Source organism: Spongorhabdus nitratireducens (genome assembly GCA_947387575.1).
Taxonomy (GTDB): domain Bacteria; phylum Pseudomonadota; class Gammaproteobacteria; order Pseudomonadales; family Endozoicomonadaceae; genus CANDOC01.
Window position 1 is genome coordinate 1 of record CANDOC010000014.1, and the last position, 115,343, is coordinate 115,343.

General features: G+C 51.0%; 106 protein-coding genes and 5 tRNA genes (1 of these 111 running past the window's edge). 72 read left to right on the forward strand and 39 right to left on the reverse strand.

The features are described 5' to 3' along the window. Positions 1–116 precede the first annotated feature (116 nt). Positions 117–1,565, reverse strand: coding sequence for an anion permease (locus ACYZZ0_RS21045; RefSeq protein ID WP_461538637.1), 1,449 nt, complete (start codon positions 1,563–1,565; stop codon positions 117–119). 180 nt (positions 1,566–1,745) lie between these two features. On the opposite strand from ACYZZ0_RS21045, the gene birA reads away from it, so the two are divergent. The 17 genes from birA (at position 1,746) to ACYZZ0_RS21130 (ending at position 18,622) form a co-directional block, all read left to right on the forward strand. Continuing rightward, on the forward strand, positions 1,746–2,711 hold the full coding sequence (gene birA / locus ACYZZ0_RS21050; RefSeq protein WP_461538638.1) for a bifunctional biotin--[acetyl-CoA-carboxylase] ligase/biotin operon repressor BirA: 966 nt from the start codon (positions 1,746–1,748) through the stop codon (positions 2,709–2,711). Further along, positions 2,708–3,445 (forward strand): type III pantothenate kinase, encoded by a 738-nt coding sequence (locus ACYZZ0_RS21055; protein ID WP_461538639.1) that lies wholly within the window; start codon positions 2,708–2,710, stop codon positions 3,443–3,445. The genes birA and ACYZZ0_RS21055 overlap by 4 nt, the downstream gene beginning before the upstream one ends. Before the next feature lie 163 nt (positions 3,446–3,608). Further along, complete coding sequence (locus ACYZZ0_RS21060) at positions 3,609–4,343, forward strand: SPOR domain-containing protein (RefSeq protein WP_461538640.1); 735 nt, start codon at positions 3,609–3,611, stop codon at positions 4,341–4,343. Positions 4,344–4,420: 77 nt separating this feature from the next. Further along, positions 4,421–4,546, forward strand: coding sequence for a hypothetical protein (locus ACYZZ0_RS21065; protein ID WP_461538641.1), 126 nt, complete (start codon positions 4,421–4,423; stop codon positions 4,544–4,546). Next, positions 4,509–4,592: transfer RNA gene (locus ACYZZ0_RS21070), tRNA-Tyr, on the forward strand. Before ACYZZ0_RS21065 ends, ACYZZ0_RS21070 begins: the two co-directional genes overlap by 38 nt. 117 nt (positions 4,593–4,709) lie before the next feature. Next, positions 4,710–4,783: transfer RNA gene (locus ACYZZ0_RS21075), tRNA-Gly, on the forward strand. Positions 4,784–4,804: 21 nt separating this feature from the next. Next, positions 4,805–4,880, forward strand: a tRNA-Thr gene (locus ACYZZ0_RS21080). A gap of 164 nt (positions 4,881–5,044) precedes the next feature. After that, positions 5,045–5,120, forward strand: a tRNA-Trp gene (locus tag ACYZZ0_RS21085). Positions 5,121–5,242: 122 nt separating this feature from the next. Then, positions 5,243–5,614 carry a preprotein translocase subunit SecE gene (secE, locus tag ACYZZ0_RS21090; protein WP_461538642.1) on the forward strand — a complete coding sequence of 124 codons (372 nt, stop codon included), beginning with the start codon at positions 5,243–5,245 and terminating at the stop codon, positions 5,612–5,614. Positions 5,615–5,623: 9 nt separating this feature from the next. Beyond that, positions 5,624–6,157 (forward strand): transcription termination/antitermination protein NusG, encoded by a 534-nt coding sequence (gene nusG / locus ACYZZ0_RS21095; RefSeq protein WP_461538643.1) that lies wholly within the window; start codon positions 5,624–5,626, stop codon positions 6,155–6,157. A 153-nt stretch (positions 6,158–6,310) separates the two neighbouring features. After that, entirely contained in the window at positions 6,311–6,742 is a 432-nt protein-coding gene (gene rplK, locus ACYZZ0_RS21100) for a 50S ribosomal protein L11 (RefSeq protein WP_461538644.1), read from the forward strand. Further along, complete coding sequence (gene rplA, locus ACYZZ0_RS21105; RefSeq protein ID WP_461538645.1) at positions 6,743–7,438, forward strand: 50S ribosomal protein L1; 696 nt, start codon at positions 6,743–6,745, stop codon at positions 7,436–7,438. A gap of 320 nt (positions 7,439–7,758) precedes the next feature. Further along, positions 7,759–8,289 (forward strand): 50S ribosomal protein L10, encoded by a 531-nt coding sequence (gene rplJ / locus ACYZZ0_RS21110; RefSeq protein WP_461538646.1) that lies wholly within the window; start codon positions 7,759–7,761, stop codon positions 8,287–8,289. A gap of 134 nt (positions 8,290–8,423) precedes the next feature. Further along, positions 8,424–8,798: a 50S ribosomal protein L7/L12 gene (gene rplL, locus ACYZZ0_RS21115; RefSeq protein ID WP_461538647.1), complete on the forward strand. Its 375-nt coding sequence runs from the start codon at positions 8,424–8,426 to the stop codon at positions 8,796–8,798. Positions 8,799–9,605: 807 nt separating this feature from the next. Beyond that, positions 9,606–13,685: a DNA-directed RNA polymerase subunit beta gene (gene rpoB, locus ACYZZ0_RS21120; protein WP_461538648.1), complete on the forward strand. Its 4,080-nt coding sequence runs from the start codon at positions 9,606–9,608 to the stop codon at positions 13,683–13,685. 62 nt (positions 13,686–13,747) lie between these two features. Further along, positions 13,748–17,962, forward strand: a complete 4,215-nt coding sequence (rpoC, locus tag ACYZZ0_RS21125; RefSeq protein WP_461538649.1) for a DNA-directed RNA polymerase subunit beta' — start codon at positions 13,748–13,750, stop codon at positions 17,960–17,962. 123 nt (positions 17,963–18,085) lie between these two features. Next, positions 18,086–18,622 carry a hypothetical protein gene (locus ACYZZ0_RS21130; protein WP_461538650.1) on the forward strand — a complete coding sequence of 179 codons (537 nt, stop codon included), beginning with the start codon at positions 18,086–18,088 and terminating at the stop codon, positions 18,620–18,622. A gap of 47 nt (positions 18,623–18,669) precedes the next feature. Here the strand turns inward: ACYZZ0_RS21130 and ACYZZ0_RS21135 are convergent, their stop codons facing one another. Next, complete coding sequence (locus ACYZZ0_RS21135) at positions 18,670–18,978, reverse strand: DUF4286 family protein (RefSeq protein ID WP_461538651.1); 309 nt, start codon at positions 18,976–18,978, stop codon at positions 18,670–18,672. 119 nt (positions 18,979–19,097) lie between these two features. Here ACYZZ0_RS21135 and ACYZZ0_RS21140 point away from each other — a divergent pair, with 119 nt between their 5' ends. From ACYZZ0_RS21140 to ACYZZ0_RS21315, 36 genes are all read left to right on the forward strand, one after another. Then, on the forward strand, positions 19,098–20,747 hold the full coding sequence (locus tag ACYZZ0_RS21140) for a choice-of-anchor I family protein (RefSeq protein ID WP_461538652.1): 1,650 nt from the start codon (positions 19,098–19,100) through the stop codon (positions 20,745–20,747). A gap of 149 nt (positions 20,748–20,896) precedes the next feature. Beyond that, positions 20,897–21,892, forward strand: a complete 996-nt coding sequence (locus ACYZZ0_RS21145; RefSeq protein ID WP_461538653.1) for a putative transporter — start codon at positions 20,897–20,899, stop codon at positions 21,890–21,892. A gap of 399 nt (positions 21,893–22,291) precedes the next feature. Then, positions 22,292–22,666 carry a 30S ribosomal protein S12 gene (rpsL, locus tag ACYZZ0_RS21150; RefSeq protein WP_461538654.1) on the forward strand — a complete coding sequence of 125 codons (375 nt, stop codon included), beginning with the start codon at positions 22,292–22,294 and terminating at the stop codon, positions 22,664–22,666. 237 nt (positions 22,667–22,903) lie between these two features. After that, positions 22,904–23,374 (forward strand): 30S ribosomal protein S7, encoded by a 471-nt coding sequence (gene rpsG / locus ACYZZ0_RS21155; protein ID WP_461538655.1) that lies wholly within the window; start codon positions 22,904–22,906, stop codon positions 23,372–23,374. An 18-nt stretch (positions 23,375–23,392) separates the two neighbouring features. Then, positions 23,393–25,495 carry an elongation factor G gene (fusA, locus tag ACYZZ0_RS21160; protein ID WP_461538656.1) on the forward strand — a complete coding sequence of 701 codons (2,103 nt, stop codon included), beginning with the start codon at positions 23,393–23,395 and terminating at the stop codon, positions 25,493–25,495. Between the two features lie 35 nt (positions 25,496–25,530). Beyond that, a complete protein-coding gene (tuf, locus tag ACYZZ0_RS21165; RefSeq protein ID WP_461538657.1) occupies positions 25,531–26,724 on the forward strand; it encodes an elongation factor Tu in 1,194 nt (397 codons plus the stop codon). A gap of 284 nt (positions 26,725–27,008) precedes the next feature. After that, positions 27,009–27,332: a 30S ribosomal protein S10 gene (gene rpsJ / locus ACYZZ0_RS21170; RefSeq protein ID WP_461538658.1), complete on the forward strand. Its 324-nt coding sequence runs from the start codon at positions 27,009–27,011 to the stop codon at positions 27,330–27,332. A 171-nt stretch (positions 27,333–27,503) separates the two neighbouring features. After that, the gene (gene rplC, locus ACYZZ0_RS21175; protein ID WP_461538659.1) at positions 27,504–28,142 is read left to right on the forward strand and encodes a 50S ribosomal protein L3; all 639 of its coding nucleotides are present in this window, start codon (positions 27,504–27,506) and stop codon (positions 28,140–28,142) included. A 12-nt stretch (positions 28,143–28,154) separates the two neighbouring features. Beyond that, positions 28,155–28,757: a 50S ribosomal protein L4 gene (rplD, locus tag ACYZZ0_RS21180; RefSeq protein WP_461538660.1), complete on the forward strand. Its 603-nt coding sequence runs from the start codon at positions 28,155–28,157 to the stop codon at positions 28,755–28,757. Next, positions 28,754–29,050, forward strand: a complete 297-nt coding sequence (gene rplW, locus ACYZZ0_RS21185; RefSeq protein ID WP_461538661.1) for a 50S ribosomal protein L23 — start codon at positions 28,754–28,756, stop codon at positions 29,048–29,050. Before rplD ends, rplW begins: the two co-directional genes overlap by 4 nt. 12 nt (positions 29,051–29,062) lie before the next feature. Further along, a complete protein-coding gene (gene rplB / locus ACYZZ0_RS21190; protein WP_461538662.1) occupies positions 29,063–29,890 on the forward strand; it encodes a 50S ribosomal protein L2 in 828 nt (275 codons plus the stop codon). 24 nt (positions 29,891–29,914) lie between these two features. After that, positions 29,915–30,193: a 30S ribosomal protein S19 gene (rpsS, locus tag ACYZZ0_RS21195; protein ID WP_461538663.1), complete on the forward strand. Its 279-nt coding sequence runs from the start codon at positions 29,915–29,917 to the stop codon at positions 30,191–30,193. A 10-nt stretch (positions 30,194–30,203) separates the two neighbouring features. Further along, positions 30,204–30,539: a 50S ribosomal protein L22 gene (gene rplV / locus ACYZZ0_RS21200; protein WP_461538664.1), complete on the forward strand. Its 336-nt coding sequence runs from the start codon at positions 30,204–30,206 to the stop codon at positions 30,537–30,539. Between the two features lie 11 nt (positions 30,540–30,550). Continuing rightward, positions 30,551–31,246, forward strand: coding sequence for a 30S ribosomal protein S3 (rpsC, locus tag ACYZZ0_RS21205; RefSeq protein ID WP_461538665.1), 696 nt, complete (start codon positions 30,551–30,553; stop codon positions 31,244–31,246). A 12-nt stretch (positions 31,247–31,258) separates the two neighbouring features. Next, positions 31,259–31,672: a 50S ribosomal protein L16 gene (gene rplP, locus ACYZZ0_RS21210; protein WP_461538666.1), complete on the forward strand. Its 414-nt coding sequence runs from the start codon at positions 31,259–31,261 to the stop codon at positions 31,670–31,672. After that, positions 31,672–31,863, forward strand: a complete 192-nt coding sequence (rpmC, locus tag ACYZZ0_RS21215; RefSeq protein ID WP_461538667.1) for a 50S ribosomal protein L29 — start codon at positions 31,672–31,674, stop codon at positions 31,861–31,863. The genes rplP and rpmC overlap by 1 nt, the downstream gene beginning before the upstream one ends. A gap of 1 nt (position 31,864) precedes the next feature. Further along, positions 31,865–32,125, forward strand: a complete 261-nt coding sequence (rpsQ, locus tag ACYZZ0_RS21220; RefSeq protein ID WP_461538668.1) for a 30S ribosomal protein S17 — start codon at positions 31,865–31,867, stop codon at positions 32,123–32,125. A 77-nt stretch (positions 32,126–32,202) separates the two neighbouring features. Further along, the gene (rplN, locus tag ACYZZ0_RS21225; RefSeq protein WP_461538669.1) at positions 32,203–32,571 is read left to right on the forward strand and encodes a 50S ribosomal protein L14; all 369 of its coding nucleotides are present in this window, start codon (positions 32,203–32,205) and stop codon (positions 32,569–32,571) included. An 18-nt stretch (positions 32,572–32,589) separates the two neighbouring features. Beyond that, on the forward strand, positions 32,590–32,904 hold the full coding sequence (gene rplX / locus ACYZZ0_RS21230) for a 50S ribosomal protein L24 (RefSeq protein WP_461538764.1): 315 nt from the start codon (positions 32,590–32,592) through the stop codon (positions 32,902–32,904). Between the two features lie 8 nt (positions 32,905–32,912). Then, entirely contained in the window at positions 32,913–33,452 is a 540-nt protein-coding gene (gene rplE / locus ACYZZ0_RS21235; protein ID WP_461538670.1) for a 50S ribosomal protein L5, read from the forward strand. A gap of 14 nt (positions 33,453–33,466) precedes the next feature. Continuing rightward, positions 33,467–33,772 carry a 30S ribosomal protein S14 gene (gene rpsN, locus ACYZZ0_RS21240; RefSeq protein WP_461538671.1) on the forward strand — a complete coding sequence of 102 codons (306 nt, stop codon included), beginning with the start codon at positions 33,467–33,469 and terminating at the stop codon, positions 33,770–33,772. Positions 33,773–33,802: 30 nt separating this feature from the next. After that, on the forward strand, positions 33,803–34,195 hold the full coding sequence (rpsH, locus tag ACYZZ0_RS21245; RefSeq protein ID WP_461538672.1) for a 30S ribosomal protein S8: 393 nt from the start codon (positions 33,803–33,805) through the stop codon (positions 34,193–34,195). A 12-nt stretch (positions 34,196–34,207) separates the two neighbouring features. After that, complete coding sequence (gene rplF / locus ACYZZ0_RS21250) at positions 34,208–34,741, forward strand: 50S ribosomal protein L6 (protein ID WP_461538673.1); 534 nt, start codon at positions 34,208–34,210, stop codon at positions 34,739–34,741. 14 nt (positions 34,742–34,755) lie between these two features. Beyond that, positions 34,756–35,106 carry a 50S ribosomal protein L18 gene (gene rplR / locus ACYZZ0_RS21255; protein WP_461538674.1) on the forward strand — a complete coding sequence of 117 codons (351 nt, stop codon included), beginning with the start codon at positions 34,756–34,758 and terminating at the stop codon, positions 35,104–35,106. Between the two features lie 12 nt (positions 35,107–35,118). After that, positions 35,119–35,628, forward strand: coding sequence for a 30S ribosomal protein S5 (rpsE, locus tag ACYZZ0_RS21260; RefSeq protein WP_461538675.1), 510 nt, complete (start codon positions 35,119–35,121; stop codon positions 35,626–35,628). 3 nt (positions 35,629–35,631) lie between these two features. Then, entirely contained in the window at positions 35,632–35,817 is a 186-nt protein-coding gene (gene rpmD / locus ACYZZ0_RS21265; RefSeq protein WP_461538676.1) for a 50S ribosomal protein L30, read from the forward strand. Between the two features lie 2 nt (positions 35,818–35,819). After that, positions 35,820–36,254, forward strand: coding sequence for a 50S ribosomal protein L15 (gene rplO / locus ACYZZ0_RS21270; RefSeq protein ID WP_461538677.1), 435 nt, complete (start codon positions 35,820–35,822; stop codon positions 36,252–36,254). Next, on the forward strand, positions 36,255–37,580 hold the full coding sequence (secY, locus tag ACYZZ0_RS21275) for a preprotein translocase subunit SecY (protein ID WP_461538678.1): 1,326 nt from the start codon (positions 36,255–36,257) through the stop codon (positions 37,578–37,580). 21 nt (positions 37,581–37,601) lie between these two features. Continuing rightward, the gene (gene rpmJ / locus ACYZZ0_RS21280) at positions 37,602–37,718 is read left to right on the forward strand and encodes a 50S ribosomal protein L36 (RefSeq protein WP_461538679.1); all 117 of its coding nucleotides are present in this window, start codon (positions 37,602–37,604) and stop codon (positions 37,716–37,718) included. Between the two features lie 307 nt (positions 37,719–38,025). After that, on the forward strand, positions 38,026–38,382 hold the full coding sequence (gene rpsM, locus ACYZZ0_RS21285; RefSeq protein ID WP_461538680.1) for a 30S ribosomal protein S13: 357 nt from the start codon (positions 38,026–38,028) through the stop codon (positions 38,380–38,382). Between the two features lie 44 nt (positions 38,383–38,426). Further along, complete coding sequence (rpsK, locus tag ACYZZ0_RS21290; RefSeq protein ID WP_461538681.1) at positions 38,427–38,816, forward strand: 30S ribosomal protein S11; 390 nt, start codon at positions 38,427–38,429, stop codon at positions 38,814–38,816. A 16-nt stretch (positions 38,817–38,832) separates the two neighbouring features. Next, complete coding sequence (rpsD, locus tag ACYZZ0_RS21295; RefSeq protein ID WP_461538682.1) at positions 38,833–39,453, forward strand: 30S ribosomal protein S4; 621 nt, start codon at positions 38,833–38,835, stop codon at positions 39,451–39,453. 31 nt (positions 39,454–39,484) lie between these two features. Next, entirely contained in the window at positions 39,485–40,486 is a 1,002-nt protein-coding gene (locus tag ACYZZ0_RS21300) for a DNA-directed RNA polymerase subunit alpha (protein ID WP_461538683.1), read from the forward strand. Positions 40,487–40,520: 34 nt separating this feature from the next. Beyond that, a complete protein-coding gene (gene rplQ / locus ACYZZ0_RS21305; protein WP_461538684.1) occupies positions 40,521–40,913 on the forward strand; it encodes a 50S ribosomal protein L17 in 393 nt (130 codons plus the stop codon). Positions 40,914–41,139: 226 nt separating this feature from the next. Continuing rightward, positions 41,140–42,441: an amino acid permease gene (locus ACYZZ0_RS21310; protein WP_461538685.1), complete on the forward strand. Its 1,302-nt coding sequence runs from the start codon at positions 41,140–41,142 to the stop codon at positions 42,439–42,441. 426 nt (positions 42,442–42,867) lie between these two features. Continuing rightward, positions 42,868–44,052: a pyridoxal-phosphate-dependent aminotransferase family protein gene (locus ACYZZ0_RS21315; RefSeq protein WP_461538686.1), complete on the forward strand. Its 1,185-nt coding sequence runs from the start codon at positions 42,868–42,870 to the stop codon at positions 44,050–44,052. A gap of 11 nt (positions 44,053–44,063) precedes the next feature. Here ACYZZ0_RS21315 and ACYZZ0_RS21320 read toward each other — a convergent pair whose 3' ends face one another. From ACYZZ0_RS21320 to ACYZZ0_RS21340, 5 genes are all read right to left on the reverse strand, one after another. Then, positions 44,064–45,590 (reverse strand): peptide MFS transporter, encoded by a 1,527-nt coding sequence (locus ACYZZ0_RS21320; RefSeq protein ID WP_461538687.1) that lies wholly within the window; start codon positions 45,588–45,590, stop codon positions 44,064–44,066. Between the two features lie 179 nt (positions 45,591–45,769). Beyond that, complete coding sequence (locus ACYZZ0_RS21325; protein ID WP_461538688.1) at positions 45,770–46,723, reverse strand: hypothetical protein; 954 nt, start codon at positions 46,721–46,723, stop codon at positions 45,770–45,772. A gap of 99 nt (positions 46,724–46,822) precedes the next feature. Next, positions 46,823–49,642 carry an excinuclease ABC subunit UvrA gene (gene uvrA, locus ACYZZ0_RS21330; RefSeq protein WP_461538689.1) on the reverse strand — a complete coding sequence of 940 codons (2,820 nt, stop codon included), beginning with the start codon at positions 49,640–49,642 and terminating at the stop codon, positions 46,823–46,825. 185 nt (positions 49,643–49,827) lie between these two features. Continuing rightward, positions 49,828–51,045, reverse strand: coding sequence for a DUF819 family protein (locus tag ACYZZ0_RS21335; protein ID WP_461538691.1), 1,218 nt, complete (start codon positions 51,043–51,045; stop codon positions 49,828–49,830). 523 nt (positions 51,046–51,568) lie between these two features. After that, complete coding sequence (locus ACYZZ0_RS21340) at positions 51,569–52,708, reverse strand: acyl-CoA dehydrogenase family protein (protein WP_461538692.1); 1,140 nt, start codon at positions 52,706–52,708, stop codon at positions 51,569–51,571. Positions 52,709–52,929: 221 nt separating this feature from the next. On the opposite strand from ACYZZ0_RS21340, the gene ACYZZ0_RS21345 reads away from it, so the two are divergent. Both ACYZZ0_RS21345 and ssb read left to right on the forward strand, forming a co-directional pair. Further along, positions 52,930–54,270: an MFS transporter gene (locus ACYZZ0_RS21345; RefSeq protein WP_461538693.1), complete on the forward strand. Its 1,341-nt coding sequence runs from the start codon at positions 52,930–52,932 to the stop codon at positions 54,268–54,270. Between the two features lie 49 nt (positions 54,271–54,319). Then, entirely contained in the window at positions 54,320–54,940 is a 621-nt protein-coding gene (gene ssb, locus ACYZZ0_RS21350; protein WP_461538694.1) for a single-stranded DNA-binding protein, read from the forward strand. A gap of 86 nt (positions 54,941–55,026) precedes the next feature. On the opposite strand, the gene ACYZZ0_RS21355 is transcribed toward ssb, so the two are convergent. Further along, entirely contained in the window at positions 55,027–56,064 is a 1,038-nt protein-coding gene (locus tag ACYZZ0_RS21355) for a DsbA family protein (protein WP_461538695.1), read from the reverse strand. 85 nt (positions 56,065–56,149) lie between these two features. Further along, positions 56,150–58,309 (reverse strand): zinc/cadmium/mercury/lead-transporting ATPase, encoded by a 2,160-nt coding sequence (locus ACYZZ0_RS21360; protein ID WP_461538696.1) that lies wholly within the window; start codon positions 58,307–58,309, stop codon positions 56,150–56,152. A gap of 197 nt (positions 58,310–58,506) precedes the next feature. Between ACYZZ0_RS21360 and ACYZZ0_RS21365 the strand changes: the two genes are divergently transcribed. The 4 genes from ACYZZ0_RS21365 to ACYZZ0_RS21380 are packed head-to-tail and all read left to right on the forward strand — an operon-like array spanning position 58,507 to position 65,708. Next, positions 58,507–62,928, forward strand: coding sequence for a response regulator (locus ACYZZ0_RS21365; RefSeq protein ID WP_461538697.1), 4,422 nt, complete (start codon positions 58,507–58,509; stop codon positions 62,926–62,928). Positions 62,929–62,947: 19 nt separating this feature from the next. Beyond that, positions 62,948–63,772 carry a CheR family methyltransferase gene (locus tag ACYZZ0_RS21370; RefSeq protein ID WP_461538698.1) on the forward strand — a complete coding sequence of 275 codons (825 nt, stop codon included), beginning with the start codon at positions 62,948–62,950 and terminating at the stop codon, positions 63,770–63,772. Next, positions 63,769–64,332, forward strand: a complete 564-nt coding sequence (locus tag ACYZZ0_RS21375) for a chemotaxis protein CheB (RefSeq protein WP_461538699.1) — start codon at positions 63,769–63,771, stop codon at positions 64,330–64,332. The genes ACYZZ0_RS21370 and ACYZZ0_RS21375 overlap by 4 nt, the downstream gene beginning before the upstream one ends. 32 nt (positions 64,333–64,364) lie before the next feature. Continuing rightward, positions 64,365–65,708 (forward strand): diguanylate cyclase domain-containing protein, encoded by a 1,344-nt coding sequence (locus ACYZZ0_RS21380; RefSeq protein WP_461538700.1) that lies wholly within the window; start codon positions 64,365–64,367, stop codon positions 65,706–65,708. 99 nt (positions 65,709–65,807) lie between these two features. Here the strand turns inward: ACYZZ0_RS21380 and ACYZZ0_RS21385 are convergent, their stop codons facing one another. Beyond that, entirely contained in the window at positions 65,808–66,080 is a 273-nt protein-coding gene (locus ACYZZ0_RS21385; protein ID WP_461538701.1) for a hypothetical protein, read from the reverse strand. 182 nt (positions 66,081–66,262) lie between these two features. On the opposite strand from ACYZZ0_RS21385, the gene ACYZZ0_RS21390 reads away from it, so the two are divergent. After that, positions 66,263–68,053, forward strand: coding sequence for an acyl-CoA dehydrogenase C-terminal domain-containing protein (locus ACYZZ0_RS21390; protein ID WP_461538702.1), 1,791 nt, complete (start codon positions 66,263–66,265; stop codon positions 68,051–68,053). A gap of 79 nt (positions 68,054–68,132) precedes the next feature. Here ACYZZ0_RS21390 and ACYZZ0_RS21395 read toward each other — a convergent pair whose 3' ends face one another. The 4 genes from ACYZZ0_RS21395 to ACYZZ0_RS21410 form a co-directional block, all read right to left on the reverse strand. Continuing rightward, a complete protein-coding gene (locus ACYZZ0_RS21395) occupies positions 68,133–70,988 on the reverse strand; it encodes a hybrid sensor histidine kinase/response regulator (RefSeq protein WP_461538703.1) in 2,856 nt (951 codons plus the stop codon). 3 nt (positions 70,989–70,991) lie between these two features. Beyond that, the gene (locus tag ACYZZ0_RS21400) at positions 70,992–71,576 is read right to left on the reverse strand and encodes a YfiR family protein (RefSeq protein ID WP_461538704.1); all 585 of its coding nucleotides are present in this window, start codon (positions 71,574–71,576) and stop codon (positions 70,992–70,994) included. Between the two features lie 106 nt (positions 71,577–71,682). Next, the gene (locus ACYZZ0_RS21405) at positions 71,683–73,221 is read right to left on the reverse strand and encodes a S8 family serine peptidase (RefSeq protein ID WP_461538705.1); all 1,539 of its coding nucleotides are present in this window, start codon (positions 73,219–73,221) and stop codon (positions 71,683–71,685) included. A 17-nt stretch (positions 73,222–73,238) separates the two neighbouring features. Next, the gene (locus ACYZZ0_RS21410) at positions 73,239–73,628 is read right to left on the reverse strand and encodes a hypothetical protein (protein WP_461538706.1); all 390 of its coding nucleotides are present in this window, start codon (positions 73,626–73,628) and stop codon (positions 73,239–73,241) included. A gap of 141 nt (positions 73,629–73,769) precedes the next feature. Here ACYZZ0_RS21410 and ACYZZ0_RS21415 point away from each other — a divergent pair, with 141 nt between their 5' ends. The 5 genes from ACYZZ0_RS21415 to ACYZZ0_RS21435 all read left to right on the forward strand — a co-directional run bounded on the left by ACYZZ0_RS21415 (position 73,770) and on the right by ACYZZ0_RS21435 (position 78,614). Next, positions 73,770–74,348 (forward strand): DedA family protein, encoded by a 579-nt coding sequence (locus tag ACYZZ0_RS21415; RefSeq protein WP_461538707.1) that lies wholly within the window; start codon positions 73,770–73,772, stop codon positions 74,346–74,348. Positions 74,349–74,352: 4 nt separating this feature from the next. Next, entirely contained in the window at positions 74,353–75,555 is a 1,203-nt protein-coding gene (locus ACYZZ0_RS21420; RefSeq protein WP_461538708.1) for a D-alanine--D-alanine ligase, read from the forward strand. Between the two features lie 220 nt (positions 75,556–75,775). Then, the gene (locus ACYZZ0_RS21425; protein WP_461538709.1) at positions 75,776–76,246 is read left to right on the forward strand and encodes a YHS domain-containing (seleno)protein; all 471 of its coding nucleotides are present in this window, start codon (positions 75,776–75,778) and stop codon (positions 76,244–76,246) included. Positions 76,247–76,249: 3 nt separating this feature from the next. Further along, on the forward strand, positions 76,250–76,675 hold the full coding sequence (locus tag ACYZZ0_RS21430) for a MauE/DoxX family redox-associated membrane protein (RefSeq protein WP_461538710.1): 426 nt from the start codon (positions 76,250–76,252) through the stop codon (positions 76,673–76,675). 151 nt (positions 76,676–76,826) lie between these two features. Continuing rightward, on the forward strand, positions 76,827–78,614 hold the full coding sequence (locus ACYZZ0_RS21435) for a lysophospholipid acyltransferase family protein (protein WP_461538711.1): 1,788 nt from the start codon (positions 76,827–76,829) through the stop codon (positions 78,612–78,614). Between the two features lie 11 nt (positions 78,615–78,625). Here the strand turns inward: ACYZZ0_RS21435 and ACYZZ0_RS21440 are convergent, their stop codons facing one another. From ACYZZ0_RS21440 to ACYZZ0_RS21465, 6 genes are all read right to left on the reverse strand, one after another. Then, entirely contained in the window at positions 78,626–79,159 is a 534-nt protein-coding gene (locus ACYZZ0_RS21440) for a hypothetical protein (protein ID WP_461538712.1), read from the reverse strand. Between the two features lie 131 nt (positions 79,160–79,290). Continuing rightward, the gene (locus ACYZZ0_RS21445) at positions 79,291–79,959 is read right to left on the reverse strand and encodes a TetR/AcrR family transcriptional regulator (protein ID WP_461538713.1); all 669 of its coding nucleotides are present in this window, start codon (positions 79,957–79,959) and stop codon (positions 79,291–79,293) included. A 75-nt stretch (positions 79,960–80,034) separates the two neighbouring features. Continuing rightward, the gene (locus ACYZZ0_RS21450; RefSeq protein WP_461538714.1) at positions 80,035–80,718 is read right to left on the reverse strand and encodes a TetR/AcrR family transcriptional regulator; all 684 of its coding nucleotides are present in this window, start codon (positions 80,716–80,718) and stop codon (positions 80,035–80,037) included. Continuing rightward, positions 80,699–82,105 (reverse strand): APC family permease, encoded by a 1,407-nt coding sequence (locus ACYZZ0_RS21455; protein ID WP_461538715.1) that lies wholly within the window; start codon positions 82,103–82,105, stop codon positions 80,699–80,701. The genes ACYZZ0_RS21450 and ACYZZ0_RS21455 overlap by 20 nt, the downstream gene beginning before the upstream one ends. Before the next feature lie 90 nt (positions 82,106–82,195). Continuing rightward, positions 82,196–83,287, reverse strand: a complete 1,092-nt coding sequence (gene aguA, locus ACYZZ0_RS21460; RefSeq protein ID WP_461538716.1) for an agmatine deiminase — start codon at positions 83,285–83,287, stop codon at positions 82,196–82,198. 112 nt (positions 83,288–83,399) lie between these two features. Continuing rightward, positions 83,400–84,794 carry an APC family permease gene (locus tag ACYZZ0_RS21465; RefSeq protein WP_461538717.1) on the reverse strand — a complete coding sequence of 465 codons (1,395 nt, stop codon included), beginning with the start codon at positions 84,792–84,794 and terminating at the stop codon, positions 83,400–83,402. Between the two features lie 446 nt (positions 84,795–85,240). Here ACYZZ0_RS21465 and ptcA point away from each other — a divergent pair, with 446 nt between their 5' ends. Next, positions 85,241–86,287, forward strand: coding sequence for a putrescine carbamoyltransferase (gene ptcA / locus ACYZZ0_RS21470; protein ID WP_461538718.1), 1,047 nt, complete (start codon positions 85,241–85,243; stop codon positions 86,285–86,287). Positions 86,288–86,397: 110 nt separating this feature from the next. Further along, the gene (locus ACYZZ0_RS21475) at positions 86,398–87,747 is read left to right on the forward strand and encodes a YfcC family protein (RefSeq protein WP_461538719.1); all 1,350 of its coding nucleotides are present in this window, start codon (positions 86,398–86,400) and stop codon (positions 87,745–87,747) included. 3 nt (positions 87,748–87,750) lie between these two features. Here ACYZZ0_RS21475 and ACYZZ0_RS21480 read toward each other — a convergent pair whose 3' ends face one another. From ACYZZ0_RS21480 to ACYZZ0_RS21490, 3 genes are all read right to left on the reverse strand, one after another. Further along, entirely contained in the window at positions 87,751–89,124 is a 1,374-nt protein-coding gene (locus ACYZZ0_RS21480) for a hypothetical protein (RefSeq protein ID WP_461538720.1), read from the reverse strand. A gap of 557 nt (positions 89,125–89,681) precedes the next feature. Further along, positions 89,682–89,758: transfer RNA gene (locus tag ACYZZ0_RS21485), tRNA-Ile, on the reverse strand. An 89-nt stretch (positions 89,759–89,847) separates the two neighbouring features. Next, complete coding sequence (locus ACYZZ0_RS21490; RefSeq protein ID WP_461538721.1) at positions 89,848–90,540, reverse strand: DUF2817 domain-containing protein; 693 nt, start codon at positions 90,538–90,540, stop codon at positions 89,848–89,850. A 178-nt stretch (positions 90,541–90,718) separates the two neighbouring features. On the opposite strand from ACYZZ0_RS21490, the gene ACYZZ0_RS21495 reads away from it, so the two are divergent. The 4 genes from ACYZZ0_RS21495 to yciH all read left to right on the forward strand — a co-directional run bounded on the left by ACYZZ0_RS21495 (position 90,719) and on the right by yciH (position 94,890). Further along, positions 90,719–91,381 (forward strand): transglutaminase-like cysteine peptidase, encoded by a 663-nt coding sequence (locus ACYZZ0_RS21495; RefSeq protein ID WP_461538722.1) that lies wholly within the window; start codon positions 90,719–90,721, stop codon positions 91,379–91,381. Positions 91,382–91,412: 31 nt separating this feature from the next. Continuing rightward, entirely contained in the window at positions 91,413–93,362 is a 1,950-nt protein-coding gene (locus ACYZZ0_RS21500) for an EAL domain-containing protein (RefSeq protein ID WP_461538723.1), read from the forward strand. Positions 93,363–93,452: 90 nt separating this feature from the next. After that, a complete protein-coding gene (locus ACYZZ0_RS21505) occupies positions 93,453–94,487 on the forward strand; it encodes a DUF2333 family protein (RefSeq protein WP_461538765.1) in 1,035 nt (344 codons plus the stop codon). A 79-nt stretch (positions 94,488–94,566) separates the two neighbouring features. Then, entirely contained in the window at positions 94,567–94,890 is a 324-nt protein-coding gene (yciH, locus tag ACYZZ0_RS21510) for a stress response translation initiation inhibitor YciH (RefSeq protein ID WP_461538724.1), read from the forward strand. 77 nt (positions 94,891–94,967) lie between these two features. Here yciH and panD read toward each other — a convergent pair whose 3' ends face one another. The 13 genes from panD to ACYZZ0_RS21575 form a co-directional block, all read right to left on the reverse strand. After that, positions 94,968–95,348 (reverse strand): aspartate 1-decarboxylase, encoded by a 381-nt coding sequence (gene panD, locus ACYZZ0_RS21515; RefSeq protein ID WP_461538725.1) that lies wholly within the window; start codon positions 95,346–95,348, stop codon positions 94,968–94,970. A 152-nt stretch (positions 95,349–95,500) separates the two neighbouring features. Continuing rightward, positions 95,501–96,349: a pantoate--beta-alanine ligase gene (gene panC, locus ACYZZ0_RS21520; protein ID WP_461538726.1), complete on the reverse strand. Its 849-nt coding sequence runs from the start codon at positions 96,347–96,349 to the stop codon at positions 95,501–95,503. Between the two features lie 29 nt (positions 96,350–96,378). Beyond that, entirely contained in the window at positions 96,379–97,170 is a 792-nt protein-coding gene (panB, locus tag ACYZZ0_RS21525) for a 3-methyl-2-oxobutanoate hydroxymethyltransferase (protein ID WP_461538727.1), read from the reverse strand. Between the two features lie 143 nt (positions 97,171–97,313). Beyond that, positions 97,314–97,820 carry a 2-amino-4-hydroxy-6-hydroxymethyldihydropteridine diphosphokinase gene (folK, locus tag ACYZZ0_RS21530; protein WP_461538728.1) on the reverse strand — a complete coding sequence of 169 codons (507 nt, stop codon included), beginning with the start codon at positions 97,818–97,820 and terminating at the stop codon, positions 97,314–97,316. Positions 97,821–97,823: 3 nt separating this feature from the next. After that, entirely contained in the window at positions 97,824–99,296 is a 1,473-nt protein-coding gene (gene pcnB, locus ACYZZ0_RS21535) for a polynucleotide adenylyltransferase PcnB (protein ID WP_461538729.1), read from the reverse strand. A 206-nt stretch (positions 99,297–99,502) separates the two neighbouring features. Then, positions 99,503–100,762, reverse strand: coding sequence for an aspartyl protease family protein (locus tag ACYZZ0_RS21540; RefSeq protein WP_461538730.1), 1,260 nt, complete (start codon positions 100,760–100,762; stop codon positions 99,503–99,505). A 126-nt stretch (positions 100,763–100,888) separates the two neighbouring features. Beyond that, positions 100,889–102,298 (reverse strand): sigma-54-dependent transcriptional regulator, encoded by a 1,410-nt coding sequence (locus ACYZZ0_RS21545; RefSeq protein ID WP_461538731.1) that lies wholly within the window; start codon positions 102,296–102,298, stop codon positions 100,889–100,891. 78 nt (positions 102,299–102,376) lie between these two features. After that, positions 102,377–105,307, reverse strand: a complete 2,931-nt coding sequence (locus ACYZZ0_RS21550; RefSeq protein WP_461538732.1) for an ATP-binding protein — start codon at positions 105,305–105,307, stop codon at positions 102,377–102,379. Between the two features lie 278 nt (positions 105,308–105,585). Then, entirely contained in the window at positions 105,586–107,652 is a 2,067-nt protein-coding gene (locus ACYZZ0_RS21555; RefSeq protein WP_461538733.1) for a hypothetical protein, read from the reverse strand. Positions 107,653–107,836: 184 nt separating this feature from the next. Continuing rightward, positions 107,837–108,742: a tRNA glutamyl-Q(34) synthetase GluQRS gene (gluQRS, locus tag ACYZZ0_RS21560; RefSeq protein WP_461538734.1), complete on the reverse strand. Its 906-nt coding sequence runs from the start codon at positions 108,740–108,742 to the stop codon at positions 107,837–107,839. Between the two features lie 9 nt (positions 108,743–108,751). Continuing rightward, the gene (dksA, locus tag ACYZZ0_RS21565) at positions 108,752–109,195 is read right to left on the reverse strand and encodes an RNA polymerase-binding protein DksA (RefSeq protein ID WP_461538735.1); all 444 of its coding nucleotides are present in this window, start codon (positions 109,193–109,195) and stop codon (positions 108,752–108,754) included. A 218-nt stretch (positions 109,196–109,413) separates the two neighbouring features. Next, positions 109,414–110,124 carry a DNA/RNA nuclease SfsA gene (gene sfsA / locus ACYZZ0_RS21570; protein ID WP_461538736.1) on the reverse strand — a complete coding sequence of 237 codons (711 nt, stop codon included), beginning with the start codon at positions 110,122–110,124 and terminating at the stop codon, positions 109,414–109,416. Beyond that, complete coding sequence (locus ACYZZ0_RS21575; protein WP_461538737.1) at positions 110,121–110,444, reverse strand: Rieske (2Fe-2S) protein; 324 nt, start codon at positions 110,442–110,444, stop codon at positions 110,121–110,123. The genes sfsA and ACYZZ0_RS21575 overlap by 4 nt, the downstream gene beginning before the upstream one ends. Positions 110,445–110,957: 513 nt before the next feature. Between ACYZZ0_RS21575 and ACYZZ0_RS21580 the strand changes: the two genes are divergently transcribed. Then, positions 110,958–111,812: a magnesium transporter gene (locus tag ACYZZ0_RS21580; protein ID WP_461538738.1), complete on the forward strand. Its 855-nt coding sequence runs from the start codon at positions 110,958–110,960 to the stop codon at positions 111,810–111,812. Positions 111,813–111,917: 105 nt separating this feature from the next. Here ACYZZ0_RS21580 and ACYZZ0_RS21585 read toward each other — a convergent pair whose 3' ends face one another. From ACYZZ0_RS21585 to ACYZZ0_RS21595, 3 genes are all read right to left on the reverse strand, one after another. Further along, positions 111,918–113,981 (reverse strand): hypothetical protein, encoded by a 2,064-nt coding sequence (locus ACYZZ0_RS21585; RefSeq protein ID WP_461538739.1) that lies wholly within the window; start codon positions 113,979–113,981, stop codon positions 111,918–111,920. Positions 113,982–114,088: 107 nt separating this feature from the next. After that, complete coding sequence (locus ACYZZ0_RS21590) at positions 114,089–114,550, reverse strand: hypothetical protein (RefSeq protein WP_461538740.1); 462 nt, start codon at positions 114,548–114,550, stop codon at positions 114,089–114,091. Continuing rightward, on the reverse strand, positions 114,550–115,343 hold the 3' portion of the coding sequence (locus ACYZZ0_RS21595) for a hypothetical protein (protein WP_461538741.1). It continues 1,384 nt past the right edge of the window; the window shows 794 of its 2,178 coding nt (coding positions 1,385–2,178); its start codon lies off the right edge, out of view — the gene reads right to left on this strand; its stop codon occupies positions 114,550–114,552. Before ACYZZ0_RS21595 ends, ACYZZ0_RS21590 begins: the two co-directional genes overlap by 1 nt.

Here is a 115,343-nt window from a genome sequence, read left to right on the forward strand (position 1 = left end):
TCCCCATGTGAGAGTAGGTCACCGTCAGGCTCTTAATTAAAAAGCCCGATAGCTTATGCTATCGGGCTTTTTTCATTCCAGATTTTTTATCCTGGAACATGCCAAAGCTGAGATATTTACCAATATCCCAGCCATTTCCACCACAGACTGCCTGCACCCAGCCAGATCACTAGGTTAATAACGCTGGCCAGAAAGCCCATTTTCCACCAATCAGAAAGTTCGTTATATCCGGCACCGAAGAAAATAGGGGCCGGGCCAATACTGTAATGGGTCAGGCCACCAAATAAATTTCCGATAAAGCAAAGGGACAGTGCCATCATCATTGGGGGCACGCCAATCGCGATACCGACACCCAGCAAGGGGAGCATCATAGCCACAGTATGCCCGGATGCGCTGGCAAAAAGATAATGACTATATAAGAAGAAAGCTGACAGCAGCACAAAGGCAAGCTCCCACGGAATACCTGTGATATGACCCTTGGCTTCTGTAGTCATCCAGCTGATAAATCCAAGCTGATTCAGGTGGCCTGCCAGTGCAATCAGAATCGACATCCAGAGTAATGTATCCCAGGCGGCCTTTTCATTCTGAATATCACTGTAGTCAAGCACACCGGAAACCAGCAACAGACAGACACCGAGAAAGGCCGCGGCAATGGTGTGAACCTGGAAATAATCACCACCGATCCATAACACTAACAGCAGGAAAAACGTCAGCAGCATCACCCACTCATTACGAGAAATTGGCCCCATTTCCTGCAGATGACGGGTAGCAAAATCTGTGGCGCCAGGTGTTGCCTTGATCTCCGGCGGGTAAATCAGATAAAGGGATAAAGGCACAGCAAACAGCGACAGCAGGCCCGGAACCAGAGCGGCCAGTGCCCAGGTTGTCCAGCTGATTTCAATTCCCATTTCTGCTGCCATGTTCGCTGCTATGGCATTGCCGGCCATACCAGTCAAAAACATCGCGGCAGTAATAACGTTGACCTGAAATGCTGAGGCCATCAGAAAGTGGCCAATACGTTTTGCACTTGGTTGATTTGGCTGGGAGCCGTAATTGATCGATATGGCATTGACGATGGGGTAGATAATGCCACCCCCTCTTGCCGTAATGCTGGGCATTGCCGGTGCCAGAATCAGGTCAGTAATAGCCAGACCGTAACTTAACCCCAGTGTCCTTTTACCCAGCAGGCGAATAAACAGATAGGCGATGCGCTGACCCAGTCCGGTTTTGATAAATCCTCTGGCAATAAAAAAAGCCAATACAGCAAGCCAAGGTACCGGATGCCCAAAGCCTGCCAATGCTTTGCTGACAGCCCCCTTGGAACTTGGGTCGAGTGCTCCGGTAATAATAGCAGCTGTCATACTGCATAAAGCAACGGCACCCATAGGCAACGGCTTTAAGACAATACCAACTATCGTCGCAACAAAAATGGCAAATAATTGCCATGCTTGTGGATTAAGTCCTTCAGGTATTCCACAAAACCAGATTCCGAGTCCGACGATAATCGGAACCAGAAAAGGTAAGGCATCCCCCGGTGAAGTCAGCGAGCGCACGGCTGATTGCATAAAAACCTGCTTTGATAGAAATAAAGTGGTACAGACATACAAAGAATAGGTCTTGTGACACGGTTTGCTGATTTTCTTGCTACTTTCTAAAGTCTGCCGCAGGTGTGCGTTCGCAGAACCGTTGCAGAAAAACGAGTATGATGCGCTCCTGAACAGCTGTTGAACAAAAGATGGCATCTAATGCAGGCATTACTGGACTTATTGGCTGATGGTTTCTTTCACTCCGGGGAAGAGCTTGGAGAGAAACTGGGTATCAGCAGAGCAGCAGTGTGGAAAAAAATAAAGCACCTGGAAGAACTGGGGCTGCGGCTCGATTCTGTCAGGGGTAAAGGTTATCGCCTTGCCAGTGGTATCGAACTGCTGGACACGGCAAAAATTGCCGCACATCTTAAACCCGAGCTGGTTGATAATGTGCTGCTGCACTGCGACCCGGTTGTTCGTTCAACCAATGACTGGGTGCAGCAGTGTGAGCAGGAAAACCCGGGGCGCTGGAATATCTGTCTGGCAGAGTGTCAGACGTCCGGTCGCGGGCGACGCGGCAGAAGCTGGCAAAGTCCTTTTGGCAGCAGTATCTATTATTCCATGATCTGGCATGTGAGACAGGGCGTTGCTTCACTTGAAGGGCTGAGTCTTGCGGTTGGCCTGGCACTGGTAAGAACAGTTGAAGCTTTTGGTGGCAAGGGCGTTCAGTTGAAGTGGCCAAACGATGTGCTGTGGCAGGGACGCAAATTGGCTGGTGTGTTGTTGGAAATCAGTGGTGATCCGACCGGAGAGTGCAAGGTTGTGATTGGCATGGGCGTTAATGGTCGCTTGTTCCCGGAAGACAGGCAACAGATTGACCAGCCGGTGGCAGACCTGCATGAAATTCTACCGGTCAGAGCTTCAAGAAATGAAGTCATAGCCCGGCTCACGAATACCCTGATTCCAATGCTGGAAACTTTTGGTCAATCCGGATTTGCAGCCTTCCAGCAAGAGTGGAGTCGCTATGATGCATTTGTTGGCCGACAGGTGGTGTTATCCACAGCAACTGATGCAATTTGTGGTGAGGCGCTGGGTGTTGAAGTGGATGGTGGTCTGAAAATCAGGACTGCCAATGGCATTCAGATATTCAAGGGAGGAGAACTGTCATTGAGAGCACTGCTATGAAAATCTTTGAGTTTGATGGCGGCAATACACGAATGAAGTGGCGGGTGATCAGGCAGGGTGAAATTGTCTGTTCCGGAGTGCTTGAAAATGACGGGGTCTGGCAGCCTGAGCTGGCAGCACTGTTAGAGGAACTTAAACCACTGGGTTGTATTCGTGGCAGTCTGGTATCCGGTGCTGCCCGCCGCGCCTGTATTGAAAAGGCCGCTGAAGATGTACTGGCCCTTCAGGTGGATTTTGCGGCCACACAAAAAAGCTGGCAGGGACTTGAAGTGGTTTATCCACAACCGGAAAAGCTGGGGGTTGATCGCTGGCTGGCAATGCTTGCCGCACGTCATCGCTATCCTGAGCGAAACCTGGTGGTTGTTGATTGTGGTACTGCAATTACTGTCGATATTGTTTCGGCATCAGGAAAGCACCTGGGGGGATATCTGGTGCCAGGCATCAGACTAATGAAGCAGGTGTTGTTGCAGGGAACGGCTGATATCAAGGTCGCAATAGATGATCTTAAAAATGTCAGCCCAGGCAAAAATACAGAAGCCTGTATCGGCCATGGCATGCTGGCTATGGTGAAAGGGATGGTGGATCAGGCTATACAAGCTGCCGGCGATAATCCATTGGTTATACTTTCTGGTGGAGACGGACGTTTATTATCTGACCACCTTCAGTATGAGTGGATAGAAGAACCGTCACTGGTGATGGACGGACTGACCTTCGCGTTCGCTTCAGCAAGCTGAGCAGACCGGTCATTTGGCAGTAAAAGAATAAAAGACAGGCAATGTCATCGAGAGTTGCTGAATAAAAATGATGGCATTGCAAAACCAATAACTGTGCTAACAGCTGTGAAGGTAATAGGGCCTTAAATGTTTACTTCACGGCGGACCATGAAAGTGGATCTCTATGCGCTGGTTTTTTCTGTTATCTCTGGTGGCCAACATTGTGTTTTTCATGATGAACCACGCTGGCTATCTGGAGCAAAATCATAATCCTGAAAGCAATGCATCACTGCCCGATACGTTGGGAGGGCAGAAGTTGCTGTTGTTGAGTGAAAGCCTTGCTGTGAAGGAGATAACAGAAGAGCAGATTGTTACCGAGGCCAGAGCACCTGAATGGCTTCCTGATCAATCTGATCAAAACACGACAGAGGGTGAGGAAGTTAATTGTGTATGGCTGGGTCCTTTGGCTGATGACAAAGAAGCCAGTCAGCTGCAGCAACGACTTTTTGTTATCAGTATTCCGGCCAGAATTATCGACAACAAGATAGAAACCAGTCCGGATTACTGGGTATATATGAAGCCTCTGGTGAATCGCGATGAAGCTGCCAGGTTACGCAAAGAGTTGCACGCGAAAAAAATCGACAGCTTTGTAATTAACGAAGGTGATTTGCGAAACGGATTGTCGCTGGGACTTTTTTCCCGCGAGCAGGCGGCCAAAAAACTGCAGCAGAATATTTACCGGGCAGGTTATGAAACGGATATTCGTCTTGTGCCCCGTTACCGGCATGAGTTCTGGGTCGAACTTTCCGAGGCTTCAGATCAGTTGATGGAAGATAAATTGTGGGAAAGTTTGCAGCAGCAGTTTTCTTTAAACGAAAAACGTCAGAATTTATGTAAAGGGATTGCATCCGGGTCTTAGTTTATCTAATATACGCCCCGCGCTGACGAGGCAGCTTCTTTAAACGGTCTTCGAGACACCGGCAAGGTGAAAAGAGATTGTTTAACTTCTCCGAGAAATACGGGGTTGACAAAGAAGAGGGTGCTGAAGACAATAGCGCTGCTCCTGAAGACAGGGCAACGGCATGGTGGGGTTCCCGAGTGGCCAAAGGGATCAGACTGTAAATCTGACGCGAAAGCTTCGCTGGTTCGAATCCAGCCCCCACCACCATGATTTTACTAGCGTCCGGGTTTGGATGTTAGGGTGCGACCGGCTTGGTTGGGCTCCCATTGTAATGCTTGAGCCCTGAGTGCAGGTAAAGCGCTACACGCAAATGCGTAAGGATTTGCGGGTATAGTTCAATGGTAGAACCTCAGCCTTCCAAGCTGATGATGCGGGTTCGATCCCCGCTACCCGCTCCATTTAAAATTTGAAAGTTTTAAGCTCATATAGCTCAGTCGGTAGAGCGCGTCCTTGGTAAGGACGAGGTCACCAGTTCAAATCTGGTTATGAGCTCCATTTAAAACAGGGGTAGATATGAGAATATCTACCCCTGTTTTTCAATCTGCCAGGGGTGGTTGGTTGAGGCCCGGAAAAGCGATAGCACCAAGGATAAAGGAAAAGCGGCTTTTCAACCGTGATCAAGGGCGGTTATACTAGACGGCTCGGGATACGAAAGTAACAGGCCAGTAGTTCAACTGGTAGAGCACCGGTCTCCAAAACCGGGGGTTGGGGGTTCGATTCCCTCCTGGCCTGCCATTATTTTCAAATCCACGGTAATAAATAGCGAGTCACAGGCGCAATTTTATCCTCAGATCAAATGATGCCGTTTTGTGGCTGTTTCTTTCCTTAAATGGAACTTCCAGGCTAGAGACCAATCAATGACTGGAAAGGCAGAAGTTGATCAAGAGAGCCGCATGGACGGCTTCAAGTGGGCAGCATCAGTAGCTCTTGTTTTTGCTGGTGTTGTTGGAAACTCGGTTTACTCAGGTGAATCCCTGCTGTACCGGGTGATTGCGCTGCTGGTTCTGGCAGCTGTTGCAGGTCTGATCGCGCTTCAGACTGCAAAGGGCAAGTCCTTCTGGCAACTGATCAAGGACTCCAAAACAGAAATTCGTAAAGTAGTCTGGCCAACGCGTCAGGAAACCCTGCAGACAACCCTGATTGTAGTGGCGGTTGTAATTGTTATGGGTCTTATCCTGTGGGGGCTGGATTCATTACTGGGCTGGATTGTCAGCAGCCTGATCGGATAAAGGTGAGCGATGGCTAAGCGTTGGTACGTTGTTCATGCTTACTCGGGTTACGAGAAGCATGTAATGCGGTCGCTGAAGGAGCGAGTTAAGCTCCACGGCATGGAAGACCAGTTCGGCGAAATTCTGGTTCCTACGGAAGAAGTTGTTGAAATCCGTAATGGTCAGAAGCGTCGAAGTGAGCGTAAATTCTACCCTGGTTATGTGCTGGTCCAAATGGAAATGGATGACGGCACCTGGCACCTGGTGAAAGATACGCCACGGGTTATGGGTTTCATTGGCGGAACTGCCGAGAAGCCTCAGCCGATTAGTCAGAAAGAAGCTGACAAGATTCTTGAGCGAATGGAAGAGGGTGCGGAGAAACCGCGTCCGAAGACACTGTTCGAACCGGGCGAAATGGTCCGTGTTATCGACGGTCCGTTCGCAGATTTCAGCGGCGTTGTAGAAGAAGTCAATTACGAGAAGAGCCGACTGCATGTTGCAGTTATGATCTTCGGACGTTCTACTCCAGTTGAGCTGGAATTCGGTCAGGTCGAAAAGGTCTGATCATCTAGACAAAGGATTGTACCCATGCCGCGAAGCGGTGTGGGTTTTTTATGTCCTGTACGTCACTCGATTCGAGTGGGGTATTTTCGGGGAGCTGCCAAATCAGGCTGAAAGGTTTGAAATTGGTGGTGTTTAACCCAATTAGAGGTTGTTATGGCTAAGAAAGTACAAGCTTACATCAAGCTGCAGGTTGCTGCAGGTCAAGCTAATCCAAGTCCGCCCGTTGGTCCTGCTCTGGGTCAGCACGGTGTGAACATCATGGAATTCTGTAAGGCATTCAACGCCAAGACCCAGAGTCTTGAGCCGGGTATGCCTACTCCGGTTATTATCACTGTTTATAATGACCGCAGCTTCACCTTTGAAACCAAGACTCCGCCGGCTGCTGTTCTGCTGAAGAAAGCTGCCAAGCTGAAGAAAGGTTCTGGCCGTCCTAACACTGAAAAGGTCGGTACTGTAACCCGTGAACAGCTGGAAGAGATCGCCAAAACCAAAGAGCCTGATCTGACAGCTGCAGACATGGACGCTGCCGTTCGCACCATCGCTGGTAGCGCACGCAGCATGGGTCTGAACGTGGAGGGCGTGTAAATGGCTAAACTGAGCAAGCGCCAGAAGATGATCGCCGAGAAAGTAGAAGCTGGTAAGGCTTACTCTTTCGAAGAAGCTGCAAAGCTGCTGGGCGAAATCTCCTCCGTCAAGTTCAAGGAATCTGTAGACGTTTCCGTGAACCTGGGTGTTGATCCGCGTAAATCTGATCAGGTTGTTCGTGGTTCCACCGTTCTGCCTAACGGTACCGGTAAAGAAGTTCGCGTTGCTGTGTTCACACAGGGCGCTAACGCTGAAGCTGCTAAAGAAGCTGGCGCAGACATCATCGGTATGGATGATCTGGCTGCACAGGTTAAAGCTGGTGAGCTGAACTTCGACGTTGTTATTGCTTCTCCGGACGCAATGCGTGTTGTTGGCCAGCTGGGTCAGATCCTGGGCCCGCGTGGCCTGATGCCTAACCCGAAGGTTGGTACTGTAACTCCTAACGTTGCTGATGCGGTTAAGAACGCTAAAGCTGGTCAGGTTCGTTTCCGTACTGACAAGAACGGCATCATCCACAGCAGTGTTGGCAAGATCGACTTTGACGCTTCTGCTCTGAAGCAGAACGTTGAAGCTCTGATGGCTGACCTGAAGAAGCTGAAGCCGGCTTCCGCCAAGGGCGTTTACATGAAGAAAGTCACCCTGTCCTCTACCATGGGCCCGGGTCTGACTATCGACATGGCTTCTCTGGACATCTAATTCGTTCAGAAAGAATTAAAGTCTTCGTGATGAGCACCTTTAAAGATGCTCATCATTGAAGCAGAGACTTTGGGGTCCCCTTTTCGGGGGCTGTCAAAGACCGCAGGAGCTGATGCAGGCGATCCCTTTGGGGTTCCAGTGGAAGGCTTAATAATCCTGCGCAGACGGTGATCAGTGATCTCCTGTTATCAGGCTGATTTAAAACTGAACCCATCACCGTTTTCAGGTAGCAATCTGAAACCGTTTTGGTTATCAGGTTGTCGGTAAACTGACTCTCTTTCGAGAGTTATGTTTGACTGTAAAAGATTGGAGTAAAGCCAATGGCGTTAGGTCTCGAAGACAAGAAGGCGATAGTCGCCGAGGTCAACGAGTTTGCCCAAAACGCTCTGTCGGCTGTCATTGCGGACTACCGTGGTCTGACCGTTGGTCAGATGACTTCCCTGCGTAAGCAGGCCCGCGAAGGCGGTGTGTATCTGAAAGTTGTTCGGAACACACTGGCACGTCGCGCGGTTGAAGGTACTGAATTTGAGTGCCTGAAAGAAGAACTGGTTGGTCCGACCGTCCTGGCGTTCTCTCAGGAAGACCCGGGTGCCGCTGCGCGCCTGATGAAGGACTTCGCTAAAGAGAACAAAGAGCTGGAGGTTAAGGCACTCTCTATCAGTGGTCAGGTGCTCCCTGCTGAGCAGATTGACGTACTGGCTAAGATGCCGACTCTGGACCAGGCGCGCGCAATGCTGATGAGCGTAATGATTGCACCGGTGACCAAGCTGGCGAGAACTTTCAACGAGTTCCCGGGCAGTATCACCCGTGTAGTGGCAGCTGTTGCCGACCAGAAAAAAGAAGCAGCCTGATCCTTTTCAGGGGCTTTGAAAGTTATATAGGTGACCGAATGTTGTCTGTGTCCGACCTGATGAAGCAGGCGGCATAGATACGGTCACCCAGAATGAATTTTGGTTTTACCAAACCGATTTTTGGAGATATGAAAATGGCTCTGTCCAAAGAAGATATCCTGAACGCTATCGCTGAAATGTCCGTAATGGACGTTGTTGAACTGGTTTCCGCTATGGAAGAAAAGTTCGGCGTTTCCGCTGCTGCTGCTGTTGCTGCTGCTCCTGCTGCTGCTGGCGAAGCTGCTGCTGCTGAAGAACAGACCGAGTTCGACGTAATCCTGACCAGCGCTGGCGACAAGAAAGTCAACGTAATCAAGGTTGTACGTGCTGCTACCGGCCTGGGCCTGAAAGAAGCTAAGGGCGTTGTAGACGGCGCTCCTGCTCCAGTTAAAGAAGCTGCTTCCAAGGAAGAAGCTGAAGAACTGAAGAAGCAGCTGGAAGAAGCTGGTGCATCTGTAGAAATCAAGTAATTTCTACTTTGCATGACTTCAGGCTTATTGCATAATAGGCCGAATGGCTGGTGCCCTCGGGGCACCGGCCTTTTTCCGTTGTATGAATAGGTTGCTTTTGAAACCGAAAGGCTGACGAAGATAGCAAAAAGCAGGCATTTTCGTGCCTGTAAGCTGGCCGCATGCGTGTCAGTAGTGCAAACTGGAACAGCCACATGCCGGAAATCTGACCGAATAACACTCTTTACACCTGACTTTATTTATCAGGCAGGTGAGGGAAGGTTGTTATCCGGATATATCGTGTGCAGGGCCGTCTGCAAACCTGGTTCAAAGCTTGATTCAGGAATTGCGCAGAGGGTGGAGGGACAGCTGTCGCAGAATAACTCAATCAGACTGGCAGTTTAAACAGGTTCATAATATCGAACTGGTTTGAATTTGAACAAGATTGCCAGACCTGCGCAAGAGCAATTCTGAAACAGATTACCTTTCCTGCGGTCGAAGTGCTTTATGTGCTCGACGCAAGACATCTGAACGGGTGTCTCAGAAAGCTCCTCCAACTGGGCGAGCTGTCAAACGGTGCCTCTGTGCACGAATCACAGTACATCTGTGCTGATATCTGTTCCTGTTGCAAGGCAGGAGGTTGGGTTGAAGGTACTTTGTGCTGCTTTATATTGGCTTTGGGACGAGACGGGCGCTGATAGCGCACGGACTCATACACGGAAGCAAATCACCGACACGAGTGAATGGGGACCACCCGTCCTCTAACCGAATGGCCGAGGCTGCTAGGTAGCCTGCGGCGAACAAGGTGACCACGCTGGGGAATGCTTGATGGCTTACTCATATACTGAGAAAAAACGAATCCGTAAGGGCTTCGGCAAACTGCCGCATGTCATGGACGTGCCATTCCTGTTGGCGATCCAGCTCGATTCATACCGGAAACTCCTGCAGGAAGGTACGCCGACCGAAGGTCGCAAGGATATCGGTCTGCACGCGGCTTTCAAGTCTGTTTTTCCGATTGTTAGCTATTCTGGTAACGCTGCGCTGGAATACGTCGATTATCGGCTCGGCACTCCTGCGTTCGACGTCAAGGAATGTCAGCTGCGCGGTGCCACATATGCGGTACCTCTGCGCGTAAAAGTTCGCCTGATGATTTATGACAAGGAATCAGGCAACAAAGCAATTAAAGATATTAAAGAGCAGGAAGTGTACATGGGCGAAATTCCGCTCATGACAGAAAACGGCACATTCGTAATCAATGGTACGGAACGTGTTATTGTTTCCCAGCTCCACCGCTCACCGGGTGTGTTCTTCGACAACGATCGAGGCAAGACTCACTCCTCCGGTAAGCTGCTCTACTCTGCCCGGGTAATTCCTTACCGTGGCTCATGGCTCGACTTCGAGTTCGATCCGAAAGACATGCTGTACGTTCGTATCGACCGTCGCCGCAAGCTGCCTGCAACCATTCTGTTGCGCGCACTGGGCATGACGAACGATGAGATGCTGGACAACTTCTTTGACACTGTTGCCTTTGAGCTGAGCTCCGAAGGTGTGTCCACTGAACTGGTTCCGGAACGTCTGCGTGGCGAAGCTGCAAGCTTCGATATCAAGGATGGCGAAGGTAATGTCATCGTTGAGAAAGGTCGTCGTGTAACTGCACGTCATATCCGTCAGCTGCAGAAAGCAAACATTGACAAGCTGAGCGCTCCTGTCGACTACCTGTTCGGCAAAGTGCTGGCCAAGCCTGTTGTTCATCCGGCAACTGGCGAAATCCTGCTCGAGTGTAACACCGAGGTTACTCTCGAAATTTACGAAAAACTGCTGGCAGGTGGCATCAAGCAGGTTGAAACCCTGTACACCAACGAACTGGACTGCGGTTCTTTCGTTTCCGATACCCTGCGTACCGACACCACTGTTACCCAGCTGGACGCACTGGTAGAAATCTACCGCATGATGCGCCCGGGTGAGCCGCCGACTCAGGAAGCTGCAGAACAGCTGTTCCAGAACCTGTTCTTCACAACCGAGCGCTACGACCTGTCTGCTGTTGGTCGTATGAAGTTCAACCGTCGTCTGGGACGTGAAAATGATATCGGTCCGGGCGTTCTTGATACCCAGGACATCGTTGATGTCATGAAGATTCTGGTTGATATCCGTAACGGTAAAGGCGTTTGCGACGATATCGATCACCTGGGTAACCGTCGTATCCGTTCTGTTGGCGAAATGGCCGAGAACCAGTTCCGTGTAGGTCTGGTACGTGTTGAGCGTGCGGTTAAAGAACGTCTGTCTCTGGCAGATTCCGAAGGCCTGATGCCTCAGGATCTGATCAATGCCAAGCCTGTTGCAGCGGCCATCAAGGAATTCTTCGGTTCCAGCCAGCTGTCCCAGTTCATGGACCAGAACAACCCGCTGTCCGAAATCACGCACAAGCGTCGTGTATCTGCGCTTGGCCCGGGTGGTTTGACCCGTGAGCGTGCCGGCTTTGAGGTTCGAGACGTACACCCGACTCACTACGGTCGTGTCTGTCCGATCGAGACCCCTGAAGGTCCGAACATCGGTCTGATCAACTCTCTGGCAACCTATGCCCGTACCAACGATTTCGGCTTCCTGGAAAGCCCGTACCGCAAGGTTATTGACGGCAAGGTAACTGAAGACATTCATTACCTGTCTGCCATTGAAGAGAGTGAATACGTTATCGCGCAGGCTTCCGCTGTCATGAACGAAGCGGGCGAGCTGCAGGAAGAACTGGTTAACGTACGTCACCGCAACGAATTTACCCTGATGGGGCCGGAAAAAGTCCAGTATATGGACGTATCTCCGCGTCAGGTTGTATCTGTTGCTGCATCCCTGATTCCGTTCCTCGAGCACGACGATGCTAACCGAGCGCTGATGGGTTCCAACATGCAACGTCAGGCTGTTCCGACCCTGCGTGCTGACAAGCCGCTGGTTGGTACCGGTATGGAGCTGAACGTAGCCCGTGACTCCGGTGTCTGTGTCGTAGCCCGTCGTGGTGGTGTTGTAGATACTGTTGATGCCGGTCGTATCGTAATCCGCGTTAACGGTGATGAAATCCAGCCAGGCGAAGCCGGTGTGGATATCTACAACCTGACCAAATACACCCGTTCTAACCAGAACACCTGCATCAACCAGCTGCCGCTGGTTAAAGAAGGTGACAAGGTTGCCCGTCGTGACATCCTGGCTGACGGCCCGTCCACCGATATGGGTGAACTGGCGCTGGGTCAAAACATGCGCGTCGCGTTCATGCCCTGGAACGGTTACAACTTCGAGGACTCCATCCTCGTTTCCGAGCGTGTTGTTCAGGAAGACCGCTTCACCACTATCCATATTCAGGAACTGACCTGTGTGGCACGTGACACCAAGCTGGGACCGGAAGAAATCACTTCCGATATTCCGAACGTTGGTGAATCCGCACTGAACAAGCTGGATGAAGCCGGTATTGTTTACGTGGGTGCTGAAGTTGGCGCTGGCGACATTCTGGTTGGCAAGGTAACGCCGAAAGGCGAAACCCAGCTGACTCCGGAAGAAAAACTGCTGCGTGCGATCTTCGGTGAGAAGGCGTCCGACGTTAAGGACACTTCCCTGCGTGTACCGACTTCTGTCAAAGGTACCGTTATCGACGTACAGGTCTTCACTCGTGACGGCGTTGAGAAAGATTCCCGCGCCCTGTCTATCGAGAAGGCCCAGCTGGATGAATTCCGCAAGGATCTGAACGAAGAGTTCCGGATCGTTGAGGAAGACACCTTTGCCCGTCTGCGTGAATCCCTGGTTGGCCAGCCGGCAGACCGTGGTCCTGCACTGAGCAAGGGCGACAGCATCTCTGACGAATACCTGAACGGTCTGGAACACGAGCAGTGGTTCAAGCTCAGCATGGCTGACGAAACCCTGAACGAGCACCTGGACGCTGCCCAGAAGCAGCTGAAAGAATTGCGCGCCGCTCACGACGAACGCTTCGAAGACAAGAAGAAGAAGCTGCAGTCCGGCGACGACATGGCTCCGGGTGTACTGAAGATCGTCAAGGTTTACCTGGCAATCAAGCGTCGCATCCAGCCGGGTGACAAGATGGCGGGTCGTCACGGTAACAAGGGTGTTATCTCCATCATCATGCCGGTAGAAGACATGCCGTACGATGAGAACGGTAACCCTGTCGACATCGTTCTGAACCCGCTGGGTGTACCGTCCCGTATGAACGTTGGTCAGGTACTGGAAACTCACCTGGGTGCAGCTGCCCGTGGTCTGGGTGACAAGATCAATGAAATGATCGAGTCCCAGCGTGCCATGGCCGAGATCCGCAAGTTCCTGGATCAGGTCTACAACGGTGTGGGCAGTGGTCGCCAGAAAGTTGATCTGGATGCCATGAGCGATGCCGAGATCACTGAATTGGCACAGAACCTGCGCAAGGGTGTTCCGATGGCAACTGCCGTATTCGACGGTGCCAAGGAAGCCGAGATCAAGGAACTGCTGCGTCTGGCTGATATCGACGACAGTGGTCAGTTCAATCTGCACGATGGCCGTACCGGTGATCAGTTCGACCGTCCGGTAACCGTTGGTTACATGTACATGCTGAAGCTGAACCACCTGGTAGACGACAAGATGCACGCACGTTCTACTGGTTCTTACTCTCTGGTTACCCAGCAGCCGCTGGGCGGTAAGGCTCAGTTCGGTGGTCAGCGCTTCGGTGAGATGGAAGTGTGGGCACTGGAAGCTTACGGTGCCGCTTACACCCTGCAGGAAATGCTGACAGTCAAGTCTGACGACGTCGCAGGTCGTACCAAGATGTATAAGCACATCGTCGACGGCGATCATCGAATGGAAGCCGGTATGCCCGAGTCCTTCAACGTATTGGTGAAGGAAATTCGCTCTCTGGGCATCGATATCGAGCTTGAAAACGAATAAGACAGACTTTTAGCGGTGGCGGGAGCGCGCACTCCCGCCCACCACCGCGAGGAGATTAAATCTTGAAAGACCTGCTGAATCTGCTTAAGACCCAGGGACAGTCTGAAGAATTCGACTCGATTCGTATCGGCTTGGCTTCTCCAGAACTGATTCGTTCCTGGTCCTTCGGTGAAGTAAAAAAACCGGAGACAATCAACTACCGTACGTTCAAGCCTGAGCGTGACGGCCTGTTCTGTGCCAAAATCTTTGGCCCGGTAAAAGACTACGAGTGCCTGTGCGGTAAGTACAAGCGCCTGAAGCACCGTGGTGTTATCTGTGAAAAGTGTGGCGTAGAAGTTGCGCTGTCCAAGGTTCGTCGTGAGCGTATGGGTCACGTTGAACTGGCCAGCCCGGTTGCCCACATCTGGTTCCTGAAGTCCCTGCCGTCCCGTATCGGTCTGCTGCTGGACGTTACCCTGCGTGACCTGGAACGGATTCTGTACTTCGAATCCTACGTGGTTATCGATCCGGGTATGACTACTCTGGACAAGGGCCAGCTGCTGAGTGACGAAGAATACTACGAAGCACTGGAAGAATTCGGCGATGACTTCGATGCCCGCATGGGTGCGGAAGCCATCCAGGCGCTGCTGAAGGATATTGATCTGAAAGAAGAGATCGACATTCTGCGTGAAGAGCTGCCGAGCATTAACTCTGAAACCCGTCTGAAGAAGCTGTCCAAGCGTCTGAAGATGCTGGAAGCATTCCACAACTCCGGCAACGAGCCGAGCTGGATGATTCTGGACGTACTGCCTGTTCTGCCGCCGGATCTGCGTCCGCTGGTACCGCTGGACGGTGGTCGTTTTGCGACTTCCGACCTGAACGATCTGTACCGTCGGGTTATCAACCGTAACAACCGTCTGAAGCGTCTGCTGGACCTCAACGCCCCTGACATCATCGTACGCAACGAGAAGCGTATGCTGCAGGAAGCTGTTGACGCCCTGCTGGACAACGGCCGTCGTGGTCGTGCCATCACCGGTTCCAACAAGCGCCCGCTGAAATCCCTGGCTGACATGATCAAGGGTAAGCAGGGTCGTTTCCGTCAGAACCTGCTGGGTAAGCGTGTTGACTACTCCGGCCGTTCTGTAATTACCGTAGGTCCTACCCTGCGTCTGCACCAGTGTGGTCTGCCCAAGAAGATGGCACTGGAACTGTTCAAGCCGTTCATCTTCGGCAAGCTGGAAGCCCGTGGTCTGGCGACCACCATCAAGGCTGCCAAGAAGATGGTCGAGCGCGAAACCCCGGAAGTGTGGGACGTTCTCGCTGAAGTTATCCGCGAACATCCGGTTATGCTGAACCGTGCGCCGACCCTGCACCGTCTCGGTATCCAGGCGTTCGAACCGGTGCTGATCGAAGGTAAGGCAATCCAGCTGCATCCGCTGGTTTGTGCGGCGTACAACGCTGACTTCGACGGTGACCAGATGGCGGTACACGTACCGCTGACACTGGAAGCCCAGCTGGAAGCCCGTGCCCTGATGATGTCTACCAACAACATCCTGGCTCCGGCAAACGGCGAACCGATTATCGTACCTTCCCAGGACGTGGTACTGGGTCTGTACTACATCACCCGTGAGCGTATTAACGCCAAGGGTGAAGGCTGTGCCTTTACTGACGTTAACGAAGCGCTGCGTGCGTATCGTACCGGCGGTGCCGAGCTGCACTCCCGCGTCAAGGTTCGTATCTCTGAAAAGGTACGTGACGAAGAAGGCGGTGAGCTGAAAGAACGTACCTTCCTGGCTGACACCACTGTGGGTCGTGTCCTGCTGTGGGATATCGTACCGGAAGGCATGCCGTTCGAACTGGTCAACCAGAAGATGACCAAGAAAGCGATTTCCGGCCTGATCAACGTTTGCTACCGCAACGTAGGTCTGAAGGAAACCGTTATCTTCGCTGACCAGCTGATGTACCTCGGCTTCAGCTACGCTGCAATTTCCGGTGCTTCCATCGGTGTTAACGACTTCGTTATCCCGGATGAGAAGAGCCGCATCATCGATGACGCTTACAGCGAAGTCCGTGAAATCGAAAATCAGTTTGCTTCCGGTCTGGTAACCCAGGGCGAGAAATACAACAAGGTTATCGATATCTGGTCCCGTGCCAACGAAATGCTGGCCAAGCGCATGATGGACAACCTGAAAACCGACACTGTCATCGACCGTGAAGGCAAGGAAGTTGATCAGGAATCCTTCAACAGCGTTTACATGATGGCCGACTCCGGTGCGCGGGGTTCCGCAGCCCAGATTCGTCAGCTGGCCGGTATGCGTGGTCTGATGGCCAAGCCGGACGGCTCCATCATCGAGACGCCGATTACCGCGAACTTCCGTGAAGGTCTGAACGTACTGCAGTACTTCATCTCTACTCACGGTGCTCGTAAGGGTCTGGCGGATACCGCTCTGAAGACTGCGAACTCCGGTTACCTGACCCGCCGTCTGGTAGACGTGGCGCAGGACCTGGTTGTCACTGAAGAAGACTGTGGCACCTCCAGAGGTCTGACCATGACACCGCACATCGAAGGCGGTGACGTAGTTGAGCCGCTGGGTGAGCGTATTCTGGGTCGTGTTATCGCAGAAACCGTTTACATCCCGGGTAGCGACGATGTTGCCATCGAAGCCGGCACTCTGGTTGATGAGAAGTGGGTCAAGAAGCTCGAGGTTCTGAACGTCGACGAGGTAATCACCCGTTCTCCGATTACCTGTGAGACCAAGCACGGCGTATGTGCCAGCTGCTACGGTCGTGACCTGGCCCGTGGTCACCTGATCAACGTGGGTGAAGCAGTTGGTGTTATCGCTGCCCAGTCCATCGGTGAGCCGGGTACCCAGCTGACCATGCGTACCTTCCACATCGGTGGTGCTGCGTCCAGAAATGCGGCGCAAGACAACATCACTGTGAAGACCAAAGGTACCGTGCGTCTGTCCAACCTGAAGTCTGTAGAAAAGGCCGATGGTTCACTGGTATCTGTCAGCCGTTCCGGCCAGTTGGCTGTAGCGGATGAGTTTGGTCGTGAGCGTGAGCGCTACAAGCTGCCTTACGGTGCAGTTCTGTCTGTTAAGGACAGCGCTGAAATCGAAGCTGGCCAGATCGTTGCCAAGTGGGATCCACACACCCACCCGATCGTTACCGAAATTTCCGGTCACGTGAAGTTCATCGGTATGGATGAAGGCATTACTGTCAAGAAGCAGACTGACGAACTGACCGGTCTGTCGAGTATTGAAGTGCTGGATCCGAAAGATCGTCCGTCCGCTGGTAAGGACATCCGTCCGGCTATCCAGCTGCTGGACGAAAACGGTAATGAGCTGAAACTGCCGGGTACCGATGTACCTGCTCAGTACTTCCTGCCGGCTGACGCTCTGGTCAGCATCAAGGACGGTGCTAATGTGGAAGTGGGTGACATCATTGCCCGTATTCCGCAGCAGTCCAGTGGTAACAAGGACATCACCGGTGGTCTGCCACGAGTGGCCGACCTGTTCGAAGCGCGGAAGCCGAAAGAATCTTCTATCCGTGCAGAGATCTCCGGTACCATTGGTTTCGGTAAGGAAACCAAGGGTAAGAAGCGTCTGGTCATCACCCCGACCGACGGTGCTGATCCGTATGAAGAGCTGATTCCGAAGTGGCGTCACCTGAACGTGTTCGAAGGCGAACAGGTTACCAAGGGTGAAGTTATTTCCGACGGCCCGGATAACCCGCACGATATCCTGCGTCTGCTGGGTGTAAGCGCTCTGGCGGTTTACATCATCAACGAGATTCAGGACGTATACCGTCTGCAGGGTGTAAAGATCAACGACAAGCACATTGAAACCATTCTGCGCCAGATGCTGCGCAAGGTTGAAGTGAGCGAAGTTGGCGATTCTTCCCTGATCCGTGGTGATCAGCTGGAAATCACCCGCGTACTGGAAGAGAACGAAGTGCTGGTTGCCCAGGACAAGTTCCCGGCCAAGTACGAGCGTGTGCTGCTGGGTATTACCAAGGCGTCTCTGGCGACCGAATCCTTCATTTCTGCTGCTTCCTTCCAGGAGACTACCCGTGTCCTGACCGAAGCTGCCGTAACCGGCAAGAAAGACTACCTGCGTGGTCTGAAGGAAAACGTTGTTGTGGGTCGTCTGATTCCGGCCGGTACCGGTCTGAAGTACCACGAAGATCGTCGCAGCAAGCGCGATGTACCGGAATTCGATATCCCGGTACCACAGATCAGCCACGACGAAGTGGCAGAGGCTCTGTCCGAAGCTCTGAGCTCCGGCGACGCCTGATTGGAGTGACGGCGCTCTGCTCCTGCAGAGTGCCGCTGCACTGTGATCTGATGCACACCAGAAAGAGTTGCAGATATCTGCAGCTCTTTTTTTTTAATATCTTAAAGTCCGAGTTGTCCCTCCATGAGCCAGAAACGAAAGCTGAAAGAAGCCAAGCGCCAGAAACGTAAAACCAAACAGGCTGTCAGTCAGGCACCGGAAGTTAAACTGCAGAAGCGGGTAACCAAAAAGTTTGGTGTTAAAGCGCGGACCAATGCTTCCGCACTTGGCAAGCTGTCAGAAGCGCTGACTCAATTCGCAGCACCGCTGGTTCGCATGACCGAGAACCTGGATGAACAGAAAGGTGCGCTGCAGTTTTCTGTGCTGTGCTGGAACCTGGGATTGCTGGACGATGAAAAGAAAAACAGCCTGCTGCAGACCCTGAAGGAAAAAGGCACTGTTTCTGATGATCATATTGAAGGCGCAGACAGTGACTTGAGTATGATGATTGACCGCAAGCGGGAAAAGTTTGGTCACGACCGCCGTTACATTATGGATTATGAAATTCAGATGCAGGGCGGCAAGCTGGCACTGAATGTTGCCGGTGTGAATATGGATGATGCAAAGCAAACAGAAGATGCAACAGTGAATGAACAGGAAGCTGTTACTGAAGCTGAGTAAGTTCCGGTGCCCGCTGTTCTGCGGGCATTATTATTGCCGGCCATCAACTATGCCGTTATGAGTGGTCTGGCTGTCAGTATGTTTCGATTGGCAGAAAACTTTCCTCCAAACCGTTGTAATCCATCGTTGCGAAATGCAGTGGCGTGATGATCAAAATACGCCTGCAAACTCTCACGATCCTTCAAATAATACTGCACGCGAAGATGATACTTCTCATCGTCACTCTCCAGTGTGTAAGTGTCAGCCGTTGTAAAACCTTCAAGCTTCAAAATTGCCTGAATATGTTGCTGTAGCCAGAGCAGATACTTATCCAGAATATCGGGCTCTATCGCCAGATTGACTTCATAAATCACCATGCATGACTCCTGTGGATAAAGTTGATGCTATGTCAAAGGAAGTCGTAATTGTCATTGAACTGTCACCGTAGCTTTATATAAAAAAGCATCTCTTGAAATGACATGACAAGGTGAAGTGGATGCAATTTAAATCAGGGTTGATTTCAGCTGCGGTGCTCGGTGCTTCGATAGCGCTGACAGGTTGTGCGGTGAAGCCTGATGCTTCAGTGCAGAAAAACAATGCTGCGACCATGACGCTGGTTGGACGACACGCATCAAATATCTATTTTGACGGCGCTGCAGAAATTGTCAGCTGGCATCCCCGCAGCCAGTCAGTTCTGGTTGTGAACTCAGGCAAGAATGCTGTTGATATTCTGGATATCTCCCATCTTGAAGGAAAGCCACTGCTGAATCCGCGTGCGGCTTCCAATATTCCGTTGAAAAGCCGTATCAATGTTTCCGAAGATATTCCCGAGCTGACACTGGGGGCAGCAAATAGCGTCGCAGTAAAAGGCGATTTACTGGCAGTTGCGGTGGAAAACAAAAACAAGCAACAACCCGGTATTGTGGCCTTTTATCAGTTACAGGCTGACGGTGAGGCTCAATTCAGTAATTACGTAACGGTCGGCGCGTTACCGGATATGGTGACCTTTACTCCCGATGGACGTTATGTGATGGCGGCAAATGAAGGGGAGCCTTCTGATGATTATCTGAATGACCCTGAAGGCAGCATTTCACTGATTGCTGTTGTTGATCAGAAGCGTGGCGGTAATATTCGGACGATTCGATTTGATGATTTCAATAAATCGGGGCGTCGTCACAATGAGTTGCCGAAAGCGGTTCGAGTGTTTGGTCCGGGGGCTTCTGTAGCTCAGGACTTGGAGCCTGAATATATTGCAGTGGCTCCTAGCGGTAATAAGGCTTTTGTTTCACTACAGGAAAATAACGCCGTTGCGGTAATCGATATTGAAACCGCGTCTGTGGATAAAATTGTGGCGCTTGGCTTCAAGGATTTCGGCACTTCAGCTATTGATGCCAGCAACAAGGATGGTGGTGTCAATATCAAACCCTGGTCCGGGGTTTATGGCATGTATCAGCCTGATACGTTGGCAGCGTATGAGACCGAAGGCAAAACCTACTTTGTGACAGCCAATGAAGGTGATGCCCGTGACTATAAAGGCTTCTCTGAGGAAAAGCGGGCCGGGAAAATCAAAGTTGCCAAATCTCACCCGAACAAGAGCAGTGTTAAAGACAAGAAAGAACTGGGGCGTCTAAAGGTCACTACTGCAATGGGTGATGAAAACAACGACGGTCGTTACGAAAAACTGTTCTCTTTTGGTGGCCGTTCATTCTCCATCTGGGATGAAAACGGTAAGCAGGTTTTTGACTCCGGCAGTGATTTTGAACGTATTACTGCAGCGCGTCTCGGAACCAACTTCAACAATAATGATGATGCTTCAAAGGGTGACAGCCGCAGTGATGACAAAGGACCGGAGCCGGAAGCACTGGCAATTGGTCAGGTGCGGGACAGAACCTATGCCTTTGTCGGACTGGAGCGTACCGGCGGCATCATGATGTATGACATCACTGTGCCGGAACAGGCTTTCTTTGTGGATTACGTTCATAACCGCAGCTTTGATGTAGATGTCAGCAAGCACCCGGAAATGGGGGGCGACCTTTCGCCGGAAGGAATGACAGTGATTGTTGCCAATGACAGTCCAACCGGAAAACCCTTGTTGGTTGTTGGTAATGAAGTCTCCGGAAGCACGGCGATTTATCAGCTGGATTGATACGAACTTTTATTACTTCCATGGGTCTGCTCTGTTTAAGGCTGAGTGTCGCGCACATTGCGTGATCGGCATTTCTGTCCTTTATTGAAAACAGAGATAACTATTTGTTGTATTAAAACTACAAATAACCCGGCCAATGGAAATAATGAATGTTTAAATCGTTCTTCCTTAATAAGAAATGGCTGTCGTGGTCGCTGGCAGGCTCGATCGCAATCCTGCTGGTGACCTGGTACAAGGTTCAGCTCGACGTCAAAATCAACGAATGGTTCGGCAGTTTTTACAACACCATTCAGGACTCCTTGGGGAACCCCGGAAAACATACCTTCGATGAATTTCTTGCGCAGTGTGTCACCTTCGCCGAGATAGCCGGTACCTATATTGTGGTTGCGGTGCTACTGGAGTTCTTTATCAAGCATTATGTGTTCCGCTGGCGTACCGCCATGAATGAATACTATATGGCTAACTGGCAGCAGTTACGTCATATCGAAGGTGCGGCCCAGCGGGTGCAGGAAGATACGATGCGTTTTGCCCGGATTATGGAAACGCTGGGCGTTGCATTGATGCGATCATTAATGACCCTTGCAGCCTTCCTGCCAATTCTCTGGGGCCTGAGTTCTCATGTTGGTGAGCTGCCCTGGATTGGTCCGGTTGATCATGCCTTTGTATTTATTGCCATTATCTCGGCAGCTGCGGGTACGATTCTACTGGCACTGGTAGGGATCAAGCTGCCTGGGCTGGAATTCAATAACCAGCGGGTCGAGGCGGCTTATCGAAAAGAGCTGGTGCTGGGGGAGGATCATGATGAACGTGCTGCGCCGCTCACCATTAAGGAACTGTACGGCAATGTGCGTAAAAACTATTTTACTCTGTACAAGCATTACCTTTACTTCGATATTGCCAAGTGGTCCTATCTGCAATTCACCGTGATTGTGCCTTATGTTGCCATGGGGCCAACGATTGTTGCCGGTGCCATCACACTGGGTGTGATGCAGCAGGTTATCCGTGCTTTTGGCAAGGTGGAGGAGTCATTCCAGTTTCTTGTGAACTCCTGGAGTGTTATTGTTGAGCTGATTTCAATCTATAAGCGCCTGAAAGCCTTCGAAGATACCATCGATAACTCGCCTGACATGCTAATAGATGCCTGACCTGTCTTTACCACTCTTTTCAGACTAAATATTTGAAAATAAAGAACTATTTTCAGGTTGTAGCTGAAAAGGGTGGTGTTGCCCGTGAAATTTTTGTATATGCCGCACCCAAAGCGGCCATTTATGATATTGACGATTGACGGGCAGCATGAGTAAAATTCATCGCCTTTTACTGGGTTCCCGATGATCTGTGCTGAACTGGCACGGCAAAAATAAGATCGGACATGCCTTTCAGGGTACTAACTCTGGAAATCTGGCTGCCGGGAACCGGGCCCACTGCGGTATTTTTTATCGCTTTTAACTCTGAAGCCATACTTGTCGGCGCTTGTGTCGCCAGTGACATGCGTTTCCTCTGAAGCGTCGATGGTGTGATTTAGAAGAAATACTTGGAGTCGCCGAATGGCAACTATTAACCAGCTTGTACGCAAGCCTCGCAAGCGCAAGGTCAAAAAGACCGACGTGCCTGCACTGCAAAGCTGCCCGCAGAAGCGTGGCGTTTGCACCCGTGTATACACCACTACTCCGAAGAAGCCGAACTCCGCTCTGCGTAAGGTTTGCCGTGTGCGCCTGACCAACGGTTTCGAAGTAACTTCCTACATCGGTGGTGAAGGTCACAACCTGCAGGAACACTCCGTTGTTCTGATCCGTGGCGGTCGTGTAAAAGACTTGCCAGGTGTTCGTTACCACACCGTTCGCGGTAGCCTGGATACCCAGGGTGTTAACGATCGTAAGCAGGGCCGTTCCAAGTACGGTACCAAGAAGCCTAAATCCTGATTTAGCGTCAAGTAGCATTCTGTTGAGCTATTTTTCAATTGCGAAAAAACGGCTCGGGCAATGCCTGCAGAATGTACTTCTCGCCAGACTTTTAGCTGTTATGACAGCTTGCCAGTGCAAACCCTGTTTGTCCCGGTGAAGTCAAAGTAGACAGATAAGAGTAAGGCCGAGTCATAGCTTGATTTGAGCTGTAAAAAGCTTGATCTCGGAAATAACCTGAAGGTTTGAGGACTTATCATGCCTAGAAGAAGAGTCGTCGCGAAACGCGAAGTACTGCCGGATCCTAAGTTCGGTAACACAACTCTGGCTAAATTCATCAACCACGTGATGATTAGCGGTAAAAAATCCATTGCTGAGCGCATCGTTTACGGTGCTCTGGACAAGATCCAGGAGCGCGGCAACGAGAACCCGCTGGAAGTATTCGAAAAGGCGCTGGAATCCATCGCGCCAGTGGTTGAGGTTAAATCCCGCCGTGTGGGTGGTGCTACCTACCAGGTGCCCGTAGAAGTTCGCCCATCCCGTCGTACTGCCCTGGCCATGCGTTGGCTGGTAGACGCAGCGCGCAAGCGCGGCGAGAAGTCCATGGATCTGCGTCTGGCCGGCGAAATGCTGGATGCTGCAGAGAACAAAGGTGCCGCCGTCAAGAAGCGTGAAGACGTGCACCGTATGGCTGAAGCCAACAAGGCCTTCTCCCACTACCGTTTCTAATACTCAGAGGATTGCACTGTGGCCCGTAAAACTCCGATCAGCCGCTACCGTAACATCGGTATCTGTGCGCACGTCGATGCGGGAAAGACCACTACCACTGAGCGTGTTCTGTTCTACACCGGTCTTTCTCACAAGATCGGTGAAGTACATGACGGCGCTGCTACCATGGACTGGATGGAGCAGGAACAGGAGCGTGGTATCACCATCACTTCTGCTGCGACTACCTGTTTCTGGCGTGGTATGGATGCTCAGTTTGACGAGCATCGCGTAAACATCATCGACACCCCTGGACACGTTGACTTTACCATCGAGGTAGAGCGTTCCCTGCGTGTACTGGACGGTGCTGTTGTTGTTCTGTGTGGCTCTTCCGGCGTACAGCCCCAGACTGAAACCGTTTGGCGTCAGGCTAACAAATACGAAGTTCCGCGCATGGTATTCGTCAACAAGATGGACCGTGCCGGCGCAGACTACATGATGGTAGTCGAGCAGCTGAAAGATCGTCTGGGCGCCAACGCTGTGCCGCTGCAGATGACTATCGGTGCTGAAGACGAATTCAAGGGTGTTGTCGACCTGATCAAAATGAAGGCTATCATCTGGAATGAAGCCGATCAGGGCATGACCTTCACCTATGAGGATATCCCGGCTGAACTGGCTGATACCTGTGCTGAAATGCACGAGTACCTGGTTGAGTCCGCTGCCGAAGCTTCCGAAGAAATGATGGAAAAGTACCTTGAAGAAGGTGAGCTTTCCGAGGAAGAAATCAAGGCTGGTATCCGTGCCCGCACCCTGGCGAACGAAATCATTCCGGTATTCGGTGGTTCTGCGTTCAAGAACAAGGGTGTGCAGGCAGTACTGGACGCTGTTATCGAATTCATGCCTTCTCCGAAGGAAGTAAAAGCGATCGAAGGTACTCTGGAAGACGGTGAAACCGTAGAGACCCGCGAAGCTGACGATAGCGCTCCGTTTGCTGCTCTGGCATTCAAGATTGCTACCGACCCGTTCGTAGGTACCCTGACCTTCGTTCGTAACTACTCCGGTATCCTGAAGTCCGGCGACACCGTGTTCAACTCTGTTAAAGAGAAGCGTGAGCGCGTTGGTCGTATGGTTCAGATGCACGCGAACAACCGTGAAGAACTCAAAGAGTGTCTGGCGGGTGACATCGTAGCTCTGATCGGTCTGAAGGACGTTACCACCGGTGACACCCTGTGCAACATGGACAACAAGATTGTTCTGGAGCGCATGGAATTCCCGGATCCGGTAATTTCCGTAGCAGTTGAGCCGAAGTCCAAGGCTGACCAGGAAAAGATGGGCATCGCACTGGGCAAGCTGGCTCAGGAAGATCCGTCTTTCCGCGTTCACACCGATGAAGAAACCGGCCAGACCATCATCTCCGGTATGGGTGAACTGCACCTGGACATCCTCGTTGACCGTATGCGTCGTGAGTTCAATGTTGAAGCCAACATTGGTAAGCCTCAGGTTGCGTACCGCGAGAAGATCACCAACTCCGTAGAGATCAACCACAAGTTTGCTCGTCAGTCTGGTGGTCGTGGTCAGTACGGTCACGTTGTGATCGAATTCTCTCCGGCTAGCGGTGATGACGAAGGCCTGGAGTTCCTGAACGAGATCGTTGGTGGTGTGATTCCGAAGGAATACATCCCTGCAATCGAGAAGGGTATCTCCGAGCAGATGAAGAACGGTGTTCTGGCCGGCTACCCACTGCTGGGTCTGAAGGCGCGTCTGTTCGACGGTTCCTTCCACGATGTTGACTCCAGTGAAATGGCGTTTAAAATCGCTGCATCTCAGGCTACCAAGCTGCTGAAGGACAAGGGCGCTCGTCCTGTTCTGATGGAGCCGATGATGAAGGTGGAAGTCGTCACCCCTGAAGATTACATGGGTGATGTCATGGGCGACCTGAACCGCCGTCGCGGTCTGGTCCAGGGCATGGAAGACACACCGTCAGGCAAGACCATTCGCGCTCAGGTACCTCTGGGTGAGATGTTTGGTTACGCTACCGACCTGCGTTCCGCAACACAGGGTCGTGCAACATACTCCATGGAATTTAGCGAATATGCGGAAGCTCCGATGAATATCGCTGAATCTGTGATGAAGAACCAGGGTTAATTCCTGATCCACTTAACATTTAAGGGCTAAGTGACATGGCTAAGGAAAAGTTTGAACGTAACAAGCCGCACGTCAATGTTGGTACCATCGGTCACGTTGACCACGGTAAAACCACTCTGACTGCTGCTCTGACTCGCGTATGTGCTGAAGTTTTCGGTGGCGAAGCTAAAGCATTCGATCAGATCGACAACGCTCCTGAAGAGCGTGAGCGTGGTATCACCATCTCTACTGCACACGTAGAGTACGATTCCACCGAGCGTCACTACGCGCACGTAGACTGCCCAGGACACGCTGACTACGTTAAGAACATGATCACCGGTGCTGCTCAGATGGACGGCGCTATTCTGGTATGTTCCGCTGCTGATGGCCCCATGCCTCAGACTCGTGAGCACATCCTGCTGTCCCGTCAGGTTGGTGTACCTTACATCGTTGTATTCCTGAACAAAGCAGACATGGTTGACGACGAAGAGCTGCTGGAACTGGTAGAAATGGAAGTTCGCGAACTGCTGAGCGCGTACGACTTCCCGGGTGACGACACTCCGATCATCACCGGTTCTGCTCTGATGGCTCTGAACGGCCAGGACGACAACGAAATGGGTACCACCGCTGTTAAGCGTCTGGTTGAAACCCTGGACGAGTACATCCCTGAGCCAGAGCGTGCTATCGATCAGCCGTTCCTGCTGCCGATCGAGGACGTATTCTCCATCGCTGGTCGTGGTACCGTTGTTACCGGTCGTGTTGAGCGCGGTATCGTCAAGGTTGGTGAAGAAGTAGAAATCGTTGGTGTTAAAGAAACCACCAAGACTACTGTAACCGGCGTTGAAATGTTCCGTAAGCTGCTGGACGAAGGTCGTGCAGGCGAGAACGTTGGTGCACTGCTGCGTGGTGTTAAGCGTGAAGACGTTGAGCGTGGTCAGGTTCTGTCCAAGCCGGGTTCTATCACTCCTCACACCAAGTTCGAAGCAGAAGTATACGTTCTGTCCAAGGACGAAGGCGGCCGTCATACTCCGTTCTTCAAGGGCTACCGTCCGCAGTTCTACTTCCGTACTACTGACGTGACCGGTTCTTGCGAACTGCCAGAAGGCGTTGAAATGGTAATGCCGGGTGACAACGTAAACATGGTTGCTACCCTGATTGCTCCGATCGCTATGGACGAAGGCCTGCGTTTCGCTATCCGTGAAGGTGGCCGTACCGTAGGTGCTGGTGTTGTTGCCAAGATCTTCGAGTGATATTTCACTGAAGACCGCTAGGTAATAGCATTAAGGAACCCGGTTTTTTATAAGCCGGGTTCTTTTATATATACGCTTGATTACTAACTCTTTTTTCTCTTTATAAGAATTAAAATAGGGTTAGTTGTGCGCAATAAATAAATAGAATGACCCAGTGCCATAGCGGCTCTGGCTGTTTATTTGTTGACTCTTTTTTTTGACATCAGTAGAATTTCGCCTCCTTTTGTCATGACAACATCGATTGTCTGGCGTTGTTCTTTACTTTGTTGCCGGAGCTTGAGTGAATGGCTACTCAACCAAAAACACAGCAGATTCGTATTCGCTTGAAGGCGTTTGATCACAAGCTGATCGACCAGTCCACCCAGGAAATCGTGGACACCGCCAAGCGTACCGGTGCGCAGGTTCGTGGCCCTATCCCCCTGCCGACACGCAAAGAACGTTTTACCGTACTGATCTCTCCTCACGTTAATAAAGATGCACGTGATCAGTACGAGATCCGCACTCACAAGCGTATGATCGACATCGTTGAGCCGACAGAAAAAACTGTCGACGCTCTGATGAAGCTGGACCTGGCTGCAGGCGTTGAGGTTCAGATCAGTCTCGGTTAATAGCCGAATTGCTTCCTGAAGCAGTTTTTCAGGAGCTATTAGCAGGAGCTATACCGGGGCTGTAATACTTTTCCCGCGAATTATCTTCAACGGGAATGTGCAGGCCTGTGTGTAACGCTCTGGAATGGGCGGCCATAGCGGGTAACAGCCCCGTACACAAGAGAGGTTAATATGGCTATTGGATTAGTCGGCAAGAAATGCGGTATGACCCGCATCTTTACCGAAGACGGCGCAGCAGTGCCGGTTACAGTTATTGAGGTTGATCCTAACCGCGTGACTCAGGTTAGAACCGTTGAAACCGACGGTTATAACGCTGTGCAGGTGACTATGGGTGCCAAGAAAGCAAGCCGTGTAAACAAGGCTGCTTCCGGTCACTACGCCAAAGCTGGCGTTGAAGCCGGTCTGGGCCTGTGGGAATTCCGCATCGAAGACGAAGCCGAGCACAAAGCTGGCGACCTGATCAAGGTTGACATCTTTGAAGCTGGCCAGAAAGTTGACGTAAGCGGTCAGTCCAAGGGTAAGGGTTTCCAGGGTGCTGTTAAGCGCTGGAACTTCCGCACTCAGGACGCTACCCACGGTAACTCCCTGTCTCACCGTGCACCGGGTTCCATCGGTCAGTGTCAGACTCCAGGTCGTGTCTTCAAAGGCAAGAAAATGGCTGGCCACATGGGTGCTCAGCAGGTGACTGTTCAGTCTCTGGAAATCGTTCGCGTAGACAGCGAGCGTAACCTGCTGTTGATCAAGGGCGCTGTACCGGGTGCTACCGGTGCTGACGTGATTGTTAAACCTGCTGTCAAAGCTGGCGCCTGAGAGGATTAAGTGATGGATCTGAATGTAACAGGTGCGGGCACCGTTCAGGTTTCTGACGTGACCTTTGCTACTGAATTCAACGAAACCCTGGTTCACCAGGCTGTCGTTGCGTTCATGGCTGGTGCACGCCAGGGAACCCGCGCGCAGAAAACTCGCAGCGAAGTAAGTGGCGGTGGCCGTAAGCCATGGCGCCAGAAGGGCACTGGTCGTGCTCGTGCCGGTACCATCCGCAGCCCGCTGTGGCGTGGGGGCGGCCGTACTTTTGCTGCCAAGCCGCAGAATCACGCTCAGAAGCTGAACAAGAAAATGTATCGCGCTGCGATGCGTTCCATCCTGTCTGAGCTGGTTCGCCAGGAACGTCTGGTACTGGTTGAAGGCTTCAACATCGAAGCTCCTAAGACCAAGCAGGTTGTTGCTCGTCTGAACGAACTGAACGTCAGCAACGCGCTGATCATTTCCGAAGGCGTAGAACAGAACCTGTACCTGGCTGCTCGCAACATCCCTCATATCGATGTGCGCGACGTACAGGGCACCGATCCGGTCAGCCTGATTGCTCATGAGAAAGTTGTCATGACTGTGGCTGCGCTGAAGAAATTCGAGGAGATGCTGGGATGAACCAGGAACGCATTCTCAAAGTTCTGCTTGGGCCTCACATTTCCGAAAAGGCCACTGTCGCGGCAGACATGCACGGTCAGTACGTTTTTCGTGTGACCAAAGACGCGACCAAGCTTGAAATCAAAAAAGCCGTTGAGCAACTGTTCGACGTCAGTGTTCAGGCTGTTCGTACTGTAACTGTCAAGGGTAAGACCAAGCGTACTGCACGCGGTCTGGGTAAGCGTTCCGACTGGAAAAAAGCTTACGTCTCCCTGGAGCAGGGTCAGGACATCGACTTTGCGGACGCCGAGTAAAAGGAGAGAGAGATGGCTGTAGTAAAATGCAAACCGACTTCTCCAGGTCGCCGCTTCGTTGTCAAAGTTGTCAACTCTGACCTGCACAAAGGTGCTCCTTACGCGCCTTTGCTCGAGAAGAAAAGTAAAAGTGGTGGTCGCAACAATGCTGGCCGCATCACTACCCGTCATCGTGGTGGTGGTCACAAGCAGCATTACCGTATTGTTGACTTCCGTCGCAACAAGGATGGTATCCCGGCAATCGTTGAGCGCCTGGAATACGATCCGAACCGTAGCGCGCACATCGCCCTGCTGAAGTACATGGACGGTGAACGTCGTTACATTATCGCTCCCAAGGGCGTTAAGGCCGGCGCAGAACTGATCTCTGGTGCAGACGCACCGATCAAGGCCGGTAACACCATGCCGATGCGCAACATGCCGCTCGGTTCTGTTATCCACTGCATCGAAATGAAGCCTGGTAAAGGCGCTCAGATCGCACGTAGTGCGGGTACCTCTGCTCAGCTGGTAGCTAAAGAAGGTGCTTACGTAACTCTGCGTCTGCGTTCCGGTGAAATGCGCAAGATTCTGGCTGATTGCCGTGCAACTCTGGGCGAAGTGTCCAACAGTGAGCACAGCCTGCGCTCTCTGGGTAAAGCTGGTGCTACTCGCTGGCGTGGTGTTCGTCCTACTGTCCGCGGTGTTGCGATGAACCCGGTTGACCACCCGCACGGTGGTGGTGAAGGTCGTACTTCCGGTGGCCGTCATCCGGTCAGCCCATGGGGTATGCCAACCAAGGGTCGCAAGACACGTTCCAACAAGCGTACCGACAAGATGATTGTTCGTCGTCGGGGCGCCAAATAAGGTTGAAGGATAGGGGATACGATAGTGCCACGTTCTCTGAAAAAAGGGCCGTTTATTGACCTTCACCTGTTGAAGAAGGTTGAAGACGCCCTCGAAGCAAAAAGTAAGCGTCCGATCAAGACCTGGTCTCGTCGCTCCATGATCATCCCTCAGATGGTTGGTCTGACAATTGCCGTTCACAACGGTCGTCAGCACGTGCCGGTTTTCGTTTCTGAAGAAATGGTCGGCCACAAGCTGGGTGAGTTTGCAGCAACACGTACCTACCGTGGTCACGCTGCAGACAAAAAGGCCAAGAAGCGCTAAGAGGTAAGAGATGAACGAAGTCGCAGCAATTCATAAAGGCGCTCGCATTTCTGCCCAGAAAGCACGCTTGGTCGTAGACCAGATTCGTGGGAAGAATGTTGCAGAAGCACTGGACGTTCTGACTTTCAGCAACAAGAAAGCTGCTGAGCTGGTCAAGAAGGTTCTGGAATCCGCGATCGCCAATGCCGAGCACAACGACGGCATGGACATTGATGAGCTGAAGGTCAGTTCTGCGTTTGTTAACGAAGGCATGACCATGAAGCGTATCAAGCCACGTGCTAAAGGCCGTGCTGATCGCATTCTTAAGCGGACTTGCCACATTACCGTGAAGGTAGCCGAAGTTTAAGGAGCGATCAGATGGGTCAAAAAGTACATCCTACAGGTATTCGTCTGGGTATCGTAAAGAGCCACCGCTCTGTATGGTACGCAGAAGGTAAGGACTATGCTGACAAGCTGAACAACGACCTCGCGGTTCGTGCGTTCATCGAGAAGAAGCTGAAAAACGCTTCTGTCAGCCGTGTCGACATCCAACGTCCGGCCCAGAGCGCGCGTGTGACTATCCACACTGCCCGTCCTGGTATCGTGATCGGTAAAAAGGGTGAAGACGTAGAGAAGCTGCGTAAAGCTGTTTCCGACATGATGGGCTGCCCGGTCCACATCAACATCGAAGAAGTGCGCAAGCCTGAAGTTGATGCCATGTTGGTTGCACAGAGCATCGCTGGCCAGCTGGAGCGTCGTGTGATGTTCCGTCGTGCCATGAAGCGCTCTGTACAGAACGCTATGCGTCTGGGTGCGAAAGGTATCAAGGTTCAAATCGGCGGCCGTCTGGGCGGTGCTGAAATTGCCCGTACCGAATGGTACCGCGAAGGCCGTGTGCCTCTGCATACCCTGCGTGCTGACATCGATTACGCTACCTATGAAGCTCACACCACTTACGGCGTCCTGGGCGTTAAAGTGTGGATCTTCAAAGGTGAAGTTATCGGTGGTCAGGTTGAAGAAACTCAACCGAAAGAACCGAAGCGTGGTAAAAAGCGCCCGGCTCGTAAAGCATAAGGAGTACGCATAATGTTACAGCCTAAGCGTACCAAGTTCCGCAAGCAGATGAAGGGCCGCAACCGCGGTCTGGCGCACCGTGGTTCTAAAGTGAGCTTCGGTGAGTACGCGCTGAAAGCAACTGGCCGTGGTCGTATCACCGCGCGTCAGATCGAGGCCGCTCGTCGTGCCATGACTCGTCACGTTAAACGTGGCGGTAAGATCTGGATTCGGGTCTTCCCGGACAAGCCTATTACCAAGAAGCCTCTGGAAGTTCGTCAGGGTAAAGGTAAAGGTAACGTTGAATACTGGGTATGCCAGATTCAGCCGGGTAAGGTCCTGTACGAAATGGAAGGTGTTCCAGAAGAGCTGGCGCGTGAAGCGTTTGCCCTGGGCGCAGCGAAGCTGCCTGTTGAAACCACCTTCGTTAAGCGTGGGGTGATGTAATGAACGCTGCTGAACTGCGTGAAAAATCTGTCGAGGAGCTGAACGAACAGCTTCTGACTCTGCTGCGGGACCAGTTTAACTTCCGCATGCAAAAAGCGACCGGTCAGCTGAGCCAGACTCATCTGCTGAAGCAGACCAAGCGCGATATCGCACGTGTTAAGACGTTGCTGGGTGAGAAGGCAGGTAACTAAGATGGAAGAAGTCAAAGTCCGTACGCTGACCGGTAAGGTTGTGAGCGACAAGATGGACAAATCCATCACTGTCCTCATCGAGCGTCGTGTTAAACATCCGCTGTACGGTAAAATCGTAAAGCGGTCCACCAAGCTGCACGCTCACGACGAGCAGAACGAGTGCCGCATGGGCGACACCGTGACAATCAAGGAAACCCGTCCGCTCTCAAAGACTAAGTCTTTTGAGCTGGTTTCCATCGTAGAGCGAGCAACTCAAATATAAGGCCATGGCGCCCAGGGTCCGTTAAGGTGGAACGGATTAGCGGGCGCCCGTCTGCAATTTGAGCTTGGAGATTAGTAATGATCCAGACCCAAACTGAACTCGAGGTCGCTGACAACAGCGGCGCACGCCGCGTCCAGTGCATTAAAGTACTGGGTGGCTCTCATCGCCGTTACGCCGGCATTGGTGACATCATCAAAGTAACCGTTAAGGAAGCAATTCCTCGCGGTAAGGTCAAAAAAGGCCAGGTGATGACAGCTGTTGTTGTTCGTACCCGTAAGGGCGTTCGTCGTCCGGATGGTTCCATCATCCGTTTTGACGGTAACGCTGCCGTACTGCTGAATGCTAACCAGCAGCCGATTGGCACCCGTATCTTCGGGCCCGTGACTCGTGAACTGCGCGGTGAACAGTTCATGAAGATCATTTCTCTGGCTCCCGAAGTACTGTAAGAGGCTGATCAAATGGCAATGAAGAAAATCCGTCGCGACGATGAAATCGTTGTGATCGCAGGTAAAGACAAAGGCAAGCGTGGCAAGGTACAGCAAGTACGTGCCGACGGTCGTCTGATTGTCTCCGGTATCAACATGGTGAAGAAGCACCAGAAGCCTAACCCGATGCTCGGCGCGCCCGGTGGTATCGTGGAAAAGGAAGCCCCTATTCAGGCTTCCAATGTGGCTATCTGGAATTCTGAAACCCAGAAGGCTGACCGTGTGGGCTTCTCCTTCGATGAAGGTAAGAAAATCCGCGTATTCAAGTCCAACGGCAAGCCGGTTGAGGCGTGAGGCGGGAAATGTCAAATCTGCACAAACAATACCGTGAAGAACTCGTACCCCAGATCAAAGAAGAGCTGGGTTGCGCAAACGTTCACCAAGTACCAAAGCTGACCAAAATCACCCTGAACATGGGTGTTGGTGAAGCACTTGGTGATAAGAAGATTCTTGAGCACGCGCTGAGCGACATGCAGAAAATTGCAGGTCAGAAGCCGGTGATCACTTACGCTCGTAAATCTGTTGCAGGCTTCAAAGTACGTGAAGGCTGGCCGATCGGCGTTAAAGTGACCCTGCGTGGCGCGCGTATGTACGACTTCCTGGAGCGTCTGGTTGACATCTCCATGCCTCGTATCCGCGATTTCCGCGGTGTTAGCCCGAAGTCTTTTGACGGTCGCGGCAACTACAGCATGGGTGTGAAAGAGCAGATCATCTTCCCGGAAATCGATTACGACAAGATCGATACCCTGCGTGGTATGGACATTACGTTCACCACCACTGCAAAAACCGATGAAGAAGGCCGTGCCCTGCTGAAAGCCTTCAACTTCCCTTTCCGTAAGTAAAAAGGAGCTGCCAGATGGCTAAAGTTTCCATGAAGCAGCGGGAGTTGAAGCGCGAGCGCACCGTTGCCAAATACGCCAAGAAGCGTGCTGAACTGAAAGCAATCATCAACAGCGTTCACAGCTCTGAAGAAGAGCGTTGGGACGCGTTGGTTGCTCTGCAGAAGCAGCCTCGTGACGCCAGCAAAGCCCGTCAGCGTAACCGCTGCCGTGTAACCGGTCGTCCTCACGCTTACCTGCGTAAGTTTGGACTGAGCCGCATCAAGCTGCGTGAAGCTGCGATGCGCGGTGACGTGCCCGGTCTGGTTAAGGCCAGCTGGTAAGCACGACGATTCTTCCAGGAGAAATTTAGAATGAGTATGCAGGACCCGTTAGCAGATATGCTAACTCGCATCCGTAATGCCCAGATGGCGGAACATGCCGACGTGGCTATTCCGTCTTCCAAAATCAAGGCTGCTGTTGCCAAGGTACTGAAAGAAGAAGGCTACATTGCTGACTTCCGTATCGAAGGTGACCTGAAGCCTGTGATGACTGTTGAGCTGAAGTACTTCGAAGGCAAGCCAGTTATCGAAGAGCTGAAGCGCGCTTCCCGTCCGGGTCTGCGTGCATACGCAGGCGCTGAAGAACTGCCGAAAGTAAACGGCGGTCTGGGTGTTGCCATCGTTTCCACCAACAAAGGTGTTATGACCGACCGTGCGGCTCGCGCTGCCGGTGTTGGTGGCGAGATTCTCTGCACCGTGTTCTAAGGGAGGGCTGATATGTCTCGCGTAGCAAAAGCCCCGGTTGAGATCCCGGCCGGTGTAGAAGTAAAACTGAATGGTCAGTCCCTTTCCGTTAAGGGCAGCAAAGGTCTGCTGGAACTGAACGTTCACCAAAACGTTGAAGTCGCTCAGGAAGAGAATGCACTGACTTTCGCTCCTCGCGACGGTGGCAAGCAGTCTCGCGCTCTGGCCGGCACTACTCGTGCTCTGGTCAACAACATGGTTACTGGCGTAACCAAGGGCTTCGAGAAAAAGCTGCAACTGATCGGTGTTGGTTACCGTGCTCAGGCCAAAGGCAAGAGCGTGAACCTGACCCTCGGCTTCTCCCATCCGGTTGACTACGCTCTGCCGGAAGGCGTAACTGCTGAAACTCCTTCTCAGACTGAAATTCTGATCAAGGGTGTTGATAAGCAGCTGGTTGGCCAGGTAGCTGCGGAAATCCGTGAATTCCGCCGCCCCGAGCCTTATAAGGGTAAGGGTATCCGCTATGCTGACGAATACGTTCGTCGCAAAGAGGCCAAGAAGAAGTAAGGTAGGGTGACATCATGATCGACAAGAAAACATCCCGCCTGCGTCGTGCGCGTCGTGCACGTATGAAGATGCGTGAGCTGGGGGCAGTTCGTCTGTCTATCCACCGCACACCGCGTCACATTTACGCGCAGGTAATTGCCCCGAACGGGGACAAAGTACTGGCATCTGCTTCCACGCTGGACAAGTCCCTGCGTGAAGCTGCTACCGGTAACATCGAAGCCGCTAAGAAAGTCGGCACCCTGATCGCTGAGCGTGCTAAAGAAGCTGGCGTATCCAAGGTTGCTTTCGATCGCTCCGGTTTCAAGTTCCACGGTCGTGTCAAGGCCCTGGCCGACGCAGCCCGTGAAAGCGGTCTCGAATTCTAAAGGGTGGGCGCAATGGCTAAAGACGATCGTAAGAACAGTAACGACGAAGGCTTCATCGAGAAGCTGGTCGAAGTTAACCGCGTAGCTAAGGTTGTTAAGGGTGGCCGTATTTTCGGTTTCACCGCGCTGACCGTAGTTGGCGATGGCAACGGTAAAGTAGGTTTTGGTCGTGGTAAGGCGCGTGAAGTGCCTGTCGCTATCCAGAAGGCTATGGAAGCTGCTCGCCGCAACATGATCCAGGTTGACCTGAACGGTACTACTATCCAGTACCCGACCAAGGCCAACCACGGCGCATCCAAGGTTTACATGCAGCCTGCGTCTGAAGGTACTGGTGTTATTGCAGGCGGCGCTATGCGTGCCGTTCTGGAAGTTGCCGGTGTCCACAACGTACTGGCGAAGTGCTATGGTTCCACCAAGAAGGTGAACGTTGTTCAGGCTACCTTTAAGGCCCTGAAAGAAATGCGTGCTCCTGAAGCTGTGGCTGCCAAGCGTGGTAAAACCGTAGAAGACATTCTGGGGTAAGTCATGGCTGATAAAAAGATCAAGGTAACGCTCATCAAGAGCACCAGTGGTCGCCTCGAAAGCCATAAGGCTTGCGTCCGTGGCCTGGGACTGCGCCGTATCAACCACACGGTTGAAGTTGAAGACACACCGTCCGTACGCGGCATGGTAAACAAAGTGTCTTACCTGGTTCGTGTGGAAGGAGAATAAAGATGAAACTGAATTCTTTGTCTCCGGCTGAAGGCAGCCGTAAAGATGGCAAGCGCGTCGGTCGTGGTACCGGTAGCGGCTTGGGCAAGACCGGTGGCCGTGGTCACAAAGGTCAGAAGTCCCGTTCTGGTGGTAGCGTCAAGCCGGGTTTTGAAGGTGGTCAGCAGCCGCTGCAGCGCCGTCTGCCCAAGTACGGCTTCAGCTCTCGCCTGGCTGCAGTAACTGCAGAAATTCGTCTGAACGAACTTGCAAAAATTGAAGCTGACGTGATCGATCTGGCTGCCCTGAAGGCTGCTGACATCGTGAACGGTAGCATCAAGCGTGCAAAAGTGGTACTGTCCGGCGAAATCTCTAAAGCAGTTACCATTAAAGGCCTGGCCGTGACCAAGGGCGCTCGTGCGGCCATCGAAGCGGCTGGCGGGAAAATCGAGGACTAAATGGCTAAGACAATGCCTGCCGGAAACCAGAGCGGTTTGAATGAGCTCTGGTCCCGCGTCAAGTTTGTATTCCTGGCCATCCTGGTATACAGGATTGGTGCACACATTCCAGTCCCGGGTATCAATCCTGATGCTCTGGCTCGGATGTTCCAGCAAAATGAAGGGACTATTCTCGGTCTGTTCAACATGTTCTCCGGCGGTGCGCTGGAGCGGATGTCTGTACTGGCCCTGGGGATCATGCCCTACATTTCGGCTTCCATCATCATGCAGTTGATGACAGTAGTAAGCCCGCAGCTGGAACAGCTGAAGAAGGAAGGGGAATCAGGACGACGCAAAATCAGCCAGTACACACGCTATGGTACTTTAGCGCTGGCACTGGTACAGGGTATGGGTATGACCGTGGGTCTCGCCAATCAGGGCGTGGCTTATCATACCGATCCGAGCTTCTACTTTGTTGCGATCACCACGTTCGTGACCGGCGCCATGTTTATGATGTGGCTTGGTGAGCAGGTGACGGAACGGGGTATTGGTAACGGTATCTCTATTCTGATTTTTGCAGGTATTGTCGCCGGACTGCCCAATGCTATCGGGCAGTCATTTGAGTCCGCGCGTCAGGGCGATATTAACATTCTGGCGTTGCTGGTAATTGCCCTGCTGGCAGTTGCCATCGTGGCCTTTGTAGTCTTTATTGAGCGCGGCCAGCGCCGGATAACGGTGAACTACGCCAAGCGACAGCAAGGCCGAAAGGTTTATGCCGCCCAAAGCAGTCATTTGCCGCTGAAGGTCAACATGGCGGGTGTTATCCCGGCGATCTTTGCCTCCAGCATTCTGTTGTTCCCGGCCTCCATTGCACAATGGTTCGGTCAGGGAGAGAGCATGGCATGGCTGCAGGATGTGGCTCTGGCGCTTGGCCCAGGTCAACCGCTTAATATCATTCTGTTCTCAGCAGGAATCGTGTTCTTCTGCTTCTTCTATACGGCGTTGGTATTTAACCCGAAAGATGTAGCAGATAACCTGAAGAAATCGGGTGCATTTATCCCGGGTATCCGCCCGGGTGAACAGTCCGCGAAGTATATCGACGGTGTTCTGACCCGATTGACCATGTTTGGTGCGCTGTACATGACAGCAGTATGTTTGCTGCCCCAGTTCCTGGTGGTTTCAGCGAATGTACCTTTCTACCTCGGTGGTACATCATTGCTCATCGTGGTGGTTGTTGTGATGGATACGATGGCTCAGGTTCAGTCTCACCTGATGTCGCACCAGTACGAGTCACTGCTGAAAAAATCCAATCTTAAGGGTTATGGCGGCGGTGGACTGCTGCGATAATTCTGCTGAAGGAGTGGACTAATGAAAGTTCGAGCTTCTGTGAAGAAGATCTGCCGTAACTGCAAGATCATCAAGCGCAACGGTAGCGTTCGCGTAATCTGCAGCACGGAACCGCGTCACAAGCAGCGCCAGGGCTGATACTCACCTCTCGGTGTAAACCTTTAAAAACAAAGGGCTGCACTGAGGGGAAATACTGAGTAATCCAGCACATTAAGGGTGCGTGGCGAGAAACAACCGCTCATGGTTTACATGAGCGGTTGAGTTTTATACAAGGGGTGGGTAGAATCTCACCCCTTTCGCCCCTCTGTTAAGGACTCAGGGGTTTGTTAAGCAAATAAATACTTTTGATTAATGAACTTCAATCCAGGCATTGGGGTCAAATATCTATTTGTCATCAGACAGGCAAATTAGATACGACACGCGAAACGTTGAACGGAGAGAATGAATGGCCCGTATTGCAGGCGTCAACATTCCGGATAACAAACACGCTGTTATCTCGTTGACCTACATCTACGGTGTTGGTCGTCAAACTGCTCAGAACATCTGCGCTAACACCGGTGTTAACCCGGCTAGCAAGATTTCTGAACTGAGCGATGATCAGATCGAAACACTGCGTGCTGAAGTTGCAAATTACCTGACTGAAGGTGATCTGCGTCGTGAAATCAGCATGAACATCAAGCGCCTGATGGACCTGGGATGCTACCGTGGCCTGCGCCACCGTCGCAGCCTGCCGGTTCGTGGTCAGCGCACCAAAACAAATGCGCGTACCCGCAAAGGTCCACGCAAGCCTATTCGCAAATAAACCGGCTTTAGCCAGGTTTTGATAATTACAGGAATGGTTCTGATATGGCAAAGCCAGGTACTCGTTCACGTAAGAAGGTTAAAAAGACGGTTGTTGACGGCGTAGCCCACATCCACGCGTCTTTTAACAATACCATCGTGACTATTACCGACCGCCAGGGCAACACACTGTCTTGGGCAACTGCAGGTGGTTCCGGCTTCCGTGGTTCTCGTAAGAGCACCCCGTTCGCCGCACAGGTAGCTGCCGAGCGTGCTGGTAACGCTGCCGCTGAGTATGGTCTGAAGAATCTGGACGTCTGTGTCAAGGGCCCGGGGCCCGGCCGTGAATCTGCAGTTCGTGCACTGAATGCATGTGGCTACAAGATCACTAACATTTCCGATGTGACACCGATTCCTCACAACGGATGCCGCCCGCCCAAGAAGCGTCGCGTTTAAGCAGGAGACACGCTAGATGGCTAGATACAGAGGTCCTAAGTGCAAACTGTCCCGCCGTGAAGGGACTGATTTGTTTCTGAAGAGTGGTGTACGTCCGCTCGAATCCAAGTGCAAGGCCGAGAATCCTCCCGGTCAACACGGTCAACGTCGTGGTCGCCTGTCTGATTACGGTGTTCAGCTGCGTGAAAAGCAGAAGGTTCGCCGTATTTACGGAGTGCTGGAAAAGCAATTCCGTAACTACTACAAAAAGGCCGATAACCGCAAAGGTGCTACAGGTGTTAACCTGTTGCAATTGCTTGAAACTCGCCTTGATAATGTAATTTATCGCATGGGCTTTGGTTCAACCCGTGCGGAAGCGCGTCAGCTGGTCAGCCACAAGGCTGTACTGGTCAACGGCAAGACTGTAAATATTCCGTCTTTCGTTGTCGCGCCTGGTGACACTATCGCAATCCGCGAGAAGTCCCAGAATCAGCTGCGTATTAATGCAGCGTTGGAGCTTGCGGCTCAGCGTGGCTTTGCTGCCTGGGTCGAGGTGGACTCCAAGAAGAAGGAAGGTGTCTTTAAGGCGCTGCCGGAGCGGAGTGACCTGTCAGCCGACATCAACGAGAACCTGATCGTCGAGCTGTACTCCAAGTAAGGGATAGCACAGTTTAGGTGGGGTTACATCCATGCAGAATTCGGTTACAGAATTTCTAACACCGCGTCATATTGACGTAGAGGAACTCAGCCCAACACGCGCCAAGGTGACCTTGGAGCCGCTGGAACGCGGGTTCGGTCATACTTTGGGTAACGCGTTGCGTCGTATCCTGTTGTCTTCCATGCCCGGCGCTGCCGTCGTGGAAGTTGAAATCGATGGCGTGCAACACGAATACAGCACCATCGAGGGTGTACAGGAGGATGTAATCGAAATCCTGCTGAACCTGAAGGGTCTCGCAATTCGTATGCATGGCCGCGATGAAGCCATGCTGACGCTGAACCATGAAGGTTCGGGTATTGTCACTGCTGCTGACATCCAGCTGGATCACGATGTTGAGATCATCAACCCGGAACATGTTATTGCGCACGTCAATGACAAGAGCGCTCTGAGCATGAAACTGCGGGTAGCCCGCGGCCGTGGTTATGAAACAACCGACGCTCGTACTCACAATGAGGAAGAGAGTCGTTCCATCGGTCGGTTGCAGCTGGATGCCACCTACAGTCCCGTACACCGCGTTTCTTATGTCGTCGAACGTGCTCGTGTAGAGCAGCGTACAGACCTGGACAAGCTGGTCATTGACCTGCAGACCAATGGCACGATTGATCCGGACGAAGCCATTCGCCGCGCAGCTACCATTCTGCAGCAGCAACTGGCGGTGTTCGTTGATCTCGAGGGCGAAGCTGAGCCCGAGCCAGAGCGTCAGGAAGATGAGGTAGATCCGATTCTCCTGCGTCCGGTTGATGATCTCGAACTGACTGTTCGCAGTGCTAACTGCCTGAAGGCTGAAAACATTTACTACATCGGTGACCTGATTCAGCGTACCGAAGTAGAACTGTTGAAAACGCCGAACCTGGGTAAGAAGTCACTGACCGAGATCAAGGACGTTCTGGCCTCTCGTGGTCTGTCTCTGGGCATGCGCTTGGACAACTGGCCGCCTGCGAGCCTGAAGAACGACGACAAGGTTTCCGCCTGACTCTCAGGTAACAGCTTTGTAAGGAATTCTAACAATGCGTCATCGTAAAAGTGGTCGCAAACTGAACCGCAACAGCTCGCACAGAAAGGCCATGTTCAAGAACATGACTGCTTCTCTGGTCGAGCACGAAATGATTCGTACCACTCTGCCAAAAGCCAAGGAACTGCGCCGCGTAGCCGAGCCGCTGATCACCCTGGCCAAGGAAGACAGTGTTGCAAATCGCCGTCTGGCTTTCGATCGTCTGCGCAACAAGGCTGCAGTCGGCAAACTGTTTGCCGAACTGGGTCCGCGCTACGAGAACCGTCCTGGTGGTTACATCCGCATCATGAAGTGTGGATTCCGTAAGGACGACGCTGCGCCTATGGCGTACGTAGAGCTGGTTGACCGTCCGGTTGCTGAAGCCGTTGCGGAAGAAGGCGAAGAATAAGTTTTCGCTTTCGCTGTGAGTACCTGACAGTCTGACTGTTCAGGTCTCCGACTCAAAAAAGCCGGGATAATTCCCGGCTTTTTTGTGCCTGTCTGATACTCCTTTCTCTTCTTTACTTTTCTTTTTAATCTTCTTTCCGGTTACAGCAAGCAGAATATCGCGCCGTACGGATAACGAATGCCATTTATGTTGTCTAAATCGTTTCAGTATCTGGAACAGCGCTGATATGAATCACGGCCGATCGAACAGCCCGCAGGATCTGCAGTCACATGATGTACAGTGTCAGGATGATATGGCCTGGCATCTGGCAGACACCAAGTGGATGCTAAGTATGGTCGGGACGGCAGTGGGTGCGGGTATTCTGTATCTGCCGATTGGCGCTGGTGTTTATGGTATCTGGCCATTGCTGGGGCTGGCAGTCATCTGTACCCCGATGGTGCTGCTACCTCACCGAAATCTCACCCGTTTCTGCCTTCATGCCCGTGCTGCCGGCGGTAATCTGACTGATATTATTCAGCAGGCTTTTCCTGTCAGGGCTGCGCGAATACTGGTAGCGGTATGCTTTCTGGCTATTTTTCCCAACCTGCTGCTATATGCCACAGGCATTACCAATGTAACGGCCAGTTTTCTTGAACATCAGCTGAATTTTGAGGTAGTGAACAGAAGTTGGCTGGTATTGGCTGTTATGTCGGCAGTTGTTGGTGTGCTGATTTGTGGAGAGAGCTGGATTCTGCGTGTTGCCAGTAGCCTGGTGGTTCCGCTGGGTATTGTGTTGTTTGTGTTGTCACTTTATCTGATCCCGCAATGGCACTGGGAGCTGCTACAACAGCCAGTTCATATGAAGGATTTTGAGCAGACGCTGTTTACGGTGACGCCACTGCTGGTCTTTGCTTTTAATCATTCACCGGTTTGCCCGGCAGTAGCGCGTTCCTATTTTTCTTCTCACAGAAGTGTTAACTCGGCACAAGTGAAAGCAGACCAGACACATTTTTATGCTGCAGGTCTGATGTTGTTGCTGACATTATTTTTCGTTATTTCCTGTGTTATGACATTGTCGCCTGAACAAATCATTTATGCCCAGCAAGAAAACTTGCCTGCGTTAAGTGTTCTGGCAGAGGTCACGGATAATCATCTGTTTTCGATTGTGGCACCGATGATCGCCTTTCTGGCGATATTAAGTTCATTTTTCGGGTTTTATATTGGCGCTATTGAAGTGCTGAACAGTGGTTTTCAACGTCTGTTTGTCAGAGTTGGCTTGAAGCCTGATAGAAACCTTATTCGAGCTGCCAGTCTGGTAACAGTAACAATAAGTTGTTGTGTCGTTGCTATTGCGAACTGGAGTGTACTGGAAATCATGGAAGCTGTTGTTGCTCCGATGATCGCCATCATGTTGTTCTTTATTCCCGTAATCAGTTTCTATCGTTCAGAACGAATGAAACCACTGCGAAGATTATCCGCTGATGTGTATGTTCTGTTGATGGGCACTGTTGCTGTGACAGGTTATTTGTTTAGCAAATTACTGGGATAACAGAGAGTGATGGCCAGAAGTGCTTTAACCGGGTGAAAAGTTGTTATTATTGAGCGCGGATAACAGCAAGAGCATGAACTGCTGTGATCTGAGACTGTCCTGATAGCCTGGGGAGCGTTCTCAATTAAACATATGACCAGTTCATCACACAAGCTCTCAGGTAAGGCGAGCGGCGCGGGGCATGGTGGCTCCATGTTCAAGCCGTTCAACGCGGCATGAGACCTTGCGTGATGAACCCGAAGGGCCGCACATGGTTGACGCCATGCCACGTTGCTCACTGTTTATGTGGAACAACCACACCGCACAGCTCGCGCCTAACCTGGTGTCAACCATGTGCGGCTGGTCAAATGTTTAATTGAGAACGCTCCCTAGCTTATCCTCAGGCAGTATCTTCTTCCCGGTATTATCACAGAGCTGGTTTGTATAATGACAATAACTTCTTTCCATCCGCCCCAGCGGACTCTGATGGGGCCCGGTCCTTCTGATGTGCATCCCCGTATTACCGAGGCGCTTGCCAGACCGACTATCGGACATCTGGATCCGGCCTTTGTCGGCATGATGGATGAACTGAAATCCCTGATTCAATATGCATTTCAGACTCAGAACCGCCTGACCCTGCCTGTATCTGCACCGGGTTCTGCGGGAATGGAAGCTTGCTTTGCCAATCTGGTTGAAGCCGGAGACAAGGTTATTGTCTGTCGCAACGGTGTTTTTGGTGGTCGTATGCAGGCCAACGTAGAACGTTGTGGCGGTGAAGTTGTAGCTGTTGACGATCCATGGGGGCGCGCAGTTGATCCGGCAAAAGTAAAAGCTGCGCTGGAAGCTAATCCCGATGCCAAAATTCTGGCTTTTGTTCATGCGGAGACTTCAACCGGTGCCCAGAGTGATGCGGAAGCATTGTGCAAACTGGCCCAAGAGCATAACTGCCTGACAATCGTTGATACTGTCACTTCTCTGGGTGGTACGCCGCTGAAAATTGATGAGTGGGGTATCGATGCGGTCTACTCCGGCTCACAGAAATGTCTGTCCTGTGTTCCGGGACTATCGCCGGTCAGCTTCAGTGAAAAAGCGGTTGAAAAGATCAGTAACCGCAAATCGCCGGTACAAAGCTGGTTCCTGGATATGAATCTGGTAATGGGTTACTGGGGGCAAGGCGGCAAACGTGCTTATCACCATACTGCGCCAGTTAATGCTTTGTATGCGCTGCATGAATCGCTGGTCATGCTGCAGGATGAAGGTCTGGAAAATGCCTGGCAGCGTCATGGCGATAATCATAATGCACTGGCTGCCGGTCTTGCTGTACTGGGACTGGATTTTGTGGTGCCGAAAGAAGAGCGTTTGCCACAGCTGAATGCAGTCAAGGTACCCGAAGGTATCGATGAAGCAGAAGTTCGTCGTCGTTTGTTGCAGGATTACCAGCTGGAGGTTGGTGCGGGTCTGGGTGATCTGGCAGGCAAGGTATGGCGTATCGGATTGATGGGTTATGCCAGCCGTCGGGACAATATCCTGCTGTGTCTGAGTGCTTTGGGTAACACCCTCAAGCAGATGGGCTGCGATGTTGATCCGGCTGCAGCGACGGCTGCAGCCTGTGAGGTGCTGGACAATAAATAATTAAGTCAGTCCTATTTTGCCTTGCTGGTATCAACTGAAAGCCAGATGATCACCAGCAGGCAAAGTGCTCCGGCCGTCACCAGAGTGATATTGCTGAAGGTTGCAAAGTAGGTTGAGGCTGCCGTATGCAAATCCAACTCCATCCCTTCACTAACATCAACTTCTGCCAGCATGGCAATGTGGCCTGCCAGAAAATTGGCAAATGAGCCTGTCAGTAACATATAAATACCCGCCAGTGTGCCAGTCGAGTGTGCCGGATTTAGCCGGGTAATACTGGCCAGAGCGACAGGGTCAATAAACAGCTCGGCTACGCCCATAAAGAAAATTCCGACAACCAGCCATAGCATGGGGGCCTGTCCTGCATTCATTTGAGCAATCTTTGCTGCCATGGCAATCAGAGCAAAGCCAATGGTTAAAAGAATCATACCGATTCCCTGCTTGGCCAGGGTGTCAGGCTCTATTCCTCGCTGAGTGAGTAGCTTCCAGAGCCATGCCATGACCACACCACCCAGCAATACACTGATTGGATTAATTGACTGGAACATTGGTGTAGGAATAACAAGGCTGCCAATTTCGCGATTGATATTGCGATCAATGAACAGGTTGATTGAGCTGCCTCCTTGCTGACAGAAAGCCCAGAACACAACTCCGAACAGCATGAAGCAAATAATGAGACCCAGTTCTTTTTTCTCTTCCGGACTGCATCGGGCATAGATACGAAGCAGCAGTACACAAGTACAAATACCTGCAATTGTCAGCAGATAACCCGCCCACAGATACTTCAGGGTAAATACAAAAAGAATAACTGCAGCGGCTAGACCGAGAGCAATCCATACCCCTTGAGGAATCAGGAAGAAAGACTTTTTCAGTGCTTTCCAGTTGGGGTTACAGGTTGTAATAAAGTGACGATGTCCTGTCAGGAAGACAACCAGCCCGGCAAGCATACCCAGTGCTGCCAGCCCAAAACCGGCATGCCAGCCATACTCGTGTGCCACCCAGCCACAACCGATGCCGGAGAGCACAGCTCCCAGGTTTCCACCGACATACATCAAGGCAAAACCCGGTTCGCGCCGGGAGTCATTATGGGTATACAGCTCGCCGAGTAGACAGGAAATATTAGTCTTGAACAGACCGTAGCCAATAATGATCAACGATAGAGCAAGATAAAGTGGAAGCAGGTGGTCTCCGGAAAAGCCAAGGGTCAAATGTCCGGCGACCATAAACAACGCACCAAGAATAACGGCCCAGCGGTTCCCCAGATAACGATCAGCCAGCATGCCGCCAAAGACCGGAGTGACATACACCATGGCAGTGTATGCGCCGTACAGTGCATAAGCTTCACCATCCGAAAACAGCAGTTCAGATGTGAGATATAGAATCAGCAGGGCACGCATGCCGTAGTAGCTGAAGTACTCCCACATCAGAATGGAGATTAAATGAAAAAAACCCTGGGGTTGCTTCTTGGGATGGTGAGGTGAATTGCTGGATGAACAGGTAGAGAAGTCTGACGAAGGGGCTTGATACTCTTCTGACGTCATACTGATTGCTTCCTTTCTGGCTCGGAATAAGCAAGCCAGTGGGTGAATCCGGGTCAAAAACCGGATCAGAAAAAAGTTGATTCACCCAATATAGGTGCTTATTTCAGAGTGTGTGTAAGGGGATGGCGCAGAGTGAGTGCGGAATTCACGGGTGCGCCTTTGGGTGGAGTGTCGAAATATCAGGCGTCTTTGATTTTACTCCAGTCATTTGCAGCCAGGCTGGTTCCCTGAAAACCGTCCGGATCGAGGGTATCCAGAATATCCTGTGCGGCTTCCGGGTCTTTCTCAAACTGGGTAGCGTACTGTTCCAGTTGGTTGAAAACAGCCGAGTGCAGATCTTGCGTATTGCGCAGGCCCAGTGCTGACAGCACTTGCTTGGGTGGTGTCCTGCTGCTAAGGCCAACATCCCGGGCCAGTTCGGCATAAAGTGATGGTGAGCGCAGTTTGTTGGCTAGTCTGCCGGGGTCATCCAGCAGGTGTACCAACCGGTTCTCAAGGTCATCACCACTCTTACTCTGCCCTGCCAGTAATACCTCAACAATCACTTCTGCCGTGCGGGCAGCAAGCAAGGTATGTCTGTGCTCTCGCAGAGCCCTGTTTACCTGACAATCGGCCAGTTTTTCTCCTTTAATAAAAACTTGGATGTCATCAAGCTGTTGCAGATTGGTCGCACTTTCCTTGAGGTAGCTTCTGAATTCGGCAACTTTTTCTTTTGGATGTGAAGGAGCGTTCAGCTTTAGTTTGTAGATAACACGTCTGACCGGGCCGGGCCGAGAGTCTTCAAACTGCTCACGCAAATAGCTTTGCTCATGATTTCGAAGGTCATATTTATTACCACTTCGGTCTTCATGGGGAGGTAATTTGGCGGCAAAGCTGACTTGTTTCGGGTCGCCTGTGGCAGCTCCCTTCTTGAGAATAGAAGCAGGAGGGTCTTGAGAAACGGCTGTTCTCTTCGCTAATGGTGTATCAGGTGTTTTCCCTGAGTGAGGAGATTGCTGCTGAGCAACCGACGCATTGGTTTTGGTTTTGGCTGCTGAACGATTCAAAAAGCGGCCAAAAACCGGCTTGAGCACATTTTCCTTGAATGAATGGAGTACTGCCTTGCCTGCCTGACCAATGCCGCCAATTGCCATGGGAATCCTTCCCTTGTGAAATCTCCTGATCTACTAAGTATAAACAAGTCATAGGAACTGCCACCGATTAACCTCAGTGGCAGTCGATGTGACAGTTTATTACAGCATCGGCTTGAGGAATTGCCCGGTATGAGATCGTTTCACTTTGGTGACATCCTCCGGTGTGCCGTGGGCAATAATCTGGCCGCCGCCATTACCACCTTCCGGGCCCAGATCCACAATCCAGTCAGCGGTTTTGATCACATCCAGATTATGCTCAATCACAACAACAGTATTACCGTGATCCCGCAGTCGATGCAGTACCGCCAGTAGCTGCTCAATATCATGGAAATGCAGGCCAGTTGTCGGTTCATCCAGAATATAAAGGGTCTTGCCAGTGTCACGCTTGGACAACTCGCGGGCCAGCTTCACCCGCTGGGCTTCACCACCGGAAAGTGTTGTCGCATTCTGTCCCAGCCGGATATAGGACAGGCCAACATCCATCAGGGTTTGCAGTTTGCGCTTAAGGGCGGGGATAGCATCGAAGAAATCAAGACCATCTTCAACGGTCATCTCCAGCACTTCATCAATCGACTTGCCCTTGTATTTCACTTCCAGAGTTTCGCGGTTATAGCGCTTGCCCTTACACACATCACAGGGGACATAGATATCCGGCAGGAAGTGCATCTCAACCTTGATAACACCATCACCCTGACAGGCTTCACAGCGCCCACCCTTGACGTTGAAGCTGAAACGTCCCGGCTTGTAACCGCGAGAGCGGGCTTCCTGAGTGCCGGCAAACAGCTCACGAATCGGTGTGAAAATACCGGTATAGGTAGCGGGGTTGGAACGTGGTGTACGACCAATCGGGCTTTGATCTATATCGATACACTTATCGAAGTGATCGAGCCCTTCAATTTTGCCATAGGCTGCAGGTGTCAGGGATTCAGCCCGGTTCAGGGCATGTGCGCAGATAGGATACAGCGTGCTGTTGATGAGGGTTGATTTACCCGAGCCGGATACACCGGTTACACAGGTCATCAGACCAACCGGAATTTCCAGCGACACATTCTTCAGATTATTGCCTTTACAGCCAGACAGCTTCAGCAGCTTCTTCGGGTCAACTGGCGTGCGCTGTTCAGGCACTGCAATTTTCCTTTTGCCTGACAGGTACTGACCAGTGAGTGAGTTTTCATTACTCATCACATCGTCAGGCTTACCCTGAGCGACAATCGCACCACCGTGAACACCGGCGCCCGGACCAATATCAATCACATAATCAGCGGTGCGAATTGCGTCTTCATCATGCTCTACAACAATAACTGTGTTGCCGAGATCGCGCAGTCGGGTCAGGGTTTTGAGTAGCCGGTCATTGTCCCGCTGGTGGAGGCCAATGCTGGGTTCATCAAGGATATACATGACACCGACAAGCCCGGCACCAATCTGGCTGGCCAGACGAATACGCTGGGCTTCACCGCCGGAAAGGGTTTCGGCACTGCGATCCAGTGTCAGATAATTAAGACCGACGTTAACCAGGAAGCTGAGACGATCGCAGATTTCTTTCAAAATCTTGTCTGCAATTTCACCTCGACGACCCGGAAGTTTCAGTTCACGGAAGTAATCCAGTGAGGACTCAACCGGCATCTTAACAATGTCGGGCAATGTTGAGTCAGCGACGAATACATTACGCGCTTCCTGGCGTAGACGAGCGCCCTTGCACTTCGGGCACGGGCGGGTGCTGAGAAATTTAACCAGATCTTCACGTACGGACTGAGAATCGGTGTCCCGGTAGCGACGCTCAAAGTTGGGGATAATGCCTTCAAACGCGTGACGTTTTTTATAAATATGACCGCGGTCGTTTACGTAGCTGAAGTCAATTTGCTCAGCACCGGAACCCTGCAGTACAACCTGCTGGTGTTCGGCAGATAAATCATCAAACGGCGTATCAATACTGAAACCAAAATGGGCTGCCAGTGACTTCAGCATATGGAAGTAATAAACACTGCGTCGGTCCCAGCCACGGATAGCCCCTTCGGCCAGCGTCAGTTCCGGGTGCTGAACAATCCGGTCCGGATCAAAGAACTGTTTTACCCCCAAACCATCACAGGTCGGGCAGGCACCGGCCGGGTTGTTGAAGGAGAACAGGCGGGGTTCCAGTTCATTCAGACTGTAACCACATTCAGGACAGGCAAAACGGGCGGAGAACAGCTGATCTTCCTGCTCACCTTCCATAAAGCTGATGGCGACAACACCTTCGGTCAGCCCCAGTGCGGTTTCAAATGAATCTGCAATGCGCTGCTGCATATCCGGCCGTACCTTGATCCGGTCGACGACCACTTCAATGGTGTGCTTCTTTTTCTTATCCAGTGCTGGTGGGTTATCCAGATCGGTCACGATGCCATTGATTCGGGCACGAATAAAGCCCTGTGCGCGCAGTTCACTGAAGACATGCAGATGTTCACCTTTACGATCCCGTACTACTGGTGCCAGCAGCATCAGCTTGGTGCCTTCGGGTAACTCCAGTACCTGGTCAACCATCTGACTGATGGTCTGGGCTTCCAGCGGCAGATGATGTTTCGGACAGCGTGGAATACCGGTGCGGGCAAACAGAAGTCGCAGGTAGTCGTATATCTCAGTGATGGTGCCGACAGTTGAACGCGGGTTATGGCTGGTGGATTTCTGTTCAATGGAAATGGCGGGAGAAAGCCCTTCAATATGATCAACATCCGGTTTTTCCATCATCGACAGGAACTGCCGGGCGTAGGCCGACAACGACTCTACATAGCGTCGCTGACCTTCTGCGTAGAGCGTATCAAATGCCAGAGATGACTTGCCGGAACCGGACAGGCCGGTGATAACGATCAGTTTATCCCGGGGAATCTCCAGATTGATGTTTTTAAGATTATGGGTGCGGGCTCCACGAACAATAATTTCATCCACGCTGAATACAATCCCCGGAAGCTGATTAACAGGAATCAAGCATTATATGCGGCAGACGATAGAGGGTGGAAACGTTTTTATTCAGGATTAACTGGCAATAGCCAGATAAAAAAAAGCCCTCGCTCCGGGAAGATCGAGGGCTTTCGGGGAGGGGACCCGAAAAGGTTCCGGCTAAAATCCGGTGATTACATCACCATCAGAACTTTAGCCAGCATCAAGGCTGAAACGGTACCAATCGCAGAGCCGAAGATACCCATCATCAGGCCGGCCGGAACCAGTGCCTTGTTGTAGGTACCCGCCAGAATCGGGGCAGAGACGGCGCCACCGATATTGGCCTGGGATGCGATACCGCAGATGTACAGATCCAGCTTGAAGACTTTGGCCAGCACCAGCAGTACCACCAGGTGGAACAGCAGCACCAGGAAACCGGCCAGTACATAGAAGGCAGCATCACCGAAATCAATGGTGGAGAAGTCGGTAGAGCTGGCAATCAGGCCAACCACAACATACAGCAGTACGCTGCCGATATGGTTGCTGCCTTTAACCGTGTTCAGTTTGGTCATGCTACCCATAATACCGGCCAGTGTTGCCAGTACGACTACCCAGCCGCTGCCGCTGAAGAAGCCACGAATACCGGACAGGAAGTTTTCGTCTGTCAGGTTACCCGGGTTCACGTACTGTTTGCCGAATACCATCACCAGACCGGCAACCGCAAAGCCCAGACCCAGAGTGATCATAAAGTCCATAAACTCATAGTCACGCTTGTCTTCTTTCTGCTCGGCATGCAGGTTGATGGTGGAAATAATCTTGTCGACTTCCTGACTGTTGGCACCGGAGAAGCGGTTAAACGCATCACGCATCGGTGCAAAGGAAATCATCAGTACCAGCCAGAAAGAGGCACAGATATTGTCCATCAGGAACGCATAGGTCAGTGCCTGGGAACCATCTGCGACGCCCAGACCCTGCTGGGTTGCAGCCATGTTGGTGGAACCACCAATCCAGGAAGAGGACAGGATAGAGAAGGTCTGCCACGCATCCACTTCAAACTTGGACTGGAATGTCATGAATACGATGATGAAGCCCATGATGATACTGGCTGTGACGGCCAGGAAAGAGCCCATTAGTTTCGGGCCCAGCTTGAACACATCGCGAATGTCGTTTTTCAACAGCAGCAGGAACAGCATCATTGGCAGCAGGTAATATTTCAACTGGCCGATAAAGCTGCGGATTTCCGGAGTCAGTTCCCACACATGCAGGGAAGCGCCGATCATGCCGCCGAAATAGATAAATGTCAGAGCTGGAATAACCTTGAACAAACGTAGTTCAAGTTTTTTCTCACAGTACAGTACTGTGGTGATGAACAGCATCAACAATGAAAAGAAAGTGAAAGGACTGCTTATCATGAATTAAAAAATTCCTGAGGGGGCTTACTCACAGAAAATAAAATGCTGTTTCTGACAGTCGTCTCTGCGGACGGTGCGGATTTATCTCTTCAGCCCAGCATGACCTTGCTTCGCCCGATTGTTTTTCCGATGTTGTGATATTTCGGAACGAGCGATCTTTTTCATACTACCGGTCATTACAAAAAAGCCACCATCGGGGTGTTTACTGCGAGAATGGTGTGTTGCTCGTATCTTGGGTGTTGCGTGCCGTTTCTAATGGTGATTGTTTTAGCGTTGTGGTGTTTCGGGGTCGGTGTTTTCCGGTGGCTGATTTTTGGTTTGAGAATGGAGAAATGAAGCGAGAGCTGGTTGTGGATAAGAAAATATTTGGTAAATGCTTTTTGTGTTGGTGAATAATCTTTGCTGGGTTGTTTTTGTGGTTATATTTTCTGTCTTGGTTGTCTGTATGTTGAGTCACGCACTGTATTCCGTATAAAGCGTAGTGATATGGCCGGAATACAGTGTGCGATTGAAGAATAAAAAATTACAGCATGGAGCGAGAGATAATTTCTTTCATAATTTCATTGGTACCGGCATAAATTCGCTGCACCCGGGCATCGGCCCATGCTCGAGCAATCGGGTATTCCAGCATATAGCCATAGCCGCCGTGCAATTGCAGGCATTCATCCATCACTTTGCACTGCATATCCGTACACCAGTACTTCACCTGTGCCGCAGTAGGCACATCCAGCTTGCCCTGAATGTGTAGCTCCAGACAGCGATCAACAAAGGTACGGGACACGCTGATCTCAGTGGCAACTTCAGCCAACTTGAAGCGAGTATTTTGTAACTCGGCTACGGGTTTTCCAAAGGCACGTCGTTCCTTGACGTAGGTTGTGGTCCATTCGAGCGCTGCTTCAGCATTGGCAACCGCATTAAGTCCCACAGATAATCGCTCTTGTGGCAGCTCCTGCATCAGATACGCAAAGCCCATGCCTTCCTTGCCCAGCAGATTGGCTTTGGGAACCCGTACATCCTGGAAAAACAGCTCAGAAGTGTCCTGGGCTTTCATGCCGATTTTTTCAAGATTCGAGCCTTTGCTGAATCCCGGAGTATCAGCCTCAACCAGTAACAAACTGGTACCTTTTGCACCGGCAGCGGGATCAGTCTTGCAGACAACAATAACAAGGTCTGCCTGCTGGCCATTGGTGATGAAGGTTTTGGAACCATTGATGATGTACTCATCACCATCCAGTACTGCAGAGGTTTTAACACCCTGCAGGTCGGAACCGGCAGCCGGCTCAGTCATGGCGATTGCAGTCACCATATCGCCGCTGATCATCTGTGGCAGATACTTGTGTTTCTGCTCTTCAGAGCCATAGTGCTCGATATAGGGCGCAACGATATCCGAGTGCAAACCAAAACCAATGCCGGTCAGACCCAGTCGGGCAACTTCTTCATCGACGATAGCGTTGTAACGGAAATCGACACCAACACCGCCGTACTCTTCAGCTACAGTGGGGCAGAGAAAACCCTGTTCGCCAGCCTTGCGCCAGAGTTCACGATCAATCTGGCCGGCCTTTTCCCATTCTGCATGGAAGGGAACAGCTTCTTTTTCCAGAAACTTGCGGACGCTGTCACGGAACAGTTCGTGTTCGGGCTCAAATATTGTTCTTGGAATCATGAGTGCCTCACTACACAGGATAAGCGGTAGGGGAAAATGTGACAGATTCCACAGAAGGCGTCGCTGACAGTAGGTGTCAAAAGAATTGCCAGAATGTGACATAAAGTCAGGGTAAGAGCGGAAGGCGATACGGCTGACCGCATGGTACACTGTGCACCCTTAAAAGGGTCTTTCTCAGGCCCTGTCCCCGGATGTTTTTAGAGAAGTCGAATAAAGTGGGAATGTCTAAAACCGAACGCAAGGCTGCGGTGGCGTTATCGCTGGTCTTTTCTTCACGGATGCTGGGCCTGTTTATGGTGCTGCCCGTGTTGTCACTTTATGCCGTTGATCTGCAGGGATCGACCCCTGTGATGATCGGTCTGGCCATTGGTGCCTATGGCATCACTCAAGCCCTCTTGCAGATCCCGGTTGGCATGTTGTCAGATCGCATTGGCCGGCGCCCGGTGATTGCCGGTGGTTTGCTGCTGTTTGCACTGGGCAGTCTGGTCGCCGCTTATTCGACTTCAATTGAAGGTGTTATTGCCGGTCGCCTGCTGCAGGGGAGTGGTGCGATTGCCAGTGCGGTCACTGCATTGCTGGCTGATATTACCAAGGATGAGAATCGCAGTAAGGCCATGGCGCTGTTCGGTATGAGCATTGGTCTGGCCTTTATTGTGGCGATGATTTCCGGGCCGGTTATTGCTGCCAGCTGGGGGCTGAACGGGCTGTTTATCAGTAATGCCCTGTTGGCAATTACCGGTATTGCCTTGTTGTTTACCATTGTTCCGGCAGTACCGCGTATTGTTTCTGACCGTAAGGTGCGGCTGAAAGATATGGCGGGCAACCACTGGCTGCAGCGATTGAGCCTGGGTGTGTTTGTACTGCACTTTGTTCTGACCGGACTGTTTATGGCGGTGCCGGCCAGTCTGGAAACACTGGCAGGTTTGCCGCGGGAAGAGCATTGGTGGGTCTATCTGCTGACGCTGGTCACCTCTTTCTTCGCCATGGTGCCGTTTATGATCTGGGGCGAGAAAAAGCAGCAGCTGAAGAAGGTTCTGTCCGGTGCGGTGCTGTTGCTGACTGCGTCATTCGGGCTGATTATGCAGTGGAATACATCTCTTACCCTGCTGATCGTTGCTGTATTCGCTTTCTTTATGGCCTTCAACCTGCTTGAAGCGGTCATGCCGTCGCTGGTCAGCCGGATTGCGCCGGGTGAAGCACGAGGCGCAGCGATGGGTATCTACTCGACTTCCCAGTTTGCCGGTGCAGCACTGGGTGGTGTACTGAGTGGTTATGCCATGCAACAGGCCGGGGTTTCCGGTGTGTTAATGCTATGTATGATTGCCACTGCCCTGTGGTGGGTAATCTCTGTTACCATGAAGCAACCGCCTATTGTCAGCAGTATGGTGCTGAAACTGCACGCAGATGTCCCTCAGGATGCTGACCAGTTAACCAGGACACTGGCGGATGTCGCCGGTGTTCGAGAAGTCATCGTGATGCTTGAGGAGCAGGTTGCTTCGCTCAAGGTCTGTCGGCCGCAGCTTGATCAGGCTGCTTTGCGCCGCTACGGTGACTGGAACTGATTTTTAGTTTACATATCAAATTATCAACCGTTTTCAGGAGACAGGCTCAATGGCTCGTGGTGTCAATAAAGTCATTTTGGTCGGCAATCTGGGTAATGATCCCGACGTACGTTTTACTCCCGGTGGCAGCCCGGTAGCCAACCTGAGCGTTGCAACCAGTGAAAGCTGGACCGACCGCAACACCAACCAGCGTCAGGAACGCACTGAATGGCACCGTGTTGTTATCTTCGGCAAGCTGGCTGAAATTGCCCAGCAGTATCTGAAGAAAGGCTCCAAGGTTTACCTGGAAGGTAAACTGCAGACCCGTAAGTGGCAGGACCAGCAGGGTCAGGACCGTTACACCACTGAAATCGTGGTAGACGGCTTTGGCGGCCAGATGCAGATGCTGGACGGTCGTGAAGGCGGTGCCATGGGTGGCGGTTATGCACCTCAGGGTGGCCAGCAGCATGCTCCGGCTCCTCAGCAGCAACCGGCTCAGAACAACTTTGGTGGCCAGCCGCAGCAACAGCGTCCGGTACAGCAGAACGGCTTCGGTGGCCAGCAGCCACAACAGCCTGCACCGCAGCAGAACTACCAGCAGCCACAGCAGCAACCGGCTCCTCAGCCCAAGCCGCAGCCGGCAGCGCCGACTCCGTTTGATGGCGGTTTTGATGACGATATTCCGTTCTAAATTTCAAAACTGTTGTTAATAAAAAAAGCCCTGATCTTTCAGGGCTTTTTTGTAGTTGCTTTTATCGCTATCAAATCACTTGTTTTTTACTTCAACTGATCATCAATCATTGCCCGCAAATCCTTTTCCGGATCATGACTGTGAACCCGCTTGCCGTTAACAAAGAAACTCGGGGTTCCGGTTACGCCCAGCTCACTTCCCAGCTCCTTAGAATCAACAACAAAAGTTTTGGCTACATCGGAAGTGACGCACTTGCTGAATTTATCCATATTCAGCTTCAGCTTTCGGGCCAGATCAGCAGGACTGTCGTCGTTCAGGGATGACTGTTCCTTGAAAGCCATATTGTAATAGTTCCAGTAGGCATCGTTGCCTTGCTGACGGGCACAGTATGCACCGCGAGCCAGTCGGGTACTCAGGCCTTCCGGGGCACCACGATCTACGACCGGGAAGTCGATATGGTAGATTTTCAGTTTGTCAGGGTAGTCGGCCAGAATATTTTTCACGGCTTCTGTCGCTTTTTTGCAGTAGCCGCAACGGTAGTCAGCAAACTCAACAATGGTCACCGGTGCATCTTCTGCACCTTTCCAGGGATAAACAGTCAAATTCATATCATAAGAAGGTGCCTCTGGCTTGGGTAAGCTCAGGTTGAATTTACCTTCCTGCTTTATCTTCTCGACAACCTCTTCGTATTTCTCCAGCTGTTTGCGTGTTTCAAGCTCCTGACGAATACGGGGTTTGATTTCTTCCAGTGGAACCGGGATTTTATCTTTATAGCTGTCGAAGAATTCTTCGATTTCTTCGTCGGTAATCGGATCGATTTTCAGCAATTCACGTGCGGTTTCATCAACGGAACGGTCATCTTTGGCTGCCAGCTGGTCAACATAAAGGCTGAACAAGGCTTCATCAATCACCTGCCCCTGTTGCTCCCAGGCTTTAACCCGGGTTTCATAGAAGGCTTCCTGCAGGCGTGGCTCAAGTTGCTTTAGTGAGTAGGATTGACCTTTCCACTGGAACAGTTCAGCAGAGGCGGTGTCTGCAGCCAGGGCGGGCAGGGCCGAGGCTGCCAATACTGCAGTCATGGCACTGGCGAGAATACCGGTGCGAAAATCGAAAGCTGTACGCATGGTTACGTCCAAGATTCCCGGGGAGTTAAAGTGAGGAATTGCCATACCTGAAGAAATACAGGTATGGCGTGTATCGAAAGATTAATCAGGCGTCAGGCTTTTTACCTAACAGGCGCAGCGCATTAAGTGTAACCAATGCTGTGCCACCGGAGTCCGCCAGTACAGCAGCCCACAACCCGGTAAACCCAAACATGGTTGTTATAAGAAAGACAACTTTAAGGCCAAGTGCCAGTGTAATGTTCTGACGGATATTGGCACGTGTAGCACGAGCCAGACGAATAACACCGGGAATGGTGCTGAGACGTTCATGAGTGAGGACGGCATCAGCGGTTTCCAGTGCAACATCAGTTCCCTGACCCATAGCGATACCAACACCGGCGGCCTTGAAGGCAGGAGCATCGTTAATGCCGTCACCGACCATGGCGATTTCACCTTTCTGCTTCAGGGTTTCGATGGCAGAAACCTTGTCGGCTGGAAGTAATTCGGCCCGGAACTCAGCGCCTACTTTGCCGGCAATAGTGCTCGCAGCACGTTTGTTATCGCCTGTCAGCATAATGCTGGTGATGTGCTGCTGGTTCAGGGCTGCAACCGTTGCTGCAGCATCCTGACGCAGGGTATCACCCAAAGCGATAATGCCCTGAGGAGTGCTTTCTTTAAGCACAACAACAACAGTATTGCCTTGCTCTTCCAGTTCCTGAATGACGGGCAGCAGTTGTGAGGCTTTTTCTTTGGCTGCTTTGGGAGAAATTACTTCCACTTTCTGGCCGTTAATCTCGCCAGCAACACCAATACCGGAATAGACATGAATGTTATCTGCCATCAGAGCAGCACAGTTGCGTAGCTCGGCCTGAGCAAGAATGGCTTGTGCCAGAGGATGAGAAGACCCTTGCTCAACACTGGCTGCAAGACTGAGAACATCGGCTTCGGTGTCTTCAACAGCAATAACACGGGTTACTTCGGGCTTGCCCTGAGTCAGTGTGCCGGTTTTATCAAAGGCTACCTGCGAAATACGACCAAGTTGCTCCAGTGCTGCCCCCCCCTTGATCAGCACTCCGGCCCGAGTTGCTGCGGCCAGTGCAGAAGTAACCGCTGCTGGGGTTGATATTACAAGAGCACAGGGACAGGCAATCAGCAGCAGTGTCAGCCCTTTATATATCCACTCGATCCACTCACCACCGAAAAACAGTGGTGGTGTGACCATAACCAGCAATGCCAGGCCAAACATTATTGGTGTATAGATACGGCTGAAGCTGTCTATGAAACGCTCGATGGGCGCACGGCGCTCTTCCGCTTCTTCGATCAGTCGCAGAATACGGTCAATGGCGTTATCACCGGGTTCAGAGGTCACTTTTACTTGGGCTACTTTGTCAGCCGCCATACAGCCGGCCATAACTTTTTCGCCAATATGTCTGACTACCGGAACGGATTCTCCGGTCAGGGCACTTTCATCAAAGCTGACATTGTCGGTCAGCAATTCACCATCAATCGGAAGCCGGTCACCGGAGCGAACTTCAATAATATCTCCGGGCTGTAATGTGCTGGCCATCACTTCTTGCCGAGAGCCGTTTGATATCAGTAATGCGGTATCCGGTGTCAAAGCCATCAGTTGTTTAACACCCTGCCGGGCGCGCCCGGCAGCGTAGCCTTCCAGTAGCTCACCAAATGAAAACAGCAGTAATACCATGGCTGCTTCTACTGTCTCACCCAGCAACAGGGCACCGATAGCAGCAACACTCATCAGGGTTTCGATACCGAACCAGGTGCCGTTTTTAACCAGTTCGATGGATTTTTTTACAAATGGAATCAGGCCAAAGAGAGTGGCAACACTGAACACAATCTGCCCGACTGATGGCTGAAGCTGGAGTGTAATGCCGGCAAAGATCATCAGAACAGTCAGGCTGATCAAGTGCCAGTGAGTCTGCCAGAAGGGCTTGGTGTCTTGTTCTGCTTCCTGACTGGATCTCAGGGTGAATCCAAGTGAGCTGACTTTATCTTTAATGGTGGTGACGGAGCATATCGCAGGATCAATCTCCACTATCAACCGTTCGGTCGCAAAGGCAACACGAGAGCTGTAAACACCGCTCATCCCTTTCAGGGCATTCTCGACTTTGGCTGCACAACTCGGACAGTCCATACCCTGAACTGTCCAGTCATGACGTTGGAGGGATGCACGGGTTTTTCTGGTTTCAGTTTTGGGTGACTGAGTCTGACAGGTTGATTTTTTGGAGGAGCAGCACGATGACATCACTGATACCAAGCATGAATGATATTTTATATGAATATAATTTCATATGAATAAATTATCAACTGTTGTGTGAGACTGTTTCCGTATCAAAACCATGCTCGTTAGCACTCAACCTTTGAAGCATGAGGCCGAAGGTACCAAGAGATATTGTTCCGTTTTTAATTGATCGCTTAACGCCACAGGCATCAGGGAAGATCATGTCGGCTGATAAAATTCAGGAATCAAAATTCTGGCCGGGCAGGCTGGCAACCAGTCTGTTCTTCTGGTTTATGCTGCTGTCGATGGTGCCGGTTGGCATCATTGGCTTTGTCGAATATGACAAGGGCAAAAGTGTCATTGTGGAGAACAAGTATCATGAGTTATCCACAGTCAATCAGTTGTTGAGCCGGCGACTGAATGAATATTTTGAGTCGATTGTGACCAACCTCTATGTTCGGGCAGAGCTTGCCGAGAAGTTTGTCGGGCAACTTTCCGAGGGGCTGGAAGCCAGTCGTCAAACATTACCTGAGTATGTAAGAAGTGATGGCTATTACGCTCTGACTGACAAGTACAGCAATGATCTGCTGTCTTTCCTGCGTTTTTATGATTATTCCGATGTGTTGATAGGCGATCGTGAAGGCAACCTGCTTTATACCGTTAATGGTTATGAAGATCTTGGACAAAATCTTTTTTCAGGAGACTTGAGAGATACGAAGCTGACTTCTGCCGTCATTAAGAGTTTCCGCTCCCGGCTACCGCAGTTTTCGGATGTTGGCCGTTATGAGCCTGTAGGTGACGATAAGGTTTGTTTCTTTGTGCTGCCGTTAGTCAATCGTGAGCAGGAAGTTTCCGGTTTTTTGGCCGTGCAACTCTATGCCGGTGTGGTTCAGGAGTTTTTCAACCAAGGGATGAGTCTGGGAGATGGCACAACATCCTATCTGGTTGGGAAGGATAAAAGAGTTCGGTTTGGCGAAGGCTTGAATACTACTGAGGTGATGAGCCGCTCTTCAGATACCGAACTGATACAGTTTTGGCTTAATCACCTCGAAGATGAGACTGGTGAATATACGGAGCATGATCATGGCTCAAGTATTGAGTTTGCACTGGAGGAAAGTGCAGATGATCATGGACACGATGACAGTGAGCATTCTGAAGATAAGGCTGAGCATGAAGATCATATGAGGCAGATGATGGCTCATATAAAGAATTATCAGAATGCTCAGGGTGAGAAGGTGCTGGGTGTATTCAGCCCGATTTCCATTGCCGGTACTTCCATGGCGCTGGTTTCCGAAGTTACGGAAAAATGGGCTTTTGCTTCTATTGCCGAGTTCCGTACCCGTCTGTTGCTGGTTTCCCTGATCACAAGCGTAATGGTGCTGCTGGCAGCAGCGATGATTACCCGACGAATGGTCAAGCCGATCAGAATGATTACCGGTTGGGTACAGCGTGTAGCGGCTGGTGAATTTGTACAGGGTCGGGTATTAAGTCAACGCAATGAAATCGGGGATTTGAGCCGCAGTTTCAGTGTGATGACTGAACAGCTGAGGCAAGCCAGTGAAGAAGGTAATCATCGAAGCTGGGTTCAGGATGGTCAGGCGGGGCTTAATGACTGTATTCGTGGTGAGCATGACTTAACCAAACTGGCTACTGCGATTATCAGCTATATGGCACGCTATCTGGAGATTCCGCTGGCGGCAATTTATATCCTGAATGAAGAAGAACAGGCACTCAAGCTCATGGGGGCCTATGCCTGGCAGCGGCGCAAGCATAGTAATAATGCCTTTAAGCTGGGGGAGGGCCTGGTAGGACAGGCTGCACTGGAAAATCAGGCAATAGAAGTTGATAGCCTGCCTGAAGGCTACTTCTCAATTCGCTCAGGTATGGGAGAAATGGCACCACATATGGTGCTGGTGACACCCTTCTCCCATAACGGCAAGGTTAAGGGCGTTATTGAATTTGCTCTGGTACATGAACTGAGTGAATTGAAAACAGAATTTATTGCCCAGTCTCTGGATAAGGTGGCCAGCTCGGTTCACTCGGCTCAGGCTCGGGGAAAAATGAATGTGCTGCTGGAGCAGACGACACGTCAGTCTGAAGCCATGAAGCAACAGCAGGAGGAGCTTAAGTCAGTCAACGAAGAGTTGGAAAACAGGGCTCAGGTACTGGAAGAGTCTGAAGAAGAAATGCGGGCCCAGAGTGAGGAACTGCAGAAATCCAATGCTGAGCTGGAAGAGAAAACTGAACAGCTGCAGCAGCAAAAATATGAAATAGAACAAAAGAATATTGCTATTCAGGCCGCCAGTGATGAAGTGAACCGCAAGGCAAAAGAGCTGGCTCAGGCCAGTAAGTACAAGTCAGAGTTTCTGGCCAATATGTCCCATGAGTTGCGTACACCCCTGAACTCTTTGCTGCTGCTGTCGCAAATGCTGGCTAACAATGACGACGGTAACCTGAATGAGGACCAGATCGAATCTGCGCAGGTTATCTACAACGGTGGTAAAGATTTACTTGATTTGATTAACGATATTCTTGATCTGTCCAAGGTTGAAGCAGGCAAGATGACCGTTACGCTGGAAGATGTGGAGCTGAAGGAGATTGCCAAAACCCTGCAGTTACAGTTTGCTCCTCTGGCCAAAGATAAGGGACTGGATTATGTGGTGACGCTGGATGAAAACGCACCGCAGTTCATCATGAGTGACAGTCAGCGACTGTTGCAGATTATCAAGAATTTCCTCAGTAACGCCTTCAAGTTTACTGCTGAAGGGCAGGTCAGCATTGATATCAAACCGGTTTCTTTCTCAGAGCGGGCCGGAGAGGGTGTTAAAACCATGCTGGCTTTTGGTGTAACAGACCAGGGCATTGGTATTCCGAAAGAAAAGCAGGATGCGATCTTTGAAGCCTTCCAGCAGGCTGACGGCTCTACCAGTCGACAGTACGGTGGAACTGGTCTGGGGCTGGCTATTTCAAAAGAAATGGCTGGTTTGCTGGGTGGGCATATTGGTATTGAGAGTGAAGAAGGCAAGGGCAGCACTTTTTCTCTTTATCTGCCGATCGATCTGGCCTGTTCTCTCGGTGGTAACAGTGTTGAAGCGGATTATAAGCCGGGCACTGAGACATCAGCGCTTGAATCTTCAGCTAGTGAGGGGGTTACTGTAAGCACTGATGAAGTGGATATTGCAGAAATCAGTGATAAGGCCAGAGAGTTAGACATTCCTGATGTATTCCTTAATCCGGAACAGCCAAAAGAAGAATCTCAACCTGCTGCGGTTGCGACTACTCCGGATATACCGGATGTATTCCTGAATGCGGCGCAACCCGTTGAACAGAGCGAACCTGCTGAGAAGGCAATAGAGCCAGAAGAAAAAGTATCCACAGAACCTGAACAACAACCTGAATCTGCTGCAGACACTATTCAGAATATGAACATGTTGCAGGATGACAGGAAAAGTATCAGTCGTGATGACCGGGTATTGCTGGTGGTTGAAGACGATCGCCGATTTGGAGACATACTGGCTAAATCATCCCGCAAGCAGGGGTACAAATTCTTGTATGCAGAAACGGGTAAAGCCGGCCTGATGCTGGCAAAACATTACCGACCGGATGCGATTGTGCTGGATCTTGGCCTGCCGGATATGGATGGACAGGATGTACTACAGGAACTGAAAGAGGATGAATCAACCGCTACGATTCCGGTGCATATTGTTTCAGGTCGCGATCCGGATGGCTTCAATAATAGCGGCACCCTCAGCTATCTGGTCAAGCCGGTATCCAATGAACAGCTGAACAAACTGTTTTTGACCTTGCAGCACATCAAGGATGGTGAAATCCGCAAGGTCTTGCTGGTGGATGGCGATGATGGCAGTGGCAAGGTTATGGCAAAACTGCTGGGTCAGAAGAAGGCCAAGGTCTGTCATGTAAAGACCATGAAAGCAGCGTTGAAAACTTTCAGTACAAAAAACTGGCAGTGCCTGATTGTGGATGTGGACCTACCGGATGGCAGCGGTCTGGACTTACTTAAGCAGCTGGAAAAAGTTGAAGGAAAGGATCTGCCGCCGGTTATTGTTCATGCTGGACGTACTTTGGGTGAAGAAGAGCACCGCGCGCTACAGAAGTATACCCACAGTATGATAATGAAGGGTGAACACTCAGATGAGCGGATGAATGATGAAGTCTCTCTGTTTATGCACAGTGTTCAGAAATCGGATAACAAGCCAGTGCCGGAAGTGAAGGCAAAGCCTCCTGCAGGTAATGGTGGTGAGAAAACACTCAAAGGAAAGAAAATTCTGCTGGTGGATGATGACCTGAGAAATACCTTTGCGCTGTCCAAGGCGCTGCAGGCTCAGGGGCTGGATATCACCATTGCCGATAATGGTCAGATGGCACTTGATAAGCTGGCTGAAACAGAAGGCATTGATCTGGTACTGATGGATATCATGATGCCGGTAATGGATGGTTATGAAGCCACCCAAAAGATACGAGAGAACAAGGCCTGGAAAGATTTGCCGGTTATTGCACTGACCGCCAAGGCGATGGCGGATGACCGGGCGAAGTGTATTGACGCCGGAGCTAACGATTATCTGACCAAACCGGTGGATATGAGTAAGCTGACAGAAATGATGAAACTGTGGCTCTATCGCTAAAAAAGGTTAATTGCTAAGCATGGGTACAACAGGCAGGGAAGCCGACGAGATAAAAGTGCTGCTGGAAGCAGTGTATCTCCGCCATGGTTTTGATTACCGCAACTATGCCATGGCTTCCTTACGGCGGCGGGTTCATAAAGTGCTGGATGAGTCCGGTATCAAACAGATAATTGATCTGGTCCCGGCGATATGGAATGACGACAAGGTTGCTTCAGACTTTCTGCGGGTGATGTCGATTCCGGTCACTGAAATGTTTCGGGATCCGCCATTCTTTATTGAATTGCGGGAAAAAGTACTGCCGATTCTGGAAACCTATCCTTTTATCAAAATCTGGCATGCGGGCTGTGCAACCGGTGAAGAAGTATTGTCCATGGCAATACTGTTGCGTGAGGCCGGGCTGGAAAAGAGGGTCAGAATCTATGCCACGGATTATAACGATCAGGTGCTGAAGGCCGCGAAGGAAGGCATCTACTCAATGGACAAAATTCCCCTGTTTGAATCGAACTATCAGGATGCACAGGGGAAGGGCAAACTCTCGGATTACTATCACGCACGTTATGATCAGGCCAAGTTTGATCCTGAACTGCTGTCTAATGTGACCTTTGCCAATCATAACCTGGTCACTGACGGTGTTTTCGGTGAGATGAACCTGATTCTGTGCCGAAATGTGCTGATTTATTTCAACAAGGAATTACAACAACGGGTTTTTCGTCTGATAACAGACAGCCTTTGTCCCAGAGGTATTCTGGGGCTTGGCAATGGTGAAAGTCTGAGGTTTTCACCTTTGGCACGACATTATGAACATATCGATGCCAGCCTGCGGCTGTATCGGAAAAAGCTATGAGCCGTTATAAGGCTGTTGTTATCGGAGCCTCTGCAGGGGGCTTTGAATTGCTGGTCAACCTGCTTGAAGCTCTGCCTGCAAGTTTTCCGTTACCGGTATTGGTGGTGATTCATACGGCATCGAGCGGCAACACCTTATCCCAGGCGCTGGCCAAAGCAGCATCACTGTCTGTGGTTGAAGGTGTTGATAAACAGACCATACAGCAGGGACGGATTGTTGTTGCTCCCGGTGGCTACCATATGCTGGTAGAAGATGAGGGCTATATCAGTCTTTGTGTTGGAGAGCGGGTTTGTCACTCCAGACCGTCTATTGATGTGCTGTTTGAATCCGCTGCTGATGTATATGGCGACAAGCTCATTGGTGTCATTTTGAGTGGAGCCAACAGGGATGGTGCGAATGGCATGAAATACCTGTGTGATCAGGGTGGCTTGCCTGTTGTTCAGGATCCGGCAACAGCGGTTTCTCCGGTGATGCCCAAAGCAGTATTAAAGCAATGTGACGTTGAACATATTGTAAAACCGGAAGAAATTCCGGAATTACTTGTCCAGTTAGCTCAATAGAGCAGATATAGAGACTAGAAGGAATCCAGGGAATGGATGGAACCCAGGTCAAACTGTTAGTGGTTGATGACCGGCCGGAAAACCTGCTGGCCATGGATAAGTTGTTAAAACCGCTGGGAGCGGAAATCCATAAGGCCAACTCGGGCGAGGAAGCCTTGAAAATGGTGCTGCGACATCATTTTGCCCTGATTCTGCTGGATGTGCAGATGCCAGGTATGGATGGTTTTGAAACCGCAGCACTGCTTCACAGTAACAGTCAGACTGCCAGCATTCCGATTATCTTTGTGACTGCCTTGAATAAGGATGAAGCCTACGTCAGTAAGGGCTACAAAACAGGAGCTGTCGACTATCTACCCAAGCCAATCAATCCCGATATTTTGATGGGCAAGGTCAAAGTATTCCTAAGGCTGGAACAGCAGCATCTAGAGATGGATAAACTGAACAGTCAGCTCAAGGCTGTCAGCAAACAGAATCAGATGCTGCTGGATTGTGCCGGTGAAGGCATTGTTGGCGTTAATCCACAGGGGCATGTGGTCTTCAGTAACCCTGTAGCTTGTCAGCTGCTGGGAGTGCAGGAGCAAGAACTGAAGGGACAGAAAGTAGATCAGTATCTGGCCGATGACTCGGACTCGGAAGAGGGTGGAAACTGGGTAGAAAGCCGACTGCATCAGGATTGTCTGAAAGATGGCAGTGGTTTTCAGCATAAGGGCAATCTTCGCCCACCGGGCAGGGCAAGCTTTCCTGCCGAGTTTAATGTTTCCCCGATTCTGGATGACAGTCAGCAGGTGACAGGTGCCGTTATCGTATTTCAGGATATTACTGAGCGGCAGAAGCTGGAAGATAAACTGATTCGCATGGCCCGTTATGACAACCTGACCGGGCTGGCAAACCGCTCGCTGTTTATGGAGTTCATCAATACTTCCATTGCTCGTAGTCAGCGCCGTGAGCGCACAACGGCCGTTGCCTTTATTGACCTTGACCACTTCAAGCAGATCAACGACACCATGGGACATGATGCAGGTGATGACCTGTTGATCAGTGCTGCTGCACGTCTGAAAACCTGTGTCCGGGAAGGTGATATGGTGGCACGTCTGGGTGGTGATGAATTTGCTATTGTGCTGGATGACTTAGCTAAGCCACAGGATGCTGCTCATATTGCAGAGAAAATTCTGCAGTCTTTCAGCCGCGCGCATTTACTTGGTAAGAAAGAAGTTAAAGTGGGTACCAGTATCGGTATTGCAACATTCCCTGATGCCGGAAAAACAGCAGAAGAAATTATCAAGGCCGCTGATACGGCGATGTATGTCTCCAAGAAGAGTGGTCGGAACAGCTACAACATGTATCAGCAGGGAATGAAGGTAAGTGGTGAGGGCTGACAAAGCAAAATCTGTAAAGTTATAAGACCATTTAAAGGTAAATAAAAAGCCGAGCTTTGGAATGGTCTTTACTATTATCTCAGGGAAGATTTTCTAGCATTAATCGTGGTGCTCAGAGTCGTAGTCTGTTTCATCAAGAATCACGAAGCTGATAAAAGTAGTTGTCAGTGTAATGAGCATAACGACAGGTACCGCAGGGAAAAACAACATCAATAGTCCGGCAAAAATCCAGACTGTTTTAACTATTCTCTTCTTTTGTTCATAAACAGTTGTTGCTTGATGATTTTCTGTTTGACGGGTTTGTTTTGGGGCCGGAACCGGCTTGGCATATAACTCAAACAGGGTCTTAAGCATCACGAACAGCAATTGCATCAGTCACTCCTTTGACTAACTTCTAACGCCGACTCTTTTAACGATAGCCGAAATTTGCCGCCATTTGCAGCCAAAAGCGGGATGAGTATTCGGTTTTTCTCGGGTATGATGCGGTTTGCCGAAGCGGCCGACAGAATAATAATTTCCCTTCAGCGCGACTGAAGTAACCTTCCGGGGGATTTATGGCTGAATATAAAGCACCACTGAGAGATATCCGCTTTGTCCTGAATGAAGTCTTTGAAGCTGACAAGCAGTGGGCCACCATGCCCGGCTTGTCCGAAGTCGACCGGGAAATGGCGGATGCCATTCTTGAAGAGGCCGGCAAGGTCACCGCTAACCTGATTGCTCCCCTGAACCGTTCCGGTGATGAAGAAGGCGCGACATGGAATGAAGGTCAGGTCACTACACCTGAAGGCTTTAAAGAAGCTTTTGCGACCTTTGCCGAAGGTGGCTGGGTTGGTCTGACCGGTAATCCCGAGTTTGGTGGCATGGGTATGCCCAAGGCGCTGGCTGTACAGTATGAAGAGATGATATACAGTGCCAACAACTCCTTTGCCCTGTATCCGACCCTGACTGCAGGTGCCTGCCTTGCAATTAATGCTCATGCTTCCGAAGAGCTGAAGCAAGCTTATCTGCCTAACATGTACGGCGGCGTCTGGGCCGGTTCCATGTGTCTGACCGAGCCTCATTCCGGTACTGACCTTGGCATTATTCGTACCAAGGCCGAGCCTCAGGCCGATGGCAGCTACAACGTGACCGGTACCAAGATCTTTATTACCGGCGGTGAGCACGATCTCAATGAGAACATTATTCACCTGGTACTGGCCAAGCTGCCTGATGCACCGGCAGGCCCACGGGGTATTTCCCTGTTCCTGGTGCCCAAGGTACTGGTAAATGAAGATGGTTCGTTGGGTGAAGCCAACAGCGTCAGCTGTGGTTCCATTGAACACAAGATGGGCATCAAGGCGTCCGCTACCTGTGTGATGAACTTTGATGGCGCCAAAGGCTATCTGGTAGGTGAGCTGAACAAGGGTCTGGCGGCCATGTTCACCATGATGAACTATGAGCGCTTGTCCATTGGTATCCAGGGACTGGGTTGCTCGGAAATGAGCTACCAGAGTGCACTGGAATATGCCCGCGAGCGTATCCAGGGACGAGCTGCAACGGGTGCGGTACAACCAGAGAAAGCTGCTGATCCTATTATCGTGCATCCTGATGTTCGTCGTATGCTGCTGAATATCAAGGCGCTGACTGAAGCGGGTCGTGCATTCTCTACCTACACTGCGATGCAGCTTGACCAGATGAAGTATGCTGAAAGTGCCGAAAAGCGCCAGCAGGCAGAAAACCTGGTAGCACTACTGACGCCTGTCACCAAGGCATTCTTTACCGATATCGGACTGAATAACTGTATTGATGGTCAGCAGGTATTTGGTGGTCACGGTTACATTCGTGAATGGGGTCAGGAACAGCTGGTACGTGATGTGCGTATCGCCCAGATCTATGAAGGCACCAACGGTATTCAGGCACTGGATCTGATGGGACGTAAGGTGGTTGCCAATGGCGGCCAGTTCTTCCGTGAGTTTACCGGACAGATGAATGCTTTCATGGCTGAGCAGGAATCAGCAGAAATGGCTGAATTTATCGAGCCGCTGAAGGCTGCTGTCTCCAGTCTGGAAGAGTTGACTGAGCTGGTAATTGAAAAATCAGGGCAGAATCCGAATGAAGTGGGTGCAGCTTCTGTAGAATATCTGCATGCCTTTGGCTATACCGTATACGGCTGGATGTGGGCCATTATGGCGGCCAAGTCACAACAGGCTCTGGCAGAAGGTACAACCGAGCCGGAATTCTATGCCGCCAAGCTCTCAACTGCGCGCTATTACTTCCAGCGTATTTTGCCGCGTACTTTGAGTCTGACTGAAACAGTCAAGGCTGGCAGTGACTCCCTGTTCGAGCTGGATGCCGATCACTTCTGATCTGTTTTTAGCTGACCGAACACTGTCCTGAATTAGAAAGCCCCGCTTTTTAGCGGGGCTTTCTATTTTAGAGAAGGGTTCAGACAAATTTTTGCAGTGCTGCCGAGGTCTTCTGGTGAGCGACTTTCAGGCGAGGTAACAGCGGTCCAATCGCATCCAGGTCTCCGGACTTGGCTAACTGCTCAATTTCTTTGGCGACCTCTCCCAGAATAAGGGCGCCAACATTATTGCTACTGGACTTCAGGGTGTGCGCTGCCCGAATCAGAATATCTTTATCGGCTTCCTGATTGGCCTTGTGGATATCGTCAACATGGCGGGGCGAATCTTCCAGATAACTTTCTATCAGACTGCCAAACTCGTCTTCCATGATTTCTTTCAGGGTTTCGAGAGTAGTGTCGTCAATCAGCCCGGTATCATCCATGGGCTCCTCCGGCTCATTATTAGTGGCGACATCATCTGTCGTTGACTGTTCCGCAGAAGAATTATTTGATTCCTGTACTTGTTGCACGGCGTCTGCCTGCTTGTCTCCGTATAACCAGGTTGCCAGTTTTTCCTGCAGTAATCCGGCTTTGATCGGCTTACTCAGGTAATCGTCCATACCTGCGGCAAGGCATTTCTCACGATCACCGGCCATGGCATTGGCGGTCATTGCAATAACGGGCAATCTGGGCTTGCGTTGCTGCTCTTCTCTGCGGCGGATATTCCGAGTGGCTTCATAACCGCTCATAACCGGCATCTGGCAGTCCATCAGTACCAGGTTGTAGTTCTTGTCTGCGGTAGCATCGACAGCTTCCTGGCCATCACTGGCAACTTCAACATTTAGGCCCATTTTGCTGAGGATACTGATGGCAACCTTCTGGTTAACAATATTGTCTTCTACCAGCAGAATGCTTTCACCCTGGAAGCTCTTTTGTAGTGTGTGAGTGAGCTGGGCTTTGTTATCGGTTTCGATATGGTGCTGGTCCATTACATGCATCAAGGTATCCAGCAATCGGGACTGCTTGAATGGCTTGGAAAGACAGGCATCAAGTCCGTTCTTGCGCTGGGCTCGGCGGGTAATAAAACCGGCAGATGTCAGCATGATCCGGCGGGTTTTTTCCAGTTCAGGGGTTTCGCTGATTTTCTGGGATAATCCAAGCCCGTCCATGTCCGGCATATCCAGATCCAGCAGGGCGATATCGAATGGTTTGCCCTGATCATATGCCTTGTGAAGTTTATCCAGTGCTTCCTTGCTGTTGGATGCTTCGTCGTGGTTGATACCCCAGGATGTCAGGTAATGGTCGAGTATTTCCCGGTTGGTGGCATTGTCGTCAACAATCAGGGCGGAAATACCTTCAAGTGCATGACTGGGCTCGGTGTAAGTTGTCAGCTTGGATGAGGAAACCTCGCAATCCAGTGTGAAGAAGAAGCAGGATCCTTTGCCTTCTTCACTGGTAACTTCAAGTTTGCCTCCCATTAGTTCGACCAGCTGGCGTGAGATTGCCAGCCCGAGGCCTGTACCACCAAACTTTCGGGTGGTAGAACCATCGGCTTGGGTAAAGGCAGAAAACAGTCTTGGGAGCACCTCTTTGGAGATACCGATACCGGTATCGCTGACACTGAATTTGAGTGAAGCCCGTTCGTCATTCTTCTCTACAACATCGACTCGGACGACAACTTCACCCTTTTCCGTAAACTTCACCGCATTGCCAATCAGGTTGGTCAGTACCTGACGAACCCGAATCGGATCGCCCAGCACAACGGGAGGTAGTTCTACTGCGGTATAGCAGGCCAGTTCCAGATGCTTTTCCTTGGCATGGCGAGCCAGCAGGGCACAGACTTCGTCGGCAATATCGCCGGGGCTCATATCTACCGCCTCGATCTCCATCTTGCCGGCTTCAATCTTGGAATAATCAAGTATGTCGTTGATGATTTGCAGCAGTGAGTCGGCAGAGCTGTAGGCTGTATTGAGGAAGTCGTTCTGTTCCTGGTCCAGTTGGGTACCCCGCAGCAACTCAAGCATGCCCAGCACGCCATTCATCGGGGTGCGAATCTCGTGGCTCATATTAGCCAGGAACGCACTCTTGGTCTTTGCAGCTTCCAGCGCCATTTCCTTGGCTTCGTTCGCTTCCTGAATGATGACTTTTAATTCGCTGTTGGCATGCTTCAGTTTGCGGGTACGTTCTTCAACCGTAACTTCCAGATTCTGACGTTGTTGCTGCAGCTTGGTATCGCGGCTGGATACCTGATCCAGCATGGTGTTGAAGAAGTCGTAGAGATCGCCAATCTCGTCATTGCTGACCTTCTTGACGCGTTTGTCGTAGGCCTCATCGCTGGCAATGGATTGCATGGTTTCTGACAGATTTACAATCGGGTGTGAAAGTCCGCGTTGCAAGCGAGCAGCCAGAATGTAGGCAACCATGATAGACAGTGCCGCAGTCAATAATGCCAGCATCAGGTTGAAGCCAACCTGCTGGTAAATTGTCGTAAAGTTGGAGCGAACCAGAACGGTGCCCAAGCGCTCATCGTCCAGAATGATGGGGTGAAAAATATCAACGTAACTCTTGCGAAGGTTGATATTTACCTTGTTCTGGCTGAGAGGAACATTCATGGAGGCATGAGGGTTGATCATGCCGGGTGTTATCGTGGCAAACTCTGTGCCGTCTTCACCATAAATAGCACCGTAAATAATAGATGGATCAACAGATAAGCCTTCCAGCTGCTGTCTAGCCTGAGCACTGTCGTCGAAGATCAATGCCCCCTGACTGTTGGAGGCGACGACTTCAGCCAGCAACTCCAGACGTTCAATCAGGGTATTCCTGGCCTTCAGAATATCGCTGGCAGAATGTACCAGTAAGCTAACCAGCAGAGCTGCACCTGCTGTCAGCATCATGGTAAATCGCAGCCTTTTCTTGATTGGCAGCCGCTTTAACGGTGGTTTGCTTGAGGCGTCCATGCCTTATTTATCCACGATCCGCGCTAGTTTTAGTATCTGGGAACTCACCATCAACCGGGCGTTTTGCACAGCATTGATGTTGATGGCGAAATTGACTTTTCCGGCGTTCCGGTAGAGACCGATCATACCGCCCTGTTCCGGGAACTGGTTCATATCACTCAGAGTCAGCACCGGGCTGTTTCTTAACTGTTTCAAGACCCCTGAAAGCTGGCTCTGGGAGGAGTCGCTTATATACAGAGCGTCACATTCCCGGGTCATGTACTCGGGGCTGATACGAGGTTTAACAACGATAGTGCGACCTGAAACTTCTTTACCGTTAATGGCATTCAATGCCCGGGGCATAATTCCTGAACCCAGCAGGCAAAGTCGGATTTCCCGGTTGTTGTAGGGCCAGTCGGTGAAACGGATGATGTTGTAAATAATGGCGGTTTTAACTTTTTCTTCGCTGGCTTTAGGTTTCTTCTCACTGGTGGCGAAACCGGAGACAGATAAAAACAACAATGCCAGCAACAGACGCAAAGCCAGGCCATATCCCGGACCGGATAGTGATGGTACTGATAGTGTGAATGGCGTCCGTGCGCTTTTCATCTACTCAGTTCTTGGTCGCTGATATTTGATAGCTGCCGAACTGCCAGAAAAGGTAGCTATGTAATTTATTAGGTCTGTATAAATAGTTGCACTGTTTCATCATCAATTACAGCCCTGCCGCTATTTCCTTTGCTCGCCGGTAGGCTGCTCCGGCATCCAGAATTCCAGCGCCGCATAGCTCGGGAACACATGACAAAAGTCCACCTTGCGGAAATGATTGGGCACTGCTCTGGAGAATATCTCTGGCCTGAGCATAGGTCAGATCAGGTATCAGTAACGACAGTGCGGCAATAACACCGGAAACCATGGGCGTTGCCATGCTGGTGCCCTGTAAATAGGCATAACTATATGATTGCGGCCCTTGAGTACCGTCATCAAAAGCCGCAAGAATGCCATTTTCGGGAGTATTTGTTAGCTGTATCGGATCGTTTGTATAAGGGAGGATCGTCAGGGCTGTACTCTGGTCTGCTGCAGAATTAGACAGGTCTACAGGTAGTGCCAGTGTTTTGGTTTCACCGCCGGGGGCAGCGATATCAACATTACTGCCAAAACTTGAGTAGTAAGCTTTTTCACCGGCACGGTTTGTTGCTGCAACAGTAATGACACCAGGGCAATTACCCGGTGTAATAAATTCAGACCTATCACCGTTATTACCTGCTGCGGCCACAATAATAGCTCCACGGGCATTGGCTTCAGCAATAACCAGCCTGAATAACTCAGGACATTCCGGAGAGTAGCCGCCGAGACTCAGGTTGATGACTTTGCTAACACCTGTGGGCGCCGGAAAACCGTCAAGAGGGAAGCCTACAGCCAATAAAATGGCTGCAGCGATTTCTGAAGAAAAACCGCCACATGGGCCGATAGCTCGAATAGCTGTGATCCGGGCCTGATTATGGATAACTCCGACCATACCTTGATTGTTATTGGTTTCAGCAGCGATAGTGGTTGCTACATGAGTGCCATGCCAACTGCTGTCGATATTTACTGGCGGGACAGGTTCGCCGTACTCGGTGGTACCGCATTGCCCGGCTGTTTCCCAGGTGCCGGGATCACTGGGATCATTGTCCCGACCATTACCGTCACGGCTTTTCTCTGGCGAACTGATAACGTCAATACCACCACCATACACACCTACCAAATCCGGATGACCTGTCAGTACGCCACTGTCTACAACGGCGACATCAACAGTTCCTGTTTGATCCATCTGGGACCACATATCAGGTGCGTTGATGCCGAATTTTTCATAGAGATACCACTGCTGGCTGTAGTAGCCATCATTGGGCGTACCACTTAATGCTGGTGGAGTTGAGGTACCCAGAATCTGCATTGGATAGTCGGGTTCGGCGAAGGCAACCTGAGGGTCGTTAGCAACCAGAGCAGCTAATGCCTCTTCATCCTGCAGGCTGGTGACATTGCCGCTGGATACCACATCGAAGTTGAACTTGCTGCTATCACTAGAAGAATTAAAAGCAGCACCTTTGTAAGTTGCTCCGGTTTTAATAAATTGTATGGCTCGGGCAGGTGTTGGCTCTGAATGATAGCTGACAACAACACGGCCACTGGCAGGTTTTTGCTGCAGGCTTTCAGTTGCTGCCACTGGGACAGAAGCCGAGAGTAAGGCCAGAGTAATCAGTGCCGGTTTCATGCCTTTCCTGAAGTTAGCTAGTTATTCTGAATGGTTATCGGCAGGCTCTGGAGATACATGGGGTTATCCGGTTCCGCAGATCGAATAAAGTCTGCTTCTGCAAGACTGGTGGTGAGATCAGACAGTGTTTCATCCGTTTTGAGGGTAAAACTGATGACCCAGCCAAAAGGGAGTTTGTCCTCTACCGTCACTTCCGGGTGGTCCGTCAACTCAGATATCTGTTGTATATATTTTTGGGGCTGGGCATTAATGGCTTCTAACGAGTCTTCAGCAAAAAGAATAGTAATACGCTGTCTGGCTTGTGCATCTTGAGCCTCGGCGATAGACAGCAGGCCTAACCCGGCCAGTAATATAAAGAAAAACAATGCCTTGCCCGGCATTTGATGTTTCTTTTCAGGTTTCCGCATAGCGCTCCATTCTGCCTGTAACAGGCGAAATCCGTTTCAAGGCTGTTTATTCAGTATCGGGCAGGAATCCTTGCTCTGCCATCAGTCGTCTGTTTTCGATAGACTCGATAAGAAACAACAATAACAACAGGCAACCTGATAATGCTGGAAAGTCTGCTGGCACTGTCCAGCCATCCAGCCTGGATGGCCGTCGCAATCATTCTGGGCACTTACATTCTGGAAGATCTGGCGATTGTTTCTGCTGCCTTGCTGTGTGCCGATGGCATGCTATCGCCCTGGGTGGGTTATGCCGCACTGGTATTTGGCATCTATACCGGAGACCTTGGGCTTTACGGGCTGGGTAAGTTGTTTCATCAGTGGCAGCCCCGCTTTTTCAAAGAGAAATTAAAACGACCGATGAACCGGCTGGAACCCAGGCTGCGTGCTCATATGGTTTCTGTCGTACTGCTGGTGCGGGTTATTCCCGGTCTGCGATTGCCAAGCTATCTCGGGTGTGGCTACTTCCGCCTTTCATTTCAGATGTTTAATGGACTGGTGTTGCTGGCGTCGTTGACTTGGACGGCTGCCGTTTTCTGGTTGATTTATTTCCTTGGGGTTGAACTCTGGCACTCATCAGGTGAAGCCCGATGGTTGTTACCTATAGGGTTTATTCTACTGGTGCTGGGACTGCATCGACTGCTGGGTCGGGTATTAAGCCGTTATATGGATATTAAGGGGTAACAGAATGCAGGGAATTGCAGACGTAGAGAAAGCAGAGACTCAACCTCAGGTTGCTCGTGCCGGGAACCATAGCTCTGTCAAAGACATTACAAACCCTGAGGTCATTAACCGCCAGGTGCACGAAGGCCTGCCTCCGCTGGAACTTGATCAGAGACCACTGTCTTTCTTTGAGTTCTGGCCATCATGGCTGATTTATTCCCCTATAGCGATGTACTGGGTGTATCAGTCTCTACGTCACCGGTCGGTTTCGTTGCCTGCGTGTGCCAATCCGGATTTTTATCTGGGAGGAATGGTCGGGGAGTCAAAGGATGAAACATTTGAGCAGGCAGGCTCTTTTGCAAGGCAGTTCATTGCACCTTATATCAAGTGGATTCACCAGCCCGAGCTCAGTGCTCACCAGAACTCCCTTCAGGCAATCAGCCAGTTACAGGCAGCTGAGCTTTCATTTCCGGTGATTGCCAAGCCGGATATCAGCTGCCGGGGGGCGGGTGTTCGGATCATTAAAAAACAGCAGGATCTGATTGAGTACCTGCAGTCGTTTCCCCTGAATGCCGCCTTTTTACTGCAGCAACTTATCCCGTGGGAGGCCGAAGCCGGCATTTTTTATATCCGCCATCCGGAGGAGGAGAAAGGACGGATATTGTCGGTGGGCCTGAAGTATGCGCCGTATGTTTACGGCAATGGGCGTGATACGCTGAAAACACTCATCCTGCAGGACTCCCGGGCTGGTTCGATTGCTGACAGGTATTATCAGCGTCATCAAGACAAGCTGGATAGTGTCTTACCTGAGGGACAACCATTTCGGCTGGCGTTTACCGGAAGTCACAGCCGGGGTGCGATTTTCCGGGATGGAAATAATCTGATAACGGCAGCGCTGGAAACTGAGGTTGACCGTATATGCCGGGATATCAAGGGGTTTCATATTGGCCGGTTGGATATCCGGTTTCGGGATACGCAGTCATTAATGCAGGGAAAGGATTTCCGGATTCTGGAAATTAATGGCATCAGTGGTGAAGCGACGCATATCTGGGATGCACGTGGCTCCCTTGGTGAATTGTACCGGACGTTATTCAGGCAATATGGATTGTTGTTTGAATATGGGGCTGCCAACAGGAAAAAAGGAGCCAGCCCTCCCGGGTTGATGGAGATCCTGCGAGGCTGGTGGCGGGAAAAGTCGCTGACCAGTCGCTACCCTTATAGTGATTAAGGGTGGAAATATAAGAGCCTGTTCATGATCTTTCGTGGATAGCGAAAATGTTGAGAAAAACCTCAGGTGCTTCGATTTTTTGAGGCGCATAGTGGTGCTATGTAACGAGGGAAAGCGGAGCACCTGAGGTTTTTATCGGCATTTGCAGCCCACGACAAGATTATGAACAGGCTCTAAAATCAGGCACATAATCAATGTGCTTCGCGCCATGGAGGGCGGGATGAAAACAATAGCCTTGAAAGGATGGCTGGCTGCATTGTTGCTGGTTTTCACAGCAACAGGATATGCCGCTGGTAAAAATGATATCTACACCAGCTGGTTCAGTGACAAGGCAGTCAGTGGTTACGACACCGTTGCCTTCTTTACCCAGAAAAAACCTGTTAAAGGTTCATCAGACTACAAATTTAACTGGAAAGGTGTGGTCTGGTTATTCTCCTCGGAAAAACACCTCGATATGTTCCGTGATGCACCGGAAAAGTATGCACCTCAATATGGTGGATACTGTGCCTGGGCTATTGCGGTAAAGGCTGACCGGGCACCAGGCGACCCCAACTTCTGGCGCATTGTGAATGGCAAACTGTACCTGAACTATGACCGTTCAGTGCAGGACAAATGGCTGAAAGATATTCCCGGTTTTATCAAGCAGGGTGATATCAACTGGCAAAACATGACCAACGACAGGGAGAGCTAAAGCATGGGTAAGGGAAAGTATGTGGTCTGGATTCTGTCAGTTTATGTAGCCTTTATTTTTATTCAGTCACTGTTCTTCAAATTTACCGATGCTCCGGAAACGGTGCATATTTTCGGCATTCTGGGAGAGTGGTCAGGCTTTGACTGGTTTGCCGAATACGGAGCGTACGGTGTAGGCATTGCTGAATTAATTGCCTCCTTGCTGCTGTTTTCTGCCATGAGAATGTACGGCGCAGCAATGGCAACCGGTATTATGGCAGGAGCGGTGTTCTTTCACCTGTTTACCCCGCTGGGTATTGAGATGCCGACGTTTGACGAGCAGGGAAATATTACCGGTGATGACGGTGGTCTGTTGTTTATCAATGCCTGTGCTGTGCTGGTATCAGCCTTTATTGTGTTTGTAATGGAAGCGAAAAAGCGATTTAACTGATTTGTCGCTAGGTTGTCACAAGGCTGTCAGATAATTATTCCTAGCATGGTGTTGCGGGATGGAGCCTGACTCCTTCATATTATTGCTTTAGGTGTTCACTAAAGCAGCATGAAGGAGTCAGCTGCAGATAATCATAATAAAGGGACACACCATGCAAACTGCTGATTCTCCTTTTTCTCTGCCACGCCGGGTTGGCTTTGGTGTGGAACCTTTACTGGAAAAGGTTCTGGGCCTGTCCGAACTGCGCAACCTTTATGATTCGGTGCCGAAAGGCCTGTCTTCTGCTGATTTTCTTGATGCGACTCTGCAAGCCCTGAATATTGAATCCCGGATTACTCTGGGTGATATACAGCGAATTCCCGAGAGTGGCCCGCTGGTGGTGGTAGCCAATCATCCTTTTGGCGGGATTGAAGGCGTGGTGCTGGCTCAGCAGTTAATACGGCGTCGGCCTGATGTCAGGGTGCTGACCAATGAAGTGCTGAAGCGTATTCCGGAACTGGATGGGCTTTTCATTGGCGTTGATTTATTTGGTGGCTCTGATGCCAAAAAACGTAATCGTCAGGCCATTGAAGAAGCGACACAGTGGGTCAGGGATGGTGGTGCATTGATTATTTTTCCCGCCGGTGAGGTTTCCAGCCTGAAGCCCTCAGAACGCTGTGTCACAGACCCGAAATGGCGTCGTACTGCTGGCCGAATTATTCAACAAACACAGGCCAATGTAACGCCGGTATTTATTGAAGGCACTAATGGCTGGCCGTTCCAGATGTTGGGGCTGATTCATGAACGACTACGTACGGTCAGGCTGGTTAGGGAGTTGCTGAATAAACAGGGACGGATACTGCAGCTACGCATTGGAGATCCACTGACGCCAAAGGAATATGCTCATCTTCAATCCACGGCCGATCTGACAGAATTTCTCAGGCTTAATACCTATCTGCTGGCAGAGACACCGCTTGGAGACCAGAAGTCCAGAGTGGAAACTGTAGCTTCTGTCATGGCTGATATAGCCGAAGGTTATCCCCGACAGGTACTGGTGAAGGAAGTGGCAACACTGCCGCCAGAATGTCGGTTAATGCAAAAGGGGGATATGGCTGTTTATTGCACAGAAGCATCAGCCATTCCTCATGTGCTGCAGGAGATCGGCCGTCAACGGGAAATTGCATTCAGGGCCGTGGGTGAAGGGACCGGTAAAAGTCTCGACCTCGACAGTTATGACAGATACTACCTTCACCTTTTCCTATGGAACCACGCCAAAGGTGAACTGGTGGGTGCCTACCGTCTGGGGCGAATTGACCGGATTATGCGTGATCAGGGGCTAAAAGGAATCTACTCCCGCAGCCTGTTTAAATATAACAACGACTTCCTGGAAAAAATGGGCACCTGTCTGGAGATGGGGCGATCTTTTGTCTGCCAGGATTATCAGCGCAGTATGACAGCATTGCTGATGCTATGGCGCGGCATTGGGGCCTATGTAGTTAACAATCCCCGGTATCGGGTGCTGTTTGGTCCGGTCAGTATCAGTGGTGATTACAGTGAAATTTCCCGTCAGCTGATGGCCGGCTTTCTGCAAAGTAATAACTACGACGCGGTGCTGGCAACCATGGTGCGTCCTACATCACCGCTCAAGAGTATTAAAAAAAGACATTGGTCTGAAAGTTCGCTGCAGAGCCTGAATGATATAGAAGGGCTGTCTTCGCTGGTTCAGCGGGTTGAAGGTGACAAGGGGATTCCCATCTTGCTGAAACAGTATCTGAAGCTCAGAGGCGAACTGGCAGGGTTCAATGTCGATAAGGACTTCAATAATGCGCTCGATGGCCTGATTATTGTTGATCTGATGAAAGTGGATGAACGGACACTGAAGAAATATATGGGACCGGAAGGTGCGGAGACGTTCCGGTCTGTACACTCAAAGAGCTCCAGTGAAACTGAAGCAGCCTAGAAGTTAAAGACTCAGGCTTGCAGCAGCTCCTCTTCCTGCTTTTGATAATGCAGGGTTGCAGGCGCCATGCCGGTCTCTTCCGGAACGGTGTAGCCCTGCTGTACCAGCATCACTCGAAGCAAGGCAAGGTGATGAACGGTATGGCTTTGCAGAAACAGCAACTCACGAATCAGGGTTGTGGATAGCTCAACCCCGTCATCTTCGCTGTCACCGTGAACCCGAACCTGAAGGGTCAGTGGCGGTTTGATGATGCAGGAATCCTTAATAGACTCCAGTCCTGCCAGATGTTGCTTCAGTGTTGCCAGAGCAAATTCGCGGTCCTGCTCCAGCTGGTTTTTACGGGAGCGCTTGTCATAGCAGACATGCCCTTGCTGGATACCTTCCAGCAGGTTCTCGTAATGCTGCAGGATATGGCGGGTATGCATCCCGGGTGTGCCCTGAAAATTAGCGACAGCGCCGGCGTAGGTTTCATTATCGATCAGTTCAAGTACGGTCTTTAAATCTTCAAGGGCGCACTTGTTACCTTCAATTGCTGTTTGTTGCATAAATAGGCGTCCCGCCACGTTAGTTACTGCTCATCCCGGAGTTTCACATAGTCACCTGACAAAAGCACGTTAACAGCTGCTACTGAATTGTCACCCGACTGTTACCTTCTTTTGTATCACGAAAACATGATTCATGGTTGTCTCATCATCTGCTGGGGCAAATAAAGTCCAAGATAGGCCAGTGATGCCCGTAAACCTTCCTGAGCCATGGTGTCGGTGATATTGCCGTGTTCCTGATGCGAGATAGAGTACACCTTGTCGGCAATCTGCAGCGCTATGGCAAAGATATTGTATGTCTGTGGCAGTGGCGGCAGCTGGAAAAACTGTTGATGATGACCATGAATCCGGCAACCCAGCTGGTTGTCATGTTCGTAATCAGCGTGACGGATTGAGCTGACAACATGCTGACCCAGAATCAGGTCACGGACATATTTGTTCTCCCGGTAACAGGCCACGAACCGCTGCTGCAGTTGCCGGAAGATATCGCTCCAGTGATGGATTTCATCGGTCTGAAGTGGCTGTTCAAGAATAGCATCGAACTCGGTAAAAATTTCTTCTACCAGAGCCTGGAACAATACATCCGTTTTCGGGAAGAAATGATAAACCGAAGATGGTGGAATGCCGGACTTTTCGGCGACCTGATACAGTGACAGCTCGCTGGTGCTGGTGTATTCAAGCAATTCCCGGGTAACTTCCATAATCAGGCGACGGCGTTCAAGTCCGCGAACTTGTTGTTTACGACCGGCTTTTCTGGAAGTTTCCTTGCCCGTTTTTTCAGGAGCTTCAACTGTATCAGTCATGTTGGCGGCTTCGGGATATCTCAAAAGTGGCCTATTGTGGTCGAGCTATTCGCATCCGTCTATTGGCTTGCACACCTACAGTGATCTTTGCAGCTGATCGGGCAGATAAATGCTGAGATAGGAACGGGCTGCACGCCAGCCTTCCCGGGCCAGCTCCGGGGTGATGTTGCCATACTCCTGATGAGACATGGCATAAACCTTGTCCGCAATTTGCAGTGCAATGGCAAAGATGTTGTAGCTTTGGGGCAGTGGCGGAAGCTCAAAGAAACTGCGGTAAATGGCTTCGATCTGTTTACCCATCTGCTCATCATGCTGGTGGTCGGCAGACAGAATATCACTGTGCAAATGCTGTCCCAGAATCAGGGCGCGGGCCATGGGATTATCCTGATAATACTGCTGCATTCGGGATTCCAGTATTTGCCCGATATCACTCCAGTGATCAATCTGATCAGCTGGAATGGGTTCGGCAACACAGCTATCAAAGGCTTCAAACGCTTCTTCAGCCAGTGCCTGCAGCAGCACATCCATTTTCGGAAAGAAGTGATACAGCGATGACGGCGGAATTTCAGCTTTCCGGGCGACATCATAAAGTGAAAGACTCGAAACGGATTCAGAGGTTACCAACTCTCTGGCTGCCGTCAGGATCCGGCGCCGGCGCTCCAGACTCCGGGTCTGGTGCCGCCGGCCTTTTGTTATCGATGTAACAGCGGACGGTATGACGGTATCAGCTTCAGGCTTTTCAGCTGGCAGGGCACTCACTTAACTTCTCCTTGATAGCAATCTGCGCTCTTTCAGGTGCCGGATTGCGCCGGCAGATCCATTCGCCGATGGCAACCACTACACCCAGTCCTGCAAGTGTAGAAAAGGTATGTGTCGGATCGAATGCGCCTGGAGGCAGAACAAAAAACACAATAGCCTGCGCAGTAAACAACAGGGGCAGAAAAACAATAATGCGGGTTGTCCACAGTTTGCCGGGAATCTGCCAGCCGGCTTCAGCACCCGGCTGACGCTTGAGAATCAGATAAGCAGGGAATAGTAGCAGGTACGGCAACAGGAAAATCAGGTTGGCAAAGGAAAACAGTGACCAGTAAAGCACTTCGGCAGATTCAGCCATAACACCGTAAAGAATGATTGCCAGAGAAGAGACTCCACCACTCAGGACACTTGCACCCAGAGGTGTGCCATAGGTGGGATGCTCAATGCCGAATATGGCTGGCAGGTCATTGTCGTGAGCGGCTTCGGTGGCAGCACGGTTTGAGCCAATACTCCAGGTCACAATATTGGTCATAAAACTGAACATAATCAGCATACCAATCACCAGTACCAGCCATTCACTGCCGGGGAGAGGAGCCAGCAGTCGTTCAAAAGTAGACAGCAGGCCTGAAATCAGACCGATTTCATCAACAGGCAGGGCTGCCAGCATGCCAAAGACGGCGAACAGGTAAAGCACAGTAATTACAATGCCTGCCAGCAATAGCGCTACAGGCAAATCACGCTGTGGATTTTTCATTTCATCGCCGGCACAGCAGGCCAGGTCAAAACCCATCATGGAGAAGATAATTACGGGGAAAAACTGCAATCCCTCGTCCCATTTAGGTGTCAGGGTGGTCAGGTTGATAGTGTTGGCAATTCCGTCGTGCATTGCAGTAATTACACCGCCAACACCCAGCAGAAAGACCACCAGAATCTTGCAGCAGGCACCGATATTGGGAATCCATTTACCGATATCCAGAGATAGACAGCAGACGGCCACGGCCAGCCAGGTCGCAACCAGTGCAAACAGAATCTGGTGTTTCAGCGGCATTTCAGGCCAGAACATCTGGGAAAAAATACCCGCCATCATGATAAAGGCTGCGGGCATCCATAAAGCAACATTGATCCAGTAGAGCCAGCTGGTGCGGGAAGCCCAGCGTTTACCGAAAGCCAGCCGAACCCAGTGAACAATGCCACCCCGGGATGGACGGCAGGTACCCAGCTCAACACTGATCAATGCATAGGGAATGGCAAAACAGATAAAAGACAGAAGCCACCAGGTCAGAGACTGCACCCCGATCGCCGCTGCGGCAGCCAGTCCGTCAATGGTGAGGATGGCGCTGATGGTAAACAGCATAATATCGCGGCGGGTCAGACGTCGGGGGTTGATCATGACGGTCTCCTGACGGTGCTTCTTAACGAGTTTTCAATAAGTTGGATGAAAGCTGTGATGGGCAACTTCCATCCAACATCCGGCGAACTGTTACACAGCCGGTACCTGCTGGGTAATGCAGTGGATGTTGCCACCGCCCAGCAGGATTTCACGAGCGTCAACACCGACAATTTCATAGCCGGGGAAAACATCCTGCAGCAGTGCCTTGGCCTCTTCGTCACGAGCCGGATCCAGCAGCGGCAGAATAATGCGCTTGTTGGTAATCAGGAAGTTGGCATAGGAGCCTGCCAGACGCTCACCGGCAGTACGTTCCATTCCCTCACAGGCATCAATGCCGCCAGCTTCTTCTTCGCGAATATGCAGCGGGCCGGGGATATGCATCTTGTGGATCTTCAGCTTGCGGCCCTTGGCATCAGTGGCTTCACTCAGAGCCTTGAAGGCTTCCTGGGAGATTTCGTACTGGGGATCGTTTTCGTCATCGCACCAGGACAGAATCACTTCACCCGGACCGGCAACGTGAATCAGGTTGTCCACATGACCGTTGGTTTCATCGTTGTAGAGACCGCGTGGAATCCAGACGACTTTCTCAATGCTCAGATAATCTCTCAGAACCTGCTCGATCTCTTCTTTTGACAGGTCCGGGTTACGGCTTGGATGCAGCAGGCATTCTTCAGTGGTGTAAAGTGTGCCTTCGCCGTCTACGTGAATAGAACCACCTTCAAGCACGATCGGTGCACGATAGTGATTGTCGCGATGAATTTCGCAGATCTTGCGTGCAATCTGGTCGTCACGGTTCCAGGGGAAGTACAGACCGTCAACAAGCCCACCCCAGGCATTGAATTCCCAGTCCACACCACGGCGCTCGCCTTTGTCGTTCACGACATAACTTGGGCCGATATCCCGCATCCAGGAATCGTCGGTTGTCATTTCCACTACACGAATATGCTCAGGCAACAGGTTGCGAGCGTTATCATACTGTGCGGCGGAGACTGCCATTGTGACCGGGGTCACGTCAGCGATGGCTTTGGCAGTGTTAACAAAAACCTGCTGAGCCGGCTTGCCGCCGAAGCGCCAGTTATCGGTGCGCTCCGGCCAGGCAATCCAGACTTCTGCATGAGGCTCATGCTCACCGGGCATACGGAAACCATCAGCTTTTGGAGTAGTGGTGAAGGTCTTGCTCATGACGTGATTCTCTTTAATTCGTTTGCGATCTGACTATTTTTTTGATCTGACTGTTTCTTTGAAGCTGCGTCGCTGGATGAATTCAGCGACGCTTGTTGTTTCGGGGTCGTCCTTATGCGGTTGCAGCCTGCATCCGTTTGAGCGCGCTGGCCAGAATCCATTCGCCGATAGCGATAGTCGCGATAACACCGATGGCAACCGGGGCACTGTAAGACCAGTCAACGGTGCCGGTAGCGATATCCGGGAAGATGAACAGCACTACAGCCTGGACAATGAACAGGAAGCAGATAACACTGAGTGCAATCTGGGTGCCCATGCCGCCGGGAACCTTGTAAGGACGCTCGGCGTGAGGATCAGCGATACGCAGCTTCAGGTAAGCCGGGAACATGAACAGGTACGGCAGCAGGAAGATGCAGGAAGAGAAAGCGAAGATAGACCAGAACAGTTCGTCACTTTCACCGGAAGTCAGGCCGTACAGCAGAATAACGACAGTGGATACGATACCGGTGATGACGTTGGCACCAACCGGGGTACGGTGCTTCGGATCTTCCTTGGCAACGATTTCAGGAAGTTCACCCGCCTGAGCGGCTTCCATTGCTGCGCGGCTTGCACCCATGGTCCAGGTCGCCATGTTAGCAATAAAGGTCAGCAGCGCCAGAGTACCGATGCCGTAAATCATCGCCTGACCGAAAGCGCCTTCACCGAACAGAGTACGCAGGGTAGAAATAATACCCGCTACCAGGCCAATTTCTTCTACTGGCAGAGCCATCAGGATGCCGATGGTGCCGAAAATATAAAGGCCGGTCACGATCACTGCGGAGATCAGAATAGACTTTGGAATATCACGACGCGGGTCTTTGATTTCATCACCCATGCAGGCAATAAGCTCAAAGCCCATCAGGTTGAAGATGATAACCGGCAGGAAGCCAAGGCCGGAATCCAGAGAAGGCATCATGCTTTCCATGGTGAATTCATTGGCAACACCATGCTGGCTGGCGTACCAGAAGCCACCGACACCCAGTACTGTGATGACAACAACCTTGAACAATGCGCCCAGATTGGTCACCCATACACCGGCGTCTACAGAGGTGTTACAGATCCATACGGTCAGCCAGGTCAGGCCGACACAAATGGCAATCTGCATAGCCAGTCCCATTTCAGGGAAGAACATTTCAGCAAACATGCCGGCAAACATGATGTAAACCGCCGGCATCCACAGGCCTACGTTAATCCAGTAGAACCAGGTGGTGCGAACAGCCCACTTGTTGCCAAAGGCTCTTTTTACCCAGTCATAAATACCGCCTTCTCCGGGGTAAGTAGTACCCAGTTCGGAAGAAATCAGGCCATAGGGGATAACGAACAGAACAAGAGTGATAAGCCACCAGGAAATGGAAGAAGGGCCGATGGAAGCGCTGGCTGTTAAACCATCAACTACCAGAACGGCACATACGCTGAACAACGTCAGGCTGGAAAGCCCCATTTTGCCAGCTGAAGTCTCGGTACTCATTTTGAATCCCCCGATAGAGCTGTAAAGCGGCGGGCTACTGGCTGGATGAGTTCCGTCGTGTGTGGCCGGGCCAGATGCCGCCCTGAGAAACAGGCCTTGGTCGTTAAAAATCGATAAAAGTCTGTTTTAGGTTGCCTTATATGATAATTATCGGATTTTTATCGATCTTGATCTGCGTCACAAAGACGATCTTTTGTGATTTTTATCGATTTGCAGTGCTGTTTATATGGGTTTTGTTGAGGTTGGTTGGGGTTGCTATCGATATTTTCAGGATAAAAATCGATTATTGATTCAAATCAATGTGGATAAAAATCGGTGAATCTATGATGCGAGCCAACTGAACGGATAACACTTCAGGCAGTCGGCAGGTGGTATGAGACTGATGTTTGAGGTTGTCCGAAACCAAAGACGTTAGACATTGCTGATTGCAAGTCAGGAGTTTCAAAATGAAAATGCCTTCCGCCAGTGCTACCGACTTGAACAAGCCGGAACTCAAGCACTTCCTGAAAACTCAGGATTACACCCGTCAGCAGCTGGCTGACATTCTGGAACTGATGGGCATGCTGAAAGAAGCCCGCAAGGCTAACGCTGTTCCTCAGCTGTTCAAGGGCAAGTCCGTAGGCATGATCTTCGAACAGCCTTCTACCCGTACCCGTATCTCTTTTGAAACTGCGGCTACCATTCTGGGTGGTCACGGTCTGTTCCTGTCTCCGAAAGACATTCACCTGGGCGCTAAAGAAAGTCTGGCTGACACCGGTCGTGTTATCTCCCGTATGTGTGACGTGATCATGGCGCGTGTAGACGACCACAAGACTGTTGCGGGTCTGGCTGAACACTCCACTGTTCCGGTGATCAACGGTCTGTGCGACTGGCTGCACCCGACCCAGATCATGGCTGATCTGTTCACCATGATGGAACACCTGCCGGAAGGAAAAAAACTGGAAGACCTGACTGTTGCCTTCGTAGGCGACGCGACCAACGTATGTTCTTCCCTGATGTTCGCCTGCACCAAGTTCGGCATGCACTTCAAGCACATTGGCCCTGAGAAGTACCAGGCTCCTCAGATGTGGCAGGACATCGCGCTGGAAAACATCGAAACTTCCGGTGGCAAACTGACCGTGACTGACAATGTTGATGAAGTTGAAGGTTGCGATATTCTGATCGCTGACAGCTTCTACTGGTTCGGTCAGGAAGCTGAAAAAGAAGAGCGTCTGACTACCTTCATGCCGAAGTACGTAGTGACTGAAGAAATGATGGCCAAGGCTGGTGAAAACAGTGTATTCATGCACTGCCTGCCTGCTAACGACCAACGCGAATGCACCCGCGAAGTGATGGATGGCCCACGCTCCGTAATCTTCGACGAAGCTGAAAACCGCCTGACAGCTCAGATGGCACTGCTGGTTTACCTGACTCACAAGCACATTCAGAAGCCTTCTGAAGAAACTGTTGCTTTCCACAAGGATCGCATTGAAGGTCTGCTGAGCCGGATCTGATTTATAACGCACCTCTCTGACTCCAGACAGCCCGGCTAAAAGCCGGGCTGTCTGCATTTTCATGCAGTGCACTAATATCAAAGTCTGATAATTCTCATGCCGGAGTGGCTATGGGCAGGCTGGTATTCAATTTTCTCCTCAAAGGCAATCTTCGTTTTAAGTTGCCATCGGTTTATACCCTGCTGTTCTTGCTGATAGCTATTGCTGCGGCTGCATCCTGGTTTGTGCCCGGTTGTCAGCCACAGGGTATCGGTGCTGTGTTGTTTGCTCCGGTACGTGGCTTCCATAAGTCAGCGGATATCATTGCATTTCTGCTTGTACTGGGTGGATTTCTGGGGTTGGTAAATGCCACCGGAGCACTGGAAACAGGTATTACCCGGTTGCTGATAAGGCTGCAGGGAAGAGAGCTATTGTTGATTCCGGTGTTGATGACCTTGTTTGCTCTTGGAGGAACGATATACGGGCTGGGAGAAGAAACGATTGCCTTCTGGTCGCTGATTATTCCAGTGATGGAGCGTGCCGGTTACGACAAGATGGTGGCAGCAGGAATCATTATGGTGGGTGCTAATGTTGGCACAATGGCTTCAACCCTGAATCCATTCTCAACAGGCATTGCTTCCTTCTATGCAGGCATTCCGGTTGGAGAAGGAATTGGACTCAGGTTGCTAATGTTTGTTGTACTGCTGGGAGCCGCTTGTGGATTTGTTATGCGCTATGCCTGCAAGACAAGACAAAACCCTGTTACCACTCAAATGTGTAAATCTGATTTCGGAGACCTGACGGTCAAATCACCGGCACTTTCCCGGCATCAGAAATTAACCCTGTCTGCTTTTGCTGCAACATTTCTGGTCATGATCTACGGTGTAATGCCCTGGGAGGAGATGGGAGTCCGAACTCTGCCGGCACAAAACTGGTGGTTCAATGAGTTGGCCTGCGTTTTTCTGGTTGGGGCTGTAGTTGTTGCTGTGCTGAATGGCTTCTCTGAAAAAGAGATTATTCACCATTTTTTGTCTGGCGCCAGAGATATGGTGAGTGTTGTACTGGTCATTGCCTTTGCTCGTGGGATCGATGTAGTTCTGACTGATGGTGCAGTTATCGCAGCACTACTTCCTGTAATCGAGAGCTGGCTTTATGGGCTGGGGGTGTCAGTTTTTGCGGGATTGGTATTTGTTATACATTTGCCGTTATCAGCGCTGATTTCTTCATCAGCCGGGCTGGCGGTAATCTCCATACCGTGGATGGTACCTTTGGCTGATACCGCAGGTGTATCGCGTGATCTGGTAGTAACAGCTTATCAGGCGGCTGGAGCCTTGATGAATATGTGCGCTCCAACGGCCCCTTCCCTGATGGCCGGTTTGATGCTGGCTGGTATTTCTTTCAGACGTTATCTGATATGGGTAATGCCCTTGTTGGTTGCTCTATGTGCAGTTGTGATTACCCTTCTGGTATTTGCTGCCTGATGATTAATGAGTATGCAGCTGCTCCAGTCGATCCAGCAGAGCAGAACGAAAAAGCTTGTCCGGGTCATTGGCCATTCTGAAATCGTGTAAGTGCTGTAGTTGGTCTTTGAGGGCAACTTTCAAAACATCATCAGCAGCAAACAATTCTTTCAGCAGTAAAGGTCGAACACCAAGCTTTAATGCTTCACTTGTCAGCTCATGACAAAATGCTTTTCTTTTTTCCAGATCCCGGCTGTATATGGCATGGCTGTACTGAAAAATAAAACCGCATCCTTCTCTTACTGGAGCCATTGGGAATTTCTGTACACCGACGACAGGTGTGTAGTCTTCCAGTAATGAGCAGAGGTCATATTTGCGCTTCAGTCTTTCTATCAGTTCAACAAACTGTTTTAACTGTTCCGGGTCTTGTGACGGAAGAACCCAGGCGTGATGGATCACCATTGAGGCATACATTTTTTCATGGTGGTACCAGAAGCCATCATGGTAATAAGTGTACTTTTCGGGTTCGTCTACAAATCGTGCCCCCTTGCAGAAATAACAATTGGAAATGGAAGCAAAACACTTCCACTGATGCAGTTGTTCTGCTGCTGTTATCAGAGCACCTTTGAGTCTGTCTGGAGTGTTATACAGTGGCATTGAGCCGCAGTATGTAAAGTCTGGATCACTGGATGTGAACTTGGGTCCGTAGCAGAAGATTCTTCTTAAAACAGGGCCAAAGCCGTTACTCCAGCCCGCTCCGGTAGCTGTTTCATGCGTTCTGTGTCCTGTTTTTGAACCAACGATAATATAGCGCTGATTTTCGGCTACTCCCTGGCTGAGACCATAGATACCCTGATCATATGTATCCTGATTCTGGGTAGATGTGTAACGGGCAAAAGCAGTCGAAAACTGTTCAAATCCAGTGCATTGCTCAAGCACCTCTGTCTGAATCTCAGCAGAGTGATTCCCGGTTACAGATGTGACACGATAAAATTTCAGCTTTATGCATGTCACGACTCCCCCTGCACCCAATGTGCCGGGTAGGGCATAAAATAGCTCGGAGTTTTCGTCAGGACTGCATTCGATGACTTCACCATCCTTAGCCCGTATAAAGCGAAACGATACAACATGACTGACAAAGTAACCTCTGCGATAAAAGCTTGTACGCGAGAAGCCAAATGTCAGTAAGGGACCTGCGATTGTGATGGCACTACTGCTGGGAATATCAAGAGGCTGATAATAATGTCCCAACTCTTTGGTCAGCCTATCAGTGGCTTCCCGGAGAGTGACGCCAGCCTCCATTTCCACTTCAATGAGAGGTGGACTGTCCTCATAGAAATCTGGAAGTCTGATTGTCTTTAGTTGTTGGGTGCTGATAGCGATATGTCGCTCTTCCACAGAGGTGGCAGGAGTTGAGCATGCAGGAGGTAATGTCTGTTCGGCAAAAGAAAGGCGAGAGCCAACGACGGTCAGAGTCTTTTTTTCACTTTCCCCTGAGCAGGTTGCATTATGCTGGCGAACATCATCAAGAATTATGCGGAGATCTTCTTCACTTACCGGAAATAGTACAAGGTCTGCTTTAGCTGAGTGAATATTGCCATATCCCTTAATTATCTGATTTTTCAGGCATAAGATCTGTACATCGGAGCTATAAGTTGGATGCCACCAAGTGGCTTTTGTCAGATCGAAACTTGCGCTATGAACATTAGATCCCGGAAGAGTCAGAAACAGGAAAAAGATTATTTTCGCTGCTGACAGATAACAGTAATCTGACCTGAACATGCCCCAGCCTCATTTCTTTTTTTGGTTTGGCTTTACAGCGTAGATGGCTATCGCTGGAATGACATGAAAATCGTGGGCTAAATAAGGGGGCTTGGTGGAATAAAGAAAAAAAAGAGAATATCAGGCATTAAAAAAGGGTAAGTGATTCGAAATCACTTACCCTTTATAAACTATGGTGGGCCTTCCGGGACTCGAACCCAGGACCTGCCGATTATGAGTCGGATGCTCTAACCAACTGAGCTAAAGGCCCAAAACAAGTGCGCGGGGATTATACGTCGAGATTTGCGACTGTTCCAGTGCTGAAGTGCACTCAGTGCCGGATTAGTGACAGTTAGCAGCTCAACGTAGATATTTTTCGAGAATACCTGAAGTAAACAGGCTTGTTAATGCCTTTTTGTTTTCCTGCCAGATCGTTTCCATGGACGTATGCTGCTCGATCGTCGGGCATTCAAAGGTCAGTACCGGTGAACCCAGCGTTGTCGATGCGTAAGTTCCCAGCGAGCCGGGCGTTGGATGATCTTCTATTTCCTCCCGAACGATGGGGTAGCCGTTGTGAGCTGCCAGATGCTGCAGGATATCGTCACATTCTCCATTACTGTTCAGCAGGGGTTTCCATGAATGGAAGCTGATAATCAGTGCAGGTGACTGTTGCTGGTAGAGTGCATTGAGAAACAGGTTTTCCGGTTCACTCATGGGGGTATGCCCCCCGAAATATCGGGGCTCGTGAGGATTGTTCACCCAGCAATCTGTTGGCAGGTTGCGGTTCAGGTCAATGCCGTTGGCATTGGTCCGGGTTCGCTGAGCGAGCCCATCGGGATTAAGTGCAGGAATCAGGGTTATTGGCAAAGCGGAATTATCCGGTAATCCTTTCAGCCAGCGGAACAGCCGCAGCAAAACATAAACACTTTCGGGCTCATCACCGTGGGTGCCAGCGATCAGGTAGATACGCTCTCCTGTCTGCTGTGGGGTATGCCAGTTAGGTATAGGCCTTCCTGTTACGCTGTAGCCGTCGGGCTGGCGGGTAAATTCCATTCCTCATCCTGATCAAAAGCCATACTTTCAGCTTTGCAGCAGAATCCGCTCAAGGCAAACAGCCGGAGCTTGTGGCTGAATCCGTCTAAGCTGAAAAGAAGTGTTGCCTGATTTTGCCAGTGAGTTGGCGGGGCAGTTTCAAGGATGAGTAGCGAGATGGCTACGGTAAGCACCTGATATGGATTTTTCGTCTCTTCGACGGTTTCTTATTCTGTTCTGCATTTCTGCGCTGGCACTGGCCGGGCGTTACTTTCTGGTTAACCAGGGACTGGTTGATCAGGTAACCGTCCAGTACGGTGAGCGTGCTGCAACCCGACTGTTGGGCTGGGATGATTTTATGCGTCAGCAAAGCAGCCAGCAGCAGGATGATATGGCATACTTGGAGAGCGTGAATAACTATTTTAATGACATGCGCTTTGTCAGTGACCGACAGCTGTGGGGTACCGAAGATTACTGGGCCACGCCTGTTGAATTCCTGTCCCGGGGAGCCGGAGACTGTGAAGACTTTTCCATCGCCAAATATTTTACCCTGCGTCAGTTGGGTATTGCCGATGAGCGCTTGAGAATTACCTACGTCAAAGCCCTTAACCTGAATCAGGCGCATATGGTGCTGACCTATTTTCCGGAAGGATCATCTGTGCCGCTGGTGCTGGATAATCTGATCGGGGATATTCGTCCGGCTACCGAGCGAAGTGATCTGGCGCCTGTGTATAACTTCAATGGTGATGGCCTGTGGCTGGCGAAACAGCGTGGCCATGGCAAGCGTGTGGGTGAAGCGAATCGTCTCAGCCTGTGGATGGCGCTGAGAGAACGTCTGAACAAGGATCTCGGTTCAGAGTAACAACAATTAAAAGTTAACGAGGGAATGTGCCGTGACCCTGACAAGGCAACTGGGGCTGTTTCTGGCGTTGTTACTGTGTTTGCTGTTTGGAGCCAGCCTGCTGGTCAAGCTGGTTGATGCCCGGGACTATGTCCGTGCCCAGCTGAAATCCCATGCCCAGGATACAGCCACCTCTCTGGGACTTTCTATTGCCACTGCGGATGCCGACAATATCGCGTTAGTGGACTCCATGATTGATGCCATTTTTGACCGCGGCCACTATCAGGAAATCAGCTTTACCGATATGGATGGTGAAATGCTGGTTATGAGCCGTCAGCCCATGCAGCTAGAGGGCGTACCGAACTGGTTTGTTCGGATTGTCAGCTTCCATGTGCCGTCGGCTACGACCGAAGTCAGTAATGGCTGGGAGCCAACCGGCATTCTTAAAGTGATCAGTCATCCCGGATATGCATATCAGAGCCTGTGGCGAGAAACCAAGGAAAGTGTTGTGCTGTTTGGTGTGGCTTTGCTGATATCCATGGTGGTGCTGGTTGGTTTATTGCGTCTGGTGTTGCGTCCGCTCGACCGGGTTGAAAAGCAGGCCGATGCGATCTGCCAGCGTCGTTTTGAAGTACAGCCGGTGTTACCCCGAACTCGGGAGTTGCGCCGGGTGGTCGAAGCGATGAATCGAATGGCTGGCAAGCTGCAGCACTTGTTTAATGAAAAGGTCACTTTAACCGAGAGGCTGAGGGATCAGTCTCGTACTGATGAATTGACCGGAATGCTGAATCGCCGGGCATTTGATGATCAGGTGGCAGCCCTGATGGAATCAGACCGCGGTGATGCCGGTGGAAGTCTGACATTGATTCATATGAATGGGTTGCAGCAGGTCAATCTTCAGCAGGGTCGGGCAAAGGGGGATGATATTCTGCTGTCGATTTCAGAGCGGATCAACCAAATCTCCAGCAGCTTTCCAGAGTCCATTGTGGCTCGACACAGTGGTAGTGAGTTTACATTGTTTATGCCGGGCTCTGACCAGGAGCAGGCCAGAGCGCTTTCTCTGAAACTCTATAAGACCATCATCACTCTCCCCTGGTTTGATACGAAAAATGAAATTGGAAAGCTGGAACTGGCAACAGTTATTTGTACCAGCAAAACCGGTTTACGCGTGTTGATGAGTGAAGCAGATCAGGTATTACGGGGTTTGCAGACTCAGGGGCGCAGTGGCTGGCAGGTCAAACCCTTGCAGCAGACCGAGGTTCATCACTTTTCCAGCTGGCCGGCAGATGAGTGGAGAACATCCTTGCGGGATGTGATGGAACGGCAGGATGTGGAGTTATATGCCCAACCGGTTTTTGACCGGGAAGGCAAGATTTTACATCGGGAGATACTGTCGCGAATGATGCTGCGAGGTGAGTTGGCTTCGGCGGCGGCTTTCTTGCCGATGGTTGAGCGGTTTGATTTCAGCAGTCAGTTTGACCAGATTGTGATTGAAAAAGTCTTGCAATGGATTGAGGCGCATCCTGATGATGACAGTAAGTTCTGTGTGAACCTGTCGACACGTTCAATTCAAAAGGAAATCTTTCGTCACTGGTTGACAGGGCGACTTAAGAAAACCCCGGAGCTGGCCTCCCGCCTGATTGTTGAAGTGCCGGAGTATACGCTTCATCTGGTTGCTGAAGAGCTGATGCCACTTGTCGAGGAGCTTGAACCGTTAGGTTGCTCACTGTCACTTGATCACTTTGGTACCGGCACCCGGGCACTGTCATATTTGAAACAACTGAACATTGACTACCTCAAAATCGACAACACCTTTGTCCGCCAGCTGGACAGCCATGAAGGTAACCAGTTTTTCATCCACTCTCTGTCGCTGATTGCTCATAACCGGGATATCATTTTGCTGGGACAGGGTGTCGAGAGTGAGGAAACCTGGCAGCAACTGCTCAAACTGGGTGTTGATGGCGGTCAGGGCTTCCATCTGGGACGACCTGAAGCATTATAAAAACCTTGCTGCGGGCTACCGCAAACCGGCTGATTTGCTCATAATACTTCGCCACAGGAATGTTCTATCCGGGGAAAGATTATGAGCATCATGGAAAAGGCCGGAGATCAGTTTGCCGCATTGCGGGAAAAATTCTCCGCCAATGGAAAGATGGCGAGACTGCTGGCGGTTATATTACTGCTCTACGTTGTTGTGGTTGTAGCACTGGGTATCTGGTGGAGCCGGGCGCCGGAAATTTTTTCCGTGCGTGAAAATGCGGCGCAGATGGCGGAAAAGCGTGGACGTGATGTTGTCACAGGTTTTACGACCACATCCACTGTCATCCATATGGCCGAAGAACTGCTCAACAAGCCCGGTGGTTTCATTCGTAATGACATAATGCCACCCGGACTTTATCTGGATAACATTTCCAACTGGGAACACGGCGTACTGGTACAGATCCGTGATATGAGTCGTGCCCTGCGCAAAGATATGAGCCGCTCCCAGTCCCAGTCCAAGGAGGACCCGGATCTGGCGATGGCTGAGCCGCAGTTTAACTTCAATGATCGCAGCTGGGCGCTGCCTTCCAGTGAAGGGCAGTACGAGCGCGGTATCAAATTGATGAATAACTATTTGATGCGCCTTTCTGATCCCAATGAATCAGCTCAGTTCTATGCGCGTGCAGATAATCTGGCGTCCTGGATTGGTGATGTTGGCAACCGACTGGGCAGTCTTTCCCAGCGCCTGAGTGCCAGTGTCGGCAAGCCGCGACTGAATACTGACCTTGCAGGTGATCCTGAAGCAACTCAGTCCACACCTGAAGGCGTGGAAATCGATGTTAAAACCCCCTGGCTGCAAATTGATGATGTCTTTTATGAAGCGCGTGGTACCAGCTGGGCACTGATTCATCTGTTGAAAGCTGTTGAAGTGGATTTTGCCGATGTACTGGCCAAAAAGAATGCCCAGGTCAGCCTGCGCCAGATTATTCGTGAGCTGGAAGGTACCCAGGAAACCCTGTGGAGCCCGATGGTACTGAATGGCAGTGGCTTTGGTGTGCTGGCCAACCATTCACTGGTTATGGCCAACTACATCTCCCGTGCCAACGCGGCACTGATCCAGCTGCGTGAATTGCTGGAACAGGGATAACATCTCCCCCCTTTACGAAGAAGCTTTATCGCAGTGCGGTAAGGCTTCTTTTTCGTTTTACTAACCGAAAGTGAATTCAATGAGCAATAACAGTCGTCTGGTTTACAGCACTGACGGTGGCCGGATTAAAGAGGAAAAGAAAAAGGCAGAAGCACCGGTGGGCGATGGTCGCGTTCGTGTCCGTCGTGATCGCAAGGGACGTGGTGGTAAAACCGTTACTGTCATCGAAGGGCTGCCACTGGCTGGCAATGACCTGAAAGCTTTTCTGAAAGTGCTGAAAAAACGCTGTGGTGGTGGCGGTGCAGTGAAGGATGGTGCTATTGAACTGCAGGGTGATCACTGTGAATCGATGCTGTCCGAGCTGAAAAAGCAGGGTTATGATGCCAAGCAATCTGGTGGCTGAGATCCAGGGCTTAGATCAGAAAAACTAAATGCAATCAGGGCATCATTGATGCCCTGATATGGATTCTCTTTCAGCTATTAACCAGCCTGAACAGGAATCGCATTGGCTGTGTGATCAACCACGTTTTCCGGAGCCATGTAGATCAGGGCCGGCTTGTGGTCCTTGCACTCATTGGCGTCGTAGTTGCCGTAAGCACAGATAATAATACGATCACCCACTGCAACCTTGCGTGCTGCAGCACCGTTCATGGAGATCATGCGTGAACCTGCTTCGCCACGAATGATATATGTGGTGAAACGCTCGCCGTTATCTTTGTTATAAATCTGGATCTGTTCAAATTCCTGCAGACCCGCCATATCCAGCAGATCACTGTCGATTGCGCAGGAACCTTCGTAATTCAGAACCGCATGGGTCACTGTGGCCATATGCAACTTGGCCTTCAACATGATGTTCTGCAAACTCTCTTCTCCGGCGAAATAATAATTTTGCGAAGATTACTCACCCTGAGCGCGGGCATCAAGGGGTATAAGTACCCGAAAAGTCTTTTCCGGGTACTTATTTTTGGTGGAAATGCCGTGATTTTGAATTTTTACATCAGCGGCACACCGGCTCAGATGTCCAGCTGAACGTTATCAATCAGGCGGGCACGGCCCAGCATAGCGGCAGCCAGAATGACCAGTTTGTCATCCTTCAGGGTGGCGGGCTGGAGGGTGTGACGATCGACAATATTGAAGTAATCCGGCTTGAATCCAGCCCGGGCCAGCTTGACGAAACCGTCCCGATGAATGGCGTCATAATTACGCTCACCGGCCAGAATCTGCTCACGGGCTTCACTGATAACCTGATATAACAATGCAGCTGCATTGCGCTCATCAGCAGTGAGGTAGCCATTACGTGAGCTCAGAGCCAGGCCGCTGTCCGCACGGGCAATTGGTGCACCGACGACTTCGATAGGCATGCACAGGTCTTCCACCATCTTGCGAATAATCGCCAGCTGCTGGAAGTCCTTCTCACCAAATACCGCTACATCCGGACGCAGAATATTGAACAGCTTGCAGACAATTGTCGCGATACCGGTAAAAAAGCCGGGGCGGCTGCTGCCACAGTGCATGCCATCCAGTGCATCAACCCGCACTACAGTATGGTGCTCGGCACCTTCCGGATAGATTTCGTGAGATGTAGGCGTGAACAGCAGGTCCACACCTTCCTGAACCAGCAATTCCTGATCCTCTTCGAAAGTACGGGGGTAACTGTCGTAATCTTCGTTAGGACCAAACTGGAGCTGGTTGACATAAATGCTGACAACCACATAGTCACAGCGCTTTTTGGCTTCACGAACCAGAGACAGGTGACCGTCGTGCAGGTTACCCATAGTCGGTACGAAGCCAACCTTTTTGCCCTGGGTGCGAACCGTGCTCAGCACATCCTGTACGTCGGCAATGGTGCCAACTGTTTTCATCGAAGTTTCCATGGTCATCGGTCTTTCTCTCAGTAGCTGTGTTCCGGTGCCGGATATTCACCGGACTTCACTGCGGAAACAAAGCGACCAACTGCATCCTGAACGGAACTGGCGCCTTCCATAAAGTTGCGGACAAATTTGGCTTTGCGGCCCGGGGTCAGATTCAACATGTCCTGCGTGACCAGAACCTGGGCATCGGTGTCCTTGCCTGCACCGATACCAATAACCGGAATGGACACAGTTTGGGTCAGTTCACGTGCCAGATCGCTGGGCACGCATTCCAACAACAGCATCACAGCACCGGCCTGTTCCATTTCCTTTGCCAGCTGAATCATTGCGGTCGCCTGTTCAACATCACGACCCTGAACCTTATAGCCACCCAGTATACTGACCAGTTGAGGCAACAGTCCCAGGTGAACACAAACCGGAATGCCGCGCTCGGCCATCGTTTTAACGGCCGGTAGCAACCAGCGATCACCTTCGATCTTGACGATCTCGGCACCGGCCTGCATTAGGCGGGTGGCATTCTCTAGCGCTTTTTCTTCAGTCGATGCACTCATGAATGGCATGTCGGACATGATCATGGTGTCTTTTACACCACGGCTTACACAGCGAGTGTGATACTCGATATCGTCCATGCTGACATGCACGGTGGAATCCTTGCCCTGCATAACCATGCCGAGTGAGTCACCGACCAGCAGAACCTCAACACCTTGCTCATCCAGCAAATGTGCGACAGTTGCATCATAAGCAGTAAGGCAGGTGAACTTTTCTCCCGCAGCTTTACGGGACGCAAGTGTATTAAGAGTGACTTTTGGCATAGAAGGTATAACCAGAATTAGTGGTATAACCGGTGTTGGAAAGCCGGATTTGATGAAAATCGCAGATTAGTGCTGATATAAGCCGGATGCAAACGCTTTTTCACAGGAGTTTCCCGCTAATTAAGGGCTTCCGGCTGAAAAAATCAGGTGAGGGGTTTCCAGTTTTTACCGGGAAGGTTGAGCCCGGAACTGTCACAGTCATCAAGTAATGACTGTAATGACGTTCCATCCGGCATCGTGAAACCGGGTTGAGTAATGTCCGCCAGTGGGTGCAGCACAAATGAACGCCAGTGCATTTCCTTGTGGGGAACAATCAGGCGTTCAGTATTAATTGTGCTGTCTCCGAACAGCAGAATATCAAGATCCAGGGTGCGTGAACCCCATCGGATCAGGCGTTCACGTCCGAACTCAAGTTCAATACGCTGTAGTTCGTCCAGTAGCTTCTCAGGTTCCAGTTCGGTACTGAGAGCTACTGCAGCATTACAGTAATCCTCTTGCTCACCGGGACCTACAGGACGACTGGCGTATAACTTCGAAACTGCAAACAGCTCGGTTTTCGGTATTCGGGCAATGGCCTGAACAGCTCCTGTGAGCTGTTCGACCGGGTTGCCCAGATTAGCGCCCAGACCAACATACGCAGTAACAGCCATAACTTACTCCGGCGACTTGTTCTGGGACGAACCCTGCTGACGTTCACCACGATTATTACTATGGCGATTTCGGGAACGGTAGTTCGGATTCCGGCGCCGACGTCGACGGGGCTTGCCGGGATTATTCATGTTTTTCATCAGGCCGCCACGACTGTCTTCGTCCGTAGCCTGAATCTCGGTCCACCAGTGACCGATGTTGCCCAGGTCTTCGCCAGAGTGTTCCCTTAACAGCAGGAAGTCATACGCTGCCCTGAAACGCGGATGCTCCATCAAACTGTTCACGCGGCGTTTGTGAGGCTTTTCCAGTCGGCGCTGCATTTCCCAAATTTCCCGAACCGGAATCGAGAACCGCTTGGGAATGGTGGTATGACCATTCTGGTTATCCAGTACGATGGAGGCCGCCTGTTGCATCGCCGGTACCGGAGGGATTCCCTGAGCCACGATATCATTGGTCAGGCGCATCATTGGATGCCACAACATGGCCGCATACAGGAACGCTGGAGTGACAGGGCGATCTTCCTGTACTCGCTGATCAGTATTGCGCAGGGCCTGAATAATCAGGTCAAGAGCCTGCTCGTTATGGGCCAGATGATGCTCTGTGGCAGGGAACAGATAAGAAAACAGTCCATACTGACGCAGCATATGGAAGGTCTGTTCACCCTTGCCTGTCTGCAGCAGCTTCAGCACTTCATCAAACATGCGAGCTGCGGGAATGTCACTCAACAGGTGAGCATACTCAGCAATAGGCGCCGATGTGGCCGGCTCAATGGTAAAGCCCAGTTTGGCGGCAAAGCGCACTGCCCGTAACATCCGTACCGGATCTTCATGATAGCGGCGTACCGGGTCGCCCATCAGGCGAATGACTTTGTCCTGAATGTCACGGATACCGCCAGCATGGTCATGAATACTGAAAGTATCAGTGGTGTAGTAAAGAGCGTTGATGGTGAAGTCGCGACGAGCTGCGTCTTCTTCAATGGTGCCGTACACATTGTCCCGCAGAATACGGCCATTGTCGGAATGATGAGAGCGGTCTTTGCCGTGATCACCGGTGTCGTGTGGCGCACGGAAAGTCGCTACTTCGATAATTTCACGACCAAACTGGACATGTACCAGCTTGAAGCGGCGCCCGATAATGCGGGAGTTGCGGAACAGGGCTTTTACTTCTTCTGGTGTGGCATTGGTTGCCACATCGTAGTCCTTGGGCTGAATGCCAACCAGCAGGTCGCGGATGCAGCCGCCGACCAGAAACGAGTCATAACCCTGACTGCTGAGCCGGTACAGCACTTTCAGGGCATTATGGCTGATCTGCTTGCGGGATACCGGGTGCTGATCCCGCGGAATAATTTTGACCCGACCGGACAGGCAGACGGCATTTTCGGGGGGATGAGGGCTGATTTCTTCGGAAGGCACTTCATTTTCCGTGGAAGAAGAGCTGAAAAAGCTGGTGATCCAGCTGAAAAAACGATTACTCCACATACGTCCTGTCTGTTTTTTCAAAGATGAATAAAAGGTTCTTCATCGGGAGTATTCAGGCGTTGTTACCATGGACACATAACAGTCCATTTTCACCAGGGGTGGCGAAATAGGCACTGTACTGCCTCTGGCAGTGTGCAATACGTGATGAATTGAATCGAGATACTGGAGGCAATGATAGCATTATGATTTCCTCATATGAATTGGCTTCACTTGCGTGAAATCAGTGTCAGGGTGCGACTATCCTGATCCAACCGGAAATCAAACAGCCCCAGAATATCCATTCCAAGTAAACCATCTGCTCCGCTGCCATCATCCAGCGGCAGTTCTGCTACATCCAGATCGCGAAGTTCATAGCCACCCAGCTGGAGTGTTTTGATGCGATAAAGATTGGTGCTGCGAATGCCGTTAGCCGTACTGAGTCTTACCTGACCAATCCGGCGGGCATTGCCGGTGCTGGCCAGTCGCTGCAATAAATAGGGTGGCAGAGTGGTGACACTGGCACCGGTATCAAGCAGCAGGTCCAGTGGTTGCCGGCGTCCGGCCAGAGTGGTCACAATAAAGTGTTGTCCCCAGGGTTGTAGAGGGATGGCTCCGGACGTGGTGGATTCGATTTCTGGTGATGGTAGTAGAGCCGCCAGTAGATCCCGGGCTTTCTGACCGAAGACTGGATCTGATTCCAGTAGCTCCAGTTCCTGAATGGCGGAGTCCGGGCTGCCAGTCTGCAGCCAGGACTGGGCCAGGGCAAAGCGATAGAAACTGTGATCAGGCTCGACAGTAGCAAGCTGCTGGAACAGCGGCAATGTCTGATCCAGCTTCTGTTGCCGCTGATATTGCTTAAATAACTCTCGGGCCAGCCGGTGAATCTGACGGGTCTGGCTGGAAATACGGATTTCATCGGAAGTGAACTGGCGGGCGCTGATGCGGACTTCCAGCGCTCGCTGTAACTGGTTCTGCTTTTCTAATTGGGTTGCATAGCGTTCCAGCAAAGGTTGGTCGTCATAGTAGTACTGAGTAAAGTACTCCAGTACTTCAAGGCCTTTGGGGCTTTTTTCCATCTGGTCGACCGTACTCAGCAGGGCTCTTCTTAGATGGAAAAAATCAGGGCTGTTGTTACGCTCATGCTGCTGATAGAGCAGCAGAGCATCTTCCAGACGCAGCTGATGCAGTGAAGTCAGGAAAGTTACCTGATCGTCAGTAAGGCGGGTGGCAATATGGGATGATGGCGCTGAGTGCTGAGTGGTACCCAAAATCGGCTTTTTCTGGACCATCAGTACCGAGTGATCTATTTGTTGGCCGGTAGCCTGTTCAGATCTTGAAGATGCACCGGGAAATAGCTTCTGCTCAATCAGATTGGCTGAAAGATCTCCGGTATCACTGAGCTGCTGATAACCATTCAGGTACCAGCCGGTCATGATACCAAGGACATACAATATCAGAGAGAAAATAAAGGCACTGGCAAATCTCAAGGGCTCCACCTCGTTGAACAAGTCTATCCTTTGACCTGTCTTGCAGCGCAGGGTTCTTTCAGTCTAACAGCAGCGGATGGAGGTGGTCACTTTTTATGTACTGATGCAATGATCAGGAAGGCCGGCTCAGGTCGTCGCTGTGGCTTTACGGCGGGGAATGCCAAGGCGCTGGCGCCGCTCCCAGAGGCATTTACGGCTGATCCCCAGCTTTTTGGCCAGCTGGGTTTCGGTCATATTGTCCTGATGCTCGAGGACGAAGCGCTGGAAGTAGTCTTCCAGTGTCAAGCCGTCAGAAGATTCGTTGACGAGCGTTGCAGAGTTGGATTGGACCGGAGTACTGTAACTGCTACCGGGCTGTTCGAGGCCCAAATTGTCCGGCACGATAATATCGTCTTCACAGAGAATTGTGGCTCGTTCAACGGCATTCTGCAGCTCACGCACATTGCCTCGCCACTGGTGCTGACTAATGGCGCTCAGAGCTTCAGGAGAGAACATCAAAGGCTGACTACCACTCAGCTCGACCTGGCGCTGCAACAGCTTTTCAGCCAGCAGTACCACATCATCGCCCCGCTCCCGTAACGGTGGAATATAGAGTTCTACCACATTCAAACGGAAATAAAGATCTTCCCGGAACTGGCCCTCCATAGAGAGCTGTTTCAGGTTACGGTGGGTTGCGGCGATCAGTCGGACATTAACTTTGTGAGACTGAATGGAACCTACCCTGCGTACCTCGCCTTCCTGAAGTACCCGCAGCAGTCGAGCCTGGGCTTCCAGTGGTAGCTCACCGATTTCGTCCAGAAACAGGGTGCCGCCATCTGCAGCGGTAATCAGGCCTTCGCGGGTGCTGGTGGCACCGGTGAAAGAGCCTTTTTCATGACCAAAGAGTTCGGATTCAATCAGGGTTTCAGGAATAGCCGCACAGTTCACCGAAATCATCGGTGCTTTTTTGCGCTGGCTGTTGTTGTGCAGTGCCTGAGCAACCAGCTCTTTACCGGTTCCTGATTCACCCTGAATCAGAACAGTAGCATTGGTCGGAGCAACTTTATCTATACGGCGAAACAGTTCCTGCATCACGGTTGAGCGGCCAATAATATTGGCGTAGTCGCCTTTGCCGTCTTCCGTTTTAGTGGCAGATGTTGCAGAGATATTGTTTGCGGCTTCGGGAGGTTCTGCCATTACTTCAGCCTGACGCGCCAGGATAGCATTAACTGAAGTCAGCATTTCATCATGATCGAAAGGCTTGGCAATATAGTCGACAGCGCCCATTTTCATGGAATCAACAGCAGATCGCAGGCTGGCATAGCTGGTCATAATCAGCACAGGTGTCGTGCTTTTGCCAATCAGCTCGGTGCCTGGTGCACCGGGCAACCGCATATCACTGATAATCAGGTTAAAGTCAGTTAACTCATACCTTTCCAGTGCTGCATCGACAGAGCCTGCCTCATCCACTTCAAAGTCATTACGTTCCAGCAGGCGTCTGAGAGAGGCGCGAATAATCGTTTCGTCTTCAACGATAAGAATATTCCCCTTGCTCATACTTACTCCTGTTGTATTTGTAATTTATGGAACCGCGCTGTGCATTCTAACCTGAAATATTGCAGCGGGCACAAGCCTTTATTCAGTTACGTAACGCGGCAGGCGTACGGTAAAGCGAGTGCCGGTTCCTGCTTCGGTATCAACCGGACTTTCTACCCGGATGCTGCCGAAATGTTCTTCCACCATTCGGTGAACCAGCGCCAGCCCCAGTCCGGTGCCTTTACCGGGTTCTTTGGTAGTAAAGAACGGCTCGAACAGACGGCTCTGGTTTTCCTTGCTGATGCCATGCCCAGCGTCAGTTACAGCAATATCAACTGACTGTTCTGACAGCCTGGAAGTAATGCTTATCTCACCACTTTCCGGTGAAGCATCTGCCGCATTGCTGAGCAGGTTGATAAAGATTTGCAGCAGTTTCTGGGCATCACCCAGTACACAAACGTCAGAGTCGCACTGATTACGGAACTGGAGGTTGTGGTGTTTTGGACTTAAAGACAGCAGTGCAATAGCCTCATGAATGACGGCATGCATGTCCACCGGTTCCTCCTTGCCAAAATTAGCTGCAGAACCACTGTGAGCAAAATTCATCAAAGAGCGAAGTATAGTGCTGATACGCTGGGTCTGTTCCAGCATCTGGGATGCAACAAATTTGACATCCTGCTCGCTCGACAGGGCTTTCATCTCTTGTGCCAGACAGCTGATAGCGGTCACCGGGTTGCCAATTTCATGGGCAACACCTGCCGCCAGTTGACCAATAGATGCCAGCCGTTCGCTGTGTTCCAGCCGCTGTTCCAGTGACTGGGCTTCGGTCAAGTCTTCCAGCATGATGATGTAACCCTTGTCACCATCACGGTCCTTGATGATAGTTTTGTGCAGGTTAAACCACAGGTGTTTGCCACCTTGGGTGATGTGCTGGTTATGTTCATGCTTGCTGTTGGCATTGGTAAATGCGATCAGCATTCGGCTCCAGGGTTGGGGCAGTTCGGATATTAACAAACCATTGGCGTCGTCAGACAGAATACCGGTGGTATCGGTCATTGCCTGGTTCCACATCAGGATTTCACCCCGTGGACCCAAAGAGCAGACAGCCATGGGCAGCTGGTTCAGAATTTCACGGTGATAGCGTCGCAGCTGATCCAGTTGTGCTGCCAGCCCGGTAAGCTCTGTCTGATAAGTTTCCAGCCGGCTTTCTATAAAATTGATATCAGCGGTCTGGAACTGCTCTTCAGTTTGCCAGGGTAGTGCCCGGGTAATGATATCTCTGGCAACGCTTGGACCCATCAAGCCTGAAAGGTTGGCTTCAAGCTGGTCCCGCAACCGTCGCAAGGCATAGGGGCGGGTTTCTGTGGGGGACATCTGCAGATCCTGCAGTGCCCGGGTCATTTCCCTGTTGGCAGTTATTACACCGAGTGGAGCCGATAGAGCCTGTTCAAACTGCTCGACAGACCCTGCAGCAGGCGTACGGTGTTTGGTCAGGGTCATTTGTTCAACGGCGCAGGCTTCAGCGGCCATGGCTTCTTCGGTGGACTGTGTCGTCAATCTGGAAACAACAATCATCACCAGTCCGTTGAGTGTTATTGAAGCCAGTGCAGCGTAATACCAATTCGAATCCAGGCTCATATTCAGCCCGTGCCAGCTGAAGAAAAGGCCGGGGCTATTCGTCAGAACCGGATACATCAGGGTCAATGCCCAGACGGTAAGGCCGGCAAGCAGGCCACTGATGAAACCCTGTCGGTTAGTCTGGGGCCAGTAGAGCACTGCCAGAACTCCGGGAAGAAACTGCATGCCGGCTGCATAAGACAGAATGGCGAGATCAGTAAGATCCTCTTCGCCACTCTGCATCAGATAGTAGAAGGCATAATTGGCGATAATCAGAACTGCAACCAGCACCCGGCTGGTCCACTGCAGCCAGCGGTAGATATTGACCTTTTTTGAAGGTTGATAGACCGGCAATATCAAATGGTTCAGCACCATGGAAGACAGTGCCAGGGTACAGACAATGGTGACACCACTGGCAGCAGAAACACCTCCCAGGAAAGACAGTGCAATCAGAGCAGGATTATCCAGTGCCAGACCGACTCCCAGAGTGTAAAACTCGGGGGCAGTGTCAGCGTTCAGAGCCTGTCCACCCCATAGAATCAGGGGTACTGCCAGGCTCATAAGCAACAGCAGTAAGGGGACAGCCCAGCTAGCGGTGTTGAGAAAGGCCGGTTTGATATTTTCGGTGAACAGCATATGGAACAGATGCGGCATTACAATCGCTGCGGCAAAGAACATCAGTAGCAGGCTGCGCCACGGACCATCCTTGAGCTTGGCCTGCATTCGACCCAGAACCTGAGGATTTTGGGCCAGCCACTCGTTGAGTCCACCGAGGCCGTCAAAAACCCCGAACAAGACCACCCCACCGATAATCAACAGTGTTGTCAGCTTGACCAGACTTTCAAAAGCAACGGCTGTTACCAAACCATGATGCTTTTGCCGGTCAGGCATATGACGAGTACCGAACAGGCTGGCGAACAGCACCATCAACAAGCAAAAGCCGAATGCGAAGTGCTCAGGCGCCGCTGTGTCCGGATCAAGAATATGGATGCTGTCTGATACCGCCTGAATCTGTAGTGCGAGCAGCGGCAGCAGGGATACCAGCAAAAAAATGGTTGTTAAGGCTCCGGCCCAGCTGCTGCGAAATCTAAATGCGAAAATATCGGCGAGTGACCGCAGCTGCCAGTTACGGGTAATACGAAGCAGGGGCGACAGCAGTACTGGTGCCAGTAAAAAAGCCCCACTGACACCGAGATAATAACTGAGAAAGACATAGCCATACTGATAGGCCATACCAACCATGCCATAAAAAGCCCAGGCACTGGCATAGACACCCAGCGACAGAATATAAGTGGCAGGATGGGTGGCAACCTTGCGTGGAATCCAGCCCTTGTCGGTGCTCCAGGCAATAAAAAACAGCAGACTGAGGTAACCGAACGTCAGTAGTGTCAGAGATGAAACATCAAAACTCATCGGTCCCTCGCTTAACCTGCAGCACGTAGCCGGCAAAAATCATAATCAGCCACAGAAGCCAGGGGCGATACCAGTCATTACTCGTCTGCAGCCACCAATCCATAATGGCTGGAGAAAAGAGGTAAATGGCAATAACAAGCAGCAGGACCAACCGGTAAAGGTACATGGCAGGCTATCGTACAGTTATATAACAAGCGCCATGTTATAACGGTATTCTGGGGGCGTATAGTGGTATTTGGTTGTGCTGGGGGTGTTTGTGCGTAAGCGGTTGGTGTGGATCAGAGTGTAATCCAGTACACCATATCACCCGGGCAGAACGCACCGAGAGTGTCGCGCACCAGTTCACTGGCTTGCATATTGTGTAACTTTGCAGCCCAGGCCACGTCTTTTTCGAGATTCTGACGAATATACCAATCAGGGAAAGCACTGACCTGATCATCGTTATAGGCGATGGGCAGGGTGATACCGCTTGGAATCATATTCCGGCGGCTGGCAAGAGCCCCTTTGCACTGGAAGAACAGTTGTTCTGCCAGCTGTTTGCGCTGACGAAGATAAAGAATCGTTTCGTCTTCATAACGTGACTCGTAGGGTCGCATCATCTGATTAAACTGCTGCTGGCGACACATCAGGCTGGCACCTGGATGCTGTGGGCCATAAGGTGAATTGGGGCTGCCAGCCATCATGTTACAGTTCTGGGCAATCTGCGATTCAGTATCCAGTCGCATCTGGTGATACCACATCGCGTTTGGTCCCATCTTGTGCTGGGCTGCGATAACTGCGTTATAGAACAGATTTTCATCGGGCTTGAAGCAGTCCTTGCTGCCCATTGCCGATACCGGTGCCTGCTGCACAATATTGGGCACGGTATTGATTTCAATATGACGCCGGCGACGTACTTCCTGACAGCGGTTTTTATTCATGACACCCGGATTCATCATGGCCATGCCCATCGGCTGTCTGGGCATGAGCTGGGGTTGCATCGGGTTTGATGGATATTGTTGAGCTGCTACTTGCTGGCCGGCACTGTGTGTGGGGGCATATGTCGGTGCAGGTTGTCTCTGTGGCATTGCCTGTACGGCGGGCATATCCATACGACCCTGAAAGCCGGAAGACGCCTGATTGTCATAGCCAGTGTTATGGTTGCCGTAATTGTTTATGACCTGTGGTAAAGGTGCTGAAGGCTGCCATGTTCCATATTGCGGCTGGGCCGGTTGCTGCCAGGCGGGCTCTGCATATCCTGTGGCGCTGCCGGTAGAAGACGGGAGGGCATTCGTATTGTACTGCTGGTTGTAACCGGTATTGGTAGCCGGCTGTTCCCATGCTGGCTGGTTATAAGCATTACCACCGTAACCCTGATGCTGCCTGGCAGGTTGCTCAAAACCTGATGTATTTGCGGACATCTGATGGCGGTTATCGGGCATGGCCTGCCCGGTATAACTGTTCTGCTGGGCCGCCGGGCTATTGTACATACTGTTGTTCATATGCCCGGAGCTAGCTGCTGACATATCGTAGGCAGAAGGTGATGGTTGGTAGCTGCCGTGATCTGAGTAACTGGAAGTGCCCTGCTGCATACTGCCATATTGGCTACTGCTTGCTGGTGGCTGGGCGTAGCGTTCCTCTTCCGTCAGCATATTCTGGCCGCTGCCAGACTGATTCATACTGTGATAGCTATCAGCCATACCGGTATCGATACGCTCACCCGTTTGCATGTTGTAGGTGCTGTGGGGTGGCTTGGCATAGCTGTCTGAATAGCTATCTACAATATGGCTGTCTTTAAAGCTGTTGCTATAACCATCTGTATTAGATGGCATATTTCCCTGTTGATAGTTGTTGTAGCTGCTGTCTGTCAGATGGGAATTCATGCCGCGTGACATATCGGCAGGCATGCTGTTATTCATGCCCTGGCTGTTCTGGTAGCTGTTTTGATAGTTGTTATATTGCTGAGGCTGGTACTGGCCTGAATGGTCATTCATCCCGCCCTGCATGGCATCATTGTAATGACCATTGGTCTCCATGCCCGCATTGCGATTGTACATTCCCTGCATTGCCGGCTGACTGCCATAGGTGTCCGGAGTAGCAGGATAACCGTTTGACGAGTAGTGATCCGTGGCGTACTGATCATAGCCTGCAGTATTTGCATAAGGATCAGACTGTACGTGCCGTGCGTTTACCGGTGGCTGGTTCAGGTTGTAGTTATCATATCCATTCGCTGCCATGCCTGCTTGCATTGGCATATAAGGCATCTGCGCACCGGGCATACCGGGCACAGGCTGCTCACCGGTAGCCTGAAAGCTGACTGCCAGTGGAATGGATAAAAGATAACGGTATTTCCTGAAACAACGCATTATGCAATCCTTGCCATCGCGTTTCGGAACTCTGGCCGTTCAGGGTTATGACTGCTAGATAACCAGCTACAACAGGTTTCCGGAGTTCACAACGGTCAAACTGCCAGAACGAAATTCGCTCTTACCGTTTATTCTCATCGGCATCTTGTGATCAATCTGCAGAATGTTTTGCGGATTATTGGTGTTACTTGAGGGGAATTCCCATGCGGGAAGGAATCGATTCGATATTCCAGTGATCTACTGACCATTGGAGCAGGGTTTCGACAGTCAGGTCGTAGACTGATTCGGGTACCGGTTGGCTCAAAGCCTGAAGAGCTCTTACAAGCAGAGGTAAAGGATTGTCCAGAGGCAGGGCGTCAGCATGGTTCTGTTTGCTGAGCTTACTGCCATTGTCATTCAGGATGACGGGCAGATGAGCATATGCAGGCTCTGAAAAATCTAATAGTTGTCTGAGGTATTGTTGGCGTGGCGTGGAGTCCAGCAAGTCACTGCCGCGAACAATATCAGTAATACCTTGCTCCGCATCGTCAATAACAACAGCGAGCTGGTAAGCAAATAAACCATCCTTTCGCAGCAGTATTGAATCGCCAATTTCATCAAGGGGAAATGCCTGCTTACCCTGAATTCTGTCGTCAAACGTTACAGTCCGGGTTGGCGTTTTCAGTCGCAGGGAATAAGGCTCTTGAGGGATCTCAGAGAGGTGCCGGCAAAAACCGGGATAACGCCCCTGGTAAGGCGTCAGCTTTTTCCTGCTGCAGGTGCAGGAATAGAGCAATTCTCTTTGTTTCAGTTCATCCAGTGCAGCCCTGTAAGCTTCACTGCGATTGCTCTGATACATCACCGGGCCATCCCAGTGTAAGCCGTAGGCGTCCAGTGCCCTCAGAATCGTATCGGCTGCACCGGGCTGTTCTCGGGGCGGATCGATATCTTCCATCCGGACCAGCCATTGACCACCGGCAGCTCTGGCATCCAGATAACTGGCCAGCGCGGCAACAAGCGAGCCGAAATGAAGAGGTCCGGAGGGAGTAGGGGCAAAACGACCGGTATAGGAAGTATCCGGAGAGTTCATCAGGGGGGAAGGCGAGAACAAACCGGGCTCTTAAGAGCCCAGTTGTTTTTCCTTGATCTCGGCCAGCGTCTTGCAGTCAATGCAAAGTGTGGCAGTCGGGCGTGCTTCCAGGCGGCGAATACCAATATCTACGCCACAGGAATCACAGAACCCGTAATCATCATCTTCGATACGCTGCAGGGTCTGCTCAATTTTCTTGATCAGCTTGCGTTCCCGGTCACGGGTACGCAGTTCCAGGCTGAACTCTTCTTCCTGGCTGGCACGGTCTGCCGGGTCCGGGAAATTGGCAGCTTCATCCTGCATATGGTTAACCGTACGGTCAACTTCTTCCATCAGCTCCTGCTTCCATGACTGCAGAATGGCAGTAAAGTGCGCCATCTGCTGGTCATTCATGTACTCCTCGCCTTCTTTTTCCATATAAGGCGTGTAGCTTCTGAGCAGGTTGCCAGATTCGGCTTTTTTCTGTGCTGACATGGTCACAGCCTCTTCAACCTAACCTTGTTTACGAGCATCCTTCGGGAGGCCTGCATTCCCTGTTAACCTGACATAATGCCATAACTGGAGATTCAGGGAAGCGCAGAGGCTACCAGAACACTTTCCGATGTGCCATACCCGAAACTTGACATGGATCGTCCGCTGGCGCAATAAGTGGCAACCAGTTTGTTCAAACGTGACTTTTTCGGGTTGTGGCGTCAAGGTTGGAGCTTGACCGGTAATTCCCGAGACAACTCCATACCTTGGGCAGACAGTTCAGACTGCCATGCTATCACTTCAACGCCGGCGCTGAAGACTTCCCTGAGCAGTTTGCCATATGCAGGATCAATATGATCGGCAGGGCTGACCTGAGAGATACCTGTATGCTGAACACAGAAAAGCAGTACGGCTCTGCAGCCAGCCTGCTTCATCTTTAACAGCTCGAGCAGGTGCTTTTGCCCCCGGGTGCTGACAGCATCCGGGAAAAAGCCATGGCCTTCAGCTTCTTCCAGTGTGACACTTTTGACTTCGATATAGCAATCAGTCTTGTTGTCGTCTGAAAGCAGAAGATCAATCCGGCTGCTGTCGCCGTATTTCACTTCACGCCGCAACTGACCATAACCGCGGAGGGCGGGTATTGTACCTGCGGTTATCGCTTCTTCAACCAGTTTATTGGCCTGACCGGTATTTACACAGGCAGTAATTCCCTTTCGGGTTTCTACCAGTTCCCAAGTATGACGATATTTGCGTTTGGGATTACCTGAATCAGAAAACCAGATTCTGCTGCCCGGTTCACCACAATTCTTCATTGAACCGGTGTTTGGGCAATGAATCGTAAACTGCTGCCCGTCATCGGTTTCGATATCGGCCAGAAAGCGCTTATAACGCCGGATCAGACGACCGGACTGCAAAGGCGGTTCAAATTTCACTCGGATATCTCGGCGTAAAGAACACCATCTTTGACCTCAACCGGCACAGCTGTCAACGACTGGCCACTGCAGGGCCCCGCGATGCACTCTCCGGTTTCAATCAGGAACTCGGCGCCATGGTTGGCACACATAATCAGGCGTTGCTCCTTATCGAGAAATTCATCCGGCATCCATTCCAACGGCACACCGATATGGGGGCAGCTGTTGCGGTAGCCATAGAACTGCCCGTCCTTGTGAACGACCAGAATATTGTAGTTATCGTCACTGAAGCCTTTGGCTCCGGGATCCTGAATATCTGACGACTGACAGAGTTGAATCACGATGTTGTTTTCTTTTTTCTGAGAGAAATGAAATGTTTAACAGATCGTCAGCCGGTTTGCACTTTATCAGGTGACTCAGGACAAGGTTACAGGGGGATGCAGCTTGCGCCGCCATATATTGCCCATTAAAATTGCTGCGCCCAATCCGGGCAGTCATACAGGAAACAGTGCGTGAACGATACCGACCAACCTCCGAGTACACACTCGGGAAGCGAAATGACCCGCTAACGGTACCCGTGCACTTTCCTGCCGGGACCTGTTCTTGAGTCCCGGGAAAATTCCTTTCTCGTTTGCTTCCCAGCATCACCACCGGCCTGATGCCAGTGGCTGATATTAAAATCCGTGCTGCGTGCCAGTTGCTGATAAACAGTAGATGACTGTTTTCAGCTTTCTGTTTTTGCTAGAGCCCATTACAGCTCCTGCAGGCTTACTGTTTTATTCGCAACCAGACAACAGAATAACAGTGTTGGCATCAGCTTTATTTTCGATCCCCGGCCGGTCGAGAGGTTCGCTATGGGAATCATGGATTTTGCTGGTGTTGAACAGCATACCAATGAACATCGTTGCTTTAATCTGCAGACTGCCGTTACCGGTCTGCACCAAATGTCCCGGGATGATCAGGTCCGGTTTCTGATTGATCTGCCCGTAGCTCAGGCGGTCGAGGTACTGGCAGAATTTCCGTTGAAACAAGTGCTGAAACTATTGGACCGGATGGAAGAGCTGGGTGAAGAAGTCTTGATGCGCCAGCTCAGCACACGACTGGGACTGATCAGCAGTGAAGCGGAGCCTACAGGCCACTATCTGCAAAACAGTGTCATGACCCATGTACGTGAACGGGTTGGCTGGATTATCGGCCTGGCATTGATGGGAATAGTGTCCGGACTGATTATTTCCCACTATGAAGATGCATTGAGCAGCCTGGTATTGTTGGCCGTTTACATGCCGGTTGTTGCGGCAGCTGGTGGTAATACCGGCTCACAGGCTGCAACACTGGTTATCCGCGCGCTGGCAACTGATGAAATCAAAACCGGGAACTGGTTGCAGGTGATGTGGAAAGAGTTCCGGATTGCGCTGGTTATTGCTGCTGTGTTGTGTGCGGTGATTATCGCCCGGGTTGAATTATTCAGTGATGGCACAGTACTGCCGGCCGGGATTGAACTGGATCATATTGCAGTGGCTATCGGGATTGCGCTGGCTGTACAGGTGGTACTGTCGACAGTTGTTGGCGGGGTTTTACCTCTGCTGGCCAGAGCCTGTCATCTTGATCCGGCAGTACTGGTCAGCCCGGTGCTGGCGTCTGTTGTCGATATTTCCGGTATGCTGATTTACTTCTTTACTGTAACCCGGCTGTTGGGGATTGGCGGATAAATGTGCTCTTAAAGACGAAAGCGATCAGTGTGCCACTGAACTACTTTCGTCTTTTTATTTCTACTTACTGCGCCAAGGTGAAGTAGTGCTTGATGAAGGTGGAGATCAGAAGAGACTCTTGAAGAATTTCTTTGCCTTGTTTCCAAAATCCTTGAAGCCTTTATCAACTTTCTTGCCAAAGTCTTCAAAGCCTTTTTTGGCTTTTCTGCCAAAATCCTCAAAACCATTTTTGACTTTACTACCAAAGTCGTTGAATCCGTTCTTTATTTTTGAACCCACATCATCAAAGAACTTTTTGACGGGTTTGGCAATGGATACAACTTTTTGACCGACATCCTGGCCCCATGATTTGATTTTAGTACCAATCGATTGAAATCCAGTGGTTATTTTCTGGCCAGCAGTCTCGAACCCCTGCTTGATAGCAGAGCCGGCTGTCTGAAAGGCTGCCCGGGATTTGTCACCAAAGCTATTGAATGCTTGCCCAACCTTGGTGAATCCACCCCGGATTTTAGTACCCCATCTGTTGAACTCCTGGTTTACGGTTCCCCAACCCTTTTTTATTTCACTACCCCAGCGGTCAAATTCATTTTTTGTCGCTGTCAGGCCTTTATTGATCTCTCCCCCCCAGCGCTTGAACTCGTTACTGGCTGCATTCCAGCCTTGATGTATTGCTCCTCCCCAGCGGCTGAACTCTGTGGTGGCTTTGTTCCAGCCTTTATTTATTTCTCCGCCCCAACGTTTGAATTCGGCTCTTGTGGCATCGAGCCCGGTATTGATTTTTGCTCCCCAGCTTTTCACCTCATTACCAAAAGCTTGTACTCCCCGGGATGCATTCTGGGCAAAGCTGTCATATGTCTTTTGAATTTTCTGACCCCAGGCAGAGGCTTCTCTGGCAACCTGCTGCCCGGCCCCCTTCAGCCCGGATCTGATACTTTTGCCGACACCAATACCGAAGACTGTTGCCAATACGGGATTACTGGCGACTACAGCTTTGCCAATTCGGGCCAGAGCACTTTGGTTTGATGCTTCAACCTCTTTTGATCCGGTTGAAATGTTTTTACTGTCGTTATCAATATTCTTTTGGTTGTGGGCAAAGGACTCGTTCACTCTTCCCGAGTCTTCCCTGCTTCTGATAACCGGCTTGGTGACACGACGGTGGAAAACCTTCTGTCTGATTTCCCTGTGCTGAGATGAGACTTCCCGGTCAATTTTCTTCAGCTGTTCATTAATCGTGCTTAATGATTGCTTCACCTCCCGCTGAAGATCTGCAGTTTCCTGAGGAGACAGCTGCTTCTGTCCGATCGCTGCAATACTCTGGTTAATTTTTTCCAGCTGTTGCTGTACTTCCTTGCGACCCTGGGATAATTGCTGGCGAGTATTGTGGTCAAGCTGTTTAACAGCCTGTTGAGCGTTCTGCAGACCCTCTTTGATTTTATTCTGGGTGGCTGCAATATTCTCACCCATGGTTTTGGCGATATTTGCTGCATCACGAGTGGCATGGTGCATCACTTCGGTTGAGAATTGAGTGACCCGGGCCTGCTCTGCACCCCACTTCTTCATTGCCAGGCCTGCAGCTTGAAACCCTTTTTGGATACTACTGCCAGCTGTTTGAAAGTCATGCTGTAGCTGTTTGCTTGCTGCTACAGTTGCTCCACGGGTAGCTTTACCACTGTTTACTGCTTCAGCGAATGCTCCTGCCAGTCCTTTATTCATTTCATTGCCTGAGACCATCAGGCCGGCAACGGCTTTTTGTCCGGCCTCCTGCATCCCGGCCTGTAAAATATTGCCAGCATTTGCCATATCTTTCGCAGCACTGGAAAAAGCTGTGGTGAGACTGGAGCCAATCAAATCACCAGTGCGACCGATATGGTCTCCAATCCGGTGTAAACCGCCTTCAACCTGGGCGACAATTGGTGAGCTTACCGCCTGAATACTTGAAGCAGTAGCTGTGCTGGCGGCGTTGGCTGTAGCAGTCGAGGCGCCTTTCAGGGCTTTTGATAACTGTGCGGAGAGGTCGGGAAGATTAAAAGAGGATATCCTGCCAAGGCTGCGACTGAAGCCGCCAATATTTTGACGCAGGCCGGTAAACTGTTCAGTGGATTGAGGGCCCTGTGTCTGATCGACACCACCGACACCGGTAATTCCCTGAGTATTTGGCCTGATTTCCATATCATTCCGACCGGCAATATGTCCGGGCTAACCCTTTCTGATCATTAATTATTCAGTTTAGCGCGTATGATAAATTTGAGAGCGACCCGGTATTCTCCCTATACCTGCTAAAGACGAAGGCGGCCTGACTGACCCTTGGGCAACTTTCGCCTTTTCTTTGCCTCAGCTGCCCGGGGGTAAAGTGTTTGATACAGCTTCTGGAAGCTATCCAGATAGGCTCTGGTTTTGTCTGCAGCTTCAGGAAATTGCTGCTCAAACAACTGCTCCAGAGTCGGCTCTTTGGCTCCGTTCTGTTCCAGTTGAGTGATAGCTTTGTCGAATGACTCAAGCAACTCTGATTCATCCGGCATCACCGTTTTCAATTCGGCATGACTGGAGTTTGTCTTTGCCAGCAGCCCCAGTACAGCGTTGCTTTCAACACCGGGTTCCAGCTTTACTCCAATAGAGCGGGATGTTGTCACCTGCTCTCCAGCACCAAAGAGAGCAGCAAGCTGATTCACTTCACGAATATGCTGCTCCAGCTGCTTTTTAACTTCAGGGTCGAGTTTGAATTTTACTGATTCATCCATTAGAAAAGGCTCTTGACGAATTTTTTAGCTTTATTGACGGGCTTACTGACTTCTCTGACAACCTTATTGCCCGTATCTGCCACGTTATTGCCGAAACTTTTAAACCCGTTCTTCACCCCGTTGCCAATATCGTGAAAGACTTTTTCAACCGGTTTGGCAATGGATATGGTTGCGGCCCCTATGCTGGCGACATCATTGCCCCATGCTGACACTTTACTGCCGATAGACTGAAACACTTCTCCGGTTTTCTGTCCGGCATCATTAAAACCCTGACCTATAGCGTTACCGGCTTGAGAAAAAGCGTCACCTGTCATTTTTCCAAAATCATTGAAGGATCGTCCAATACTGGAAAATCCAGTGCTTATCCCCTGGCCCCATGTGTTGAACTCATTATTAACCGCACCCCAGCCTTGATTGATACCATCACCCCAGTTGGCAAATTCATTTCCTGCTGCCAGCAAGCCATCATTGACCTTGCCTCCCCAGCTGAGAAATTCGTTGCCCACAGTTGCCTGAGCGTCATTAATCGCGGCGCCCCACTCAGCAAACTCGTTGCCAGCAGCTACGATGCCGTTATTAATAGCACCACCCCATTGCTGAAACTCATTTCTGGTTGCACTCCAGCTGTCATTAATTGCATCGCCCCAGCGATTAAACTCGCCTTCGGCCTGATTCCATCCCTGGTTAATGCCTTCACCCCAGCGTGCAAATTCGTTGCCTGCAGCAGATAGCCCTTGATGGGTCTGCTCCCCCCAGTGGTTTACTGCATTGCCAAAGGCTGCCACGCCGGTGG

What these genes read in the sequence shown, in the direction of transcription:
- ACYZZ0_RS21045 (WP_461538637.1), bottom strand. Translation starts at nt 1,565, where the DNA reads ATGCAATCAGCCGTGCGCTCGCTGACTTCACCGGGGGATGCCTTACCT.
- birA (WP_461538638.1), top strand. Translation starts at nt 1,746, where the DNA reads ATGCAGGCATTACTGGACTTATTGGCTGATGGTTTCTTTCACTCCGGG.
- ACYZZ0_RS21055 (WP_461538639.1), top strand. Translation starts at nt 2,708, where the DNA reads ATGAAAATCTTTGAGTTTGATGGCGGCAATACACGAATGAAGTGGCGG.
- ACYZZ0_RS21060 (WP_461538640.1), top strand. Translation starts at nt 3,609, where the DNA reads ATGCGCTGGTTTTTTCTGTTATCTCTGGTGGCCAACATTGTGTTTTTC.
- secE (WP_461538642.1), top strand. Translation starts at nt 5,243, where the DNA reads ATGACTGGAAAGGCAGAAGTTGATCAAGAGAGCCGCATGGACGGCTTC.
- nusG (WP_461538643.1), top strand. Translation starts at nt 5,624, where the DNA reads ATGGCTAAGCGTTGGTACGTTGTTCATGCTTACTCGGGTTACGAGAAG.
- rplK (WP_461538644.1), top strand. Translation starts at nt 6,311, where the DNA reads ATGGCTAAGAAAGTACAAGCTTACATCAAGCTGCAGGTTGCTGCAGGT.
- rplA (WP_461538645.1), top strand. Translation starts at nt 6,743, where the DNA reads ATGGCTAAACTGAGCAAGCGCCAGAAGATGATCGCCGAGAAAGTAGAA.
- rplJ (WP_461538646.1), top strand. Translation starts at nt 7,759, where the DNA reads ATGGCGTTAGGTCTCGAAGACAAGAAGGCGATAGTCGCCGAGGTCAAC.
- rplL (WP_461538647.1), top strand. Translation starts at nt 8,424, where the DNA reads ATGGCTCTGTCCAAAGAAGATATCCTGAACGCTATCGCTGAAATGTCC.
- rpoB (WP_461538648.1), top strand. Translation starts at nt 9,606, where the DNA reads ATGGCTTACTCATATACTGAGAAAAAACGAATCCGTAAGGGCTTCGGC.
- ACYZZ0_RS21130 (WP_461538650.1), top strand. Translation starts at nt 18,086, where the DNA reads ATGAGCCAGAAACGAAAGCTGAAAGAAGCCAAGCGCCAGAAACGTAAA.
- ACYZZ0_RS21135 (WP_461538651.1), bottom strand. Translation starts at nt 18,978, where the DNA reads ATGGTGATTTATGAAGTCAATCTGGCGATAGAGCCCGATATTCTGGAT.
- ACYZZ0_RS21140 (WP_461538652.1), top strand. Translation starts at nt 19,098, where the DNA reads ATGCAATTTAAATCAGGGTTGATTTCAGCTGCGGTGCTCGGTGCTTCG.
- ACYZZ0_RS21145 (WP_461538653.1), top strand. Translation starts at nt 20,897, where the DNA reads ATGTTTAAATCGTTCTTCCTTAATAAGAAATGGCTGTCGTGGTCGCTG.
- rpsL (WP_461538654.1), top strand. Translation starts at nt 22,292, where the DNA reads ATGGCAACTATTAACCAGCTTGTACGCAAGCCTCGCAAGCGCAAGGTC.
- rpsG (WP_461538655.1), top strand. Translation starts at nt 22,904, where the DNA reads ATGCCTAGAAGAAGAGTCGTCGCGAAACGCGAAGTACTGCCGGATCCT.
- tuf (WP_461538657.1), top strand. Translation starts at nt 25,531, where the DNA reads ATGGCTAAGGAAAAGTTTGAACGTAACAAGCCGCACGTCAATGTTGGT.
- rpsJ (WP_461538658.1), top strand. Translation starts at nt 27,009, where the DNA reads ATGGCTACTCAACCAAAAACACAGCAGATTCGTATTCGCTTGAAGGCG.
- rplC (WP_461538659.1), top strand. Translation starts at nt 27,504, where the DNA reads ATGGCTATTGGATTAGTCGGCAAGAAATGCGGTATGACCCGCATCTTT.
- rplD (WP_461538660.1), top strand. Translation starts at nt 28,155, where the DNA reads ATGGATCTGAATGTAACAGGTGCGGGCACCGTTCAGGTTTCTGACGTG.
- rplW (WP_461538661.1), top strand. Translation starts at nt 28,754, where the DNA reads ATGAACCAGGAACGCATTCTCAAAGTTCTGCTTGGGCCTCACATTTCC.
- rplB (WP_461538662.1), top strand. Translation starts at nt 29,063, where the DNA reads ATGGCTGTAGTAAAATGCAAACCGACTTCTCCAGGTCGCCGCTTCGTT.
- rplV (WP_461538664.1), top strand. Translation starts at nt 30,204, where the DNA reads ATGAACGAAGTCGCAGCAATTCATAAAGGCGCTCGCATTTCTGCCCAG.
- rpsC (WP_461538665.1), top strand. Translation starts at nt 30,551, where the DNA reads ATGGGTCAAAAAGTACATCCTACAGGTATTCGTCTGGGTATCGTAAAG.
- rplP (WP_461538666.1), top strand. Translation starts at nt 31,259, where the DNA reads ATGTTACAGCCTAAGCGTACCAAGTTCCGCAAGCAGATGAAGGGCCGC.
- rpmC (WP_461538667.1), top strand. Translation starts at nt 31,672, where the DNA reads ATGAACGCTGCTGAACTGCGTGAAAAATCTGTCGAGGAGCTGAACGAA.
- rpsQ (WP_461538668.1), top strand. Translation starts at nt 31,865, where the DNA reads ATGGAAGAAGTCAAAGTCCGTACGCTGACCGGTAAGGTTGTGAGCGAC.
- rplN (WP_461538669.1), top strand. Translation starts at nt 32,203, where the DNA reads ATGATCCAGACCCAAACTGAACTCGAGGTCGCTGACAACAGCGGCGCA.
- rplX (WP_461538764.1), top strand. Translation starts at nt 32,590, where the DNA reads ATGAAGAAAATCCGTCGCGACGATGAAATCGTTGTGATCGCAGGTAAA.
- rplE (WP_461538670.1), top strand. Translation starts at nt 32,913, where the DNA reads ATGTCAAATCTGCACAAACAATACCGTGAAGAACTCGTACCCCAGATC.
- rpsN (WP_461538671.1), top strand. Translation starts at nt 33,467, where the DNA reads ATGGCTAAAGTTTCCATGAAGCAGCGGGAGTTGAAGCGCGAGCGCACC.
- rpsH (WP_461538672.1), top strand. Translation starts at nt 33,803, where the DNA reads ATGAGTATGCAGGACCCGTTAGCAGATATGCTAACTCGCATCCGTAAT.
- rplF (WP_461538673.1), top strand. Translation starts at nt 34,208, where the DNA reads ATGTCTCGCGTAGCAAAAGCCCCGGTTGAGATCCCGGCCGGTGTAGAA.
- rplR (WP_461538674.1), top strand. Translation starts at nt 34,756, where the DNA reads ATGATCGACAAGAAAACATCCCGCCTGCGTCGTGCGCGTCGTGCACGT.
- rpsE (WP_461538675.1), top strand. Translation starts at nt 35,119, where the DNA reads ATGGCTAAAGACGATCGTAAGAACAGTAACGACGAAGGCTTCATCGAG.
- rpmD (WP_461538676.1), top strand. Translation starts at nt 35,632, where the DNA reads ATGGCTGATAAAAAGATCAAGGTAACGCTCATCAAGAGCACCAGTGGT.
- rplO (WP_461538677.1), top strand. Translation starts at nt 35,820, where the DNA reads ATGAAACTGAATTCTTTGTCTCCGGCTGAAGGCAGCCGTAAAGATGGC.
- secY (WP_461538678.1), top strand. Translation starts at nt 36,255, where the DNA reads ATGGCTAAGACAATGCCTGCCGGAAACCAGAGCGGTTTGAATGAGCTC.
- rpmJ (WP_461538679.1), top strand. Translation starts at nt 37,602, where the DNA reads ATGAAAGTTCGAGCTTCTGTGAAGAAGATCTGCCGTAACTGCAAGATC.
- rpsM (WP_461538680.1), top strand. Translation starts at nt 38,026, where the DNA reads ATGGCCCGTATTGCAGGCGTCAACATTCCGGATAACAAACACGCTGTT.
- rpsK (WP_461538681.1), top strand. Translation starts at nt 38,427, where the DNA reads ATGGCAAAGCCAGGTACTCGTTCACGTAAGAAGGTTAAAAAGACGGTT.
- rpsD (WP_461538682.1), top strand. Translation starts at nt 38,833, where the DNA reads ATGGCTAGATACAGAGGTCCTAAGTGCAAACTGTCCCGCCGTGAAGGG.
- ACYZZ0_RS21300 (WP_461538683.1), top strand. Translation starts at nt 39,485, where the DNA reads ATGCAGAATTCGGTTACAGAATTTCTAACACCGCGTCATATTGACGTA.
- rplQ (WP_461538684.1), top strand. Translation starts at nt 40,521, where the DNA reads ATGCGTCATCGTAAAAGTGGTCGCAAACTGAACCGCAACAGCTCGCAC.
- ACYZZ0_RS21310 (WP_461538685.1), top strand. Translation starts at nt 41,140, where the DNA reads ATGAATCACGGCCGATCGAACAGCCCGCAGGATCTGCAGTCACATGAT.
- ACYZZ0_RS21315 (WP_461538686.1), top strand. Translation starts at nt 42,868, where the DNA reads ATGACAATAACTTCTTTCCATCCGCCCCAGCGGACTCTGATGGGGCCC.
- ACYZZ0_RS21320 (WP_461538687.1), bottom strand. Translation starts at nt 45,590, where the DNA reads ATGACGTCAGAAGAGTATCAAGCCCCTTCGTCAGACTTCTCTACCTGT.
- ACYZZ0_RS21325 (WP_461538688.1), bottom strand. Translation starts at nt 46,723, where the DNA reads ATGGCAATTGGCGGCATTGGTCAGGCAGGCAAGGCAGTACTCCATTCA.
- ACYZZ0_RS21335 (WP_461538691.1), bottom strand. Translation starts at nt 51,045, where the DNA reads ATGATAAGCAGTCCTTTCACTTTCTTTTCATTGTTGATGCTGTTCATC.
- ACYZZ0_RS21340 (WP_461538692.1), bottom strand. Translation starts at nt 52,708, where the DNA reads ATGATTCCAAGAACAATATTTGAGCCCGAACACGAACTGTTCCGTGAC.
- ACYZZ0_RS21345 (WP_461538693.1), top strand. Translation starts at nt 52,930, where the DNA reads ATGTCTAAAACCGAACGCAAGGCTGCGGTGGCGTTATCGCTGGTCTTT.
- ssb (WP_461538694.1), top strand. Translation starts at nt 54,320, where the DNA reads ATGGCTCGTGGTGTCAATAAAGTCATTTTGGTCGGCAATCTGGGTAAT.
- ACYZZ0_RS21355 (WP_461538695.1), bottom strand. Translation starts at nt 56,064, where the DNA reads ATGCGTACAGCTTTCGATTTTCGCACCGGTATTCTCGCCAGTGCCATG.
- ACYZZ0_RS21360 (WP_461538696.1), bottom strand. Translation starts at nt 58,309, where the DNA reads ATGTCATCGTGCTGCTCCTCCAAAAAATCAACCTGTCAGACTCAGTCA.
- ACYZZ0_RS21365 (WP_461538697.1), top strand. Translation starts at nt 58,507, where the DNA reads ATGTCGGCTGATAAAATTCAGGAATCAAAATTCTGGCCGGGCAGGCTG.
- ACYZZ0_RS21370 (WP_461538698.1), top strand. Translation starts at nt 62,948, where the DNA reads ATGGGTACAACAGGCAGGGAAGCCGACGAGATAAAAGTGCTGCTGGAA.
- ACYZZ0_RS21375 (WP_461538699.1), top strand. Translation starts at nt 63,769, where the DNA reads ATGAGCCGTTATAAGGCTGTTGTTATCGGAGCCTCTGCAGGGGGCTTT.
- ACYZZ0_RS21380 (WP_461538700.1), top strand. Translation starts at nt 64,365, where the DNA reads ATGGATGGAACCCAGGTCAAACTGTTAGTGGTTGATGACCGGCCGGAA.
- ACYZZ0_RS21385 (WP_461538701.1), bottom strand. Translation starts at nt 66,080, where the DNA reads ATGCAATTGCTGTTCGTGATGCTTAAGACCCTGTTTGAGTTATATGCC.
- ACYZZ0_RS21390 (WP_461538702.1), top strand. Translation starts at nt 66,263, where the DNA reads ATGGCTGAATATAAAGCACCACTGAGAGATATCCGCTTTGTCCTGAAT.
- ACYZZ0_RS21395 (WP_461538703.1), bottom strand. Translation starts at nt 70,988, where the DNA reads ATGGACGCCTCAAGCAAACCACCGTTAAAGCGGCTGCCAATCAAGAAA.
- ACYZZ0_RS21400 (WP_461538704.1), bottom strand. Translation starts at nt 71,576, where the DNA reads ATGAAAAGCGCACGGACGCCATTCACACTATCAGTACCATCACTATCC.
- ACYZZ0_RS21405 (WP_461538705.1), bottom strand. Translation starts at nt 73,221, where the DNA reads ATGAAACCGGCACTGATTACTCTGGCCTTACTCTCGGCTTCTGTCCCA.
- ACYZZ0_RS21410 (WP_461538706.1), bottom strand. Translation starts at nt 73,628, where the DNA reads ATGCGGAAACCTGAAAAGAAACATCAAATGCCGGGCAAGGCATTGTTT.
- ACYZZ0_RS21415 (WP_461538707.1), top strand. Translation starts at nt 73,770, where the DNA reads ATGCTGGAAAGTCTGCTGGCACTGTCCAGCCATCCAGCCTGGATGGCC.
- ACYZZ0_RS21420 (WP_461538708.1), top strand. Translation starts at nt 74,353, where the DNA reads ATGCAGGGAATTGCAGACGTAGAGAAAGCAGAGACTCAACCTCAGGTT.
- ACYZZ0_RS21425 (WP_461538709.1), top strand. Translation starts at nt 75,776, where the DNA reads ATGAAAACAATAGCCTTGAAAGGATGGCTGGCTGCATTGTTGCTGGTT.
- ACYZZ0_RS21430 (WP_461538710.1), top strand. Translation starts at nt 76,250, where the DNA reads ATGGGTAAGGGAAAGTATGTGGTCTGGATTCTGTCAGTTTATGTAGCC.
- ACYZZ0_RS21435 (WP_461538711.1), top strand. Translation starts at nt 76,827, where the DNA reads ATGCAAACTGCTGATTCTCCTTTTTCTCTGCCACGCCGGGTTGGCTTT.
- ACYZZ0_RS21440 (WP_461538712.1), bottom strand. Translation starts at nt 79,159, where the DNA reads ATGCAACAAACAGCAATTGAAGGTAACAAGTGCGCCCTTGAAGATTTA.
- ACYZZ0_RS21445 (WP_461538713.1), bottom strand. Translation starts at nt 79,959, where the DNA reads ATGACTGATACAGTTGAAGCTCCTGAAAAAACGGGCAAGGAAACTTCC.
- ACYZZ0_RS21455 (WP_461538715.1), bottom strand. Translation starts at nt 82,105, where the DNA reads ATGATCAACCCCCGACGTCTGACCCGCCGCGATATTATGCTGTTTACC.
- aguA (WP_461538716.1), bottom strand. Translation starts at nt 83,287, where the DNA reads ATGAGCAAGACCTTCACCACTACTCCAAAAGCTGATGGTTTCCGTATG.
- ACYZZ0_RS21465 (WP_461538717.1), bottom strand. Translation starts at nt 84,794, where the DNA reads ATGAGTACCGAGACTTCAGCTGGCAAAATGGGGCTTTCCAGCCTGACG.
- ptcA (WP_461538718.1), top strand. Translation starts at nt 85,241, where the DNA reads ATGAAAATGCCTTCCGCCAGTGCTACCGACTTGAACAAGCCGGAACTC.
- ACYZZ0_RS21475 (WP_461538719.1), top strand. Translation starts at nt 86,398, where the DNA reads ATGGGCAGGCTGGTATTCAATTTTCTCCTCAAAGGCAATCTTCGTTTT.
- ACYZZ0_RS21490 (WP_461538721.1), bottom strand. Translation starts at nt 90,540, where the DNA reads ATGGAATTTACCCGCCAGCCCGACGGCTACAGCGTAACAGGAAGGCCT.
- ACYZZ0_RS21495 (WP_461538722.1), top strand. Translation starts at nt 90,719, where the DNA reads ATGGATTTTTCGTCTCTTCGACGGTTTCTTATTCTGTTCTGCATTTCT.
- ACYZZ0_RS21505 (WP_461538765.1), top strand. Translation starts at nt 93,453, where the DNA reads ATGGAAAAGGCCGGAGATCAGTTTGCCGCATTGCGGGAAAAATTCTCC.
- yciH (WP_461538724.1), top strand. Translation starts at nt 94,567, where the DNA reads ATGAGCAATAACAGTCGTCTGGTTTACAGCACTGACGGTGGCCGGATT.
- panC (WP_461538726.1), bottom strand. Translation starts at nt 96,349, where the DNA reads ATGAAAACAGTTGGCACCATTGCCGACGTACAGGATGTGCTGAGCACG.
- panB (WP_461538727.1), bottom strand. Translation starts at nt 97,170, where the DNA reads ATGCCAAAAGTCACTCTTAATACACTTGCGTCCCGTAAAGCTGCGGGA.
- folK (WP_461538728.1), bottom strand. Translation starts at nt 97,820, where the DNA reads ATGGCTGTTACTGCGTATGTTGGTCTGGGCGCTAATCTGGGCAACCCG.
- pcnB (WP_461538729.1), bottom strand. Translation starts at nt 99,296, where the DNA reads ATGTGGAGTAATCGTTTTTTCAGCTGGATCACCAGCTTTTTCAGCTCT.
- ACYZZ0_RS21545 (WP_461538731.1), bottom strand. Translation starts at nt 102,298, where the DNA reads ATGAGCAAGGGGAATATTCTTATCGTTGAAGACGAAACGATTATTCGC.
- ACYZZ0_RS21550 (WP_461538732.1), bottom strand. Translation starts at nt 105,307, where the DNA reads ATGAGTTTTGATGTTTCATCTCTGACACTACTGACGTTCGGTTACCTC.
- ACYZZ0_RS21555 (WP_461538733.1), bottom strand. Translation starts at nt 107,652, where the DNA reads ATGCGTTGTTTCAGGAAATACCGTTATCTTTTATCCATTCCACTGGCA.
- dksA (WP_461538735.1), bottom strand. Translation starts at nt 109,195, where the DNA reads ATGTCAGCACAGAAAAAAGCCGAATCTGGCAACCTGCTCAGAAGCTAC.
- ACYZZ0_RS21580 (WP_461538738.1), top strand. Translation starts at nt 110,958, where the DNA reads ATGGGAATCATGGATTTTGCTGGTGTTGAACAGCATACCAATGAACAT.
- ACYZZ0_RS21585 (WP_461538739.1), bottom strand. Translation starts at nt 113,981, where the DNA reads ATGGAAATCAGGCCAAATACTCAGGGAATTACCGGTGTCGGTGGTGTC.
- ACYZZ0_RS21590 (WP_461538740.1), bottom strand. Translation starts at nt 114,550, where the DNA reads ATGGATGAATCAGTAAAATTCAAACTCGACCCTGAAGTTAAAAAGCAG.